This window comes from Azospirillum sp. Marseille-Q6669, assembly GCF_965111635.1.
Map to the genome: position 1 here is coordinate 527501 of NZ_CBCOOP010000006.1, position 108402 is coordinate 635902.

The following is a 108402-nucleotide window of genomic DNA, read 5'->3' on the forward strand; positions in this document are numbered from 1 at the left end:
TGTTGAAGGAACTCGGCAAATTGCCCTCGTAACTTCGGAAGAAGAGGGCCCCGTCGCGGCGCAAGCCGGGGCGGGGGGCACAGACCAGGGGGTGGCGACTGTTTACTAAAAACACAGGGCTCTGCGAAGCCGTACAAGGCGACGTATAGGGTCTGACGCCTGCCCGGTGCCGGAAGGTTAAGAGGAGGGGTTCACGCTCCGAATTGAAGCCCCGGTAAACGGCGGCCGTAACTATAACGGTCCTAAGGTAGCGAAATTCCTTGTCGGGTAAGTTCCGACCTGCACGAATGGCGTAACGACTTCCCCGCTGTCTCCAACACCAACTCAGCGAAATTGAACTCTCCGTGAAGATGCGGAGTACCCGCGGTCAGACGGAAAGACCCCGTGCACCTTTACTACAGCTTTGCAGTGGTGCTAGGGATCTCATGTGTAGGATAGGTGGGAGGCTAGGAAGCCCGGGCGCCAGCTCGGGTGGAGCCATCCTTGAAATACCACCCTTGAGGTCTCTGGCATCTAACCGCGCTCCGTTGATCCGGAGCCGGGACCCTGCATGGCGGGTAGTTTGACTGGGGCGGTCGCCTCCCAAAGTGTAACGGAGGCGCGCGATGGTGGGCTCAGAGCGGTCGGAAATCGCTCGACGAGTGCAATGGCATAAGCCCGCCTGACTGCAAGACAGACAAGTCGAGCAGAGACGAAAGTCGGCCATAGTGATCCGGTGGTCCCACGTGGACGGGCCATCGCTCAACGGATAAAAGGTACGCCGGGGATAACAGGCTGATGACTCCCAAGAGTCCATATCGACGGAGTCGTTTGGCACCTCGATGTCGGCTCATCACATCCTGGGGCTGGAGCAGGTCCCAAGGGTTCGGCTGTTCGCCGATTAAAGTGGTACGTGAGCTGGGTTTAGAACGTCGTGAGACAGTTCGGTCCCTATCTGCCGTGGGTGTCGGAGTTTTGCGAGGATCTGTCCCTAGTACGAGAGGACCGGGATGGACATACCTCTGGTGCACCGGTTGTCACGCCAGTGGCATGGCCGGGTAGCTAAGTATGGACGGGATAACCGCTGAAAGCATCTAAGCGGGAAACCCACCTCAAAACCAGAACTCCCTTGAGAGCCGTGACAGACCATCACGTCGATAGGAGGCATGTGGACGGGCGGCAACGCCTGAAGCTGAGCCTTACTAATCGCTCGATCGGCTTGATCCTTCCCAGCAGGCGGCCCGCGCGCAGCGGCAAGCCCTGGGCGCACGAGCCAACACCGCAAAGAACAAGAGCAGACGTCCTCAAACTTAACGAAACCCGCCCGTCCGGTCCGGATGGTTCGCGTGTGCCTTGGTGACCTGGTGGTCATGGCGAGGCTCCCAACACCCGATCCCATTCCGAACTCGGCCGTGAAACGCCTCAGCGCCGATGGTACTGCGTCTTAAGACGTGGGAGAGTAGGTCGCCGCCAGGTCACCACGGCACACGCCAAGCCATCAAGGACTTGGATGGATGGGTTTCAAACACACTTGACAATCGGCTTCATGAACGGCAAGGCCGGCGCTTTCCCAACGGAAAGCGCCGGCTTTTCGTCGTGTCCGGGGTGTCGCGGCCGGCCTCCTCCCTAACCCTCCCCCGCCACCGGCGGGGGAGGGGACAAAAGGACGGGGAGTGGGAATGAAGTGGGGCCGAGCGTCTTGTTCGTGGCCGTGGCGCCCCCACCTACCCATCGACAGCGACGATGCGGGAGGACGAAGAATGCGCATGGGCCGAACCGCCGCCCTGATGACCGCCACCACCCTTGCGGCTTGCCTGAGCGTTACGGACGCAAGCGCCGTGGACAAGGTGTTCAAAACCGAAAAGGCGATGGTGGCGGTGAAGACCGTCGCCAGCGGCCTCAGCCATCCCTGGGGACTGGCCTTTCTGCCTGACGGGCGGATGCTGGTGTCCGAGAAGGACGGCCGGTTGCGCATCGTGGCGCCGGACGGCACGGTCTCCGCCCCGGTGAAGGGCGTGCCGAAGGTCGACGACCGCGGGCAGGGTGGCCTGCTCGACGTGGCGCTGGACCCGGACTTTGCGCAGAACCGCTTCGTCTATCTCAGCTTTTCCGAGCCCGGGACGCAGGACGGCACCAACTCCACCGCCGTGGCGCGTGGTACTCTGAACGCCGACGAGACCGCCCTGACCGACGTGCGGGTGATCTTCTCGCAGAAGCCCAAGGTGGAAAGCCGGATGCATTACGGGTCCCGGCTGGTCTTCGACCGGCAGGGCCACTTGTACGTGACTCTGGGCGAACGCTCGCTGGAGCAGTTCCGGACGCAGGCGCAGGATCTCGATTCGCATCTGGGCAAGGTGGTGCGGATCAACCGCGACGGTTCGGTGCCCGCCGACAACCCCTTCGTGAACCGGTCCGGCGCGCTGCCGGAAATCTGGTCCTACGGCCACCGCAACATCCAGGGCGCCGCCCTGAATCCGCAGACCGGCGCGCTGTGGATCAACGAGCATGGCCCGCGCGGCGGCGACGAGGTCAATGTCCCCGAACCGGGGAAGAACTACGGCTGGCCGGTGGTGTCCTATGGCGTGAACTACAACGGGACGCCGATCGGGACGGGCAAGTCGAGCGCGCCCGGCATGGAGGAACCGGTGTACCAGTGGACCCCGGTCATCGGTTCCTCCGGCATGACTTTCTACACGGCGGACACGCTGCCCGGTTGGAAGGGCAGCCTGTTCAACGGCGGGCTGGCGACAAAGGAGGTCGTGCGGCTCGAACTCGACGGCAACAAGGTCAAGCACGAGGAGCGCATGTTCCGCGATCTCGGCAAGCGCATCCGGCAGGTCAGCCAGGGACCGGATGGCGCGCTCTATCTGCTGACCGACGAGAATCGGGGCGAGATCCTGCGGGTGACTCCGGCGGGCAAACCGTAAGCACCGGTTCAGCGGCCCTCGTTGCGTCGGTGCGGTTTCTTCAGGCGCTCCGCGGCCATCAGGTCGCTGCGGCTGACGCCGATGTCCCTCAGCAATCGGTCGTCAAGGCGGTCGGGGGTGGCGGCCCGTTGTTTCCGGCGTTCCTTCAGGCGGTGGCAGGCTCCCAGCAGGGCGGCGGTGATTGACTTCGGCAGGGTTGCGCCGAAGGCGCGGACGGCGGTCAGGGTCGGCATGGGCGATTCCTCCGTTCGGGCGGGGACTGCCGCCCCGCGTTGCCGGTCCTGTCTAGCGGGCTTTGGCCGGTGGGGAAGTGGCCCCCTTCACATCGGCCCCGCGCTTTCCGGACTTCCGATGGGACGGCAGGGGCGCTACACAGGCGCCCATGCCAGCCATCATTCCACCCTCCATCATCCCCATCGACGACCCGGACGACCCGCGGATCGCCGCGTACCGCGACGTGAAGGAGCGCGACCTCGTGGGGCGGGAGGGCCGCTTCATCGCCGAGGGGGCGGTGGTGTTGCGGACGTTGCTGACCGCCTCGCGTCATGAAACCCTGTCGCTGCTGATCGCAGACAAGCGGATCGCCGGGCTGGCGCCGATGCTGGAGGCGTTGCCCGCCGCGGTGCCGGTCTACAGCGCCCGGCAGGAGGTGCTGGACGCCATCGCCGGCTTCCCCCTGCACCGCGGCATCCTGGGCCTGGGGCGGGCTGCGGCGATGCCGGAGCCGGACGCGCTTCTGGCCGCGCTGGGACCGCGGGCGACCGTGCTGGTGCTGTGCGGGATCGGCAACCATGACAATGTGGGAGGCATCTTCCGCAACGCGGCGGCCTTCGGTGTGGACGCGGTGCTGCTCGATTCCGGCTGCTGCGACCCGCTTTACCGCAAGGCGATCCGCGTGTCGGTCGGGGCGGCGCTGCGGGTGCCCTTCTTGCGGATTCCGGTGGGAATCGATCCGGTCGCGCTGCTGGAGCGGCATGGCTTTGCCGTCCTCTCGCTGAGCCCGGCGGGAGCGGTGACCCTGGCGGGGCTTCGCCGTCCGGAGCGCGCGGCGCTGCTTCTGGGGTCAGAGGGGCCGGGCCTGCCGGCGTCCGTCCTGGCGCGGACGCGGACGGTGCGCATTCCCATGGCGCCGGATTTCGATTCCCTGAACGTTGCCACGACCAGCGGGATCGTCCTGCACCACCTCGCCTTTATGGCGGAGCCGGAGTCAGGAGTCGGCTGAGTCTTCGATCCGGCGCAGGCCGGGCGGGGTGGCGTCGCGCAGGCTCCGGGCGAGCGCGCGGAAGCCGGCGGCGCGCGGGTCGCTGGCCCGCCAGACCAGCCCGATGATGCGGCCCGGCGGGTCGCCCTGGAAGTCGCGGTAGGCGACCAGACCGCCCACCGTCGCCGCCTCCCCATCCCCCGTGGCGAGCCGCGGCATCAGCGTGTAGCCGGTGCCACTGGCGACCATGTGGCGCAGCGTCTCCAGCCCGGTGGCGTGGCGCATGCCGCGGGTGGTGGCGCCGCAGGCGGCCAGCGCCTGATCGCGCAGGCAATGCCCCTCCTCCAGCAGCACCAGTTCGCCAGGGTCGAGGTCGGCCAGGGCGATGGAGGGCAGGCTTTCCAGCCGGTGGCCGGTGGGGTGGGCCAGCACGAAGGGTTCGAAGAACAGGGCGTCGCAGGTCAGCCCCTCCGCCTCGACGGGCAGGGCGAGCAGAACGGCGTCCAGCCGCCCCTCCCGCAACTCCTCCAGCAGGCCGTCGGTGCGGCCTTCGGACAGCACGAGTTGGACGTCGGGCAGGTGCCGGCGCATCGCGGGCAGGACATGGGGGAACAGGTACGGCCCCAGCGTCTGGATCGCCGCGATGGCGAGCGGACCGTGTAGGGCTCCTGCCGTCCCGCGGGCCAGCGCCAGCAGGCGGCGCGCCTCCTCCAGGACGACGCGGGCTTGGCGGATCACCACCTCCCCCTGCGGGGTGGGCAGCACGCGGCGGCTCGTCCGCTCGAACAGGGGGAGGCCGAGCAGGTCTTCGAGCTTGCGGATCTGCGCGCTCAGCGACGGCTGGCTGACCGAGCAGCGCTCCGCCGCCTTGCCGAAATGCCGCTGCTCGGCCACTGCCACCACATATTCCAGATCACGAAGGGACAGGCCGGCGAGATTCATAGGTTTTGGCTATCGAAGCGTTTGAAACGATGTCTTGGATATATCAACGACGCGGCGGGATAACCAGGGGGCAAAGCGGACGAGCCAACCGATAAGAAACGCAAGGAGTTGAGCCATGAGCACCCTGACCACCGCTGCCGGCATTCCAATCGCCGACAACCAGAATTCGCTGACCGCCGGCCCGCGCGGTCCGGTGCTGATGCAGGATTTCCACCTGATCGAGAAGCTGGCCCACTTCAATCGTGAACGCATCCCGGAACGGGTGGTCCACGCCAAGGGGGCCGGCGCCTATGGCGTCTTCCGGGTGACCCGGGATGTGACGCCCTACACCGCGGCCAAGTTCCTGTCGGACATCGGCAAAGAGACGGAGGTGTTCCTGCGCTTCTCCACCGTCGGCGGCGAGAAGGGCTCCGCCGACGCCGAGCGCGACCCGCGCGGCTTCGCTGTCAAGTTCTACACCGAGGACGGCAATTACGATCTCGTCGGCAACAACACGCCGGTCTTCTTCGTCCGCGACCCGCTGAAGTTTCCGGACTTTATCCACACGCAGAAGCGCAACCCGGCGACCAACCTGAAGGACCCGACCGCGGTTTGGGACTTCTTCTCGCTGTCGCCGGAGACGATGCACCAGCTGACGATCCTGTTCAGCGACCGCGGTACGCCGCGCGGCTACCGCCACATGGACGGCTTCTCCAGCCACACCTTCTCGTGGATCAACGCGGCGGGTGAGCGCTTCTGGGTCAAGTACCATTTCAAGACCCGCCAGGGCATCCAGAACTTCACGGCGGAGCAGGCCGTGCGCATGGCCGGCGTCGATCCCGACCACGCCACCCGCGACCTCTTCGCCGCCATCCGCGACGGGGATTTCCCGGCCTGGACCGTCTCGGTGCAGATCATGCCGGAGGTGGAGGCCGACGCCTACCGCATCAACCCGTTCGATGTGACCAAGGTGTGGCCGCACGCCGATTACCCGCTGGTCGAGGTTGGCGAGCTGGTGCTGAACCGCAACCCGGAGAACTTCTTCGCGGAGGTCGAGCAGGCCGCCTTCAGCCCGGCCAACGTGGTGCCCGGCATTTCCTTCAGCCCTGACAAGATGCTGCAGGGCCGGCTGTTCGCCTACGCCGACGCGCACCGCTACCGGCTGGGCGCCAACCATCAGGCGCTGCCGGTCAACCGCCCGCACGCCGCGGAGGTCCGCAACCACCAGCGCGACGGCGCCATGCGCTTCGACGGCAACGGCGGCGGCAGCCCGAACTATGAGCCGAACAGCTTCGGCGGACCGGTGCAGAACCGCGCGGTGACCGAGCCGCCGCTGCGCATCTCCGGCGATGCCGCCCGTTACGACCACCGCGAGGGCAATGACGATTACGCCCAGGCTGGTGCCCTGTTCCGCCTGATCGGGGCGGAGGCGCAGGAGCGGCTGATGGACAACATCGCCAACTCGCTGGGGGAGGCGCCGCTCTTCATCCAGCGGCGCCAGTTGAGGCACTTCTTCGCGGCGGACCCCGCCTATGGCGCGGGCATCGCGAAGCGGTTGGGAGTGACAGCAGCCGCGGTGACCGAAGAGGCGGCCGTGGCCGGCTGAGCCCAACTCCTGAACACTCGGCACCGCCGGACGCACCCCCTCGCGTCCGGCGGTTTTTTGTGGGACGGGTCAGTCCACAGCGGCGTTTTGCCGGTTCGTCCAGCCCTCGGCGATCCGCGGCAGGTTGAATTCGATCCAGTCGGCGAGGAGGCGCACCTTCTCCGCGGCCTCCCGCCCCAGCGGCGTCAGGCTGTAGTCGACATGGGGCGGCACCACGTCGTGGGCGGTGCGCTTGACCAGCCCGTCGCCCTCCAGCCATTGCAGCGTCTGGGCCAGCATCCGCTCGCTGACCCCGCCGATGGTGCGGCGGAGTTCGCTGAAGCGCAGCGTTCCGCTTTCCAGGGCGATCAGAACCAGGACGCCCCAGCGGCTGGTGACGTGCTTCAGCACCTCCCGCGACGGGCAGGCCGCGGCCATCAGGTCGCCGCGCTGCATTCGCTCCGACAGCGGCAGCGGAGTGTAGTCATCGTCCGGTTCCGGCATGGCCGCTCCCTTTCCAAAAAATCTTCACACTTACATTTATGTACGTACTTACGAAAAGTAAGCAAGTGGCTTAGGTAGGTGGTCACCACCCAACCGCAAAGGGGATACCCGACCATGACCATCGCCGTCACCGGTGCCACCGGCCAGCTTGGCCGCCTCGTCATCGCCCGCCTGAAGGAGACGGTTCCGGCCTCCGGCATCGTCGCCCTGGTGCGCTCCCCCGCCAAGGCCGCCGATCTGGGGGTCGAAGCCCGCGAAGCCGATTACGGCAACCCGGACGCGCTCGCCCACGCCTTGGCCGGCGTCGACACGCTGCTGCTGATCTCGTCGAACGAAATCGGGCAGCGGGCGGCGCAGCACCGCAACGTCGTCAACGCCGCGAAGGCGGCGGGCGTTGGCCGGATCGTCTACACCAGCCTGCTCCACGCCGACCGCTCGCCGCTGAGCCTCGCCGGGGAGCACCGGGAGACGGAAGAGGAGCTGAAGGCGTCGGGCATTGCCTTCACGATCCTGCGCAACGGCTGGTACACGGAAAACCACACCGGTTCGGTCGGAGCGGCTCTGGCCGGCGGCGCCTTCATCGGCAGCGCCGGCGACGGGCGGATTTCCTCCGCCACGCGCGCCGACTACGCCGACGCGGCGGTGGCGGTGCTGACCGGGACCGGCCATGAGGGTAAGACCTACGAGCTGGCCGGGGACGAGGCGGTGACGCTGGCCGACCTTGCCGCGGAAATCTCCCGCCAGTCCGGCAAGGACATCCCCTACCGGAACCTGCCGGAGGCGGACTACGCCGCCATTCTCGCCGGCTTCGGCCTTCCCGAGGCCTTCGCGAAGGGCATCGCCTCCTGGGATGCCGATGCGTCGAAGGGCGCGCTGTTCGACGACGGGCGTCAGCTGTCGGCGCTGATCGGGCGTCCGACCACGCCGCTGTCCGCCGCCGTGGCCGCCGCCTTGCCCCGATAAGGGCAGGCCGGCAAAGAAAAAAGCCCCCCTCGCCTGTGCAAGGCGAGGGGGGCTTTTTCTGAGAGGCTACGGTCCGACGACGCCTACTGCGAGGCCGCCGCGATCTCCCGCGCGCGGCGGGAGACCGACGCCGCGTAGTGGTCCTTCGCCAGCACGGTGTAGACCGCCGGCAGGACGAACAGCGTGAACAGCGTGCCGATCAGCATGCCCGACACGATCACCAGACCAATGGAGAAGCGGCTGGCCGCACCGGCGCCGGCGGCGGTCAGCAGCGGCAGGAGGCCCACCACCATCGCCGCCGTGGTCATCAGGATCGGGCGCAGGCGGACGCGGGCCGCGTGCTCGATGGCGGTGCGGCGGTCCACCCGCTCGTTGATCTGCATCTCGCGGGCGAACTCCACCATCAGGATGCCGTGCTTGCTGATCAGGCCGATCAGCGTCACCAGACCCACCTGCGTGTAGATGTTCATGGTGGACAGGCCGAAGAACAGAGGCAGCAGCGCCCCGCAGATCGACATCGGCACCGAGATCAGGATCACCAGCGGATCGCGCAGGCTCTCGAACTGGGCCGCCAGCACCAGATAGATGACCACCAGCGCGAAGACGAAGGTGACCATGAGTTGGCTGCCCTCGGTCACGTACTGGCGCGATTCCGACAGGTAGGAGTGGCCGAAGCCGGCAGGCAGGATCTCGCGGGCCTGCCGTTCCAGGAACTCCACAGCCTGACCCATCGTCACGCCCGGCATCGGCACCGCGGAGAAGGTCGCGGAGGGAAGCTGGTTGTACTTGGTCAGGGCGTTCGGCTCCGTCGCCATCTCGATCGAGACGACGGTGGACAGCGGGATCTGCGCGCCGTTGCCCGCCGTGACGTAGTAGCGGGTCAGCGTCTCCGGCGTCAGGCGCTTGTCGCGCGGCACCTGCGGGATGACCTCGTAGGAGCGGCCGTTCAGGTTGAAGCGGTTGACGTAGTTGCCGCCGACCAGGATCGCCAGCGTGTCGCCGATCGACTGCATGGACAGGCCGAGGTCCGCCGCCTTGGAGCGGTCGACATGCAGCCGGACGACCGGGCTGTTGAACTGCAGGTCGCTGTCGGTGACGATGAACATGCCGCTCTCCATGGCGGCGGTCTTGATGCGCTCCATGGCGTTGAAGATGGTCTGGTAGTCGCCGGGGCTGTTGATGACCATCTGCACCGGCAGGCCACCGGTGGAGCCGGGGAGGGCCGGCGGCGACACCAGGAAGACCTGCGTACCGCTGACGTTGTTCAACTCGGCCTGGACCAGCGGCTGAAGTTCCTTGGCGCTGCGGGTGCGCTCGTCCCACGGCTTCAGGATCATGCCGGCGAAGCCCTGGGTCAGGGTCGGCAGACCGTTCAGCACGAAGCGGGTGTCGGTTTCCGGATAGTGGGTGAACACCTCGTCCATCTCGCGCCCGTAGGCGTCCATGTAATCGAGGTTGGCGTACTGCGGCCCCTTGGTGATGCCGAACAGGATGCCCTGGTCCTCCTCCGGCGCCAGCTCCGACATGGTGTTGGCGAAGAGGAAGCCGACGCTCAGCAGAACGCCGAAGCCGAACAGCAGGGTCGCCGCCCGGTAGTCCAGCGCGCCGCCCAGCCGCCGCCCGTACCAGCCGGACAGCTTGTCGAAGGTCCGGTCGACGAAGCGGGCGAAGCGGCCCTCGTTCATGTCGCGGGTCAACAGGAGCGAGCACATCATCGGCGACAGCGTCAGCGCTACCACGCCGGAAATGATGACCGATCCCGCCAGCGTGAAGGCGAACTCGCGGAACAGCGCGCCGGTCAGCCCGCCGAGGAAGCCGATGGGGGCGTACACGGCGGCCAGCGTGATGGTCATGGAAATGATCGGCCCGATGATCTCCCGCGCGCCGATCAGCGCGGATTCGACGGGCGACTTTCCCTCCTCCAGGTGGCGGTGAACGTTCTCCACCACCACGATGGCGTCGTCCACCACGAGACCGATGGCGAGCACCATGGCGAGCAGCGTCAGCAGGTTCAGGCTGAAGCCCATCGCCAGCATGATCGTCGCGGCACCCACAATGGACAGCGGGATGGTCACGATGGGGATCAGCACCGAGCGGAAGGAGCCCAGGAACAGGAAGATCACCACGATGACGATGCCGACCGCCTCCAGCAGCGTCTTCTGCACCTCGTCGATGGAGGCCTGGATGAAGCGGGTGGAGTCGTAGACGATCTCCATCTTCAGCGACGGCGGCAGGTTGCGCTCCAACTCCGGCACCAGCTTGCGGATGTCCTCCACGATGGTCAGCGGGTTGCCGGTCGGCGTGGAGTTGATGCCGATGAAGATCGCCTGCTGGCCGTTCATCGACACGCTGGCGTTGGAGCTTTGCGCGCCCAGCTCGATCTCGGCGATGTCCTTCATGCGCACCAGCGCGCCGTCCTTGGACTTCACCACCATCTGCCGGAACTGCTCGACGTCGGTCAGGCCGGTGTTGGTGGTGATGTTGGAGACGACGAAGACGCCTTTCGATTGCCCGGGGGCGGACTGGTAGTTGTTGGCCTGGATCGCCGCCCGCACGTCGGCGGCGGCGATGTTGCGCGCGGCCATCCGATCGGGGTCGAGCCAGACGCGCATGGCGAAGGTCTGGCCGCCCAGGATCTGCGCCTCGGCGACGCCGGACACGGTGGACAGCAGCGGCTGCACCACGCGCGTCAGGTAGTCGGAGATGGCCGCCCCGGACAGCTCCGGGCTGGCGAAGCCCATGTAGAGGATGGAGGTCGTCTCGCCCGTGGATTTCAGGATCACGGGGTCGTTGGCCTCGCGCGGAAGCTGGTATTTGACCTGCTGCACCTTCGACATCACGTCGGTCATCGCGACGTTGGGGTTGAAGTTCAGCCGGATGTAGGCCGTGACGAGGCTCACCCCCTGGGTGGAGGAGGAGGTGATGTAGTCGATGCCTTCCGCCGTCGCCACCGCCTGCTCGATGGGCGTCGTGATGAAGCCCTGCATCAGGTCGGGAGAGGCGCCGGCGTAGGAGGTGGTGATGGTGATGACGGTGTTCTGCAGCTCCGGATACTGCCGGATCGGCAGATCCGTCAGCGACCGGACGCCGACCAGCAGGATCAGCAGGCTGACCACCAGCGCCAGAACCGGCCGCCGGATGAAGATGTCGGTGAATGACATGGCCGGTTCCTCAGTTGCGCGGAACGGTCTGCGGCGGCACCAGCGCGCTCGCTTCCGTCGGCACCACGGCGGCGCCGTTGTTCAGCTTGAGCTGGCCGGAGGAGACCAGCCGGTCGCCGGGCTTCACCCCGTCGAGGATCTCCACCTTGCCGTCGAAGCGGTCGCCGGTCTTCACCGGAACGCGCTTGGCGACATGGCCGTCCTTGCCCTCGGCGTCCTTCTGGGCGGCGACGACGAAGACGCTGTCGCCGTAGACCGTGTAGTCCACCGCGGTTTCCGGAACGACGATGCGGTTGTGGGCCGGCGGCTGGACGACGCGGATGTTGGCGAACATGCCGGGCAGCAGCTTGCGCTCCGGGTTCTGCAGCGTGGCGCGCACCTTGATGGCGCGGGTGTCCGGACTGACCTGCGGCTCGATGGTCGAGATCACCGCGTCGAAGTTGGCGCCGGGGGCCGCGTCGGCGGAGATCAGCACCGGCTGGCCGACGCGGATCTGGCTCAGCGCCTGCTCGGGCAGGGTGAAGTCGACGAACAGGTTGGCGAGGTCGGTCAGCGTGACGACCGGTCCGCCGGCGCTGACATACTCGCCGACATTCACCTGCCGGATGCCGAGTTCACCATCGAAGGGCGCGCGGATCAGCTTCTGGGCGATCAGCGCCTCGGTCTTCTTGATGTTGGCGTTGGCTTCGTCGAGCTGGGCCTGGTTCTGGTCGACGGTGACCTGCGGGCCGGCCTGGTTGCGCAGCAGGTTGCGGGCGCGCTGCAGGTTGTTCTCGGCCAGCTTTGCCTGGGCGCGGTAGGCCAGCAGGTCGGCCTGATCCGGAGCGTCGTTGAGCTGCACCAGCGGCGCGCCGGCCTTCACGCGGGCGCCCGATTCGAAGAAGATCTGGGTCACGCGCCCGACAACCTCCGGCGCCACGCTCACCTGCCGGCTTGCGGTCAGGGTGCCGATGGCGGTGGTGTATTTGGGAACGGACTGCGCCGTCGCCTCGGCGACCGAGACGGGGGTCGGCGGCGGCTTGTTGCCGGCGAAGAAGTCGGCGATGGCCTTGTTCCGGAAGTTGTTGAAGGCGTACAGGCCGCCGAACAGCACAGCCAGGATGACGGCCATGATGATGATGCGGAACGCCAGCCGCCCGCGGGTGACCGGACGGCGTGCGGTGGTCCGCTCTGGCGCGTGAGCGGAATGGTCGATGTCACTCGTCACGATCAGCCTCTCTCGAACAGGTCGGTTCTGGTTCTGTTGATTGGGTGCAATGCAATGATGGCGTGTAAAGAGCCACCGCCTCCTCCCGCAGGCCGAGGCCGCGCAGGATGAAGGCGACCGCGTCGCTGATGGTGCGCCGCGGCTCGGCCAGGGAAGGGACGAGCGGCGTCGGCGGCAGGTGAATGGTGGCCAAGGTGGAGCCCAGCATCTCCGCCAGCCAGAAGGCGTTTTCCGTCACCGGGGCCGAGGGGATGAGGTCTCCGGCGTCGCGGGCGGCGCGCAGCGAGGCCACGAAGGGCGGGGCGATGTGCTCCGACATCCAGCGGCGCACCATATGGGCGAATTCCCCGTCCTCCAGCAGGCTCATGAAATAGAGACGGTAGCGGGGAAGCATGATGTCGCGGTCGCTGGGCAGTTCGCTGACGTAGCAGCTCACCATCGCCTGAACGTAGGCGGCGAGCGTCTCCGTGCTCGGCGGCATCGCCAGGAGCTTCGCGAGATCCTCGTCCCCATCCACGCAGGAGCGGAAGATCGCCTCGTAGAGGGCGGCCTTGCTGGGGAAATGCTTGAAGATCAGCGCCTCCGACACGCCGGCGGCCTGCGCGATCTCCTTCGTCGTGGTGGCGGCGAATCCCTTGCGCGCGAACAGCGGCAGGGCCGCGTCGATGATCGCCGCGCGCCGGGCCGAGTTGTCCAGCCGTCCCATGATTAACCCTATTCCATAAGTGAGCACTAACTCACTTTGCTGGGCCGGAGATATCACGGCGCGGTCAGGCTGTCCAGAGCGGGTTCCCTACAACCAGTGGCGTCAGTGCGAATTTGCGCTTGACCTTCCCGCCGCTGGAAGGTGGAGACTGTGAGCCGTGATGCCGATGCAGGAACGAGAAACAGTGATGGCGCGGGGTGGGTGCACCCTTGGCGGGATGATGTCGATCAGGCTGCTGCTGACGGAGCTGCTGATGCTGGCCGCGCTGGTGCTGTTCGCTCCGTCCCCCGCGCAGGCGCATGTCCATTCCGCCGCCCATTCTCAAGGCCATGCCGCATCCTCGGCTCCAGCGCCGGCCGGGAGCGTCTGGGTGGGCGATGCCGACCACGCGCCACCGGCGGACGACGCCTGCGCGGGCAGGAACGGGCTGTCCTGCGGCGGCGCCTGCCCGATGATGCTGTCGGGCATCGCCGCCACGGCGGCCTTTCCCACGCCGCCGCTCCGTGCCGCCGCGCCCTTCAGGCCCGCCGGGTTGCTACCGGAGGGAATCGGGCCGCCGCCGGTCCTCAGACCACCGCGCATGGCCGTTTGACCGGACTCCACGCCCGAGTTGCGCCTTCACCGCGCGCTCTCTGGGCCGGCATATCGCAAAAACGGACCATCGCATCATGACGATTCTTCAGACCCGCCGCCGGTTCCTGGCGTCCGCGGCTTCGGTCGCCGCGCTGGGCGGCCTTTCCACCCTTCTTCCTGCAGCCGTACGCCCCGCATGGGCCGAGGCGCCCCTCCATCTCGCCGTTGAGCGGCGCGTGCTGGAGGTGATGGGCAAGCCCGCCTCCGTCTTCGGCATCCGCCAGCCGGACGGCACCTCCGGCCTGTTCCTCGATCCGGGGCAGCGCTTCCTGGTCGATCTGGCGAACCGGGCCGGGGAGGACGCGGTCATCCACTGGCACGGCATGACCCCGCCCTACGCCCAGGACGGTGTGGCCGACGCGAACCGCCCGCTGATCCGCGACGGCGCCAGCCAGAGCTACGATTTCGAGCCGCGGCCCGGCACGCACTGGATGCACTCGCACCACGGCCTCCAGGAACAGCGGCTGATGGCGGCCCCCCTGATCGTCCGCACCGTCGAAGACCGGCGCGAGGACGCGCAGGAGGTCACCGTGCTGCTGCACGATTTCACCTTCAAGGACCCTGCCGAGGTCCTCGCCGGGCTGACCGGCGGAACCATGAATCATGGCGGGATGGATCACGGTGGCGGGCATGGAAGCGGCCACGGAGGCCATGGCGGCGGGCATGGCGGCGCCATGCCGATGATGGACCACTCGACCATGAAGGGCATGGGCGGCATGACCATGACCGCCATGGACCTGAACGACGTGGAGTATGACGCCTACCTCGCCAACGACCGCACGCTCGACGACCCGGAGGTGGTGCGGGTGGAACGCGGCGGGCGGGTCCGGCTGCGGCTGATCAACGGAGCGACCTCGACGGCTTTCCACATCGACCTCGGCGCCCTCGACGGCACGGTGGTCGCGGCGGACGGCAACCCGGTGCAGCCGGTGACCGGGCGGCGCTTCGGCATGGTCATGGGACAGCGGCTGGACATCCTCCTCCAGCTTCCCGCCGAAGGCGGCGCCTTCCCCGTCCTGGCGCAACGGGAAGGGGAGCGTCAGCGCACCGGCATCATCCTCGCCACCCCCGGCGCCACGGTGGGCAAGTCCGCCGGCCTCGCGGACGGCGCCGCCGGCCCGGTGGACCTGTCGCTGGAGCGGCGGCTGACGGCGCTCGCCCCCCTGGCGCCGCGCCCCACGGATTCGGCCTTCACCATCCGTCTGACCGGCGGCATGGCCCCCTATGTCTGGACCATCGACGACCGTCCCTTCGGCGAGCACCGGCCGCTGACCGTTCGCAAGGGGCAGCGGGTGACCGTCACCATGGTCAACGAAAGCCCGATGGCCCACCCGATGCACCTGCACGGCCAGCATTTCCAGGTGACCGCGCTCAACGGGACGGCGCTGGCCGGGGCGGTGCGGGACACCGTGCTGGTGCCGATGAACGGTTCAGCCACCATCGCCTTCGACGCCGACAACCCGGGGCGCTGGCCGCTGCACTGCCACAATCTTCTGCACATGGCGACGGGGATGATGACCGAATTGGTGTGTGAACAAACCATATGAACACGAACATTCCGGCGCGGCCCGACCGCGCCGGAACGGGTACCGCAAAAGCCCCGCGCCGGTTCGGACGGATGAAACCGGCAAATCCAGGCGCATTCCTTTGGAAGCGAACTTTCACGCATCACTCCCATTCACATTGGACGGGGACGTGTCACTTCTCTTCCATCTCCGGGGGCGGCGACCAATGTTCCGGAACCAATCTTCTGCGGGGGCGGCCATTGGCCATGGATACGTGGTGTTATGACGGCGGTGCCGGGGGGCGCTCGTCCAGAGAGTCCGTTGGCGGGTCTGGTGGTGGGTCTGCCGGCGGTGCCGCCGGTGCGGCGGACCTGTGGCTGGACCCGGACCTTGCGGCGCTGGAGGCGCTGTCGCTGCGGGTGCGGGATCTGGTGCTTCCGCATCTGGGCAGCGGGCCGGCCGTCTATGCGGACATCCCGGTCCATCTGAACGTCGGGGATCTGCTGATCAACCAGGGGGCGGAGGCGCTGTTCGCCGACGGCGGCGTGGAGATCCGTGATCGGGTGACGCTGGGCAACGCCCGGCGCCTGCTGCGCCGCCAGCGCGACGGGCAGGCGGCGATCCTGCTGCATGGCGGCGGCAATTTCGGCGACCTCTATCCCCATCACGAGACGTTCCGGCAGAAGGTGCTGGAGAACTTTCCGTCCAGCCGCGTCGTGCTTCTGCCGCAGACCGTCTACTACCGCGACCACGACCGGCTGCGCCACGACATGAAGCGCTGGGCGGCCCACCGCAATCTGGTCTTCATGGCGCGCGACGCGCCGTCGCTCGATCTGGTGCGGCCCTTTCTGGGGGAGCGGGCGATCCAGGTGCCGGATCTCGCCCATTACCTGACGCGCTATCCCACGCGGCTGACCCCGGTGCGTCCGGCCCACGACACAACCCTGCTCGTCATGGCCCGGCGCGACCAGGAATGCGCGGGGCGCCACTGGCTGCGCCAGGACTCGCCGGTCTTCGACTGGGAGGACCTGTGCGGGCCGGAGGATTTCGCCGGCTTCGCCTTGGCCGCCCGGCTGATCCGGCTGGACGACGCGGTGCCGCTTCCCGCCGATCCGTTGCGCGGCTGGTATCCCATCCGCGACCGGCTGGTCCGCAAGGCCGTCGCCCATTTCGGCGCGGCCAACGCCGTGGTCACCAACCGCCTGCACGGGATGCTGCTGGCCCTGATGATGGGGCTGCCGGTGCAGGTGCGCGACAACTCCTACGGCAAGCTGACCAACTACATCGACAGCTGGCTCGCGGATTGGAAACGGTGAGGACCCTGGGAACGTTTGCGCCCCGCATCCGTCTGTCATCCCGGAACAGGGGCTGAAGAGGGCGTCGGCGGGTATGGCGGGCAAGGGGTTGCACATCGGAGTCGAGGAGACGGCGAGCGGCGGGCTGGTCCGCCGCACCGTCCTGCTGTCCGAGGACGGCGCCCGCCGCCGGCACCGCGTGGTCTACGAGTTCGAAGACCCGGCCGGAGCCTCGGCGGACCGGCCGATGGACGGGGCGGTCATGGCCGTCCTGTTCCACGCCATGGAGCGGGGCCTCCCCGTCCATGTGCACGGGCCGCTGACCCGGACGGCGCTGCACAACATCGACGCGCTCCAGGGGGTGTGGCGGCGCTGGCGTCCCGACCGCTACCGGACCGTCGAGATCATCCCGGAGAGGGTCGTCGACCGCAACGCGCCCAAGCCGGGGCGCCGGGCCATCGCCGCCTATTCCAGCGGGCTGGACAGCACCTTCACCATCCTGCGCCACCGGCTGCTCCTGCCGCCGGAGCGCCGCCACCATGTCGGCGCGCTGCTGATGGTGCATGGTTTCGACGTGGAACTGGACCGCCCCGAGGATTTCGAGCGGCTGGTCGAGCGGACCCGGCCCTTCCGCGAGCTGGTCGGGCTGGACCTGCGCCTGGTGCGCACCAACAGCAAGGAGCTGCATCTGCAGAACTGGCAGGACTCCCACGCGGCGGAACTGGCGGCCTGTCTGCACCTCCACGAAGCGGAGTTCGAGTTCGGGCTGATCGGCAGCACCAAGCCTTACGACGCGCTGGTCATCCCCTACGGCACCACCCCGATCGCCGACCATCTGCTGTCCGGCGACGGCTTCTCCATCGTGCATGACGGCGCCGCCTATTCCCGAACGGAGAAGGCCGCGGCGGTCGCCGCCTATCCGGAGGCGGTGCGCTCGCTGCGCGTCTGCTGGGAGGGGGCGGAGCAGTTCCGGAACTGCGGCGTCTGCGAGAAATGCGTGCGCACCCGGATGAACTTCGCCGCCGCCGGGGTGCCCGCCCCGGACTGCTTCGACGGGCCGCTGGACCCGGCCCGCATCGCCGGCATCCCCGTGCGCAACGAGCCGCAGGCGGCGGAACTCCGCTCCATCCTCGACTACGCCCGCCAGCACGCGGTGGAGGGAGAATGGCTGGAGAGGCTGAAGGAGCGGGTGCGCGCCATCCAGCCGGACTTTGGCCAAACCGATCCCGCCCGTCCCGAATCCCGTCCCGTCCGGGCGGTGAAGGGCGCCTCCGCCTCGCTGCGGCAGGCGGCGGTGGCGCTGCTCGACGCGATGGAGCTGAAGCAGCCGCTCAAGCGGGTCCGCAACCGGCTGCGTACCCGCGGCTGAACCTGTCGTTCCGCCGCGCGCCGAGCAGCCGCATCGCCATCAGCATCAGCAGAGCCGCCACCAGAAGCAGGAGGGCGCAGGCCACGGCGATGCCGGTCTCGCCGGTGGCGATGTTGAGGAAGACGGCCATGGGCAGTGTCTCGGTCTTCAGGTGGGTGACCCCGGCGACCATCAGCGTGGCGCCGAACTCCCCCAGCGCCCGCGCCCAGGCCAGCACGGCGCCCGCCGCGATGCCCTTGGCGGCCAGCGGCAGCTCCACCCGCCAGAACACCGCCCAGGGGGCGGCGCCCAGCGACTGCGCCGCCACGGCGTAGCTCCGGTCGACGGATCGGAAGGCCGCGGTGGCGGTGCGCACCACCACCGCGGTGGACACGAAGGCCAAGGCCACCACCACGCCCGCGGGGGAGAACAGCAATTCCATCCCCAGCGCCGGGACCGGCCCGTTGCGCCCGAGCAGGAACAGCAGCCCCAGCCCGGCGACCAGCGGCGGCATGACCAATGGGACGTCGAGCAGCGTGTCGAGCAGGACCTTCCCCGGAAAGCGCCACCGCGCCATCAGGTAGGCCGCCGGCAGGCCGAGGGCCAGCGCGATCCCCAGCGACGCGACGGAGGTCAGCGCCGACAGCCGCAGCGCGAACAGCGTCTCCGCCGCGCTCAGGGCGGCCCAAAGGTCGCCTGGGGGCAGGCGGGCCAGCAGGGCGCCCAGCACGCCCGCGATCGTCAGCGCGACGAGGGCGAGCGGCAGGGCCAGCAGGGTGGTGAAACCCATCCGTCACATCTTCGGGGCGGGCGGGAAGCCGAAGCGCTGGAAGGTGGCGAGGCCGGCGTCCGAGGCCAGGAAGTCGGCGAAGCGCTTGGCGGCGTCCGGCGCGGCGCTGGTCTTCAGGACGGCGACGGGGGCGTATTCGGCCTCGTACCACGCCGGCGGGATGGCGAGGACGGACAGCTTGCCGGGATTCTGCGCGGCTTCCGACGCGCCGATGATGGCGGCGTCCACATTGCCGTCCAGCACATAGAGGGCGAGCTGCTTCACGGTCGCTGCGCGGACGGTGACGTTGCGGCGGATCGCCTCGCCCTGGCCGGACTTGTCCAGGATGTCCTCCGCCGTGCGGCCCAGCGCCATGGCCTGCGGGTCGCCCAGCCCGACGCGGACGCCCGGCTTGGCGAGGTCGGCGAAACCGCGGATCGCCTCGGCCTTGCCCGGCGCCACGGCCAGCACGGGGCCGTGCACCACCAGCACCGTCAGGTCGGCGACGGCGTCCAGATCCTTCAGCTTGTCGGTGTAGAAGGTCGTGCCGGGGATGAACAGGTCGCCGGTCTTCGTCTCGACAAAGCGGGCGAGGAGCTGGCCCGACCCGCCATACTCGGCCGTCACGGTGATCCCGGTCTCCTTGCGGAAGTCCTCGATCAGCGCGTCCACCGGCGGGCGGAGGCCGGCGCCGACATAGGCGTGGAGGTCCTGGGCCGCAACTGCGGCTGTCTGGGCGGCGGTCTGGAGGGCCAGCAGCCCGACAGCGAGGGCGAGGGCTTTCAAACGCATGGATGCGGTTCCTTCGGTTCGTTGCGGAATGGTGACTCGCCCGACGCTGTATCGGTTCGGATACTGCGCTGGACGGGCGCTGTCAACAGGCCGTTGTACGTGAAGGTATATAGCGGTCGCGGGGCATCGTGCGTTCCCCTCTCCCCTCCGGGGAAAGGGTTAGGGTGAGGGGGTTGCACGTGTGCCGGACGTAAGCGCCACGCGCATCCCCCTCACCGACCCTCCGGGCCACCCTCCCCCCAGAGGGGAGAGGGTTAAAATCAGCTCATCAACGCTTCCAAAGCGCCGCGCATGCCGCGCTCCTCGATCTCCGCCAGATGGGTGGCGGTGCGGTGGGCCAGACCGGGGATGCGGGTCAGATCCTCGCCCCACAGCGCGGCGTTGGACAGCACGGCGTCCACCAGCGCCGCCGGGTCGCCGCCATGGGCGGCCCAGGCGCCGGCGAGCGCCGCAAGCACCGCCGCGTCGTCGCGGATCGGGTAGGGGCCGGCGTCGCGGATGCCGGTGCAGACGCCGTCCGCCGTCCGCGTGCCCTTGTAGAAGCGCAGCAGGGCGGCCAGTGAGAAGGACAGGCCGTCCGGCGCCTCGCCATGGGCGGCGGCGTAATCCTTCAGGCTGGGCAGGACGCGCACCTGCCACTTCGACACCGAGTTCAGCGAGATGGCGATCAGCTCGTGCCGGATGTGGGGGTTGCCGAAGCGCTCCATGATGGTGCGGGCGTAATCCTGGCGCTTGGCGTCCGGCAGGGGCACGAAGGGCACGATCTCGCCGAACATCACCGTGTTCAGGTAGGCGGACAGGGTCGCGTCGTCCATCATGCCCTTCACCGTGTCCACCCCCGCCACGAATGCGGCGAGCGCGCTGGCGGTGTGGGCGCCGTTCAGGATGCGCACCTTGCGCGTGCGGTAGGGCTGCAGGTCGTCGGTCCAGACCACGTTCAGCCCGGCCTTGTGCAGCGGGAACTCCTCGGCCAGGGCCGCCGGGCCTTCGATGACCCAGACATGGAACGGCTCGCCGGCCACGGCCAGCGGGTCTTCATAGCCCCACGTTGCGGCGAGTGCCTCGGCCTCGTCGCGCGGGTAGCCGGGGACGATGCGGTCGACCAGCGTGTTCAGGAAATGGTTGTGCGCCTCGACCCAGGCGGCGAAGCCGGATTCCAGGCCCCAGCGCTTGGCGTGGGCCAGGACGATCCGCTTCAGCTTGGCGCCGTTGGCCTCGATCAGCTCGCAGGGCAGCAGGACGAGGCCGCTTTCCGGCGTGCCGCCCAGCGCGGTGAAGCGGGCGTGCAGCAGCGCCGCGACCTTGGCCGGGAAGCTCTGCGGACAGGCGCCGGGGGTGTAGGGCTCCGCCACGTCGGCGATGCCGGCCTCCGTCGTGTTGGACACCAGGAAGCGCAGCGCCGGGGACGTGGCGAGATCCAGCATGCGGTCCCACGCGGCGTAGGGGTTCAGCGCCTCGGACACGCAGCTGACCACCCGGCGGGTTTCGACCTCCTTGCCCTGCTCGATGCCGCGCAGCAGGACGGTGTAGAGCCCCTCCTGCGCGGTCAGCAGGCCGGCGACGCCCTGGTCCAGCGGCTGGGCGACGGCGACCCCGGCGCTCATCAGCCCGGCGCCGTTGGCGACGTCCACCATCCAATCGACGAAGCCGCGCAGGAAGTTGCCGTCGCCGATCTGAAGGACGGTGACGGGCAGCCGCGGGGTGCCCGCCGTGTGCGCCACATCGAAAGCCCCGGCGGCGAGCGATTCACGGGAGAGAAGAGGCATGATGGAGGGTCCTTTGAAAATCGGAAGGCGCTGGCAGGGGGTCAGGCGACGCCGAAGTGGTAGACGATGCGGCCCGTGCACCACTGGCCGGGGGCCAGCGTGGTGGAGGGGAAGGACGGGATGTTGACGGCGTTGGGGAAGTGCGACGGCTCCAGGCAGAAGGCGCTGTGCCGGGTGTAGAGCGTGCCGCCCTTGCCCAGGTCGCGCGGCGTCTGGCCGTCCAGGAAATTGCCGGTGTAGACCTGCAGGCCGGGTTCGGTGGAGAAGACCTCCAGCACCCGGCCGCTGCCGGGATGGACGACACGAGCATGCAACCCCAGCGTGCTCTCCGGCTTGTCCACCGCGTAATGCAGGTCGTAGCCCTTGCCGAGCGCCAGCATCGGGTGGGCGGCGGCGATCCGCGCGCCGAAGGCGGCGGGGCTGCGGAAGTCGAGCGGTGTGCCGGTCACGTCCACCAGTTCCCCCGTGGGGACGGCGGTGGCGTCCAGCGCCAGATAACGGCTGCCGTTGACCGTCGCCACATGGTCGAGGATGGAGGAGCCGGCGTCGCCCGACAGGTTGAAGAAGGTGTGGTCGGTGAAGTTCGCCACGGTCACCTTGTCCGCCGCCACGGCGGTCCAGGCGATGGTCAGGGCGTTGTCCTCGTCCAGCGCGTAGACCAGCCGGACGGGCAGGGTGCCGGGGAAGCCCTCCTCCCCGTCCTCGAAGACGTAGGTCAGTTCCAGGCTCGCCTCGTCCAGTTGCCGCGCGGCGAAGGTGCGGAAGCGCGAGCCGCGCTGGCCGCCGTGCAGCGTGTTGGGCGGCGCGTTGACGGTGGTGCGGTGCTCCACCCCGTCCAGCGTGAAGCGTCCACCGCCGATGCGCCCGCAATAGCGCCCGATGAAGGAGCCCATGGAGGGCTGCCCGGCCATCGTTTGCTCCAGCGTCTCGTAGCCCTGCACCACGTCGCCGAGGGCGCCGTCGCGGTCGGGCGCCAGGATCTGGACGATCTTGCAGCCGTAATTGGTGATGCGGACGGCCATGCCCCGGCGGTTTCGCAAGGTGAACAGGTCGGTCGGCGTGCCGTCGATGGTGGCGCGGAAATCCTCGCGCCGGAGGTCGGCATAAGGCGTCATGGCGTGGGTGCCCCTTGGACCGGAGGATACCGGAAAGATGCTGGATATATTAATATATCAGTTATGAGAGGCGAAAGGAGAAATGCGCCCGCCGCCGGACCGGGCGCTTTTGCCGCACGCGGAGGAATGGGAAATGTCAGCGGGGCGGCGTCACGTCCGTTCGGGCGTCTCACCTTCTGCGCGATGGCCTGATGATGCCGGCAAGGCGACACTTGAGGGTTGCCAGGGCGCCGCGAACCGGCCGGCGGGACCGGGGAGGACAGCCGTGACCACCCTCTTTCACGACGCTCTGCACGAGGATTTCGGCACCTGGCCCATCGCCTACATCCCCTATGGCGGGGCGGAGTTCGGCGAGATCAAGGCGGTCGCCGAGGCCATCGGCGATGGCGACGACGGCGCCTATTACGACGCCTGGACCGCGGCGGGCGACCGGCTGGCGCACGAGGCCGACATCGCTTTGTCCAAGGGCCATAAGGCGACCGCCCGCGCCCTCTATCTGCGGGCGAGCGCCTTCCACAACGCCTCCTTCCATCCACTCTACGGCGCGCCCGTCGATCCGCGCCTGACCGCCGCCTTTCGCAAGGGGACGGCGGCGCTCGACAAGGGGCTCTCGCTCGGAGCGCGCCCGGCCATCCCGCTGGCCATTCCCTTCGGCGGGATGGCGATGCCCGGACGCTTCATCCCGGCGGAGGGCTTCGAGACCCGGGTCCGCCCGCTGATCGTCTTCACCAACGGCTATGACGGCACCATCACCGACATGTATTTCGCGTCGGCGGTGGCGGCCTCGCGGCGGAGCTATCACAGCCTGCTGTTCGACGGCCCCGGCCAGGGAGCCATGCTCTACGAGCACGGCGTGCCGCTGCGCCCGGACTGGGAAACGGTGATCGCGGCGGTGGTCGATTTCGCCGAAACCCTGCCGCTCGTCGATGCGGCGCGCATCGCGCTCAGCGGATGGAGCCTCGGCGGGCATCTCGCCCCGCGCGCCGCGTCGGGCGAGCCGCGCATCGCGGCGCTCATCGCCGATCCCGGCACCTGGAGCATCGCCGACGGCTTCCGCGACGTGGTGGTGCACAAGCTCGGCGTCGCGCCGGAGGCGGCGGCCGATCTCGGCGCCCTGGACCAAGGCGTGATCGACCGCATGGATGCCTTCATCCGCAGCCACCGCCAGCTGAACTGGAAGGTCGTGCAGCGCGGTTTCTGGGTACACGGCGTCGCGGACCTGCGCTCCTACCTCGCCTCCACGGAGTTGTTCACCATGCGGGGGCGGGCGCATCTCATCGCCTGCCCCACCCTGATCACCCAGGCGGAGGGTGACGCCTTGTCGGCCGGTGCCGGCGCCTTCTTCGACGCGCTTGTCTGCCCGAAGACGCTGATGCGCTTCACAGCCGCCGAAGGCGCCGGCGGGCATTGCGAGATGGGCAACCGATCCCTCCTGAACCTCCGCGTCCTCGATTGGCTGGATGACCGGTTCGCGGGCGGAGGCTGAGGCGCCGCACCGCCTCCTGGGGTCAGTGATTGTCGCGCGGGATGCCCATGGTCTGGGCGACGCGCTGGTACTTGACGGCGGGCTTCAGCACCATGCCCTCATCGAGCTGGTCGACGATGCCGCGCTGGATCTCCTGCCAGGGGGTCTGCGACGGCGGGATCGGGTAGCCGCCCGCGGCTTCCAGAGCGGCGCGGCGGTCGGCCAGTTCGCCTTCCGAAATCAGGATGTCGGCGCTGCCGCGGCGCAGGTCGATGCGCACCCGGTCGCCGCTGCGCAGCAGGGCCAACCCGCCGCCCGCCGCCGCCTCCGGGGACGCGTTGAGGATGGAGGGCGATCCCGAGGTGCCGGACTGGCGGCCGTCGCCGATGCAGGGAAGGGAATGGACGCCCTGCCGGATCAGCGTGGCGGGGGGCCGCATGTTGACCACCTCCGCCGCCCCCGGATACCCGATGGGGCCGGTGCCGCGGATGACCAGGATGGTGTAGGCGTCGATGCCCAGGGCAGGGTCGTCGATGCGGTGATGGTAGTCCTCCGGCCCGTCGAAGACGACGACCTTGCCCTCGAACGCCTCCGGGTCCTGCGGGTTGGACAGGTAGCGTTCGCGGAACTCGTCGGAGATGACGCTGGTCTTCATGATGGCGGCGCCGAACAGGTTGCCGCGCAGCACCACGAAGCCGGCGTTGGGCATCAGCGGCTCGTCGATGGGGTGGATCACCCGCGTGTCGAGGATCGGCTGGTGGCGGCAGTTCGCGCCGATGGTCCGTCCGTTGACGGTGGGCGCACCCTCGCGGATCAGCCCCTTGCCCATCAGCTGGGCGACGACCGCGGGCACGCCGCCGGCGCGGTGGAAGTCCTCGCCCAGATACTCGCCGGCCGGCTGGAGGTTGACCAGCAGGGGCACGTCGTGCCCGTGGGTCTGCCAGTCCTCCACCGTCAGCGGCACGCCGATGTGCTTGGCGATGGCGTTGATGTGGATCGGCGCGTTGGTCGAGCCGCCGATGGCGGAGTTGACGACGATGGCGTTGAGGAAGGCGTCGCGGGTCAGGATGTCGGATGGCTTGAGGTCCTCGCAGACCATCCCGACGATGCGCTTGCCGGTCTCGTAGGCGGCCTGCTGGCGCTCGCGGTAGGGGGCGGGGATGGCGGCGGAGCCGGGGAGCTGCATGCCCAGCACCTCGGCCAGCGAGTTCATCGTGGAGGCCGTGCCCATGGTGTTGCAGTAGCCGGTCGAGGGGGCCGAGGACGCCACCAGCTCGATGAAGCCCTGATAGTCGATCTCGCCGGCCGCCATCATCTGGCGGGCCTTCCACACGATGGTGCCCGAGCCGGTGCGCTCGCCGCGGAACCAGCCGTTCAGCATCGGGCCGACCGACAGGGCGATGGCCGGGATGTTCACGGTGGCCGCCGCCATCAGGCAGGCGGGGGTGGTCTTGTCGCAGCCGATGGTCAGCACCACCCCGTCGAGCGGATAGCCGTGCAGCACCTCGACCAAGCCGAGATAGGCGAGGTTGCGGTCGATCGAGGCGGTCGGCCGCTTGCCGGTCTCCTGGATCGGGTGGACGGGGAACTCGATGGCGATGCCGCCGGCGGTGCGGATGCCCTCGCGCAGCCGTTCGGCCAGCACCAGATGGTGCCGGTTGCAGGGGCTGAGGTCGGAGCCGGTCTGCGCGATGCCGATGATCGGTGCGCCCGATTGCAGCTCCTCCCGCGTCAGCCCGAAATTCAGGTAGCGCTCCAGATAGAGCGCGGTCATGTCGGGGTTGTCGGGGTTGTCGAACCACGCGCGAGACCGCAGCCGCCGGCCGGAGCCGATTTCCGGGTGCTGGGGAGAGGGCTTCGTATCGGACATGTCGGCACCAATTCGGGTTGGGGGCGCGGACCGGGGTCGGCCGGCGCCGGGGTCGTTCGGAGCCTCGTTTGGGCGTTATTGGGAGTCCGCCGGGCGGTGCGCCCGGCGTTTTACCAGTGAAAGGCGTCGGTGGTGCGCCAGCGCCCGACCAGACAGGCGTCGGCGACCAGTTGCAGCGGACGGGCGTCGACGTCGCCGGCCGCGTCCGCGATCAGATGGTGGAAGCGGCGGTAGATGCCCTGGTACTCGGCGTCGGGCTCGGCCAGCACGGGCACGCCGTCCACGCTCAGCCGCGTGCCGCCGTGGGTCAGGTCGAGCCGTCCACCCCCCGCCCCGATGCCGTCGGTCTCGATGGCGATGGTCCAGGTCTGCTCGCCCTCCTGGAGGAAGTCGAAGGCGGCCGTCACCGTCCCGACGGCGGAGCCCGCTACCCCTTCCATCCTCAGCGTCGCGGCGATGGGCGTGTCGCGGTTGGCGGGGACCCGCAGCTCGGCGTCGCGGACGACGACGGGGGCCGGCAGGATCTCGGTCAGGATCGACAGGGCGTTGATGCCCGGATCGAAGACGCCGAAGCCCCCCGCCGCGAAAATCCAATCCTGGCCCGGATGCCAGCGCCGCACGTCCTCCTTCCAGGTGATGGCGACGTGGCGGACGGTGGCGCCGGCCAGCCGCCGCCGCGTCTCCTCCACCGCCGCGTTGAAGCGGGAGTGCCAGGCGGCGAACAGCGTGCGCTTGGCCCCCTCCGCCGCGTCGAGCAGCAGGCGCAGCTCGGTCAGGGTGGCGGCCGGCGGCTTCTCGATGAGAACATGCTTGCCGGCGCGCAGCGCCTCCACCGTCAGGGCGTGGCGGACGGCGGGCGGCGTGCAGATCGCCACGGCGTCGAGGTCGGGCAGGGCGGCCAGCATCTCCCCCTGGCTGCGGAAGACCGGTACGTCGCCGAGCCCGGTCTCTTCGGAGGGGGGCCGTGCGGGCTGACCACCGCGGCGAGCCGGAACAGGCCGGTGGCGGTGATGGCCGGGACATGCTGGTCGCGGGCGATCTTGCCGAAGCCGACGATGCCGACGGTGAGCGGGGCGGGGGTATGGGGGTGGGACGGGTCATGACGGCCCTCACGCCTTGTTCTTGTTGTAGACGTCGATGGTGACGGCGGCGAGCAGCACCATGCCCTTGATGACCTGCTGCCAGTCGATGCCGATGCCCAGGATCGACATGCCGTTGTTCATCACGCCCATGATGAAGGCGCCGATCACCGCCCCGGTCACCCGCCCGACCCCGCCCGAGGCCGAGGCACCGCCGATGAAGCAGGCGGCGATCACGTCCAGCTCGAACGAGACGCCGGCTTTCGGCGTGGCGGTGTTCAGCCTTGCGGCGAAGATCAGCCCGGCCAGCGCCGCCAGCACCCCCATGTTGACGAAGGTGTAGAAGCTGAGCCGCCGCGTGTCGATGCCGGACAGCTTGGCCGCCTTCTCGTTGCCGCCCAGCGCGTAGACGCGCCGCCCCACCGTGGTGTTGCGGGTGACGAAGCTGTAGAGCGCGATCAGCACGCTCATGATGATCAGCACGTTGGGCAGGCCGCGGTAGGAGGCCATCAACTGCCCGACATAGATCAGCACGGCGGCCAGCGCGACGTTCTTCGCCACGAACAGCGGCAGCGGCTCCTGCTCGATGGCGACGCTCTGCCGGCGCAGGCGCGCCCGGGTGTTCATCGCCACCAGCGCGGCGGCCACGGCCGCGCAGAGCAGCAGGCTGGTCAGGTGGAACTTGCCGAGGTTGAAGGCGTCCAACGCCAGGAAATCCGGAATGAAGCCGGAGCTGAGGCGTTGGAACTCCACCGGGAAGGGACCGACCGACTGACCAGCCAGCAGGATCAGGCACAGGCCGCGGAAGACCAGCATGCCGGCCAGCGTCACGATGAAGGAGGGGATGCGCAGATAGGCGACCCAGAAGCCCTGCACCGCCCCGATCGCCGCCCCGGCCAGCAGGCACAGCAGCGTCGTGGTGACGAAGTCCAGGTGGAGCCGCACCATCAGGGTCGCCGCCAGCGCGCCGATGAGGGCGACGACCGAGCCCACCGACAGGTCGATGTGTCCGGCGACGATCACCAGAAGCATGCCCAGCGCCATGATGACGATGTAGCTGTTCTGCAGCACGAGGTTGGTCAGGTTCAGCGGCTGCAGCAGCGTGCCGTCGGTCATGTACTGGAAGAACAGGACGATGGCGACCAGCGACAGCAGCATGCCGTAGTCGCGCATGTGCGCCTTCACGAACCGTCCCATGGACACCCGCGGACCACGGGCCGGAAGGTTGAGTTCGGCACTCATGGCAGAGCCTCCCCGGACATCAGCGTCTCGCCGGAGCGCATGATCGCCCGCATGATGTTTTCCTGGCTGGCCTCGGCCGCCGGCATCTCGGCGACCATTTCGCCGGCGTTCATCACGTAGATGCGGTCGGCGACGCCCAGCAGCTCCGGCATTTCGGAAGAGATCAGGACGACGCCCCGGCCCTCGGCGACCAGCTGGTTGATGATGGTGTAGATCTCGTACTTGGCGCCGACGTCGATGCCGCGGGTCGGCTCGTCGAGGATCAGCACCTGCGGGTTGGCGAACAGCCACTTGCTGAGCACGACCTTCTGCTGGTTGCCGCCCGACAGGTTGACCGTCTCCTGGAACACGTCGGGGCAGCGGATGCGCAGCCGGCGCCGGAACTCCTCGGCCACCTGGACCTCGCGCTCATGGTCGATAACCCAGCGTTTCGCCACTCCCCTGAGGTTCGCCAGCGTGACGTTGTGGCGGATGTCGTTGTCGAGCACGAGGCCGAGATGCTTGCGGTCCTCCGTCGCGTAGGCGAGGCCGTTCGCCATGGCCCGGCTGATGGTGGAGACGTCGATCTCCCGGCCGTTGAGGAAGGCCCGCCCGCGGATGTTGCGGCCGTAGGAGCGGCCGAACAGGCTCATCGCGAACTCGGTGCGGCCGGCGCCCATCAGCCCGGCGATGCCCACCACCTCGCCGCGGCGGACGGTCAGGTTCACGTCGCGGACGACGCGCCGGCCGGGATGGGCCGGGTGGTCGGCGCTCCAGCCCTTGACCTCGAACAGCACCTCGCCGGGCACGGTGGTCCGCTTGGGGTAGCGGTCCGACAGGGCGCGCCCGACCATGCCGCGGATGATGCGGTCCTGGCTGACCACGGCCTCGCGGCAGTCCAGCGTCTCCACCGTCGTGCCGTCGCGCAGGATGGTCACCCGGTCGGCGACCTTGGCGATCTCGTTCAGCTTGTGCGAGATGAGGATGGAGGCGATGCCGCGCGCCTTGAATTGCAGCAGCAATTCCAGCAGGGCGTCGCTGTCGCTCTCGTTCAGGCTGGCGGTCGGCTCGTCCAGGATCAGCAGCTTGACCTCCTTGGACAGCGCCTTGGCGATCTCCACGAGCTGCTGCTTGCCGACGCCGATGTCGGTGATCAGGGTCTCCGGTGGGTCGTGCAGCCCGACGAGGCGCAGCAGCTCCCGCGCCCGCAGGGTGGCGGCGTCCCAGTCGATCACCCCCCGTTTCGCCTGCTCGTTACCAAGGAAGAGATTCTCGGTGATCGACAGCAGGGGGACGAGCGCCAGCTCCTGGTGGATGATGATGATGCCCAGCCGCTCGCTGTCGGCGATGCCGCGGAAGGCCTGGGGCTGGCCGCGGAAGCGGATCTCGCCGTCGAAGCTGCCTTGCGGGTAGACCCCGCTCAGCACCTTCATCAGCGTCGACTTGCCGGCGCCGTTCTCGCCGATCAGCGCGTGGATCTCGCCCTCGCGGACCGACAGGTTGACGTCGTCCAGCGCCTTCACGCCGGGAAACGTCTTGGTGATGCCCTTCATCTCCAGGATCGGCATCGCCAGACTGGACCGCTCCAGGATGGAGTCCATGAGAATCCTCCGATCGCGCGATCGAACTCAGGCCGGTCGCGGGGCGCGCCGGTTGGCGCCCCCCCCCCGCGGCGCTTCGTCACTTGAACTGGGCTTCGGTGTAGTAGCCGCTGTCGACCAGCGTGCTCTTCCAGTTCGACGCGTCCACGCTGACCGGCTTCAGCAGGTAGGCCGGGACGACCTTCTTGCCGTTGTCGTAGGTCTTGGTGTCGTTGACCGGCGGCGTGCCGCCGCCCAGCACCGCGTCGACCATCTCGACCGTGACCCGGGCCAGTTCGCGGGTGTCCTTGAAGACGGTGGCGCGCTGCTCGCCCGCCAGGATCGACTTGATCGAGGGCACTTCGGCGTCCTGCCCGGTCACCACCGGCATCGGCTGCGACGGCGAGCCGTAGCCGACCCCCTTCAGGGAGGAGATGATGCCGATGCTGATCCCGTCGTAGGGCGACAGCACGGCGTCGACGCGGCGGTTGCCGTAGAAGGCGCTCAGCAGGTTGTCCATGCGGGCCTGGGCGGTGGCGCCGTCCCAGCGCAGGGTGGACACCTTGTCCATGCCCACCTGACCGCTGCCCACCTTCAGCTTGCCGCTGTCGATGTGGGGCTGCAGCACCGACATGGCGCCGTTGTAGAAGAAATAGGCGTTGTTGTCGTCGGGGGAGCCGCCGAACAGCTCGATGGTGAAAGGACCCTTGCCGTCCTTCAGGCCCAGTGCGTCGACGATGTAGCTGCCTTGCAGCACGCCGACCTGGAAATTGTCGAAGGTCGCGTAATAGTCCACATTCTCCGACCCGCGGATCAGCCGGTCGTAGGCGATGACCTTCACGCCGCGGTCCTTGGCCTGCTGCAGCACGTCGGTCAGCGTCGTGCCGTCGATGGCGGCGATCACCAGAACCTTGCTGTTCTTGGCGACCATCGTCTCGATCTGGGCGAGCTGGTTGGGGATGTCGTCCTCGGCGTATTGCAGGTCGGTCTTGTAGCCCTTGGCCTGGAACTGCTTGACCATGTTGTTGCCGTCGTCGATCCAGCGGGCCGAGGACTTGGTGGGCATCGCGATGCCGACGGTGGGTTTGTCCTGCGCCAGTGTCGGTGCGGCGGCGACGGTGAGGGCCAGCACGCCGATGGCCATCCCGGCCAGTGTGGTCGTGAACGAAGACATGGGCCGATTTCCTCCCCCTTCTGCGGCACCGGGTTGGCCACACCCGCGGCTCTTGAACGGGTGTCGGGTGGCGCAATGTTTGTAAGGCTAGCAATCGGCCGAAAAACCATAACTGTCAAATACGATTATTGGTGGAATCCATACGCATTTCGGTATCACTTGCAGGGCTGGGCTGCGGCGTTTCCAGCGCGCGGCGCATCTTCGCGTCGGACGCCGCCCGCAAGGCGGCCAGGGCGGTGCGGGCACCCGGCGACAGCGGGCGGTCCTTCAGCCAGAAAATGCCGTAGGGCTCGACGCTGAAGCGCTTGTGGAAGGGCACGATGGTGCAGCTGCCGGTGGGGGAGAACACCTGGGCGAGCGCGCGGGCGAAGACGGTGACCGAATCGTTCTCGGCGACCATCGCCAGAGAGATGACTGGGGAAGCGCTTTCGATCACCTTGCGCGGCGGCGGAACCCCCTCGGCGCGGAACAGCGCCTCCACCCGGCTGCGCAGCAGGCTCCCCAGGGGCTGGAGAATCCAGGTGGCGTCCACCAGATCGGCGGCGGTCAGCGGGCGGCCGAGCCGCAGCAGCGGGTGGCCGTCGCGGCAGACGAAGCACAGTTCTTCGCTGCTGATCTCCTGATAGTCGAAGCACGCGGCGTCGACATGGCCGGGCAGGCGGCCAACCGCGAAATCCATGACGCCCTGCTGCACCCGCTCGGCCAGCACGTCGCTGGTCTCCACCGCCACGGCGATCTTCAGGTCGGGATGATCGCGGGTCAGCGTGGTGATCACCGGCACCACCAGCTCCACCGCCGGGGCCATCACCGTGCCGATGGAGACGCTGCCGCTGTGGCCGGCCAGCAGGTCGTTCAGCTCCTCCCCCGCCTCCTGCAAGCCGCTGAGGATCGCCCGCGCGTGCCGGATCATCAGGCTGCCGTACCAGTTCGGCTCGACGCCGCGGCCATGGCGCTCGAACAGGGTGACGCCCAGGGAGTCTTCCAAGTCGCCCAGCAGCTTCGAGGCGGCGGGCTGCGACATGTTCAGGCTGGCGGCGGCGCGGTGCAGGTTGCGGTGCTCGTCCAGCGCCACGAACAGCTGGAGATGGCGCAGCTTCAGCCGGGCCTTGAGGAACCAGTTGGCCGGGAAACGGTGCGGGGTCACGGGCGGGGGCCTCCGGTCTGGCGACGCCGCCGGCATACGAAATCTCGTATCGCCGGCGCCGATATTCGTATTGGACGCGTATCAGAACGCTCTCTATTGTTGGCGTGGTCAACAAAATTCAGGACGGGACCGGGAAGGGGAGGCGAGACGGCATGCCGCAGGAGGTTCGTTGCGTCTGGCCCGCCCGGGCGCTCCTGGGCGAAGGCCCGCTGTGGTCGCCGGGGCAGGGCGCCGTCTTCTTCGTCGACATCCACGGATCGCGGATTCTGCGCCACGGGCTCCACGACGGGTCCCAAACACACTGGGCGCTGGAGGACGCCGCCTGCTGGCTGGTGGAATGCGCCGATGGCGACGGCTTCATCGCCGGGCTGCGTTCGCGCCGGGTGGTCCGCCTGCGGTTGGAGCCGGGCCGCGTGGTGATCGCCGGGGAACTGGCGCGGATCGACCCCGACCGGCTGGGCAACCGGCTGAACGACGCCAAGGCCGACGCGCAGGGGCGCCTGTGGATCGGCAGCATGGACGACGGGGAGGAAACGCCGTCCGGCGCCTTCCACCGACTCGACCCCGACGGGTCGATCTTGCGTGTGGACGAGGGCTACACCGTCGCCAACGGCCCGGCCCTGGCGCCGGACGGGCGGACGCTCTACCACACCGACAGCGCGGCGCGGACGATCCACGCCTTCGACCTCGACGGCGCGGGGCGGCTGTCCGGAAAGCGCGCCCACATCCGCTTCGCCGAGGGCGACGGCTATCCCGACGGCATGACCTGCGACGCCGAGGGCGGCCTGTGGGTCGCCCATTGGGACGGTGGGCGGGTCAGCCGCTTCCGGCCCGACGGCACGCTGGACCGCGCAATCACGCTGCCGGTGTCGCGCGTCACCTCCTGCGTCTTCGCCGGCCCCGCCCTGGACCGGCTGTTCGTGACCACCGCCGCGCACGGCATCGGCCGCGACGGCCGCCCCGACGAACCGCTGGCCGGCGCGCTGTTCGAGTGCGATCCCGGCGTTCGCGGCCTGCCGCCCGGCCGCTTCGGGCGCCCGCCCGGCTGACCGGCTCCTCCGCATACCCGACAGAAGGACCCCAACGGCCATGGCCTCCAGCGCCCGCCCCTATCGGGGAGTGTTCCCCGTCGTCCCCACCATCTTCACCGAGACGGGGGACCTCGACCTCGCCGGGCAGACGCGCTGCGTCGATTTCATGATCGACGCCGGCTCCGACGGCCTGTGCATCCTCGCCAACTTCTCCGAGCAGTTCGTGCTGACCGACGCCGAGCGCGACGTGCTGATGGAGACCATCCTCGGCCACGTCGCCGGGAGGGTGCCGGTCATCGTCACCACCACCCATTTCAGCACCGCCGCCTGCGCCGCGCGCAGCCGCCGCGCCCAGGAGCTGGGGGCCGCCATGGTGATGGTCATGCCGCCCTACCACGGCGCCACCATCCGCGTGCCCGAGGCGGGCATCACCGCCTTCTTCCAGCGGGTGTCCGACGCCATCGACATCCCGATCATGATCCAGGACGCCCCGGTCAGCGGCACCCCGCTGTCCGCGGAGCTGCTGGCCCGCATGGCGCAGGAGATCGCCAACGTCGCCTACTTCAAGATCGAGGTGCCGCAGGCCGCCGCCAAGCTGCGCCGGCTGATCGAGCTGGGCGGCGACGCCATCGAAGGGCCGTGGGACGGCGAGGAGGCCATCACCCTGCTGGCCGATCTCGACGCCGGGGCCACCGGCGCCATGACGGGTGGCGGCTATCCCGACGGCATCCGCCAGATCATCGACCCCTTCCTGGCCGGCGACCGCGAGGCGGCGGTGGCCGCCTATGGGCGCTGGCTGCCGCTGATCAACCACGAGAACCGCCAGTGCGGGCTCGCCACCGCCAAGATCCTGATGAAGGAGGGCGGCATCATCGCCTGCGACGCCGTGCGCCACCCGCTGGCGGACCCGCCTCCGGCCAGCCGTGCCGGCCTGCTCGACGCCGCCCGCCGCCTCGACCCGCTGGTCCTGCGCTGGGCGCGCTGAGGGCGGCGCCACCCCTCGCCAAACCGGGAGACCCCTGATGACGACCATCACCGGCGAGATGCTGATCGGCGCCGAGAGCCACCGCGGCTCCGACGGCGCCTTCCGCGCCGTCGATCCCGCCACCGGCGCGGCGCTGGAGCCGGTCTTCGGCGGCGGAGGGGCGGCGGAGGTCGAGCGCGCCTGCGCGCTGGCCTGGGCCGCCTTCGACGCCTTCCGCGAGACCGGGCTGGAGGCGCGGGCCGCCTTCCTGGAGACCATCGCCGCGAACCTCCTCGACCTCGGCGACGCGCTGATCGTCCGCGCCATGGCCGAGAGCGGCCTGCCGCGCCCGCGGCTGGAGGGGGAGCGGGGCCGCACGGTCGGCCAGCTCCGTCTGTTCGCCCAGACGGTGCGCGAGGGCGGCTGGCTGGAGGCCCGCATCGACCCGGCCCAGCCGGAGCGCCAGCCGCTGCCGCGCCCCGACGTCCGGCAGCGCCACATCCCGCTCGGTCCGGTCGCGGTGTTCGGCGCGTCGAATTTTCCGCTGGCCTTCTCGGTCGTCGGCGGCGACACCGCGTCGGCGCTTGCCGCCGGCTGCCCGGTGGTGGTCAAGGGCCACTCCGCCCATCCCGGCACGTCGGAGCTGGTCGGCCGGGCCATCCGGGCGGCGGTGGTCTCCTGCGGTCTGCCCGAGGGCGTCTTCTCGCTGCTGTTCGGCGTCGGCAACCCCATCGGAACGGCGCTCGTCACCGACCCACGCATCAAGGCGGTGGGCTTCACCGGTTCGCGCGGCGGCGGCCTCGCTTTGATGGAAGCGGCGGCCCGCCGGCCCGAACCGATCCCGGTCTATGCGGAGATGAGCAGCATCAACCCGGTTTTTCTGATGCCGGCGGCTCTGGGGGCGCGGGCCGAGGCGCTGGGCAAGGGCTTCGTGGCCTCGCTGACCATGGGCGCCGGCCAATTCTGCACCAACCCCGGCATCCTGCTGGGCGTCGACGGGCCGGACCTCGACCGCTTCGTGGCCACTGCGGTGGACGCGCTGGGCGGCAGCGCCGCCTTGACCATGCTGACCCCAGGTATCCACGCCGCCTATGATTCGGGGGTGGCGCGGCTCTCCGGCAGCGCCGCCGTGGCGACGCTCGCCCGCGGGCTGGCCTGTTCCGGCCCGAACCAGGCGCAGGCCGCCCTGTTCGGCACGACGGCCGACGCCTTCCTCGCCGACCCGGCCTTGCAGGACGAGGTGTTCGGGGCGGCGTCGCTGCTGATCCGCTGCCCGGACGTCGCGGCGATGCGGACCGTCGCCGAGCGGCTGGAGGGCCAGCTCACCGCGACCGTGCAGATGGACCCGGCGGACGGCGCCGCCGTGGCCGCCCTGCTGCCGACGCTGGAACGCAAGGCGGGGCGCATCCTGGCCAACGGCTGGCCGACCGGCGTCGAGGTCTGCCACGCCATGGTGCATGGCGGCCCCTTCCCGGCGACCTCGGACAGCCGGACCACCTCGGTCGGCACCTTGGCGATCCGGCGCTTCCTGCGCCCGGTCTGCTACCAGGACATTCCCGCCGCCCTGCTGCCGGAGGCGCTGCGCGACGGCAATCCGCTCGGCCTGTGGCGGCGGATCGACGGCGTGCCCGGCCAAGCCTGAGAAAAGGACAGAGGTGAGGGAAGGACCGGCAACGCTCTGCCCGCATCGGGCGATCATGCCGGTTTCGGTATCGCTTCGGTCGAGAATCGTATTGGACAGATATGGTTTTCGGCGCCTAATGTTGGCGCAACGAACAGATGCGAACGGGCGCCGCCCGGATCGATGACAAGACACCCAGGGGAGTGAAACGGTATGTCCAGGACATGGCTGATCTCCGCCGCTGCCGCCGCGGCCTTGTTGATCGGGCTCGGCGGTGCGCAGGCCGCCGACAAGAAGCTGGTGGTCGGCTTCTCGCAGATCGGCTCGGAATCGGGCTGGCGCGCCGCCGAGACCAAGACCGCCAAGACGGAGGCCGAGAAGCGCGGGATCGACCTGAAGATCTCCGACGCCCAGCAGAAGCAGGAGAACCAGATCAAGGCCGTGCGCTCCTTCGTTGCCCAGGGCGTGGACGCCATCTTCATCGCCCCCGTGGTGGCGACCGGCTGGGATTCGGTGCTGAAGGAGGCCAAGGAGGCGAAGATCCCCGTCGTCCTGCTCGACCGCCAGATCGAGACCCGGGACCCCGGCCTCTACATGACCGCCGTCACCTCCGACACGGTGCTCGAAGGCCGGGTCGCCGGCGAATGGCTGGCCAAGCAGTCCGGCGGCACCTGCAACGTGGTCGAACTCCAGGGCACCGTCGGCTCCTCCCCCGCCATCAACCGCAAGAAGGGCTTCGACGAGGTCGTCGCCAAGACCCCCGGCATGAAGATCGTCCGCACCCAGTCCGGCGACTTCACCCGCGCCAAGGGCAAGGAGGTGATGGAGAGCTTCATCAAGGCGGAGAACGGCGGCAAGGGCATATGCGCGGTCTACGCCCACAACGACGACATGGCGGTCGGCGCCATCCAGGCGATCAAGGAGGCCGGGCTGAAGCCGGGCAAGGACATCCTGGTCGTGTCCATCGACGGCGTGCCCGACATCTTCAAGGCGATGGCCGAGGGCGAGGCGAACGCGACCGTGGAGCTGACGCCGAACATGGCCGGCCCGGCCTTCGACGCTCTGATCGCCTTCAAGAAGGACGGCAAGGCGCCGCCGAAATGGATCCAGACGGAATCGGCGCTGTTCACCCCTGACACCGCCAAGGCGGAGTACGAACGCCGCAAGGACGCCTACTGACCCGGCGTCCCGACGCATCGCCGGCGAGGCCATCCGCATGACGGACCCCACCCCCACCGCGTCCCCGCCGCTGCTGGCGGTGCGCGGCCTGTCCAAGGCCTTCCTGGGCGTCCAAGCGCTGGACGGCGTCGATTTCACCGTGCGTCACGGCGAGATCCACGCCCTTCTCGGCGAGAATGGCGCCGGCAAGTCGACGCTGATCAAGACCCTGACCGGTGTTTACCAGCGCGACGCCGGCACCGTGACGCTGGAGGGGCGGGCCATCGCTCCCCGCGGCGTGGAGGAGGCGCAGCGACTGCACATCGGCACCGTCTATCAGGAGGTGAACCTGCTGCCGAACCTGTCGGTGGCGGAGAACCTGTTCCTCGGCCGGCAGCCCATGCGTTTTGGTCTGGTCGACCGCGGCGCCATGCGGCGGCGGGCGCGGGCGGTGCTGATCCCCTACGGTCTGACCCTCGACGTGACGGCGCCGCTCGGCCGCTTCTCGGTGGCGACGCAGCAGATCGTCGCCATCGCCCGTGCGGTGGACATGTCGGCCAAGGTTCTGATCCTCGACGAGCCGACCGCCAGCCTCGACGCGCAGGAGGTGGCGGTTCTCTTCAAGGTGATGCGGACCCTGCGGTCGCGCGGCATCGGCATCGTCTTCGTCACCCATTTCCTCGATCAGGTCTACGCGCTGTGCGACCGCATCACCGTGCTGCGCAACGGCCGTCTGGTGGGGGAGCGGCGCACCGCGGAGCTGCCGCGCCTCGACCTCGTCGCCATGATGCTGGGGCGGGAGCTCGAAGCGGCGGCCCACCGCATCGCCCCGCCGTTCGATGACGCGGAGGAGGACGCCCGGCCGCCGCTGGTCCGGTTCCGCGGCTACGGCAAGGCGCGCAGCGTCGAGCCCTTCGACCTCGACATCCGCCCCGGCGAGGTTGTGGGGCTCGCCGGGCTGCTCGGCTCCGGCCGGACGGAGACGGCGCGGCTGGTCTTCGGCATGGACCGCGCCGACCGCGGCGAGGCGGCGGTGGACGGCCAAGCGGTGCGGCTGCGCGGGCCGCGCGACGCCATCCGGCTCGGCTTCGGCTTCTGCCCGGAGGACCGCAAGAAGGAGGGCATCGTCGGCGCGCTGTCGGTGCGCGAGAACATCATCCTGGCGCTCCAGGCGCGGCAGGGCTGGCTGCGGCCGATCCCGCGCCGCCGCCAGGAGGAGATCGCCGACCGCTTCATCCGCCTGCTCGACATCCGCACGCCGCACGCGGAGCAGCCGATCCAGCTGCTGTCCGGCGGCAACCAGCAGAAGGCGCTGCTGGCCCGCTGGCTGGCGACCGAGCCGCGCCTGCTGATCCTCGACGAGCCGACGCGCGGCATTGACGTCGGTGCCCACGCCGAGATCATCCGCCTGATCGAGCGGCTGTGCGCCGACGGCATGGCCCTGCTGGTCGTCTCGTCGGAGCTGGAGGAGATCGTCGCTTACAGCCGCCGCGTGGTCGTGCTGCGCGACCGCCGCCATGTGGCGGAGCTGAGGGGAGGGGAGGTCGCCGTGGACCGCATCGTCGCCGCCATCGCGTCGGAACCCGTTCCCGAGGAGGCGCGCCCATGACGCGGCCGGTCCCCGGCCCGTCGCGCAACCTGCCGCAATACGGCGCGCTGGCCGCCGTGCTGCTGGCCAACTGGCTGCTCTTCCCCGACTTCTTTTCCATCCGCCTGCAGGACGGCCGGCTGTTCGGCAGTCTGGTCGACGTGCTGAACCGCGGCGCCCCGGTGGCGCTGCTCGCCATCGGCATGACCATGGTCATCGCCACCCGCGGCGTCGACCTGTCGGTGGGCGCGGTGATGGCGATTTCCGGCGCGGTCGCCGCCACCCTGACCCAGGCGGGCTGGGGCTTGGCTCCGGTTCTGGCGGCATCGCTGGGGGCCGGGCTGCTCTGCGGCCTGTGGAACGGGCTTCTGGTGGCGGTCCTGCGCATCCAGCCGATCGTCGCCACCCTGATCCTGATGGTCGCCGGCCGCGGCATCGCCCAGCTGGTCACCGAGGGGCAGATCGTCACCTTCACCAGCCCCGGCCTCGCCTTCATCGGCAGCGGGTCGTTCCTGACCGTGCCGATGCCGGTGGTCATCACCGCCGTCCTGCTGGGGGTGACCGCACTGCTGGTCCGGATGACCGCGCTGGGGCTGATGATCGAGGCGGTCGGCGTCAACCGACTGTCCAGCGCCGGGGCGGGCGTCAACACGCCGGTCGTGCTGATCGCCGTCTATGTCTGGTGCGGCCTGTGCGCCGCCGTCGCCGGCCTGGTGGTCGCCGCCGACATCCGCGGCGCCGACGCCAACAACGCCGGCCTGTGGCTGGAGCTGGACGCCATCCTGGCGGTGGTGGTCGGCGGCACCTCGCTGCTCGGCGGCCGGTTTGGGCTGCTGCTGTCCGTGGTCGGGGCGCTGACCATCCAGGCGATGAACACCGGCATCCTGCTGAGCGGCTTCAAGCCGGAGTTCAACCTGATCGTCAAAGCAGGCGTCCTGATGGTGGTCCTGCTGCTGCAGTCACCGACCCTGACGCTGTTCCTGCCGCGCCCCGCCGGCCCCCGGCCGGTCCGGGCACCGACCCCGCCACGGGCCAAGCCCGAGAGCCAAAGCCCGAGCGCGGGAGCGTGACGCCATGATCCACCGCTTCCTTCCCCTGCTGGTCACCACCGCCGTCCTGGTGGTCGGCTTCCTGCTCTGCGCCGCGCAATTCCCCAACTTCGCCTCGCTGCGGGTCGTCGGCAACCTGCTGACCGACAACGCCTTTCTCGGCATCACCGCGGTCGGCATGACCTTCGTGATCCTGTCGGGCGGCATCGACCTGTCGGTGGGGGCGGTGATCGGCTTCACCACCGTGCTGCTGGCGGTGCTGATCGAGCAGGGCGGCTGGCACCCCTTGTCCGCCTTCGCCGTGGCGCTGGCGGTGGCCGGCGGCTTCGGGGCGGCGATGGGCGCCGTGATCCACGTCTTCCAGATGCCGCCCTTCATCGTCACGCTCGCCGGCATGTTCGTCGCCCGCGGCCTCGGCTTCGTGCTGAGCACCGATTCAATTCCGATCAACCACCCGCTCTACGCCGAGCTGGGCGAACTCGCGCTGCGCTTCGACGGCGGGGGCAAGCTGACCCTGCCGGCGCTGCTGATGCTGGGCGTGGTGGCGGCTGCGGTGGTGTGCGCCCATTGGACACGCTTCGGCGCCAACCTCTACGCGCTTGGCGGCAACCGGCAGTCGGCGGAGCTGATGGGCGTGCCGGTCGGCCGCACCACGGTGGCGGTCTACGCCCTGTCGGGGCTGCTGGCCGGGCTGGCGGGGATCGTCTTCTCGCTCTACACCGGGGCCGGCTATTCGCTGGCGGCGACGGGGGTGGAGCTGGACACCATCACCGCGGTGGTGATCGGCGGCACCCAGCTGACCGGCGGCTACGGCTACGTGATCGGCACGTTCATCGGCGTGCTGATCCAGGGCCTGATCCAGACCTACATCACCTTCGACGGCAGCCTGAGCAGCTGGTGGACCAAGATCGCCATCGGCGTCCTGCTGTTCGTCTTCATCCTGCTGCAGAAGGGCCTGCTGGCGGTCTGGACCGGCCGCGGCGGCGCCCCGGCGGAGGCGTGATCCCGTCTATTTGGCGGGCGCGGTCGCCAGGGTGACCCTGTTCATGAAGTTCTCGGCCTGCCCCTTCACGACCAGCGGGAAGGCGTCGGCGACGGCGTCGATCAGCGGGTCGAGCCAGCTCTGCTCGGCCTTGGCGAAGTCGTGGAGCACATAGCCGCTGACCCGGTCCTTGTCGCCCGGATGGCCGATGCCCAGGCGGATGCGCCAGTATTCCTTGCCGAGATGCGCGTCGATGGAGCGCAGGCCGTTGTGCCCGCCATGCCCGCCGCCCTTCTTCACCCGGAGCTTGCCGGGCGGCAGGTCCAGCTCGTCATGGATGACGACGACGTCCTCGGGCTTCATCTTGAAGAACTGGACGGCCGCGGTGACCGACTGGCCGGACAGGTTCATGAAGGTCAGCGGCTCCAGGGCGATCACCTTCTCGCCGCCTATCGTGCCCTCGGCGGTCTGGCCCTGGAAGCGCTTGCGCCAGGGGCCGAAACCGTGGCGGCGGGCGATCTCCTCCACCGCCATGAAGCCGATGTTGTGCCGGTTGCGCGCGTATTCGGCGCCAGGGTTGCCCAATCCCACCAGCAGCAGCATGGCGAACTCTCCTCATCGCGAAACGGCATAAGCCGGAAACGAAACAGGGGGCCGAAGCCCCCTGTCGCAACCCCAAAGGCGGCTTCCGATCAGGAAGCGGCGGCCTCGGTGCTCTCGGCCTCTTCGGACTTCAGGCCCGACGGGGCGACGATCGTGGCGATCGTGAAGTCGCGGTCGGTGATGGTCGAGGCGACACCCTCCGGCAGCTTCACCGAAGAGATGTGGATCGAATCGCCGACGTCGTAGCCCTCGCACGAGATCGTGATCTGCTCCGGGATGTTGCCGGCGGAGACGGTCACGTCCAGCTCGTGGCGGACGATGTTGAGCACGCCGCCGCGCTTCAGGCCCGGCGACTTCTCCTGGTCGACGAACTCGACCGGAACCTGCACGGTGGTGCGGGTTTCGGCGGAGACGCGCAGGAAGTCGACGTGCAGCGGGACGTCGGTGACCGGATGGAACTGCACGTCGCGCGGCAGGACCCGGTGGGTGGCGCCATCGACGGTGACGTCGAACAGGTGCGTGAAGAAGCCCGCCTGGTTCAGAACACGGGTGAACGTGAACTTCTCCAGCGAAATCATGATGGGGGCCTGCTTGCCACCGTAGATCACGGCCGGGATACGGCCATCACGACGGGTCTGGCGGGCGGTCCCCTTGCCGGCCCGGTCGCGCGCTTCGGCGCTGAGCGGAACGATCTGCGTCATCGGAAGAACTCCTTGAACGGAAAAAAGCGCCAGCCTCCAGGGGTGCTGACGCGTGGGCGCGGTGATTAAGCCATGCGGGACACGGCGTCAAGGAAAGAGTCCGGAAACTCCCGGATGGCCCTTATGAAAAGATGGCGCCCATGAAAAAAGCCCTTCCCCTGCGAAGGGGAAGGGCTTTTTGCGTGTGGTCCGGCGCCGTTAGGAGAACAGGCTCGACACCGAACGCTCCTCGCTGATGCGGGTGATCGCGTCGGCGAGCAGCGGGGCGATGGTGAGCTGGCGGATGTTGCGGGACACGCGCACGGCCTCGGTCGCCTGGATGCTGTCGGTGGTGACCAGCTGCTCCAGCGGCGACACGGCGACGCGGGCCACCGCACCGCCGGACAGGACGCCGTGGGTGCAATAGGCGTGGACCGACTTCGCGCCGGCGTCCATCAGGGCGACCGCGGCGTTGCACAGCGTGCCGCCCGAATCCACGATGTCGTCGAGCAGGATGCATCGACGGTTCTTGACGTCGCCGATGATGTTCATCACCTCCGACACGCCGGCGCGCTCACGCCGCTTGTCGATGATGGCGAGATCGGCGTCCAGCCGCTTGGCCAGCGAGCGGGCGCGCACCACGCCGCCGACGTCGGGCGACACCATCGTCACCTCGCCGATGTCCTCGAAGGTCGCGCGGATGTCCTTCTCGAACACCGGGGCGGCCATCAGGTTGTCGGTCGGGATGTCGAAGAAGCCCTGGATCTGGCCCGCATGCAGGTCCATGGTCAGCACGCGGTTGGCGCCGGCCTGGGTGATCAGGTTGGCGACCAGCTTGGCCGAGATCGGCGTGCGCGGGCCGGTCTTGCGATCCTGGCGCGCATAGCCGTAGTAGGGGAGGACCGCCGTGATGCGCCGGGCCGACCCGCGACGCAGGGCGTCGATGGTGACCAGCAGCTCCATCAGGTTGTCGTTGGCCGGGAACGACGTCGACTGGACCACGAACACGTCTTCGCCGCGCACGTTCTCCAGGATTTCGACGAACACCTCCATGTCCGAAAAACGGCGGATGCTCGCTTTGGTCAGCGGCACGCCGAGACAGGTGGAGATGGCCTCGGCCAGCGGACGGTTGCTGTTGCCGGCAAGCACCTTCATCGCAGTCGGCTCTCTCTGCAGGGAATAGGTTCCGGTGCGCCCGTCAGTCCCTTGCCGACGCCGCCCCTTGAAAACGCGGCGGACCATAACAAAGGGGCGCACCTATGTAAACGTTCCATGACGGGCGGTTCAAGACGCCGCAGCCAGCCGGCCCTGCGATTCCCGCATGGCGCAGGCGTGGCGGCAGGACGCTTGCGCATCACCGCACAGCGAACTTCGCAAGGTGCGATTTCATGGGCAGGTCGGCCTTCACGAAATGGTCGAAGAACCAGAATTGCAGAAGCTCGTCCGCCTTGGCCTTCACATAGCCGTACTCGAAGGCCGACTCCTCGGCGTCCACCTGTCCGATGATGTCGTCCAGCAGGGTGGCCAGCCGGCGGTGCTGCGCCCGGTGCTCCTCCAGATGCGGGTAGCGCATCGAGGCCTGGACCCGCTCTTCCCGCAGGAAATGGCGGACCGAGACGCGGCGCAGCTCGCTCAGCAGGGCCAGCGCCGGCTTGCGCCCGGATTCCTCGCCCGGCAGGGCGACGAAGCGGCGGATCAGCTCGTGCTGCATCCGGTGGTCAGCGTCCAACCCGCCGTTGTCGAGCACCATCCGCGCGCTGCGCCAATCGCCCCGATGCGTGTCGTCCCGGTGCGCGTCCATCGTCATGCCGGCGTCTCCCTCTCCGGAATGCCCTCACCCTTGAGAATCGATCTTACCTGAAATAGGTCGTATCGCAATCAGTCAGAGGTAAGAACAAATTTCGGGCGGGAACTTTTCTGTCGTGTTCAGCCCTGAAGGACGATGGCCGACAGGCCGCGCCCATAGTCCTTCTCGCCACGCAGGCAGGACCGGCGGTAGCTGAAGAAGCGGTCCTCCTCGACCACCGTGTCGTTGGGGCAGCGCTGGATGATCTCCACCCCGGTGTCGCCCAGGCGGCGGGTGATGTAGCCGGCCAGATCGAACAGGAAATGATCCGGGCGGCGGGCCGGCGCGAAGTAATCGCGGTTGCGCGGGTCCTCATCCAGGAAGGAGGCGGGGAATTCCGGCCCGACCTCGTAGGAGCGCTGGGCGATGCAGGGGCCGATGGCGGCGACGATGCGGTTGCGCTTGGCGCCCAACTCCTCCATCCGCGCGATGGTCGCCTCCAGAACGCCGCCCTTGGCGCCCTTCCAGCCGGCATGGGCGGCGCCGATGACGCGGGCCTTCTCGTCGGCGAACAGCACCGGGGCGCAGTCGGCGGTCAGGATGCCCAGCGCGATCCCTGGACGGTCGGTCGCCATCGCATCGGCGTGCGGCGCCTGATCGGGCGTCCAGGGCTCGGTCACGGCGACGCAGGTCGGGCTGTGCACCTGATAGCAGGTGACGAGCCGCTCCGGCGGAACGTCCATGCGGGCGGCGGCGCGCGCGCGGTTCTCCGCCACGGCGGCGGGCGCGTCCCCGGAGCCGAAGCCGACGTTCAGCGAGGCGTACAGCCCCGTCGACACGCCGCCGGTGCGGGTGAAGAAGGCGTGTCGGATGTGGGTGATGTCGTTCAGCGCGCCAAGCGTAATCACGAACCCGTCCCTTTGCTGTCGCGGTCTCTTGTTCGGATGCCAGTGTCTAGGATGCCAGATCCGGGCTTTCGAAGCCCGCCGGTGAGCCCAGGCCGGGGGAGGCGAGGGCCATCGCCTTGAAGAGGGTGCCCATTTGGTCGGGCGCGATCAAGCGGGCCAGTGCGGAGTCGATGTCCGCGGCCTGCTTCGCCGTGGCGTTGCGCTTCAGCGCGGCGGCGCGCGGCTGGATGCCCAGCCGGACCAGCCAGTCGCCCTGGTCCACCGGGCCGAAGCTCTCCGCTCCACCCTCGCGCGCCGCGGCGGCGATGGCGGCGAAATCCACATGGGCGGTCAGGTCGGCCTCGCCCGGCGCGTCCAGCACGGGGGCGTAGGCGTGGCGGCGCAGCGCCTGGAGCGTGTCGCCGACCGCCGGCCCGCCGCGGTAGCCGTAGTCGATCACCAGCGCCGCGCCGGGGTGGGCGGCCAGACGCTCCCCGATCAGGCGGGCCACCGCCTGGGACGCCGGGGAGACCTCGACCACGCTGCCCTCCGGCGCGTCGCGCAGGGCCGTCGGGATCAGACGGGCGCCGGCGCTGCCGAAGGCCTCCAGGACGAAGCGGAAGCGGGGCGTGTCGGCAGTCATATCGGCGGATGCGGCGGGGTCGATGTCGATCAGCCGCTCGAACCAGCCGTGGTTGGTCTTCTGAACCTGACGGATGGGCAGGGCGTCGAAGAACTCGTTGGCGAGGATCAGGGTCGGGCCTTCGGGCACGTCCTCCAGCCGGTCGTGCCAAGCGACCGGAAGGCCGGCCAGGGTTTCCTTCTGGCGGGCGCGCAGCGTCGGGCTGGTCTCGACGAGATGGACCTGGGCGGCCTCGCGGAAGGCGGGGACGAGCGCGGCGGCGCGCAGGGCGTCCTGCATCAGCGTGCCGCGGCCCGGCCCCAGCTCCACCAGATGGACGGGGGCCGGGCCGCCCAGCCGCGCCCAGGTGTCGACGCACCACAGCCCGGCCAGCTCGCCGAACATCTGGCTGATTTCCGGGGCGGTGGTGAAGTCGCCGGACACGCCGAAGGGGTCCTGGCGCATGTAGTAGCCGAAGCGCGGATGCCCCAGCGCCTCCGCCATGAAGGCGGCAACCGACAGCGGCCCGTCCATCATGATGCGGCGGGCGAGGTGGTGGGCGAGGCTGTCCGGGGCGGCATCACTCATGACGGGACCTTCCGAACTCAGGCGGCGGCGGGACGGCGGCGGGCCTGGGCGACCAGCCACACACCGAACAGAACCATCGGCACCGACAGAAGTTGTCCCATCGTCGCCCCGGCGTAGAGGAAGCCCAGCTGCGCATCCGGCTCGCGGAAGAACTCCGCGATGATTCGCGACAGGCCGTAGCCGATGAAGAAGATGCCCGCCGTCATGCCGGCCCGACCGCGCACAGCCGGCATCCGCACCAGGATGGCCAGGAGGACGAACAGAACCGCCCCTTCCAGGAAGGCTTCATAGAGCTGGCTGGGGTGCCGCGGCACCTGCAGCGGGTCGCGCGGGAACACCACGGCCCAGGACACGTCGGGCGCCGGGCGGCCGTACAGCTCGCCGTTGATGAAGTTGGCGATGCGGCCGAAGAACAGCCCGATGGGGGCCGCCGCGGCGATCAGGTCGCCGAAGGCCAGTGGCGACAGGCCCCGCTTCCAGCAGAACAGCAGGATCGCGCCCAACACGCCGATCAGCCCGCCGTGGAAGGACATGCCGCCGTGCCAGACCATCAGCGCGTCGAGTGGATTCTGGAGGTAGAAGGGCAGGTTGTAGAACAGCACGTAGCCGATCCGCCCGCCCAGGATGACGCCGACCACGGCCCAGGTCAGGAAGTCGTCGTAATCCTCCGCCGAGGGGCGGCCCGGTGTGCTGCGGGCCAGCGCCAGGCAGTAGCGCCAGCCGAGCACGAAGCCCGCCAGATAGGCCAGCGCGTACCAGCGGATGACGATCGGCCCGAGTTCGAACGCCACGGGGTCGATGGCGGGGAAGGCGATGGCGAGCATGCGCGGCGGGTGCCTTATGTTGTTTGGGCGTTTCCCCCGTCGACGGGGGAGGCGGGACCGTCAGCGGTAGGGGTCGGGCTGCGACAGGAAATCCTGGACGTAACGGCGCACGCCCTCTTCCAGCTCGGTGAAGGGCTGGTCGAATCCGGCGGCGCGCAGGCGTTCGGTGCGCGCCTCGGTGAAATACTGGTACTTGCCCTGAAGCTCGGCCGGCATGTCGAAATACTCGACGCGCGGCTCCAGCCCCAGAGCGGCGAAGGTGGCGAGCGCCAGATCCTTGAAGCTGCGGGCCTTGCCGGTGCCGACGTTGAACAACCCGCTGACCTGCGGGTTGTCGTACAGCCAGAGCATCACCGCCACGCAGTCGTCCACGAAGATGAAGTCGCGGAGCTGCCCGCCGTCCTCGAACTCCGGGCGGTGCGACTTGAAGAGGCGGGCCGGCTCCCCGGCCTTCAGCTTGGGGTGCAGCTTGGCGACGACGCTCATCATGTCGTCCTTGTGCCGCTCGTTCGGGCCGTAGACGTTGAAGAACTTCAGGCCCGCCCATTGCGGCGGCAGGATGTCGCCTTCCGTCACCACGCGGGCGACGCGGCGGTCGATCAGATGCTTGGACCAGCCATAGGCGTTGAGCGGGCGCAGGGCCGCCAGCGCCTCCGGCGACCCGTCGTCGTCGAAGCCGGCGGAGCCGTCGCCGTAGGTCGCGGCGGAGGAGGCGTAGATCAGCCGCGCCCCCCGCCAGGAGGACCAGCGCCAGAGGTCCAGCGTCAGCGCCACGTTGTTGGCGACGATCTTGTCCACGTCGCGCTCCGTCGTCGCCGAGATGGCGCCGAGGTGGAAGATCACGTCGATCTCGGCGGCGTGCTGGTCGAGGAAGGCGAGCGCGTTCTCCGGAGCGACGAGGGTGGCGAGTTCCCGCTTGGCGAGATTCTGCCACTTCTCCCCGTCGCCGAAGCGGTCGATCACCGCGACGTTGGTGATTCCGCGCGCGGCCAGGGCCGCCACGAGGTTCGAGCCGATGAAACCGGCCCCACCGGTGACCACGATCATGCGCTTTTCCTTGCCGCCGGACCGAAAGAAAGGACGAGCGTCCTTATAGGGTCCGGGGGCGGGGCCGCAAGGTGGGGTGGGGCGTATGGCCACCCTGCGGTTCCGGAAGGGCGCGCCGCCCCTCATGCGCCCTTCCGCCGCTCCTCCTCCTCGTCCAGCAGGGCCTTGCGCGACAGCTTGCCGATCATCGTCTTGGGCAGCTCGCCGCGGAACTCGACCGCCTTGGGCATCTCGATGGGGGAGAGCTTGTCCTTGAGAAAGTCGATCAATTCCTCGCGCGTCAGGGTCTTGCCGTCGTCGACGCGGATGTAAGCCTTCACCGTCTGGCCGCGGTACTCGTCGGGCAGGCCGGCGACCACGCATTCCGCGACGGCGGGGTGCAGGTAGATCGCCTCCTCCACGTTGCGCGGGTAGACGTTGAAGCCGCTGCACAGGATCATGTCCTTGATGCGGTCGACGATGTGGGTGTAGCCGTCCTCGTCCATGTAGCCGACGTCGCCGGTGTGCAGGCGACCGTCCACCAGGGTCAGCGCCGTTTCGGACGGCTTGTTCCAATAGCCCTTCATCACCTGCGGGCCGCGGATGCACACCTCGCCCTTCTCGCCGACGGGCAGGACGCGGCGCGGCTCCTCCAGGCTGACGATCTCGATCAGCGTGCCGGGCAGGGGCAGGCCGATGGAGCCGGCCTTGTTCAGCCCGGTTATCGGATTCGCGGTGGCGACGGGAGAGGATTCGGACAGGCCGTAGCCCTCCACCAGGACGCAGCCGGTGTTCCGCTCGAACGCCTCCTTGACCTCCACCGGCAGGGGCGCGCCGCCCGACAGGCAGTAGCGGATCGAGGAGAGGTCGTATTTCTCCAGATGCCTGTGGTGGTTGATCGCCGTGTAGATGGTCGGCACCGCCGGGAACAGCGTCGGCTTCCTGGTGTGGATGGTTTCCATCACCTGGTCCAGCTCGAAGCGGGGCAGCATGACGATCTCCGCCCCGATGCGGATGCTGAAGTTCATCACCACGGTCATGGCGAAGACGTGGAAGAAGGGCAGAACGCCCAGCATCCGCTCCTCACCCTGCCGCGCGCCGACGAACCACAGGCTGCACTGCTCGGTGTTGGCGTAGAGGTTGGCGTGGGTCAGCATGGCGCCCTTGGGCACGCCGGTGGTCCCGCCGGTGTATTGCAGCACAGCCACGTCCTCCGCCGGGTCGATGGCGACCGGCTTCGGGGCGCCGTCGTTGGCGACGAGCCGGCGGAAGGACAGGTGGCGGTCGTCCGCGGGGATGCGCGCCAGCTCCGCCCGCTTGACGATGGGGAACAGCCAGTTCTTGGGGAAGGGCAGGATGTCGGCCATCGGGCAGATCACCAGCCGCTTCAGCCCCGATTCGGCGAGCATCCGCGCCATCTTGCCATAAAGCACCGTGAGGTCGAGCGTGACCATCAGCTCGACGCCGCTGTCGGTGATCTGGTGGTGCAGCTCCCGCTCGGCGTAGAGGGGGTTGAAGTTCACCACCGTCCCGCCGGCCTTCAGGATCGCGAAGTAGCAGATCACGAAATAGGGCGTGTTGGGCAGGAACAGCCCGACGCGCACGCCCTTGCCGACGCCGATCGCCTGGAAGCCGCGGGCGGCCCGGTCCACCATCCGCGCCACCTCCGCGTAGGTCGAGCGCTTGCCCATGAAGTCCAGGAAGGGACGCTCGGCGAAACGGGCCGCCGCGTCTTCCAGCAGCGCGGTCAGCGGTTTCACCGGAATCGGCGCGTTCCAGTCCACATCGGGTGGGTAGCCCAGGGTCCAGCTCTGGTCCGGCAGTGTACGGGCCGCATCCCCCATCATCGTTATCCCTCCCATGATCGGTTCTTGTTTGTTTGGGCTTGTTTGCGGGCCTTTGGCGCATTGTAGCCCTTTTTGTAACCCCTCATCCGGAGAAATGGTCCCTGTGACGGTGCCGTCGCCAGAGGCAAACGGCAGATGTGAAGAAAAAATTACGCTAGAAACCCTATTTTCCGTGTGGCTAAATTCGTGTTCGGCGGACGATCCGCTTTCCACGCTTGCGCCTTGACCGAAAGGATCGGACCCTTGCCTTCAGCCGATTCGCATCCCAGCGACGTTCTGGATGTTCCCTCCTCAGGCGAAGCGGCTCCGCTCCGCGTTTCGGTAAAATGGTTCGATCCGATCAAGGGTTTCGGCTTCGCAGCACCGCAGGATGGGACGACCGACGCCTTCCTGCACATCTCTGTCCTGAACCGGGCCGGGCTGCACGAGATCGGCGAAGGGGCGGAGCTTCTGTGCCGGGTGGTTCCGGGGAACAAGGGGCCGCAGGTTGCTGACATCTTGGACGTTCTGAGCACCGGGACGCCCGCTGAAAGCCGCAACACGCGCCACGGCGCGGCGTCCGGCCCCGAGGAGGAGCTGACGGGCACCGTGAAGTGGTTCAAGCCGGAGCAGGGTTTCGGATTCGTCACGGCGGACGACGGGGCCAAGGACGTCTTCGTCCACAAGAGCGTCCTGCGCCGCTGCAACTTGACCGGCCTGGAGTCCGGCCAGCGGGTGCTGCTGCGGGCGCGCGCCGCGCCGAAGGGGCGGGAAGCGTCCTGGGTCGTGCTGCTGTAACGCAGTCGCGGACGCTGAAAGGTCGGCGGGGTATGCGGACTTGCTGTATTTTCTTTAATTGCCATTGATTACCATCGTCCATGCCTTTGTCCCTTGCAGGCTGACAGTGATGCCTCTGTCCGGACCGCTTCACTTCCAATCCTCCGCCGGCGTCGACCGCTGCAGCGCGGACGGTGACGGGCTGCGCACCGACGGCAGCTACCTGGACAGTGAGTTCGGAGCCTATGTGGTGCCGGTGGTGCTGGGCCATCACCGGATCTCCAGCCGCGACGACGACATGCTGGTGACCACGCTCGGCTCCTGCGTCGCCGCCTGCATCAACGATCCGGTGGTCCGGGTCGGCGGCATGAACCATTTCCTGCTGCCCGGCTCTCCGTCCGGCGGCGAGGGCTTCGGCGTGGCGACCCGCTACGGCAGCGTTGCGATGGAATGGCTGATCAACGACCTGCTGACACGCGGCGCCCGGCGCGAGCGGATGGAGGTCAAGCTGTTCGGGGCGGCGCGCGTCATCGACACCAGCCTGGACGTCGGTGCCGCCAACGCCGCCTTCGCTGTGGACTATGTGCGGCGGGAGGGGCTGGCGCTGGCCGTGCAGGATCTGGGCGGGGACAAGGGGCGGCGCGTCCATTTCTTCCCGACCACCGGGCGGGCCTTTCGCCGTCTGCTGCGCCCCGAGGCGGAGCTGGAGACGGTGCATCAGGAGATGGACTATCTCCAGGCGCTGCGGCGCACCCCCGTGGAGGGGGAGATGGAGCTGTTCGAGCGGCGCTGACGGAAATCACTCGCGCAGGATTTCCGCGGCCTCCACGGTCATCCATTCCGCCTGGTCGTTGTCCTCGCCATCGGTGAAGAGGGCGACGGTCACCGCTTCCTCCCCCGGCTTGCGGGCGGGGAAGTGGTAGGCGCAGGCCGACCCGCCAGGCCCGCCGCCGGTGTGTCCCCAATAGGGCCCAGCCTGCCCGTCGCGCTCCACCATCAGGCCGAGGCCGTAGCCCGGCTCCACCCAGGGGCGCCCGCGCATGGTTCCCGGCACCGGGGCGGAGTCGAGCATGCGCGCCGCCATGGCGTTGGGCAGCAGGCCACCCGCGAACAGCGCGTGGAGAAGGCCGGCGATGTCCTGCGCCGTCGCGGCCACGACGCCATGGGCCACCCAGCCGGGATGGTAGAGGGCGGCCACATCGGCGGGCGGACCGTCCTTGCCGCCGAGATAGGGGCTGGGGCCGGTCCATAGGCCGGACAGGTCGTCGCGTTCCGTCGGCACTGACCAGCCGGTCAGGCCCAGCGGGCGGAACAGCTCACGGTCCAGGGCCTGGGCGAAGGACAGGCCGGTGACCCGCTCCAGCACCCGCTTCGCCAGCAGGTAGCCGATGTTGGAATAGGAGAATTCCCGCCCCGGCGCGGCGAACAAGTCGGCGGCGCGGCAGCGCTCCAGGAAGCCATCCTCGCTCCATGGCTCCTCGCCCGCCCGCACAGCGGCGTGGTAGGCGGGGCTGCCGCCGTAATTGCGCAGCCCGGCGCGGTGGGCGAGCAGTTGGGCCAGGGTGATCCGGTCGGCCGCCGCGAAGTCCGGCAACCAGCGGTCCAGCGGAGCGTCAAGGTCGATCAGGCCCCGCTCGCACAGCCGCAGCAGGGCGGTGGCGGTCAGGGTCTTGGTGATGCTGTAGACGAGAAAGCGGGCCGTGACCGGCGGAGGCGCCGCGCCGCCGCGGGCGAGGCCGGCGGTCCAGGAGCGCGGACCCGAGCGAACCGCCACCACCGCGGAGCGGGCCGCGGCGGAGCCGTCGCCCTCGTCGAGGCAGGCGACGAGACGGTCGGTCAACCGGTCGATGTGTGAGGTCGGAAGGGCGGGGTCAGTGTCCACGGAACCATCCCTCAAAAAACGAAGGCCCCCAGGGGTGGGGGCCTTCGCGTCGTCGGGTACCGGTCAGTCGCGCTTCACCGTGTCGGCGTCGAGCGCCGCCTGGGCGGCGGCCAGACGGGCGATCGGCACGCGGTAGGGCGAACAGGACACGTAATCCAGCCCGACCTTCTCGCAGAAGGAGATGGAGGCCGGGTCGCCGCCATGCTCGCCGCAGATGCCGAGCTTGATGTTCGGACGAACCTTGCGGCCGCGTTCCGTGGCGATGGCGATCAGCTCGCCGACGCCGTCCTGGTCCAGCGTCTGGAACGGGTCGTGCTCCAGAATGCCCTGGCGCTGGTACTCCGGCAGGAAGGCGCCGGCGTCGTCGCGCGACAGGCCGAAGGTGGTCTGGGTCAGGTCGTTGGTGCCGTAGGAGAAGAATTCCGCCGTCTCGGCGATCTCACCGGCCTTCAGCGCGGCGCGCGGCAGCTCGATCATGGTGCCGACCATGTACTCGAACGTGACGCCGGTCGAGTCCATGACCTCCTTGGCAACGCGGTCGACGACGGCCTTGAGGATGTCCAGCTCCTTCTTGGTGCCGATGAGCGGGATCATGACCTCCGGCATCACCGTCTCGCCCGTGGTCTGGGAGACCTCGGCGACCGCGCTGAAGATGGCGCGGGCCTGCATCTCGTAGATCTCGGGGTAGGTGATGCCCAGGCGGCAGCCGCGATGGCCCAGCATCGGGTTGGCCTCGTGGAGCTGCACCACGCGGTGGTTCACCTTGAGCTGGTCGGTGCCGGTGGCCTTGGCGACCTCCGCCATCTCCGCCTCGGTGTTGGGCAGGAACTCGTGCAGCGGCGGGTCGAGCAGGCGGATGGTCACCGGCAGGCCCGACATGATCGTGAACAGCTCGGCGAAGTCCTTCTTCTGGAAGGGCTCCAGCTTGGCCAGAGCGGCGCGGCGGCCGGCTTCGCTCTCCGCCAGGATCATCTCGCGCACCGCCAGGATGCGGTCCGGGTCGAAGAACATGTGCTCGGTGCGCGACAGGCCAATGCCCTCCGCGCCGAACTTCCGCGCGGTGCGGGCGTCCAGCGGGGTCTCCGCGTTGGTGCGGATCTTCATGCGGCGCAGCGAATCGGCCCAGCCCATCAGCGTGGCGAAGTCGCCCGACAGCTCCGGCTGGATCGTCGGCACCTCGCCCAGCATCACCTCGCCGGTCGAACCGTCGATGGTGACGATGTCGCCTTCCTTGATGGTGACGCCGCGGACCGACATGGTCCTGGACTTGTAGTCCACGCGCAGGTCACCGGCGCCCGACACGCAGGCGCGGCCCATGCCGCGGGCCACCACGGCGGCGTGGCTGGTCATGCCGCCGCGGGTGGTCAGGATGCCGCGGGCGGCGTGCATGCCGTGGATGTCTTCCGGAGAGGTCTCGACGCGGCAGAGGATGACCGCCTCGCCCTGGCCGGCCAGCGTCTCCGCCTCGTCGGCGGTGAAGACGACCTTGCCCGAGGCCGCACCCGGCGACGCCGGCAGGCCCTTGGCGATGACCTTGCGCTCCGCCTTCGGGTCCAGCGTCGGGTGGAGGAGCTGGTCGAGCGAGGCCGGATCGATGCGGCGCACGGCCTCGGCCTTGTCGATCAGGCCTTCGTCGGCCAGATCGACGGCGATCTTCAGCGCCGCCGGGGCGGTGCGCTTGCCATTGCGGGTCTGCAGCATGAACAGCTTGTTCTGCTGGACCGTGAACTCGATGTCCTGCATGTCGCGGTAGTGCTTCTCCAGCGTGAGGCGGACCTCATTGAGCTGGTTGAAGACCTCCGGCATGACCTCTTCCATGGCGGGCAGGTCGGACTTGTTGGCCTCCTTGCCGGCGATGGTCAGGTGCTGCGGCGTGCGGATGCCGGCCACCACGTCTTCGCCCTGGGCGTTGACGAGGTATTCGCCGTAGAAGGCGTTCTCGCCGGTGGACGGGTTGCGGGTGAAGGCCACGCCGGTGGCGCAGTCGTTGCCCATGTTGCCGAACACCATGCACTGCACGTTGACGGCGGTGCCCCAGTCGGCGGGGATGTCGTGCAGCTTGCGGTAGGTAATCGCGCGGGCGTTCATCCAGGAGCCGAACACGGCGCCGACGGCGCCCCACAGCTGCTCCTGCACGTCCTGCGGGAAGGGCTTGCCGAGTTCGTGCTCGACGGCCTTCTTATAGTCCTCGATGACGGCCTGCCAGTCGGCGGCGCTCAGGTCGGTGTCGAGGTTGTGGTTCTTGTCGCGCTTGTGGTTGTCCAGGATCTCCTCGAAGTGGTGGTGGTCAACGTCCAGCACCACGTTCGAGTACATCTGGATGAAGCGGCGGTAGCTGTCGTAGGCGAATCGGGCGTCGCCCGAGCGCTTGGCGAGGCCGGCGGCGGTCGCGTCGTTCAGGCCGAGATTCAGCACCGTGTCCATCATGCCCGGCATGGAGGCGCGGGCGCCGGAGCGCACCGAGACCAGCAGCGGGTTGGCCGGATCGCCGAAGGTGGCGCCCATGGCCTGCTCCAGCTGCTTGACCGCGGCGTCCACCTGGGCCTTCAGCTCCGGCGGATAGTTGCGGCCGTTGGCATAGAAATAGGTGCAGACCTCGGTTGTGATGGTGAAACCCGGAGGAACCGGGAGGCCCAGATTGGCCATCTCGGCCAGATTGGCTCCCTTGCCGCCGAGCAGGTTCTTCATGTCCGCCCGGCCTTCGGTGGCATCGGCACCGAAGCAGTAAACCCACTTGTTCTCGCCCTGGCTCGCCATCGTGAAATCCTCGTTCACCTCTATGGTCGTCCGGCCGTCGGCTGTGCGGGGAACCGGTGAAGATCAGCCCGGCGAACGGGTGTCCTTCTGGTATGACCGCGCAACCGCATCCGATGGAGCCCCTTCTAGCCCCCCGCGGAAGGAGAACACAAGACGATCCGTTGCATAGCGTGAGCGCGACGGTGCTGATCCCATTTATGCCACGGCGCGCAAAAGAGGCAGGTCGGACGGAAAACTACTCCTTATCCCTTGCGCAAAAAGGGAAATCCGCCGCGGCCCTCACGGACCGCGGGCAAGATCCAGAACGGCGTCGGTGGCCGGCGGCGGCGGGCGTTCGCGGTCGGCGCCGCGGCGGCTGCGGAAGGTCCGGAAGGCGATGGCCATCCAGGTGCCGTGGAAAGCGAGGCCGCAGAGCAGGACGATCTCCCCCGGCACCGGCCCGATGGTCGCCCGCGCGAACAGCTCGTCCAGGCTCGACAGCGGGACCGGGTGGATCATCAGCTTGCCCAGATAGGCCACCACCTGGATCAGGAAGATCCAGCCGTAGTTCCGCCGGAGCCGGCGGCCCACCGCCTCCAGGTAGGTGATATGCAGGTTGGGGTTCTGGTAGTCCTGGAACAGCGTCTCGTTCCAGCCCCGGGCGAACTGATCGCCCTGGCCGCGCAGTATCGGGCCGAGGAAATACAGCTCCAGCACATGGGCGCGGATTCGCCAGAAGTCGAAGAAGCGGTAGCGCCGCGCCTCGATGTAGAGGAACACGGCGACCAGAAGCCCCACCAGCACCAGCGGCAGGGGGGAGGCGGTGGCGCTGCTGAAGGTCAGCGACAGGGCGATGCCGGTGGTCACCACCGCCCAGTTGGTGGTGGCGTCCAGCCGCGTGCGCCAGACGGTGCTGCGGTAGATCTCGGCCCTGTAGAGGTGCGACAGGGCCGTGACCTCGGCCGAGGTGTAGTGGGTCTTGGGTGCTTTGGCGGCGATGTCGTCCATGCTCGGCGTCCTCCCCCTTGGCGTTTCTTGCGCGGGGGCCGGGGACGCCGGCGCGTCAATGGGCGCCGCCGTCGGCCTCCAGCCCCAGCCGGTCGAACAGCCGCCGGTCGGCCTCATGCTCCGGGTTGCCGGTGGTCAGCAGCTTGTCGCCATAGAAGATGGAGTTCGCGCCGGCGTAGAAACAGAGCGCCTGACCCTCGTCGCTGAGCGAGCGGCGGCCCGCCGATAGGCGGACGTAGGAACGCGGCATCAGGATGCGGGCGACCGCGATGGTGCGGATGAACTCGAAGGCGTCCAGCGCGTCGACGTCGCCCAGCGGGGTGCCGGCGACCGACACCAGCTTGTTGATCGGCACGCTTTCCGGCTGCGGCGACAGGTTCGCCAGAGTCTCCAGCAGTCCGGCGCGGTCCACCCGGCTCTCCCCCAGCCCGACGATGCCGCCGGAACAGACCTTCAGCCCGGCGTCGCGGACGTTGGCCAGCGTGTCCAGCCGGTCGCGGTAGCTGTGGGTGGAGACGATCTGCTCGTAGAACTCCTCCGACGTGTCGAGGTTGTGATTGTAGTAGTCGAGGCCTGCGTCCTTCAACGCGTCGGCCTGCGGGCGGGTCAGCATGCCCAGCGTCATGCAGGCTTCCAGCCCCAGGTCCTTCACGTCGCGGACGATGTTCGCCAGCTTCTCGACGTCGCGGTCCTTCAGCTCACGCCACGCAGCACCCATGCAGAAGCGGCCGGCGCCCGCCTTCTTGGCCTTCTCCGCGGCGGCGCGCACCTGGGCGCGGTCGAGCAGCTTCTCCGCCTCGACGCCGGTGTCGTACTTCACGCTCTGCGCGCAGTATTTGCAATCCTCCTGGCAGCCGCCGGTCTTGATGTTCAGCAGGGTGGAGAGCTGGACCTTGTTCGGGTCGTGGTGCTGGCGGTGCGTCTCGTGGGCGCGGTGCAGCAGCTCCATGAAGGGCAGCTCGAACAGGGCCAGGATGTCCTCGCGGCTCCAGCGCCGGGCGATGGTGGTAGAGGTGGAGTCCGCGGTCTGCATGGCGGTGTCGGGCATGGTCGGTCCTCGGGGGAAAGCGAATCAGAGAAGGGTATCGGCGGCGTCGCGGATCGCGGCGTAGGCGCGGTCCAACTGCCCGTCCGTCACGCAGTAGGGCGGCAGAAGGTATATCACGGGGCCGAGCGGGCGCAGCAGCAATCCCCGCTCCAGGAAGAAGCGCTTCAGCGTCTGCCCGACCGCGGCGGTGTAGCCCTGCGCGTCGGTCACCTCGATGGCGGCGATGGTGCCCAGGACGCGCCCGCGCGACAGCTTCGGGTGCCGAGACAAGTCGGCGATGGCGGCGCGGTGCCGCTTCTCGATGCGCGCGAGGTTGGCGGCGGTTTCCGCCGAGGTGGTCAGCTCCAGCGAAGCCAAGGCGGCGGCGCAGCCCAGCGGGTTGGCGGTGAAGCTGTGGCCGTGGGCGAAGGCCCGGTCGAAGCCGGCGCCGAGGAACGCCTCGTAGATCGAAGCGCCGCAGGCGGTGACCGACAGCGGCAGGAAACCGCCGGTCAGTCCCTTGGACAGGCAGATCAGGTCCGGGGCGACTCCGGCCTTCTGGCTGGCGAACAGGGCGCCGGTGCGGCCGAAGCCGGTCATCACCTCGTCGAAGATCACCAGACCGCCCGCCGCCCGCACCCGCGCCGCCATGGCCCGCAGGAACTCCGGCCGGCAGAAGCGCATGCCGGACGCGCCCTGGACCAGCGGTTCGATGATGACGGCGACCATCTCCGTCCCGTTGGCGGCCAGCCAGCGGTCGAGCCAGTCCAGCGCCGCGGCCTCCTTCGCCGCGACCTCCGGGTCGCCGTCCCAGGTGGCCGGGTAGGGCATGCGGTCGACGGCGAACAGCAACTCCTGGAACGGCTCGTAGAAGCCGGAGCCGACCCCCGCCGCCATCGCGCCAAAGGTGTCGCCGTGGTAGCTGCCCTCGAAGGCGAGGAAGCGGCGGCGCTGGCCCTCGCCGTTGTTGCGCCAGTACTGCCAGGCGAGCTTCAGCGCCACCTCCACCGCGGTCGAGCCGTTGTCGGAGTAGAAGACGCGGTCGAGATTTCCCGGCAGCACCTCGGCCAGCCGGGCGGCGAGGCGCGCGGCGGGGCTGTGGGTGAAGTCGGCGAAGATCACCTGCTCCAGCCGGTGGGCCTGTTCCGCGATGGCCCCGGCGATGGCCGGGTGGGCGTGGCCGTGCAGGTTCACCCACCAGGAGGAGATGAGGTCCAGGATTTCCCGCCCGTCCTCGGTGAACAGGCTGACCCCCTTGCCGTGGGTGACGGCCAGCGGCTCCGGCGCGGTCTGCGCCTGGGTGAAGGGGTGCCAGACGTGGCGGCGATCCAGGGCGATGGTATCGGTCATGGAAACACGCTGTCGAAGGAAGGGATGAGGGCCGCCACCTCGGCGACGGTTTCGGCGTCGATTTGGTCGAGCGTGGGAATCTCGGCCAGGACGCGGACCTTGCCGAACCGCTCGATGGCGGCGCGGTTGCCGGGGTTGGGCGGGCCGTTCAGCACCACCCCGGCCACCGCCAGCCCGCGCGCCCGCAGCGCCTCCAGGCTGAGCAGCGTGTGGTTGATGGTGCCGAGCGTGCTGCGCGCCACCAGCACCACCGGCAGGCCGAAGCGGGCGATCAGGTCGATGATGAAGACGTCCTCCGTCACCGGCACCATCAGCCCGCCGGCCCCCTCCACCACCAGCGGGCGGTCGGTGTCGGGCAGAGCCAGGGCGCCGGCGTCGATGGCGACGCCCTCCAGCTCCGCCGCGGCGTGGGGGGACAGCGGCTCCGCCAGCGCGCAAGCCGGCGGGTGGACGCGCTCCGCGGGCAGGGCGGCGAGGGAGGCGACGGTGGGGGTGTCGCCCGGTTCGTCCTTCAGGCCGGTTTGCAGGGGCTTCCAATAGGCGGCGTCCCAGGCCCGCGCGAGCACGGCGGAGACCAGCGTCTTGCCGACGCCGGTGTCGGTGCCGGTGACGAACACCCCGCGGGGCTGGGCGCCGTCCTTGCGGAACAGGCCGTAGGCGATGTGATGGGTCATGATCAGTCCTTCCGGCCGTTCCAGCCGGCGCAGCACGCGGCGCAGGGCGCCCGGAGGCAGGGGGCGGCGGCCCTCCGCCGGCAGATGGGCGCCGATGCCCTTCAGTTCGGCCAGGAACTCCAGCCCGTCGGCGTGATGGCGGAGCAGCCGCTCCTCCTCGACCGATCCCGCGCCGCCGGTGGGCCACAGCCGGTCGAGGGCGTGGCGGGTGGGGTAGGCGGAATCCCAGCCTCCAGCCCGAGCGCATGGTGGGCCTCCCGCCATTCGCGGAAGCTGTCGGCGGCCAATGTTGCGACGGCGATGCGCCCTCCCGGCGCCAGCAGCCCCACCCAGTGCGCCAAGGCGGCGGCGGGGTCGCGGAACCATTGCAGGGCGAGGCTGGAGACGATCAGGTCGAAGGGCAGGTCGAAGGGGCCGTCGAGGTCCGGCTGTTCCCCGTCCATGATCCGGAACTCGGAATCGGTCGGGTCGCCCAATGCGGCGCGGCAGCGCGCCAGCATGTCCGGCGACAGGTCGGTGAGCAGCCAGTCCGCCGGTCCGATCCGCTCGCGCAGGGCGCGACTGAGGAAGCCGGTGCCGCAGCCGATCTCCAGCACGCGGGGGCGGGGCGGCAAGGGCAGGCGGGCGACGCGCTCCGCCAAACGCTCCGCCGCGGCGCGCTGCACGGCGGCGTGCTCCTCGTAACAGGGGGCGGCCTTGCCGAAGGCGGCGGCGATGGCGGCCTTGCGCGGGTCGGCGGTCATCGTGAAAGCCCGGCGGCGAAAGCGGCGATCCGCTCGGCGCACCAGCCCGGCGCGGTCAGCGGCAGCAGATGCCCGCCGTCCGGGTACCACTCGACCGAAACCCCATGGTATCCGCCATTCCCTCTCCCCTCTGGGGAGAGGGTTAGGGTGAGGGGGGTGCGCAATGCCTGATCGTCCGGTTCCCCGAGAACCCCCTCACCCGGCGCCTTCGGCGTCACCCTCTCCCCGGAGGGACGAGGGACAGAGTGGTTGCGAAACGCCTGTTCGGTCATGGCCGGCGGGACGATGGGGTCCTGCGCTCCCGCCAGGGCCAACACCGGGCCGGTGAGCGCAGCGCGGGCGTCCCAGTCGCGCAACGCCCGCAGGGCCTCGCCCAGCCGGGCCGCGTCCAGTCCTTCCGGCGGCGGAGCTTCGCAGCCGCAGCGGCGCAGGAAGTCCGCGGTCACCGCCTCCGGTGCGGCGTCGAAGCGCGCGATCATGCGGTCCAGCAGCCGGCGCGGCGTGGCGGGAGCGAAGCCGTCGCCCTCGGTGAAGCGCGGGAAGCCATTGACCAGCACCAGCCCGTCCCAGGCGAAGGGCCGCTCGTGCAGCAGCCACAGCCCTCCGAAAGAATGGCCGACCGCGACAATGGGGCGCCCGGCAGGACGCTCGGGAAGCGACGGTGGGCCGTAGAAGCCGAGATCCACCGCCACGCTCTCCCCATTCGGAAGGGCGTCCCGCACACCGTCCCAGAGGGCGGTGCCGAACCCCCAGCCATGGACGAAGACCAACAGCGGCGCGGTCATCGCCGGCTCCAGGCGTCGGCCAGCGCGTCCGTCAAGGCGTCCAGGTCGGCGTCCGTGTGGGCGGCAGACAGGGCGAAGCGCAGGCGGCTGGTGCCCGGCGGCACGGTCGGCGGGCGGATGGCGATGCCCAGGATGCCGCGCTCCTCCAACCGCCGGCTGAGCGCCAGCGCATCCTCCTCCGCTCCGGTGATGGCCGGGACGATCTGCGTGCTCGACCCCGCGGTGGCGATGCCCAGCCCGTCGAAGGCAGCGCGCAGCCGTTCGGCCATGGCTTGGAGCCGGGCGCGCTCGGCGTCCAGCGTCGGCACGAGGTCGAGGGCCGCGTCCATCGCCCCCAGCACGGCGGGCGGCAGGGCGGTGGCGTAGATCAGCCCGCCGCAGCGGTTCACCAGATAGTCGCAGAGCGCCCTCGACCCCGCCACATAGGCGCCGAAGCCGCCCAGCGCCTTGCTGAAGGTGCCCATGGCGAGGTCCACGCGCCCCTCGCCCAGCGCCGCCAGCCCCATCCCGCGCGGGCCGAGCACGCCGGTCGCGTGCGCCTCGTCGAGGAACAGGAAGGCGCCGTGCCGCTCCGCCAGAGCGGCCAGCGCCGGCACGTCGGCGCGGTCACCGTCCATGCTGAAGACGCTCTCCGTGACGATGAAGCGCGTGCCCGGCTCCCCCGTGCGCTGGGCCAGCAGGCTGTCCAGATGGTCGAGGTCGTTGTGGCGGAAGCGGATCTGCCGCACCCCGGCGGCGGCACAGCCGTGATGCAGGCTGGCGTGGTTCAGCCGGTCGGTGAAGACCAGCGCATCGCCACCCAACAGTTCGCGGTCGAACAGCGCGGGCAGGATGGCGGCGTTGGCCTGCCAGCCGGAATTGAACAGAAGCGCCGCCTCCGTGCCCTTCAGCCGGGCGAGCTTCGCCTCGACCTCCGCATGAAGCTCCAGCGTGCCGCAGACGAGGCGCGACGCAGTGGCTCCGGCACCCCAGCGCTGCGCCCACTCGCCGGCGCGCTCCACCAGCAGGGGGTGGGAGGCGAGGCCGAGATAGTCGTTGCTGGAGAAGTTCAGCAGCGTCCGTCCGCCGCGCCGGATGCGTCCCGCCCCCTCCGGGCGCACGGGCAGCAGGGAGCGGCGCGTGTGGCGCTGGTCGAGGCGGTCGAGATGCTGGCGGAACAGCGGGTCGAGCAGGGACATGATGCGGGCGTGATAGCAGAGCGTGGCGCTGGGGCGAAAGGCCCGATTAGCACAGCTGCCCCGGCGCCCCGGCGGGGCTAGACTGGTGCCGCCATGCCGTCCGATCCGCAATTCCACGACCGCCCCGACACCCTGCCGCCAGAGCCCGGCGCCTATGTGCTGCTGATCGCGCTGGAGCGGGACCTCACCCTTCGCCTGCCCGGCAAGCCGGAACGCGTGCTGCCGCCCGGCCGCTACCTTTATTGCGGCAGCGCGCGGGGGCCGGGAGGCCTGCGGGGGCGGGTCGGGCGCCATTTCCGTCGGGACAAGCCGGAGCGCTGGCACGTCGACCGGCTGACCGCGGCGGGCCGGATGCTCGGCTCCTGGACCGTTCCCGGCGGCGACGAATGTGCCTTGGTCGCGGCGCTGTCCGGCCTGCCGGTGCCGGTTCCCGGCTTCGGGAGCAGTGATTGCCGCCGCTGCGCCAGCCATCTGCTGACATGGCCGGACGGGGCGCCAATTCCGCTTCCAAAGCCGGATCTTTGAGGCTTCGGACCGTCCCCGGGGCGGGAATTGAGGCGAATTGCTTGGTTCGGCCGCCTTCCGGAGGTTATAGTCCCCCGTCATCGGGAGGCGGGCATGAAGACATTGACCCATAACCGCCGGGATGTCCTCCGGGCTTTCGGGGGCGCCTTCGGGGCCGCGACCATGCTTCTGGCGGCGCCCCGGGCGTTCGGGCAATCGGCACCCTCGGCATCGTCCGCCCCTGAATCGCCCGACCTGGGCGTCGGCGTCCTCTATTGCGGGGACCGCACGGATTTCGGCTTCAACCATGCCCATGCGGAGGCCGCCCGCGCCCTGATCGGTCTGCCCGGCCTGCGGCTTGAGGAGCGGGAGCACGCTGCCGGGACGCTGGCTGCGACGGCGGAGGAGCTGGTCGGCCCCCAGGGCTGCCGGATCGTCATCGTCACCGCCGCGGGCGACGCCCTGCCGGGGCTGCTGGCCCAGGCCGATGCCCACCGCGACACGGTGTTCCTGTTTTCCGGCGCGCCGCTGGACCGCGACCGCCTCCCCATCAACACCGGCTTCTTCGAAGGCTATCTGGAGGAAGCGCAGCACATCTCCGGCCTCGTCGCGGGCTACGCCAGCCGGGCCAAAACGATCGGCCTCGTCGCCTCCCACCCGGCGCCGGAAGTGCTGCGCTGCGTGAACGCCTTCGCGCTGGGCGCCCGACGCGCCGATTCCGCCACCGCGCTGCGCGTCGCCTTCGTCGGCGAGGCGGCGACGCCATGGCAGGTCGCGGAGGCCGCACGCGCGCTGGCCGACGGCGGGGCCGACGTGCTGGCCGCTCAGCTCGACGGGGCGCGCCCGGTGTGCGAGGTGGCGGAGGCCCACGGCATCCTGTGCTGCGGCCTGCACACCGACCTGTCAGCCTTCGCGCCGCAAGGCTTCCTGACCGGGGCCGAATGGGCCTGGGAGAAGGCCTACGCCGAGACCGTCGCGCTGATCGCCGCGGGAAAGCCGTGGAAGCATCTGCGCCAGGGCGGCTTCGACCAGGGCTTCGTCCGCAACACCGCCTATGGCCCGGCCGTGGGGGTGGAGGCGCGGGCCCACGCCGACGCGGCGCGCATGCAGCTCGCCAACGGCAACGCCGCCGTCTTCCGCGGGCCGATCCAGGACAACACCGGACGGACGGTGGTCGCCAAGGGCAAGGCCCTGCGCGGCGGCGACGCGGAGCTTGGCCGCATGGTCTGGCTGGCCGACGGCGTCACCGAGGTCGGGCGCTGACTGTTACGTCCCGCTTTGTTCCGTCCAGCCGCAGGCGGTCAGCGCGTCCCGCATGTGCGGCGGGGGCGGCGCCACGGCGGTGACCGGTTCGCGGTCGAAGGCCATGGTGAAGGTGACCGACCGCGCCAGCAGATGCAGGTTCCCCGGCGGCACACGCACCGGACCGTAATAGGGCTCTCCCACCAGTGGGCAGCTGATGGCCGCGCTGTGGACGCGCAGCTGATGCGTGCGCCCGGTCCGTGGCCGCAGTTCCAGCCACGCCCGCCCGTTGCCGGTTCCCAGCACCCTATATTGGGTGACGGCGGGCTGGCCGGTGGGGTGCGTCACGATGTTCCAGGCGCCGGGGATCAGCAGTTTCAGCAACGGGTAGTCGATGACCCCCTCCGCCTCCTCGGGGATGCCCTCGCTGACCGCCCAGTAGGTCTTCTCGACATGGCCGGCGGCGAACATGTCGCCCATCCGCTTCAACGCCCAGAGCGACCGGCCGAGAACGAGGCAGCCCGCCGTGTCGCGGTCCAGCCGGTGGGCCAGCCGCGGCGGCGTGCCGTCCTCCTCCGCCAGGAAAGGCAGGTAGAGGTCGAGATGGTCGGTGATCCGCCCGGCCTTGTGCACGGCCAGCCCGGCGGGCTTGTCGATGATGAAAACGTCCGCGTCCTCGTGCAGGATTCGGGCGCGCAGCGTGGCGGGGGTGAAGGTGGGACCGGCGTCGCTCATGGGTGCCACCCAAGCACGGCAAGGAGGGAGGGGCAAGCCCGCCGGCGGTTTCGTACCGCGGAACCCTATCGGCGCACAGCCTGTTGCCCAACGGGCGGCACCGTGGACAAGTCGCCGTGGACAAGTCTGGACCCATGCCGCCTCGCCGCCCATCTTTACGGAATGACGAATCACCGTGGCAAAGGGATGCGGGCGATGGGTGAACGCGACAATCTGCCGGCGCAGCAGCGGTCCACCCAGAGCGAGGTGGACGATTTCCTGAGCCGTGTGGCCGCCCTTCCCCGGGCAACGGGAGGGCCGCGCGGGCGGTTGATGTTCGCCATGGACGCCACGGCCAGCCGCGAGCCGACCTGGGACCGCGCTTGTCAGATCCAGGGCGAGATGTTCCAGGCGACCTCCGCGCTGGGCGGGCTGGACATCCAGCTCGTCTATTACCGTGGATTCCGCGAATGCCAGGCCAGCCCCTGGGTCGGCAACGCGCAGGACCTGTTGCGGCGAATGACCGCGGTGTCCTGCATGGCCGGCCAGACCCAGATCGCCCGTGTCCTGGGTCACTGCATCAAGCAGACGCGGGACCGCAAGGTCAACGCGCTGGTCTTCGTCGGCGACTGCATGGAGGAGGATGTCGATCAGCTCGCCCATCAGGCGGGCCAGTTGGGGCTGCTTGGCGTCCCTGTCTTCATCTTCCACGAGCGCGGGGATCTGATCGCCAAGCGCGCCTTCCAGACCATCGCGCGGCTGAGCGGCGGCGCCTATTGCCCGTTTGACGGCTCGTCCGCTCAACAGCTGCGGGACCTGCTGAGCGCGGTCGCCGTCTACGCGGCGGGCGGCCGGGCGGCTTTGGAGCATTACAGCCGCGGGCGGGGCGACTCGATTCGGCTGCTCACCAACCAACTCGGGAGTGGTCAGGGGGGACGCGGGGGCCAAACCCATGCATCATAAGGCAGGATTCGTCTAGAGATGGGGCAGAGCGGGATGTTTGGGTTTTTCCTCCTGGGCATCGCGCTGGTGGCCGGCCTTGCCATGCTGGCCCGCGTCTTCGTGTCCGCGGACCCGCGGACGCTGGCTACGGCGGTGCGCTATGGCGGCATTGCGCTGGCGGCCGTGACGGTCGTCGTCCTGACTCTGACCGGACGGTTGGGCACCGCCATGATGCTGGGGGCATTGGCCTTTCCGCTGCTGACGCGTTGGCGGACGCTGCGCGACGCCTTCCGTCCGTCGTCCTATGGAACCTCCTCGGGGGGAGGGCAGACCTCGCAGATCGAGACGCTCTATCTGCGGATGACGCTGCAGCACGACACCGGGGCGATGGCGGGGGAGGTGCTGCACGGGCCGTGGCGCGGGCGGACGCTGGAGTCGCTGACCCTGGGGCAATTGCTGGCTCTGCTGGACGATTGCCGGCGCGACGATCCGCAATCAGCCTCCGTGTTGGAAGCGTGGATGGAGCGTGCCCATCCCGGCTGGCAGACCGCTGAAGAACAATCCGCTGGGGATGCGAACAATCCCGGTTCCAAGGACAGTGGCGGCGGTCATGGGAGCGGTTCTATGACCCGCGACGAGGCCTATGATATTTTGGGGTTGTCGCCCGGAGCCACACCCGAACAGGTAAAGGACGCTCACCGACGGCTGATGATGAAAGTGCACCCAGATCATGGGGGGTCCACCTATTTGGCGGCCAAGATCAACCAAGCGAAGGATTTGCTGCTGCGCAACTAACCTTTTGCCGGGTTACGGAAGGGGAGTTGCGTCACCGAATTGCCTGTGGCAGAAAGCTGGACGAGCGTTTTGCAAACCTGCGAATCGTCTCCATATTCGAAGTATTTCCTCAAGCAACCACAAGAGAACCCCAATGCGAAAGCCTGTGCGCAAGGTGGTGTTCCCCGTCGCCGGTCTCGGTACGCGCTTTCTGCCGGCCACCAAGGCGATTCCGAAGGAAATGCTGCCTTTGGTCGACCGGCCTCTGCTTCAACATGCCGTGGAAGAGGCGCGGGCCGCCGGCATCGAGGATTTCGTGTTCGTCACCGGCCGCAGCAAACGCGCCATCGAAGACCATTTCGACGCCGACACGGAACTGAACCGCACCCTTGAGGAGCGCGGCAAGCTGGACGCCCTCGAAGTGGTGCGCGACAGCGAGATCGCCCCGGGCCGCTGCTTCTACACGCGCCAGCAGGTCCCGCTGGGCCTCGGCCACGCGGTGTGGTGCGCGCGGGCGGTGATCGGCAACGACCCCTTCGCCATTGTCCTGCCCGACGATTTCGTCCAGGGCGACACCCCCTGCCTGAAGCAGATGGTCGACGCCTACAACGAGGTGGGCGGCAACGTCGTTGCCGTCGTGGACGTCCCGCGCGAGCGGACCAGCAGCTACGGCATCCTGGATGTCGAGAAGGACGACGGCCGCTTGGCCACCGTGCGCGGCCTCGTCGAGAAGCCGAAGCCGGAAGAGGCGCCCTCCACCCTGTCGATCATCGGCCGCTATATCCTGCAGCCGGAGGTGTTCGACCATCTGGAGAAGCAGCAGCGCGGCGCCGGCAACGAGATCCAGCTGACTGACGCCATGGCCAAGCTGATCGGCACGCAGCCTTTCCACGGCCTGCGCTTCGAAGGCACCCGCTACGACTGCGGCGACAAGGTCGGTTTCATCGAAGCCACGCTGGCCCACGCGCTGCGGCGTCCGGACATGGCGGACAAGGTCCGCGAGATGCTGCGCAAATACTGCTGAGGCGGAAACACTGATGATGCATCCGGCCTGCGGGGAGGGGCGCCGCCCAATTCCCGCGGGCCGGATGCTCGTCAACGGCCGCCGGCGGCCCGGCGGGGAGGCCGCGCGGCTTCCTCCGGCGGGGCGGAGCGGCGGAAGGTGCTGAGTTCGGGGATGCGATTCACCGACAGGCCGGCGACCCGGCAGGGCACCACCTCCAACACCTGAAATCCGGCTTTGCGCGGGTATCGGGCGCTGACGCGCTCGCGCACCTCCCGTTCCGTTTCGGCGGTCAGGAGACAGCGGCGGATGCCCACCCAGCCGCGCTGACCGGTCATCACGGTGGCGTCGCTCGGCACATGACGCACCGCGGCTTCCCAGAACCGGCCCGGGCGGGGTTCGGAGCGGTCGAACACGTGATAGCGCGCGACCGGCGCGGTCTGCCTCGCCTCCAGTTCGTTCAGGGCGGCCTGCATGTCCTGCTCCGCCTTCAAGGCGCGCTTCTCGGCCTCGGCGTGCTTCTGGGTGACCTGGGAATAGACGGTGGCGATGTCCTCCACGTCCTTCCCGACCTCCTCCATCTTCTCGCGGATGCGCAGCTGGCCCTGCCGCAGACCTTCCAACTGCCGCCGCCAGTAGCGGTTGGACAGCACCGTCAGCACCATCAGCCCGAGGCTGAGATAGAGCATCATCCCGGTCATGCGGACGCTCCTTCCGCGTCGGGGTCGGGTGCCTGGGCGAGCGGGACGACCATGGTCGGCAGGACGCCGTTCTTCACGGTGAAGGCGACGCGCGCCATCGCCGCCGCCTGATCGACGGAATAGGTCCAGACATGGGCGACGTTCGGATAGCTCCAGATCTGGCGGGCGAAGATCACGTCGCGCCGTTCGATGGAGGGGAACTCGTCCTGCACGGTCAGCCGGACCCAGAAACAACCGGCTTCCTCGCCGTCGCCCAACTCATGCACGAACTCCACCTTGGTCAGTTCCAGCGCCCGGATCTCCGACAGCGCCTTCTGCCGTCGCCCGTTGCATTCGGTGGTGCGGGCCTGGAAGGCGGTCATTTCCTCCTGCCGCTGCTCCAGCTTGCGGGTCCATTCGCCCAGCGCCGTCTTCTTCCGGTCGTGCTGGCGCATCATCATGGTCTGGCGCGCCTTCTCCGACGTGATCTGCCCGACGTCGATGACGATGGACAGGCCGAGCGCCGCGGCGCTGGTGACCAGCAGAAGCATGCCCAGGAACTCGGCCGATAAAACCATTGGTGTACCTTATGGTTGCGGCGGAAGCTTCGCGTCCCCTTTATTGAGGACCGGGTTTCACGGCTTGGCACCGCGGTATTCCGTCGCACGGTGCGCCGAATGCAGACAGGAATATGTCTCGCGGTTGCAACAAACAGTCGATCCGGCTGAATTCCATTGATCTTTTCGGACCCATGCGCAAGCGTTCGGCCACAATGTCGCAGTGCTTGGACACAGTCCTGAAATGTTGTGCACCTCCGGTCACAGGACTGACACTTCCACCATTTGAATGGGAGCACCCATGCTGGACCTGATGACTCGCAGCGACGAGGCGCTGGACACCATCCGCCGCACCTTTCCGGTGGCGCTCGGCGATTACGCGATGCCCGCCGGAGGCACTGGTCTGGTGATCATCGACGAGGTGAAGGGGTTCGCCGCCGTTGGTTGCGGTCCGCTCGCCCCGGCGGCGGCGAACGCCCAGGTCGACCGCATGATCGCCGAGACGGACCGTCTGGCCCGCCGCTTCGCCGGGGCCGGCTGGCCGATCTGCGTCTCGCTGGACCGCCACGCCCCGGACAAGCCGGAGCCGCCCTATCCCCCGCACTGCCTGATCGGCACCGGCCATGACGAGCTGGTGTCCGAACTGGCTTGGCTCGAGTCGGAGTCCTCGGCGACCCTCATCGCCAAGGACTGCATCAATTTCTTCATCGGCGCGACCGAACTGGACGCGGATGGCAAGGCCGGGCGCAACCGGCTGGTGGACTGGGTCAACGGCAACCGGCTGGTGTCGGTCGTCACGGTGGGCATCTGCACCGACGTGTGCGTGATGGATTTCGTCCTGACCCTGCTGTCCGCGCGCAACCACGGCATGATGCCGACGCTGAAGGATGTTGTGGTCTACGAGCCGGGCTGCGCCACCTACGACCTGCCGGCGGAGACGGCGCGGGACCTCGGCCTTCCGGAGACTATGGCCCACCCGCAGGAGCCGGCGCATCACATGGGGCTCTACATGATGGCGTCGCGCGGCGCGCTGCTGGCCGACACGCTGCGCTGAGGCCGGACAAACCAGGGCTTTCGCTTTTTCCAGGCGGCTCTGGTAACATCCCAGCGTGGCAAGGGTCCCGATCGTTCAACCGGCGTGCGATGCCGGCGGAAACGGCTGGACGGCGCGGAGGCGTCGCACGTGGAAGAGCGATATCTGAGGGCGATCCGCAACGCGCTGGTCAAGCATCAGCAATGGCTGACGCGCGACCCCAGCATGAAGGGGCGCTGCGCCGACCTCAGCTTTCACAATTTGTCGGGCCTGGGGCTGCGCCGCATCAACCTCAGCGGCGCCAAGCTCAGCGGGGCGAACCTGAACAGCGCCCGGCTGTCGGGGGCCGTTCTGTCGCGCACCGACCTGTTCGGCGCCGACCTGTCCAAGGCCGACCTCACCGGCGCGTCGCTGGAAGGTGCCGACCTGCGCGGCGCGCGGGTGGAGGGCGCCTTGATGGAGGAGGCCAACCTGCGCGGCGCCGACCTGCGCAAGGGTATGATGCTGGGGGCGGACGAACGCAAGCCAGCGGGCAACGCCGACGGCAGCACCACCTTCATCGGGTCCAAGATGGCCCGCGCCATCCTGTCCGACGCCCGTCTGGCGCAGTGCGACTTTTCCGGCTGCGACATGGCCGGGGCGACCTTTTCCGGCAGCGACATGACCGGAACCATCCTGATCGGCGCCAACCTGATCGGCGCGGTGATGGAGCGGGTGGAGATGCAGGGCGCCCTGCTGTGCGGCGCCCGGCTGGACGACGAGTTGCGCCAGACGCTGGAGCGGCGTGGCATCGACGTCGACGGCACCGGGCTGGTCAGCCTCGCCGGGCGGATGGCCGACAGCATTTCCGCGCACCAGCTCTGGGTCGAGCGCAACGCCGCCGCCGGCCTGCGGCTGGAGATGCAGCGCGTCGACCTGCGCGGCTACAACTTCGCCAACCAGCTGCTGGCCGGCAGCGTGATGCGCTTCTGCGGGCTGCGCGGGGCGGACTTTTCCGGGGCGAAGCTGGTCATGGCGGATCTGTCCTACTGCGACCTGCGCGAGGCGGACTTCACCAGCGCCGACCTGTCCGGCTGCAACCTGCGCGGTGCCAATCTGGCGGGGGCCAAGCTGTGGCGGGCGCGGCTGCGCCCGGTGGACCTCGCCGGGGACGGCAGCCGCCTGTGGCCGACCAACCTCGCCGAGGCCAGCCTGACCGGCGCCGACCTGCGCGACACCAGCCTCGCCCGCGCGATTCTGCACGGCACCGACCTGACGCGCGTCCGCGCCACGGCGGAAACGCTGCGCGGCGCCGACCTGAGCTTCGCCGTCGGGGTCGAGCCGCAGTACGCCTGAGTGGGCGCCTACACGGCGTCGGCCACCCGGATGCGGCCCTGGATGATGGCCTCGCGTGCTTCCTCCAGCCGACCCTTCATGGCGGGGGTGACCAGCGCGCGGTTGTTGTCGTCCAGCGCGTAATCGACGCCGCGCTCGGCCAGCCCGAGGGCGCGCGGGCCGGGGGTCCAGGCGCCGCTGCGTCCCTCCCCAAAGGCGCGCTCCACCGCCAGATCCACCCGCTTCAGCATCGAGGTCAGGATGGTGCCGGGGTAGAGGTGGTTCTGGTTGCTGTCCACCCCGATTGCGAGGCGCCCGTCGTCCTTGGCCGCCGCGAAGATGCCGAAGTTGGACACGCCGGCTCCGGCGAACACCACGTCGGCGCCGCGCTGGAACTGGGCCTTCGCCACCTCCGCCCCGGTGGTCGGGTCGTTGAAGGCGGCGGGGGTGGTGCCGACGAAATTGACCAGCAGGCCGATGTCCGGCCGGGCGTGGCGGGCGCCCTGCTGGAAGCCGGCGATGAATTTGCGGATCAGCGGGATGTCCAGCGCCCCGATGAAGCCGACCTTCCCCGTCCGTGAGGCCATGGCCGCCAGCATGCCGACGAGAAAGGACCCCTCCTGCTCCTTGAAGGTCACGGACTGGACGTTCGGCGCCTCCACCACCGCATCGACCAGGGTGAAGCGGACGGCGGGGTGCCTCGGCGCGAGGCTGGCCAGCGGGGCGGCGTAGTAGAAGCCGATCAGCGCGAGGTCGGTCACGCCGCGGCGCAGCAGGGCGGCCACCGCCTGATCGAACTGCGCCGTGCTGGCCGGCAGATAGTCGCGGTAGGCGACCCCGGTGGCCTCCTTGAACCGCTCCGCCCCGGTGAAGGCGCCCTCGTTGAAGCTCTTGTCGAACTTCTGCCCGACCGCGTACAGCAGCCCGGGCGTGAACTCCTGCGACCGCGCCGGAGCGGCGAGCGTGGCGAGGCCGGCGGCGCCCAGCGCCAGGACGGAGCGGCGGGAGAGATGGCTTGTCATCGGGCGGGCTCGGCGGTCAGGGTTTCGGACACCAGCGCCGCGTGCCACGCCCGCAGCGGGGCGAGGGCAGGGCTGTCGGGCTGGGGCGGCTGGAGGACGAGCCGCGCGTCGGCGCGCCCGGTCGCCGCCAGGACCGCACCAGAGAAGGCGTCGGCGGCGCGGCGCAAAAACTCCGTGAAGGCCTCGTCGGGGAGGCCGCTGTAGGGCGTCCCGTCGTCGCCGCGCAGGTTGAGGAACAGCAGCGTGTCGCCGAAGGCGGTATAGCCGCCGCCGAGCCCCTCATGCTCCGCCGCGGCGGCGAGGAAGAAGCGCTGGGCGCGGTCCGGCGTCAAGCTGCCGGCGGGAAAGCGGACCAGGGCGTAGCCGGTAGCGCCGTCGGTGCTGTCGAAATCGGCCACCAGGACGCTGTCCTGTTCGAGGCTCCAGGCGATTGCCCCGGCCAGACGGTCGGCGGGACCGTCCTCCAGCCACAGGGTCAGGTGAAGCGACGGGTTGGTCCGGAGCCCGTAGCCGCCCATCCGCAGGTCGGCGGCCGTGCCCGCTCCATCCAGGCCGGCGGCGTCGAGGATGGCGGGCAGCAGTTCGGTCCGGGCGCGCTCGGTCAGGCGCTGCCGCGCCTCGTAGGACACATTGGGCGGGGCGCCCATGGGCACGGCCTCGAAGAACAGGTGCTGCGCCACTGCCTGCGCGAAGGCGGGCGTGGAGCCGAGGATCAGCGCGAGGGCGAGGATGTGACGGCGCACCGGCCGGAACTCCCGAACGAGAGGGGCAAGCGCAGTCTAGACGGGGTAGATGCATTGACGCATAGGTCAATTAAATGACGCTTGCGTCTGGACGGCGCCCCGGGAATGTGTGGTAGCATCGCCGACAACCGGCCGGCAGCGGCGGAAGAACCATGGGGAGGGAAGCGACATGACGGACGCGCGCACGCTGAGGGGCAAGACCCTGTTCATCACCGGCGCCAGCCGCGGCATCGGTAAGGCAATCGCGCTGCGCGCCGCCCGCGACGGCGCCAACGTCGTCATCGCCGCCAAGACGTCGGAGCCCCACCCCAAGCTGCCCGGCACCATCTTCTCCGCCGCGGAGGAGGTCGAGGCCGCCGGTGGCAAGGCTCTGCCGATCCTCTGCGACATCCGCGACGACGCCCAGGTGGCCGAGGCGGTGGTCCGCACGGTGGAGGCGTTCGGCGGCATCGACATCCTGGTCAACAACGCCAGCGCGATCAGCCTGACCGGCACGCTGGACACCCCGCTGAAGCGCTGGGACCTGATGATGGGGGTCAACGGGCGAGGCACCTTCGCCTGTTCCCAGGCCTGCCTGCCGCATCTGCTGAGGGCCGAGAACCCGCACATCCTGACCCTGTCGCCGCCGCTGAACCTCAATCCGCGCTGGTTCCAGCACCACACCGCCTACACCATCGCCAAATACGCGATGAGCCTGTGCACGCTGGGCATGAGCGCCGAGTTCCGCGGGAAGGTCGGGGTGAATTCCCTGTGGCCGCGCACAATCATCGGCACGGCGGCCATCGCCATGCTGAAGGGCGCCGCCGAGTTTGACAATTGCCGCAAGCCGGAGATCCTGGCCGACGCCGCCCACGCCATCCTGACCCGCGACGCCAGGACCTGCACCGGCCACTTCTTCATCGACGACGAGGCGCTGGCGGAGGAAGGCGTGACCGACCTGGAGCCCTATGCGGTCAGGCCGGGTGCACCGCTGGCGCCGGACATCTTCCTGGATTGAGGGCGCTCTGAAGGAACCGCGAAGCGCAGGGGGGTGTGCCGGGGCTAACCCTTTTGCGCTCCTCTTTCGCGCCTGTGAGCGCGCTTTGTGCAGAGCAGCGTTCCCACGATATCACAAGCATCGGCCGCCGGTTTCGATTACACTACGGTTTGTTTGCTCCCCAAATCGAAAGGGACCCTTTTCGCCGATCGGCTGATCCCCGGATTCAATCCGCCAACCGGCAAGTGTCCGCACGTCCCTTTCCAGCTTGTTTTCACACACCGTCCGGTTGGGGCGGAGCGGATGCTCGAACAGCGTCAAACACTGAGCTTGTCCCAGAACAATCGGTTCATTCCGGAGCTCTTATGACCATCGAGCTGCACACCTTTACCGTTACCCTGAATCACTCCGAAGCAACGGCGTACAAGAGCTTGGCCGAGCATCGGGCCTGGGTCCGCACCGCGGTGTCCGACCTGTCGGAGGTGCTGCGCACCGCCGGCATGGGCGCGGAGGCCCGCCTGCGCGGGCACGACCGCTGCGGCCACCTCGTCGTCGAGGCGACCGACACGGGTGCTGACTTCCTGCGCACCCTGCCGGCCATCGTCAGCGTGGAGGTCCACTGACCGGCGAAGCGCAACGGTCCGGGGACATTGTGAAGGGGGCCGGAGCGGCAATGCTCCGGCCCTTTTGCATTACAGGCCCTTCTTCGCGGCGTCCCTCAGCCGGTGCAGGAAACGCTCGGCGCGGGCGAGTTCGCTCAGCTCCACATACTCGTCGGGCTTGTGGGCCTGCTCGATGTCGCCGGGGCCGCAGACCACGGCGGGGATGTTGGCGATGCTGGTGAACAGCGCGCCCTCCGTGCCGAAGGCCACCTTGCCATGGCCGTTCTGCTCGGCGAGGTTCTTGACCAGCGTCACCTCCTCCGAATCCGGCGGGGTATCGAGCGCCGGGCTGTCCGACAGGGTCTCCCAGGAGAAGCCGGCATCGGGGCGGACGGCGCGCATCTCCGGTTCCAGCGTCTTGGCGAAGTCCCGCAGTTCCTTCAGCATCGGCGCGACGGGATGGTCGGCGAGATGCCGGATCTCGAACTCGAAGGAGGCGTCCGAGGGGACGATGTTGCGGGCCGTGCCGCCCTCCATCACCCCGGTGTGCACCGTGGTGAAGGGCACGTCGTAATCGTGGTCGAACGGCCCCTGCTCGGCGAAGCGGCGGCCCATGCCGCGCAGGAATGACACCAGCTCCGCCGCGTATTCCACAGCGTTCACCCCCTGCGGGGCGAGCGAGGAGTGGCAGGCGTGGCCGTGGACGCGGCAGCGCAGCGCCACCTTTCCCTTATGGCCGACGATCACCCGCATCCGCGTCGGCTCCCCGACGATGCACAGGCGCGGCTTGACTGCCATCCCAGCGAGTTGGGTCAGCAGGCCGGGCACGCCGAGGCAGCCCAACTCCTCGTCGTAGGAGAAGGCGTAATGGACCGGGGTCGTCAGGTTGGCGGCCAGGAAGTCCGGCGCCATCGCCAGCGCCGCCGCGATGAAGCCCTTCATGTCCGCCGTGCCGCGCCCGAACAGCTTGCCGTCGCGCTCCGTCAGGGTGAAGGGATCGCTGGACCAGTCCTGGTCATCCACCGGCACCACGTCGGTGTGGCCGGACAGGCAGACGCCGCCGCGGTCCATCGGGCCGATGGTGGCATAGAGGTTGGCCTTGGTCCGCTCCTCGTTGAACACCAGCGTGCTGGACACGCCCAGCGCCCCGAGATGGTCGCGGATGTAGTGGATCAGGTCGAGGTTGGAGTTGCGGCTGGTCGTGTCGAAGGCGATCAGGTCGCGCAGCAGCTCCAGCGTGCGCGGGCTGCACGCGGAAGGACCGGCGGGATCGGGTGCGGGCATCATGGACCTGTGGTTTCGTTCAGATGGCAGGCGGACCAGCGCCGAGGCGCGATCTCGCGCAGGGCCGGACGTTCCGCCGAACAACGTGGCATCGCGTGCAGGCAGCGCGGGTGAAAGGCGCAGCCCGACGGCGGGTTGAGGGGCGATGGAATCTCTCCGCGGATCGGCGCGAACCGCCGCTTCTCCACGGACACGCGCGGCGCCTCGTCCAACAGCGCCTTGGCATAGGGATGATTGGGTTTGTCGAACAGCTCCGGTGTCGGGGCCAACTCCACGATCCGTCCAAGATACATGATCGCGGTGCGGTCGGAAATGTGTTCCACGACGCCCAGGTCGTGGCTGATGAAGAGATAGGTCAGCGACAGCTCTTTGCGCAGGCGCATGAAGAGATTGATGATCTGCGCCTGGATCGACACGTCCAGCGCCGCGACGGACTCGTCGCAGACCAGCACGTCCGGCTTCACCGCCAGCGCGCGGGCGATGCCGATGCGCTGCCTCTGCCCGCCGGAGAACTGGTGCGGGTAGCGCCGCAGATAGGCGGGGTCCAGCCCGACCTGCCGGAGCGTCGCGGCCACATACTCCTCCGCCTCGCGCCGCGGGACCAGCCCGTGGACCACCGGCGCCTCCCCGACGATATCGGCCACGCGCAGGCGCGGGTTGAGCGAGGCCATGGGGTCCTGGAAGACCATCTGGATCTTCAGGTTTGCGTGGTGGCGGTCGGCCGGGGACAGCTCCCGCAAGTCGCGGCCGCGCCAGCGCAGGGTGCCGGCGCTGGGCGGCAGGATGCCGGCGACCATACGGCCCAGCGTGCTCTTGCCGCAGCCGGATTCGCCGACCAGCCCGACCACCTCGCCCTCGGCGATGGACAGGTCGACGCCGCTGACCGCCTGCACCGCCCGGTCGTCGATGGCGGCTCCCAGCCGCCGGGCGAAACGCTCCACCACGTCCAGCTTTCGCGCGAAGCGTTTGGTCAGCCCGTTGAGCTCGATGATCGGAGCAGCGGTCATGCGGCGTCTCCCCGCGCTTCGGCCGCGACGGGGTTCCAGCAGCGCCAGGCGCGGTCCTCCCGCTCGCCGCTCAACTCCGGCATCGCTGTACAGGCTCCGGTGGACCGGTCGCAGCGCGGGCGGAAGGCGCAGCCCTCCGGCAGGTCGAGGACGGAGGGGGTCATGCCGGGGATGGAGCGCAGCGGCACGCCGCGCCGGTTGCGGCTGGGCACCGACTCCAGCAGGCCGCGGGTGTAGGGGTGGCGCGGGTTGCCGATGATCTCGGCCACCGTCCCGGTTTCCACCACCCGGCCGGCATACATCACCGCCACCCGGTCGGCCAGCGCCGACACGACGGCGAGGTCGTGGGTAACCCAGATCAGCGCCGTTCCCGTTTCGCGGCAGAGCTTCTGCACCTCGAACAGGATCTGCGCCTGGATGGTGACGTCGAGCGCGGTGGTCGGCTCGTCGGCGATGATCAGGTCCGGCGAGTGCAGCAGCGCGATGGCGATGGCGACGCGCTGGCGCATCCCGCCGGAGAACTGGTGCGGGTAGGCGGCCAGCCGCTCGTCGGGCGAGGCGATGCCGACGCGGGCCAGCGCCCGGCGCGAGCGCTCCCACGCTTCCGCCCGGCTGACCTTGTCATGAGCCCGCACGGCCTCGACCATCTGCGTGCCGATGCTCAGCACCGGGTTCAAGGTCATCATCGGGTCCTGGAAGATCATGGCGATGCGCCGCCCGCGGATGGCGCGCAGCCGCTTCTCCCCGGCGCCCACCAGATCCTCGCCCTGGAACAGCACCCGTCCGCCGACCACCCGTCCCGGCGGATCGACAAGGCCGAGGATGGATTGCCCGGTCACCGACTTGCCGGAACCGGATTCGCCGACCAGCCCGAGGATCTCGCCGCGGGCGAGCGTCAGGCTCACCCCGTCCACCGCCTTCACGGTGCCGGCGCGGGTGAGGAAATGGGTCTTCAGCCCGTCCACGCGCAGCAGGGGTTCGGTCATCGCGTGCCCCTTCTCAATGGTTCAGGCGTGGGTTGAGGACGTCGCGCAGCCGGTCCCCGACCAGATTGATCGCCACGATGGTGACCAGCAGGGCGAGGCCGGGGAACAGGCTGACCCAGTAATCGCCTGAGAGCATGTACTGGTAGCCCGACGCGATCAGCATCCCCAGAGACGGCTGGGTCACCGGCACGCCGACGCCGAGGAAGCTCAACGTCGCCTCCAGCGCGATGGCATGGGCGACCTGCACCGTCGCCACCACGATCAGCGGCGGCAGGCAATTGGGCAGCAGGTGGCGCATCATGATCCGCCGATGGGGCAATGCCAGGCATTGCGCGGCCTCGATGTATTCCTTGCGCCGCTCCACCAGGGCGGAGCCGCGGATGGTCCGCGCGTAATAGGCCCATTGCACGGCGGCGAGAGCGATGATCACCTTGTCCACCCCCTTGCCCAGCAGGGCCAGCAGGATCAGCGCGATCAGGATCGCCGGGAATGAGAGCTGGATGTCGACCAGCCGCATGACCAGCCCGTCCACCCGGTCCCCCGCGTAGGCAGCGAGCAGCCCGACCGCCACCCCGACGGCGAGCGCGATCAGCGTGGCGACCACCCCGACCAGCAGGCTGGTGCGCAGCCCGAAGACGATGGCCGACAGCATGTCGCGTCCCTGGTCGTCGGTGCCCAGCCAATAGGTCCAGCCGCCGCCGCCCAGCGATCCCGGCGCCATCATGCCGTCGAGGATGTCCAGTTGCGCGAGGTCGTAGGGGTCCTGCGGCACCACCCAGCGGGCGAGCAGGGCGGCGAGCACGATCAGCACCAGCACCGCCAGCCCGGCCAGCGCCGTGCGCGACCGCGCGAAGTCCCGCGCCAGCCGCAGGAACGGCGTCTCGACCGACGGGGCCTTGGCCGCGACGCTGCTCATGCCCGCCCTCCGCCCAACCGGATTCGCGGGTCGAGCAGCGAATAGACCAGATCGACGATCAGGTTGATGACCACGAACAGCAGCACCGTCACCAGCAGGTAGGCGATCACCACCGGCCGGTCGAGCTGGAGGATGCTGTCGATCAGCAGCTTGCCCATGCCCGGCCAGGCGAAGACCGATTCCGTGACCACCGAGAAGGCGATGACGCTGCCCAGCTCCAGCCCGAGGACGGTGACCACCGGGATCATGATGTTCTTCAGGATGTGCACCCCGACCACCCGAGCGGGTGCCAGCCCCTTGGCGCGGGCGAACTTCACATAGTCCTGCAAGGCGACCTCCCGCGTGCCGGCGCGGGCCAGACGGATGACCAGCGACAGCTTGAACAGGGCCAGATTGACAGCCGGCAGGATCAGATGGGCCAGCCCATCGGCGGTCAGGAAACTCCACTGCACGCCGAACAGGCCGGCCGTCTCGCCGCGTCCGCCCGCCGGCAGCCAGCCCAGCGTCACCGCGAAGGCCATGATGAGCATCATGCCCACCCAGAAGGTGGGCAGCGAGAAGCCGAGGATCGAGCCGGTCATGATGACCCGCCCGGCCAAGCTGTCCGGCTTCAGCCCGGCCCACAGCCCCAGCGGGATGCCCAGCACCACGGCCACCAGCATGGCGCAGAGCGCCAGCTCCAGCGTCGCCGGGAATCGCTGCAGCACGAGGCCGAGCGCCGGCACCCCATGCACGAAGCTGGTGCCGAGGTCGCCACCGAGCGCGCTGTCCACGAAGCGCAGGAACTGCTCGTGCATGGGCTTGTCGAGCCCCAGCCGGGCGATGGCGGCGGCGCGTTCGAATTCGTCGGCCTCGGGGCTGATGAGCACGTCGATGGGATTGCCGATGGCGAAGATGCCGGCGAAGACCAGCACCGACATCGCCACGACGACGACCGCGCTCTGCGCCAGCCGCCGGAGGATGAAGACAAGCATGGATTTAGCCCCTTAACCCTCTCCCCTCTGGGGAGAGGGTGGCCCGGAGGGCCGGTGAGGGGGATGCGCGTTGCGGAGCGTTCGGCAGAAGCGCAACCCCCTCACCCTAACCCTCTCCCCAGAGGGGAGAGGGGAAGAGGGCCGCGGCCAAACCACGTTACTTCGCGGGGGTCACCTTCTGCGCCAGCGTGTACTGGTCGGCGCGCGGTTCGTAGCTCAGCCCCTTCTTCATCGCCCAAACCGTTACTTCGTAATGCAGCGGGATGATGATGTCGGCGTCCACCGCGCGCTTCACCGCGGCCTGGAGCAGCTTCTCCCGCTTGGCGTCGTCCACCGTCGCCAGCGCGGTGTCCAGCATGCCGTCCAGCTCCGGGTCGGAGTAGCTGGTGTAATTGGTGGTGCCGTAGCCCTTCTCCTTGATCGGCGTGGCGATCAGCGCCTTCAGCGGCGACGACATCTCGCCCGAATCGGCACCCCAGCCGGCCAGGAAGACACTGTATTCCTGCTTGTTGCGCTTGGAGAAGAAGACGTTGGCGGTGGTCGCGTCGACCTGGGTCTGCACGCCGATGCGGGTGAACATCTGGGCGACCGCCTGGGCCACCTTGTCGTCGTTGATGTAGCGGTCGTTCGGCGTGCCGAGCGTGAGCTGGAAGCCCTTCGGGTAGCCGGCCTCGGCGAGGAACTGCTTGGCCTTGTTGGCGTCGGTGGCGACCGTGACCTCCGGGTTGTTGCCGTAGAAGCCCGCGGGGAGGTACTGGTTCGCCGGCTCCGCCACGCCCATCATGATGCGCTTCACGATGGCGTCGCGGTCCACCGCCAGCGACAACGCCTTGCGCACCTTCGGGTCCTTCAACGGATTCTTGCCGTCGGTCCCGGTGATGGTCGGCGGAGTGTCCTGGACGCCCAGCGCCAGATAGATCACGCGGTTCGACTGGGCCTGGGCCAGGGAGACGTTGGGGGCGGACTTCAGCCGCTCAATGTCCTGCACCGGGGGCGATTCGATCAGGTCCACGTCGCCTGCCAGCAGGGCGGCGACGCGCGGCCCGTCGCTGGTGATCGGACGGAAGACCACCGTGTCCCAGGCCGGTTGCGGCCCCCAGTAGTCGGGGTTGCGCTCCAGCACCTGCCGGTCGCCCTTGGTGTAGGACTTGTGCTTGAACGGCCCGGTGCCGATCATCAGCGAGCCGTCGTTGAAGGCCTGGGTGGTCGGCCAGGAGTCGGCCTTGCAGCCCGCCTTGTCGAAGGTGACGGCCTCTCCGCCCGCCGCCTTGGCGGAGATGATGCCGAAGGTCGACAGTTCCACCGGCAGAAGCGGGTAGGGCTTGCCGGTCTTGATGACGAGGGTGTGCGGGTCCGGCGCCTCGATCCCCGCGATGCCCTTGGTGTAGACGGTGAAGGAGGAGGGGCTGTTGGCGACGTTCGGGATGCGGCAGACCGAATAGACGAAGTCCTGCGCCGTGAACTCGGTGCCGTCGTGGAACTTCACGCCCTTGCGCAGCTTGAATTCCCAGGTCGTCTCGTCGATGGCGCGCCAGCTTTCCGCCAGTTCGGGCTGGAGCCGCATCTTGGCGTCCATGCTGACCAGCGATTCGAACACATGCTTGCGGGCGCGCGTGTTGGGGCCGAGGTTGTGGTAGTGCGGGTCGAGCGCGCTGGGTTCCGCCGAGGTGCCGACCGTCAGGGTCGCCGCCTGCGACGGCGTTGGGGCCGTGGCCAGCAGGGCCAGGCAGGCTGCCGCCGGCAGGAGTGGTTTGACGATTCCGAAACGCAGCACATCCGCAAGGCGCCGATCACGCCAATGCCGATCACGTAAGGCCATCCCTCGTCCCCCTGATTGTACGTTTGGTTTGTACCCGTGAAGCAGGCTCCCAGCCCTTGGGCCACGGTTTCTGCGGCCCGATTCTTGTCGTTCGGCTCGCCGCAAGCGGGGCGGCGGCACGTATGTGTTCAACGATCAGACCGTGAAACCATTGAACTGTCAACAGGGTCCGGTCTTCTGACCTATCCGGATTTTCCGGTGGGAAAGCTTTGGCAAACGGCGCCGGACGGGGCAGGATCGTTTCACCCGAAAATGCCAACGAAGAGAGCAAGGGGATTAGAGATGAAGACCTGCCAATCCTTCTACATCGGCGGCGCCTGGACCGAACCCGCGGCGGGCGCTACCGTGATGGAGGTGTTGAACCCGGCGACGGAGCAGGTGTCGGGCACCGTGGCGCTCGGCGGGCCAGAGGACGCGCAGCGCGCGGTGGCCGCGGCCCACGCCGCCTTCGACGGCTTTTCCCGCACCCCCCTGAACGAGCGGCTGGACCTGCTGGCCGCCGTCTGCGCGCTCTTCGAGAAGCGCATGGACGAGGTGGCCGACGCCATCACCGAGGAGATGGGCGCGCCCCTGGCGGCGCTGTCCAAGCCGGCGCAGGCCTTCATGGGGCTGGCCCATTTCAAGACGGCTCTGGAGGCCGCCCGCGAATACCCGTTCGAGCGGACCCGCGGCACCACCCGCATCCTGCGCGAGCCGGTCGGCGTCTGCGCGATGATCACGCCGTGGAACTGGCCGATCAACCAGATCGCCTGCAAGGTCGCCCCGGCGCTCGCCACCGGCTGCACGATGGTGCTGAAGCCCAGCGAGTTCGCTCCCTATTCGGCCTGGATCTTCACCGAGATCCTGCACGAGGCCGGGGTTCCGGCGGGCGTCTTCAACATGTTCTACGGCGACGGCGCGGTGGTCGGCCCGGTCCTGGCCTCGCACCCGCTGGTCGACATGGTGTCGCTGACCGGCTCCACCCGCGCCGGGGCGTCGGTCTCCCACAACGCCGCCGACAGCATCAAGCGCGTGTCGCTGGAACTGGGCGGCAAGTCCGCCAACATCATCTGCGAGAGCGCCGACCTGACCAAGGCGGTGACCCACGGCGTGCGATCGATGATGTCCAACACCGGACAGAGCTGCAACGCGCCGTCCCGCATGTATGTCCCGGCCTCCCGCCTGGACGAGGCGGAGACGATCGCCGCCCAGGTCTGCGCCCGTCTGGTGGTCGGCGATCCGCGCGGCGACCGCACCGGCGTCGGCCCGATCGCCAACCAGCGCCAATACGAGCGGGTGCAGCGCCTGATCCAGGCCGGCATCGAGGAGGGGGCCACCCTGCTGTGCGGCGGTCCGGGCCGTCCGGAGGGGCTGGAGCGTGGCTTCTACGCCAAGCCCACCGTCTTCAGCCGCGCCACCGATGGCATGACCATCATGCGCGAGGAGATCTTCGGCCCGGTCCTCACCATCCGCCCCTACGAGGATATCGAGGAGGCGATCCGCAGCGCCAACGACTCGCTCTACGGTCTGTCCGGCTACGTCTACGCCGGCACGGTGGACGAGGCGCGGGCGGTGGCGAAGCGGCTTCGCACCGGCATGGTGCACCTGAACGGCGCCTCCATCGACCTTGCCGCTCCCTTCGGCGGCTACAGGCAGTCCGGCATCGGGCGCGAGTGGGGCGAGGTCGGTTTCGAGGAGTTCCTGGAGACCAAGTCCGTCTACGGCAGCGACCCGGCGGCGTAGGGAGCCGCCTGGTGCTCGATACTCCCTCTCCCGATCTCCGGGAGAGGGTTTCGGGAGGGGGCAAACAGGTTGGGATGAGCGGCAAAAGGCCAAAATCAGTGCCACGGCTCCTGTGCGGTGCAGCCCGAAGCCTATTGATTCTCGGCGTGCTGGGCGCCGGGGCGGCCTGGGCCAAGGGGCCGCTCGACCGTACGGAGCCGGGACACATGCCGCCGGTGCCGCCCGGCGGCTATGACCTGCCGCTCTCGCCGCCGGTGGTCCAGTTCCCGCTGCCGCCGCAATGGGTGATGATCCGCTCCTCCCAGGACTGGCGGCACGCCGGGACCTTCGAGAAGGAGCTGAGCAAGGCCTGCGCCTCCCGCCAGTTCCGGGAGCAGATGCCCCTGCGTTATCGCGCCATCTTCAAGGGTGAGGTTCTGGGCGTCGCCTTCGGCCATGGCCTGAACCTGCATGACCCGAAGAAGCAGGCGAACCGCCGGCTGATCTATCTCTTCCGCAACGGCGACAGCACCGGCTGCACCATCGTGTCGATCACCAACGAGGATGTGCGCGTCCTGAACGACGCGCAGCCCGCTGGAGCGACGAAGCGGTAGGGCTCACTCGTCTTCCGACCCGCCGCCGAAGACCTCCGCGAAGCTGGCGATCATGGCGGCGTCCACATCCTCCATGGTGACGAGGTGGCCGAGCGCGACGATGGAGGTCACCCCATGCTCGCTGATGCCGCAGGGGACGATGCCGGCGAAGTGCGACAGGTCCGGCTCGACGTTCAGGGCGACGCCGTGGAAACTGACCCAGCGGCGCACGCGCACGCCGATCGCGGCGATCTTGTCCTCCTGGCCTGGGGCGCCGCCGTAGGGTTGCTTATCCACCCAGATGCCGACGCGGCCCTCCCGCCGTTCGCCGCGGATGTTTAAGGCGGCCAGCGTGCGGATCAGCCATTCCTCAAGGTCGTGGACGAAGGCGCGGATGTCGGCGCCGCGTGTCTTCAGGTCCAGCATCACATAGGCCACGCGCTGCCCCGGCCCGTGGTAGGTGAACTGCCCGCCGCGCCCGGCCTGATAGACGGGGAAGCGGCCCGGCTCCAGCAGGTCCTCCTCCCGCGCGCTCGTGCCGGCGGTGTAAAGGGGCGGATGCTCCAGCAGCCAGACCAGCTCCGGCGCGGTGCCGGCGCGGATGGCCTCGACGCGCGCCTCCATTTCGGCCAGCGCGTCGGGGTAGGGGACGGGCGTGTCGCTGATCCGCCACTCCACCGCTCGCGCCGGGACGGCATCGGCGGCGGCATCGGCGGCGGGCGGAATAGGGGCGGTGAGATCGGTCATGCCGATGTTATGAACTTTCTTTGGCAAAAACGCGAGACACCGCTTGATCGGGCGATGGGGATCTGCTATTCCCCCGCTCCACCCGATGAGGGGAGCAGTTCCCTCCTCGGTTCTACCAGCCTTGTGCGGTCGTGGCGGAATTGGTAGACGCGCAGCGTTGAGGTCGCTGTGGCAGAGATGCCGTGGAAGTTCGAGTCTTCTCGACCGCACCATCCCCCCGAAACGGGGGATCAGGCAAACAAACGAAAAGCCCGCCGGTCCATCGGACCACAGCGGGCTTTTTCGTTTTCAGGCCGCCCGGATCAGGGCTGTTTCTTCCGGGCCGCTCCGCCTCAGCGGAACTCCACATACTGATCGAGCGCCACGCGCCGCATGGTCTGCACGATGTAGGGCTGCGCGTTGTGCACCGTCACCAGCCCCTTGGCGTCGCGGCAACGGTTGGCAAGGACGAACAGCATGCCGATCGCCGCGGAGTCGAGAAAGGTCAGATAACGCAGGTCCAGCCGCACCTCGGGCCGCGCGCCGATGTCCCAATCCGCCAGCAGGTCGTGGAACTTGCGGCTGTCGTCGTAGGTGAAACGCCCCGACAGCATGATCCCCTCCTGACCGTCGATGTCGGTGTAGGCGTACTCCATCGTCACATCCGCTGGCCGGTGGTGTCGGTTCTTCTCGGGCTGCGCGAGGTGGAAAGCCCCGCGCGCATTATGGGTGCACGAATTGTGAAGCCCACGCAAGCAATTGCGCGCAGGGCCGGAGGGCCCGGACCGGTCCGCCGGGCTGGACAAAACAGCGGCACACCTATATTCGGTGGGCGCCCCGGCGGGATTCCGCGAGGGCTCCCCACCAACCCGCAAACGCCGGTGCGCCATGGTCGGCCGATCGCAGGACCATGCCGTCACGCCGCATTGCCATCGTGAAGGGAGGGTGCCGCCATGCACACCGACCGCCAGGAACCGGATCGTATCCAGGACGATGTGCCGCACCCGGCCGAACGCCCCGACCCGCCCCGCGAGGACGGCGAGGAGGAGCGCGCCTATGGTGTTAAGCCGGAGTTCGTGGAGGAGATCGTCGAGCGGCTGCACGCCGGACGGCGCGACGATCTGCGCGCGGAGGTGGACAAGCTTCACCCCGCCGACATCGCCGACCTGATCGAGCAACTCGGCCACGACGACCGGGAGGCGCTGATCGGCGTCCTGCGCCCCGACTTCGACGGCGAGGTGCTGAGCTACCTCAACCCCGATCTCCGCGAGGAGATCGTCGAGCTGTTCGAGCCGAAGGAGCTGGCCGCCGCCGTCGCGGAGCTGGACACCGACGACGCCGTCGACGTCATCGAGGATCTGGACGAGGACACCCGGCGCGAGGTTCTGGAGAATCTGCCGGCCGCCGACCGGGCGCTGGTCCAGGAGAACCTGACCTACGACGAGTACACCGCCGGCCGCCTGATGCAGCGCGATCTGGTGGCGGTGCCGCAGTTCTGGACGGTGGGCAAGACCATCGATTACGTCCGCGCCGCCACCGACGAGCTGCCGGAGGACTTCTACGACATCTTCGTCGTCGATCCGATGCACCGGGTGGTCGGTGCGGTGCCGCTGTCGCGCCTGCTGCGCCAGAAGCGGTCGGTCCGCATCGCCGATCTGGTGACGGAGGAGGTGGACACCATCCCCGCCACCATGGACCAGGAGGAGGTGGCGAACCTGTTCCGCCAATACGCCCTGGTCTCCGCCCCCGTGGTGGACGCCGGTGGGCGGCTGATCGGCGTCATCACCGTCGACGACGTGGTCCACATCATCGACGAGGAGGCCGAGGACGACATCGGCAAGCTGGGCGGCGTCGGCGACACCTCCATCTACCGCTCGGTTCTGGAAACCTCGCGCTCGCGCATTTCCTGGCTGGGCGTGAATCTGTTTACCGCCTTCGCGGCGGCGGGCGTCATCTCGCTGTTCGAGGCGACCATCGAACAGATCGTGGCGCTGGCCGTGCTGATGCCGATCACCGCCTCAATGGGCGGCAACGCCGGGACCCAGACCCTGACCGTGGCGGTGCGCGCCCTGGCGACACGCGAGCTGTCGTCCTCCAACGCCCCCCGCGTGGTGGGTAAGGAGGTGCTCGTTGGGCTGCTCAACGGCGCCGTCTTCGCCACGCTGGTCGGGGCCATCGCCGCGACGTGGTTCGAGCCGATGATCGGCTTGGTCATCGGCTGTGCCATGGTCATCAACCTGTTCGTCGCCGGCCTGTGCGGGGTGCTGATTCCCATCGGACTGGACCGGCTGGGCGTCGATCCGGCGGTGGCGAGTTCGGTCTTCCTGACCACCATGACCGACGTCATCGGGTTCCTGTCCTTCTTGGGGCTGGCGTCGCTTTTGTTGTTGTGACCAACGAAAAGGGGCTTGCCAAAGGCGGCCCTCTTCCGGATGATCCGGGCATTGGCTGGGGTGCCGTGCGGGATGAGCCCGCGCGGCTGAGATCACACCCATCGAACCTGTCTGGATAATGCCAGCGAAGGGAGCCGCCGCATGGTATCCGCGCCCTTATTTCATTCTGATTCCGCGAAACCCACCGTCGCCGTGATCGGCGCCGGGGTGGTCGGCCTCTCCATCGCCTGGAGGCTGGCCGTCGCCGGCTGCCGGGTTGAGGTCTTCGACCGTGGCGCTGCCGGCCGGGGCGCCAGCCACGCCGCGGGCGGGATGCTCGCCGCCTGCGTGGAGACCGAACCCGGCGAAGAGAGCCTTCTGCCGCTGACCCGCGCCTCCCAGGACCTGTGGCCCGCCTTCGCGGCGGAGTTGGAGGCCGCCTCCGGCATGGCGGTGGACCTGCGCGGCGAAGGCACGATGGTCATCGCGCTGAACGCCGACGACGCCGCCAAGGTGCGGTTCCTGCACGACTTCCAGACCAAGCTCGGCCTGCCCGTGGAATGGCTGAGCGGGGCGGAGGTGCGTCGGCGCGAACCCTATCTCCAGCCGGGCGTGGCCGGCGCGCTGTTCTGCGCCGGCGACCATCAAGTCGACAACCGCAAGGTTGCCACCGCCCTGCACGCCGCCGCCCTGCGGGCCGGCGCCGTGGTGCACGAGTACGCCGAGGTGTCCCGCATCGAGATCCGCGGCGGCCGCGCCGTCGGCGTCCAGGTTGGCAACCGGCTTTTCGAGGCCGACCGGGTGGTTCTGGCCGCCGGGGCGTGGTCGGGTTGGATCGACGGCCTGTCCCCGGCGGTGCGTCCGCCGGTGCGTCCGGTGAAGGGCCAGATGCTCTGTTTGCGCATGGACCCCCGCCTGCCGCTGCTGCGCCATGTGGTGTGGACCCCCGGCACCTACCTGATCCCGCGGCTGGACGGGCGGCTGCTCGTCGGCGCCACGACGGAGGAGCGCGGATTCGACGACCGGCTGACCGCCGGGGGCCAGTTCGCCCTGCTGGAAGGGGCGTGGCGCGCCCTGCCGGGCATCGCCGAGCTGCCCATCGAGGAGGCGTGGGCCGGCTTCCGCCCCGGCACCCGCGACGACGCCCCGATCCTCGGCCTCTCGGAGGTGGAGGGTCTGGTCTACGCCACCGGGCACCACCGCAACGGCATCCTGCTGACCCCGGTCACCGCGGACTCGGTGGCGCGGCTGGTCCTGACCGGAGAGGCCGATCCGGTGATCCGCCCCTTCGCGCTCGACCGTTTCGCCCAGCCGAAGGGGGCCGCGGCATGAGCGCCCGCATCCGCGTGAACGGGCGGGAGGAGGACCTCGCCGCCCCCACCGTCGCCGCCCTGCTGGCCGGGCGGGGAATCGCCGCGGGCACCCACGGGGTCGCGGTCGCCCTTAACGGCGCCGTTCTGCCGTCCCGCCGCTGGGACGAGACGCCCCTGTGCGCGGGCGACGCCTTGGAGATCATCCGCCCCGTGCAGGGCGGGTAAAGGGCAGCAGTTCCAACCAACGGCATTTCCCTCTCCCGCCTCGGGAGAGGGTGCCCGCGTCAGCGGGCGGGTGAGGGTCGCACGAGGATTGTGGCGCTGATTCTTGGCGGCACCCTCACCCTTCCCACGCTCCGCGCGGGCCCCTTCCCTCTCCCGGGGCGGGAGAGGGAGTATCGGTCAATGAGGACACACCCATGAACGACACGCTCACCATAGCGGGCCGTGAGTTCCGCTCGCGCCTGTTTCTCGGCACCGCCGGCTACCCGAACCAGCAGGTGATGCTGGATGCGCTGGAGGCCAGCGGCAGCGACCTGGTCACGCTGGCCATCCGGCGCATCAGCCTGGACGGCTATTCGGAGAGCCTCGTCGACGTCATCGGCGATCGCGCCGGGCTGCTGCCCAACACCGCCGGCTGTTTGACCGCCAAGGAGGCGGTGCTGACCGCCCAGCTCGCCCGCGAGGCGCTGGGCGTGGACTGGATCAAGCTGGAGGTCATCGGCGACCGCGAGCTGCTCTACCCCGACGTCGAGGAGCTGCTGCGCGCGACCGAGGAACTGGTGGCCGACGGCTTCACCGTTCTGCCCTACTGCAACGACGATCCGGTGACCTGCCGCAAGCTCGCCGACCTGGGTGCTGCGGCGGTGATGCCGCTGGGCGCCTTCATCGGCTCGGGGCTGGGCATCCGCAACCCGCACGCCATCGAGACGATCTGCGCGCGCAGCCCGGTGCCGGTGGTTCTGGACGCCGGAATCGGCACGGCGTCGGACGCCGCCCTGGCGATGGAACTGGGCTGCGCCGCCGTCCTGCTGAACACCGCGGTGTCGAAGGCGCGCGACCCGGTGCGCATGGCGGCGGCGATGCGCGACGCGGTGGCGGCGGGGCGGGCGGCCCGTCTGGCCGGGCGCATGCCGAAACGCGCCTTCGCGGAAGCGTCGAGCCCGCAGCTCGGCTTGATCGGAACGTAAGGGTGGCGCAGGGTAAGGGCCGTCCGATTTCGACCCCCCGAACACAATCAGAGAGACCCGAGACGTGCTCAAGACCTTCGAACCGCGCGATCCGGACTGGGAGGCGCGCTGCCGCGCCAGCTTCGAACGCCAGCCGATCTGCAAGACGCTGGGGATCGAGCTGACGCGGCTGGAGCCCGGCTTTTGCGAGATGCGCCTGCCGTTCCGCGCCGACCTGACGCAGCAGCACGGCTTCTTCCACGCGGGCATGGTCAGCACGCTGGCCGACAACGCCGGGGGCTACGCCGGCTACACGCTGATGCCGGCGGGCAGCGAGGTCTTGGCGGTGGAGTTCAAGGTCAATCTGATGGCGCCGGCCAAGGGCGAGGTGATGATCGCCCGCGCCCGCGTGTTGAAGCCGGGCCGCACCCTGACCGTCACCAGCGTCGAGATTTCGATGCTGGACGGCGGGGTGGAGAAGGACTGCGCCATCATGCAGCAGACCCTGTTCTGCCAAGCCCCCGCCTGACCCGTCCCACCTTTTTCCATCCGATCCAGGAGATTCGCATGCCGCTGTCGCGTCTTTTCGGTGCCGCGCTGATTGCGGGCGCCGCCACCGTCGCTCTGGCCCAGCCGGCCTTCGCCCAGAAGAAAGAGCCGCCGGCCTGCGGCGCCGTCTCCTTCCGCGCCATCGCCCCCGGCGCGCCGGACGGCGAAACCGACGCCGGCCTCTACAAGTCCCGATTCGGCAAGATCGAGGTGAAAGCCGAGGTGAAGGGCGGGCAGGCCACCAACTATTACATGGTGCTGAACGGCAAGCGCATCGACGCCTCGGCCAACCCGCCCAAGGCCGCCGATTCCTGCCTGAAGTCCAAGAGCGTCAAGCTGCCCTACCAGAAGCAGGCGGCGGGCGCTTGCACCGGCAACCGCTTCCGCGTGGTCATCGACCGTTCCGGCAAGCAACCGGTGGCCCTGTTCTTCGGCCTGCACGGCGACGATTGGGCCTATTGCAGCGGCACCACGCTGGACAAGGGCGCCTGACGAGAGGCTTCGCGACCGGGAGACCGCTCATGACCGGGACCATCGCCCATCTGTCCGCCGCGGGGCTGTTCCTGCTGCTGACGCATTTCGGCATTTCCAGCACACCGCTGCGCGCCGCGCTGGTCGGACGACTGGGTGAGAAGCCCTATCTCGGCTTCTATTCGCTGGTCTCGGCGCTGGCCTTCTGGTGGCTGGTGGCGGCCTACAACGCGGCGCCCCATGTGCCGGTGTGGCCGCCCGCCGGCGGGCTAGCCTGGGTGCCGATCCTGCTGGTGCCGGTCGCCCTGTTGCTGCTCGTCGCCGGCCTCTCCACCCCGAACCCGACCTCGGTCGGGCAGGAGACGCTGCTGACCGGCGACCGGGAGCCGGTCCGCGGCATCCTGCGGGTGACGCGGAACCCGTTCCTGTGGGGCGTCGGGGTGTGGGCGGTCGCCCATATGGTGCCGAACGGCGATCAGGCCTCGCTGATCCTGTTCGGCACGCTCGCCCTGCTGGCGCTGGGCGGCAGCGTCCTGATCGACGCGAAGCTGGCGCGGCGGTTGGGGGCCGATTGGGACCGCTACGCCGCGCGCACGTCCAACCTGCCCTTCGCGGCGATCCTGGCCGGGCGCCAAAGCCTCGTCTGGCGAGAGATCGGCTGGTGGCGCCCGGCGGTGGCTCTGCTGGTCTATGGCGGGCTGCTGCACCTGCACCGGATGCTGTTCGGCGTGTCGCCGCTGCCCTGGTGACGCTCCGCCTTTACGCTCAGAACGTCATGCCGCGCACCTGATCGCGCAGCGTGTTGCGGGCGGTGTCGGCCTCCTTGCGGGCGGTGGCCAACTCGCGGGACAGACCGTCCAGGCGGGTTTCCTGCTCGCCCATCTTGGCGATGGTCCGCTTGAACAGGTCGCTGTCGCGCGGCAGCGTGGCGAGGTTCTGGCGCAACCGCTCCTGCTCCTTGCCGATCTCCGACTGTTCGCGCTCCAGGTCGGCGACGCGGCGCTCCTTGTCGGCGACGGCGCCGCGCAGGGTCGCGACCTTGGCCAGGGCCTCGCGCGCCGCAGCCGGCAGTTCGGTGGAGGAGGCGTAGGCCCGCACCTGCTCCGGCGACATTTCCGAGATGCCGAACCGTTCGATCCGCGGCCGCTCCAGCGCGACGGCCAAGGTTACCGTCTGGCCGGCGGGCACCGCCACCGGCAGGCGGTAGGCGTCGGCGGTCAGGTCGGGAGCGGCCCCGCCAGTGGGCTGCACCAGCTCCCAGCCGGAACGCCGCGGATGCTCGACGATGACGGTGCGGTCCTCGCCCGCCGCTCCGGCGATCCGGTAGGTGGTGGTCTGGCGGTCGGTCACGGTCAGCTGCAGCACCCCGTCGGCCAGGGTGGCGCGGGACAGGGTGCGGCTCGGCTGCTCGGAGCGGTCCACCGTCACCGCCTGATCCACCGCGAAGCTGAGGATTCGGCTCTCGCCCGCCGGAAGGGTGGCCAGCCGTGCGTCGCCCACATAGGCGGCGGCCCCGCCCAGCCGTTCATAGAGCGTCAGCACGCCCGGCGGCAGGCCGGTCTCGCCGGAGTCGCCGTTGCTGAGGCGCAGCGCGGCCAGAGGGTGGCGCGGCTGGGTGTTGGGCTGGTAGAGCGACAGCCGCTCCGCCGGGATGGCGCGGGCGGTGATCGGCATCATCATCGTGCCGCCGTTGGCCAGGGTCACCGGCTGCGGGTAGCGGAACAGCACCTGCGCCGTCGCCTCCGTGCTTTCGGCGGGGGTGGTCTCCGCCGCGCGCTGGGGCATCGCTCCGGCGAAGGGCGCGCTCATGGTCGGCGCCGGAGCGGGGGCGGGCGGTACGGCCATGGCGGTCGGGGCGCCGGACTCCGCGGCGGCGCGCGAACGGCCGGCCGGTTCCATGGCCTTCGCCATCACGTCGGCGGCCACGGCGCCCTCGTCGGGGGGCGGCAGGACGCGGCCCAGAACCTCCACCGGCACCTCCGGACGGTTGACGAAATAGGCGGAGTAGAGCGCCTGCCGGAAGGTGACCGGGTTGCCCGACGCCACCGACAGTTCGACCCCCTTCCAATCGTCGCCGCTGAGATTCTCCAGCACGGCCCAGCCCTGCAGGTCGCCCGTGCCGCCCTCGGCCCCCTTCGCTGATTCGGGCAGGGTCAGGCGGTAGGTCGCCTTCCACAGCGGAGCGGCCACCACATAAGCGACGCGCACGGTGCGCTCAGCGCCCGCGTCCGCCTGCGGAGCAGTGGTGCGGATGGTCAGGCGCCGCCGCTCCTTGCCCGCCGCACCGGCGACGGCGGCCAGCGCGGAGTCGAGCTGCGCCTGCACCCGCGGGTCGGCGAAGCGCAGGGAATCGGTTTCCTCCAGGAGGAGCTGGCGCAGCCCTTCCGCGGTCATCAGGCTGACGCGGTTGCGGGTGACGGTGCCGCCGCCGTTGGGAAGCTGGGTGTACTCCTCCGTCACCGAAAGCAGCCGGCCCGACACCGCGCGGGAGCCGCTGGTCTGCACCTCCGCCCCCTTCATGGCGTTCAGCAGGGCGCTGGGGGAGGCGAGATCCTCCGGCGTGAAGGGCAGTTCGCGGAAGGCGGTCTCCAGCGGCTCCTGCCCGGGCAGGTCCACCGTGCCGATGCCGCCGCGGTCATCGTAGACCACGATGCTCTTCAGGACGTCGTCCACCTGGTCGCGGCGCACCTCCAGGGTCAGCGCCGCGTCGCCGGACACGCGCGCCTCATGCTCGAAATAGCCGACGCCGCCGGTGGACAGCAGCACCCGCTTCAGCGCCAGCGCTCCCGGCGGCTGCTCCGCCGCCAGGGCGGGCGCGGCCAGCAGCGGCACGGCAAGGGTGAAGAGGGCGGCTTTCGTGATCCCGGACATGCGGGTTTCTCCCGTTATGGACGATTGGGCGTTCTTGGCCTGACAGATTGCGCCTGACAGGCTGGGCCCGGCTTCCTTGCCCGGCTTACGCTTTGATTTGGGAAAGAATTGGGCAGGCGGAAAGACGCGAACCGCGCCGACATGCCGCGGAACCGCCGCCGGTCAGGGTTTGTGCGGCTTCAGCCCTCTGTGACATAAAGGCGCCAGGTCGGTTCCGACGACTATAAGTAGCACGAACAATAAGGGATGGAAACGCCATGGATCTTGGCGGGAGCGGGGCCGGACATGGGTCCGGCTGCTGGCGCGGGGACGCCCCGCGGGCCCTCGTGGCAGGCCGTGTGACGGGGGCCGCGGACGCTCCGGAACGGCGGTGGGTGTTCGTGTCCGGCACCTCCGGCTTCGATGCGGAGCGCCGGACGATGGCCGGCGATGTGGAGGAGCAGGCGCGCCAAACCCTGCGCAACATCCGCCGGACCCTGCGGCGGTCGGAGGCGGATTTGTCGGACGTGGTGCGGATGCGGGTCTATCTGGCCGACGCCGCCGATTTCCCCCGGGTTCAGCCGATCCTGGCGGAGGAATTCCGCGATCGCCCGCCCGTCGGCACGACCATGGTCTGCCCGCTGGCCGACCCGCGCATGAAGATCGAGATCGAGGTCACCGCGCGCTGTTGAGCGTTCCGCGTCTCCGGCTCATGGCTCGCCGACCAGCGTGCGCGCCGATTCGATGTGGCGGCGGGCCTCGGTCAGCAGCGCGCGGTGCTGGGCCAACGCTTCGCGGATGGGCAGGCGGCTGTTGTAGACGCGCACCTCGTTCAGCAGGCGGTCGGCGCGGTCGAGATGAGCCATCCGTTCCAGGCATTGGTCGAGCACGAGCATGGTCATTCCCCTTCGGTGCGGGCTTTTGCCTTTCGCCTCGCGGCTGAGAGGAATAAACCAACCTGTGATGACCGCGTGATTTCAGGAAACCGGCTTTTTCGTTTCGATCGCACGGCAGGATGTTTCAGGGGATTCACCCATCGGTCGTGCAACGGGTGCCTGTTACGGGCTTGTAACCGATTGCGTGCACCCATGGCGGTGAGCTATGAAGAGGACGGGAGGTAACGGCCATGCACATTCTCGCGGTCGATGATGATGAGCCGGTGCGCGAACTTCTGGAGTCCTATCTGGCTTCGGAAGGCTACCGCGTGACCACCGCACCGGACACGGCCGCGGCGAAGAAGGCGTTGGAGGGCGATCCCGTCGATCTGGTGGTCTGCGACCTGCGGCTTCCCGACGGCGACGGGCTGGGGCTGGTCCGCCAGATCCGCACCGAATCGCACATTCCCGTCATCATCCTGTCGTCGAAGGACCAGGATGTGGACCGCATCGTCGGGCTGGAACTGGGCGCCGACGATTATCTGACCAAGCCGTTCAACCCGCGCGAATTATTGGCCCGCATCAAGGCCGTGCTGCGCCGCGTCTCCGGCGAGGGCCGTCCTCCGCGCAGCCCCGACGACCTGCGCGCCGTGGTGCAGTTCGCCAATTGGGAACTGGACCTGACCGCCCAGCGCCTGCGCAGCCAGGAAGGGCGCGAGGTGGAGCTGACCAAGGCGGAGTTCGGCCTGCTCGCCGCCTTCGTGAAGCGCCCGCAGCGCGTGCTGACCCGCGACCAGCTGCTGGACCTGACCCGCGCCGACGGGGCGGAGGTGTTCGACCGCTCCATCGACGTGCTGATCCTGCGCCTGCGCCGCAAGATCGAGGCGAACCCGAAGGAACCGCGGATCATCAAGACCGAGCGCGGCGCCGGCTATGTCTTCGACGCCAAGGTGAAGACGGTCTGAATCCCGTCCAGCCGTCGGCGGCTGGACGGAACCTTCGGCGCGCGTTAGCCTTTCCGGAAAAGCAGAACCGGGAGGATGCGCGGATGGCCGACCCCATCGATTTCTACTTCGACTTCGCCTCGCCCTACGGCTATTTCGCCAGCCGCCGCATCGAGGAACTGGCTGCGGCGCATGGCCGCACCGTCACGTGGCGCCCGATCCTGCTCGGCGCCATCTTCAAGGTGACGGGGATGAAGCCGAACCTCCAGCAGCCGTTGCGCGGCGAGTATCTGGTCCATGACGTGGGCCGGATCGCCCGGCTGACCAACGCGCCCTTCACCTATCCCGACTCGGCCCCCGCCAACAGCGTCGCTGCGTCGCGCGCCTTCTACTGGCTGACCGACGAGCATCCCGAGCAGGCGAAGCTGTTGGCCCGCACCCTCTACCACGCCCATTGGGGGGAGGGGCGCGACATCGGCCCCGCCGAAACGGTGGTGGAGATCGCCGGCACGCTCGGCCACGACCGGGCGGCGGTGGCCGCGGCCCTCCAGGACCAGACCGTCAAGGACCGCCTGCGCGCCGAGAACGACGCGGCGGTGGACCGCGGCGTCTTCGGCTCCCCCTTCGTGATCGTCGACGACGAACCCTTCTGGGGCTGGGACCGGCTGGACATGGTGGAGCGCTGGCTGAGCACGGGCGGCTGGTAGGCTTACCGTAAAGCCCGTTGGGGGAGGGCGGTTGAAAGTCCTGCCATCGGGACCGGCCATGGCGCTATAAGGTGGGCACCACCGACAACCGGTTCGCGCATGGACCAGATCCTCCCCGACCGCCGCTCCAGCAAGGCCGCCGGCCCCGCCCATACGTCCCGGCCCCGCGCCCGCCGGTCCTGGCTGACCGGCGCGGTGCTGACCGCGCTGATGCAGGGGATGATCGCCCTGTCCATCCGCTCGGTGTCGGGCGATCTCGCTTTCGCCCTGCTGGGGTCGGTCGGCCTCGTCGTCGGGGCCTTCCACTATCTGTTTCCGGGAAGCCAGTTCTTCAGCCTTGCCCTGGCGAACTTCATCGGCGTCTACGCCTGTGTGTTCGTCTTCTTCCTGGAAAGCAACTTCCACAGCATCCCGTCGCACATCCAGGCCGCCGCCTTCGCGATCCCGCTGATCGCCTTCCTGGGGGGCGCGTGGTGGCGGGCCAACACGATCCGCAGCATCGTGATGTCGCGGCGGTTGCGCGACGGCGGGCATTTCGACCGCATCTTCCTGTGGATGGCCCCGGTCTGGGGAATCGGCGCGCTGACCTTCCTGCTGCCGGGACGGGAGGTGTCGCCGGAGATGCTGACGGCGATCTTCCTGCTGTCGATGTCGGCCATCGGAGTCGTCGTCGCGCTGGTCGCCCGCGATATCGCCGTCTTCCTGCTCGACGCCGGGCTGCTGTTCGAGGGCTTCTTCCAGCAGGCGGCCCGGCTGGTGCTGCCGGCCTTCGCCTTTCTGACCTTCTATTCGCTGTGCATCATCATGTTCGGCGCCTTCTACACCATCCTCGACCGCTTCATGGTGGAGCCGAACTTCATCATCGACGGCGTGCGCCGCGACCTGACCTTTCCGGAGGGGCTGTACTTCTCGCTGGTCACCTTCGCCACGGTCGGCTACGGCGACATCCACCCGGTGACGGGGGCGGTACGGCTGATCTGCGGGATCGAGATCGTGATGGGAGTCCTGCTTCTGCTGTTCGGCTTCAGCGCCATCATCGGCCACACCGCCCCGCGGGACCGCCGCGACCGCGACGGTCCCCTTTGAACCGCATCAGGGGGCGAGGAACACCGTCTCGGCCTGATGGACCACCCCGTCCGAGAGGCGGGTCAGGGTGAGGGTCAGCGGCATGGAGCCGGCCACCGCGGCTCCCGCCGGGGCGCGGACATGGACGCGGTGGGTCTGCACCGTGTCGGGTTCGGCGCCCAGCACCGGCGCCGCGCCATCGGCAGCCCCGCCACCAACTGCCTCGCTACCAACCGCCGTCACCTTGGCGCCGCGGGGGCCGGAGACCGTTAGCCGGTAGCCCTGCGGGGCGCGGGTCATGTTGGAGATCTTGACCGTGTAGCTGTTCTGGATCGCGCCGTCGGACAGGGTGACGTAGAGCGGCGCCCGGTCACGAAGGACGGAAACGTCCACCGTCGGCTCCAGCAGCACGCCGAGCGTCATCATCCCGCCGACCACCAGCATCACCAGCGAATAGATGATGGTGCGCGGGCGAACCAGCCGGTAGGGCTCCGGCTTGCGGGCCACGGCCTTGGCCTCCTGAGCGGATTGGGTGTCGTAGCGGATCAGCCCGCCGGGGCGCCCGATACGGCCCATCACGTCGTCGCAGGCGTCGATGCACAGGCCGCAGCTGATGCAATCCATCTGCAGGCCGTCGCGGATGTCGATGCCGGTCGGGCAGACCTGGACGCAGGCCTTGCAGTCAATGCAGTCGCCGAGCCCTTCGGCGGAACGTTCCGTCCAGCTCTGCTCCTTGCGCAGCGGCGCGCGGCCGTCGCCGCGCCAGTCCTGATAGGTGACGGTGAGGCTCTCATCGTCCAGCAGGGCGGCCTGGATGCGCGGCCAGGGGCAGACATAGACGCACATCTGCTCCCGCATGAAGCCGGCCATGGCGTAGGTGCAGGCGGACATGAACAGGATCCAGCCGGTCGCCACCGGCCCGGGCTGGAAGCGCAGCAGGTCCGCGACGTAGCCCGGCGCGTCCACGAAGTAGAAGAGGGCCGAGGCCCCGGTCACCAGGGCGATCAGCAGCCAGACCGCGTGCTTGGCCGCCTTCTTGGCCAGCCAGCCGGCGTTGCGCGGACCGTTGTCCAGCCGGATGCGGGCGCCGCGGTCGCCCTCGATCCACTCCTCCACCTTCACGTAGAGGTCGGTCCATACCGTCTGCGGGCAGGTGTAGCCGCACCAGACGCGGCCGGCGAGCGCGGTCGCCAGGAACAGGCCGACCGCCGCCAGGATCATCGCGCCCGTCAGGTAGTAGATGTGCTGCGGCCAGAGTTCGAGCGCGAACAGGTAGAAGCGCTGGCTGTCCAGATCGAACAGGATCGCCTGGTTGGGCAGGCCGGCGCCGCGGTCCCAGCGCAGCCAGGGCAGCAGCATGAACAGTGCCAGCAGGCCCACCATCAGCGCCGACTTGATGCGGCGGAACCGGCCACGCGCCGCCTTCGGGTAGATCTTCTGGTGCGAAGCGTAGAACGGAGCCGGAGCTGAGGAAGCCGGGGTGGACGGGGCCGGAGCGGAGGGCGGCGGGGGAAGGCTGGACGAGCGGGCGAGATTCTGCATGGCGTGCCTCTGCGCAAACATCCGCACCACCCGAGCGGTGGCCTGCGGCATGGCGCCGACTGTATGCCTTCAATCGCCGATTCCGCAAGCGTGATTGACTGCATTCAATGAGGGCTGTGTATGGAAAATCCTGATTTTTCGGGAGGCGATCCCAGCAATGCGACACTCTGAAGCAGGCTTTGATGGCCTTCAGATGATGACACCCGCGGTGGCGGGGGGCAGGACCAGGGCGTCGGCCAGGATCTCCAGCGCGCGGCGGGTCTCGTCGCGGTCGAGCGGGGCTCCCAGGCAGAAGCGCAGGGCCGCAGGCACGTCCGGTGTGGTGGCGAAAGCCTCCGCGGCCACCGCCGAGATGCCCCGGCTGCGCAGGTGGGCGGTGAACTCCCCGCCGGTCCAGCCGTCCGGCAGGGTGAGCCAGAGATGGAAGGCCTCCCGCTTGGTGACGATCCGTTCCGCCGGCAGAAGCGACTCGGCGAGCGCCCGGCGGGCCATGGCCTCCGCCCGGATGGCATCGCGCACGGCCTCTGCGGTGCCATCGGCGATCCACAACCGGGCGATGGCGGCGGACAGCGGGGCGGCGATCAGCGTGGTCGCCCGCTGCGCCACCGCCACCCGGCGGGCCTGCCGGGCGTCGGGCGCCGCCACATAGGCGATGCGCAGCGCCGGGGACACGCATTTGGCAAGCCCGGCGACGTGGTAGGTCAGCTCCGGCGCGAAAGCGGCCAGCGGCGGCGGCGCCGTTTCCGGCAGCGGGCCGTAGATGTCGTCCTCGATGATTGGAACGCCATGGTCGCGCACCGCTGCCGCGACCGCCCGCCGCCGCTCCTCCGGCATGGTCGCGGTGGTCGGGTTGTGGAAGGTGGGAATGCAGTAGAGCGCCTTGGGCCGGTGCTCGGCCAGGGTGGCGCGCAGAGCATCAGGGTCGATGCCGTCCGCGTCCATGGGGACGCCGACCACCCGCAGCCCGAGTTGGGCCGCGGCGGCGCGGAAGCCGGGATAGGTCAGCGCCTCCGCGCAGACCGTGTCGCCGGGGCGGGCCAGGGCGGACAGCAGCGCGAGCAGGGCGGCCTGCGTGCCGGGTGCCACCAGCACCCGCTCCGCCGTCAGGCCGGGCAGGCGATGGCGCAGCCAATGCACCGCCGCCTCGCGGTCGTCCGGGCTGTCGGCCCCGTCCGGGTAGCGCAGCAGGTCCGGCAATCCCAGAGCCGCGGTGGCCGCGGCGACCCCGCGGTTCATGCGGGCGGTCAGGGCGGTGGAATCCTCCGGCTGTGGTGGCTGGTTCATCGCCATGCTGACGGCCAGCGGCACCGTCGCAACGGCGGTATGCGGCTCCGCGGCGAAGGGCGGGGGAACATGGCCCGTCTTGCGCACGAAGGTGCCTTGTCCAACGCGCGCGTCGACCAGCCCGCGGTGGCGCGCCTCCCCATAGGCGCGGCTGACGGTGGTGAAGTCGATGCCCAGCCGGTCGGCCAGGATCCGCTGCGGCGGCAGCCGGTCGCCGGGCCTCAGCCGCCCCGCCCCGATGTCCGCCGCGATGGCGTCCGCGATGGCGATGTAGACGGGGCGGCTGCGGTCTTCCAGGGAGGGCGCCCAGTCGTTGGGGTGCGCGGCGGTTTGGGGGGTGGGAAGCGGCGGCATGGCGATCCTTGCAGGGAGGCGGGGCGCTCCCTTCCAGACATTAGGCCCGGCATTGTATGGATTGTCAATATGCGCGTCGTGAAGTTTCACCGGCCGCGCCAGCCCTCTCGTTCATAGCGGGGTGCAGCGCCCTGGACAACAGGCTTCACAGCCAAAGCGTGCGCAGAAAAAAGGCCACCGGGGCGGGCCCCGATGGCCTTCGAGTCTAGGGAGGAAACGTCCAGGACGTCGCACCGGCCGCCGCAACGGCGGCCCACAACGCTTGAACACAAGAGAAAGCATACTAATATATTAATATGAAAGCAAGCAGGAAATCAGGGGTGGCAATCCATTTTCGATGCCGGCCCACGGTTTCGCCGCCCCACTTCCGTCCCGCCGGAGCGACGGGACGGAAGCGGCAACCGTAGAGGTCAGCCGCTGTTGCGCAGGCCGGCGGCGACGCCGTTGATCGACATCAGGATGCCGCGCCGCACCCGCTCGTCGCTGCTGCCGGCGCGGTGACGCCGCAGAAGCTCGACCTGGACGTGGTTCAGCGGGTCCATGTAGGGGAAGCGGTTGCGGATCGACCGGGCGAGCAGCGGGTTCTCGCCCAGCAGCTCGTCATGGCCGGCGATGGCCAGCAGATGGCGGCGGGTGCGCTGCCACTCCTCGCGGATGCGGCCGAAGATGCGCTCGCGCAGCTCGACGTCCTCCACCAGCTCCGCGTAGCGCGAGGCGATGGCGAGGTCGCTCTTGGCCAGCACCATGTCCATGTTGGACAGCAGCGACTTGAAGAAGGGCCAAGCGCGGTTCATGCGCTGGAGCAGGGCGAGCCCGTCCGGCTCCTCCTTCAGCCAGGCCTCCACGGCGCTGCCGAAGCCGTACCAGCCCGGCAGCATCAGGCGGCACTGCGCCCAGGAGAAGACCCAGGGAATGGCGCGCAGGTCCTCGATGCGGTCCGACTTGGTGCGCGAGGCCGGACGGCTGCCGATGTTCAGCGTGGCGATTTCCGAGATCGGCGTGGCCGTTCGGAAATACTGGGTGAAGCCCGGCGTCTCGTAGACCAGCCCGCGGTAGGCGCCGAAGGCCAACTCCGACAGCCGCTCCATCGCCGCGTAGAAGGACTCCGCCGGCTCGACCCGGTTCTCCAGGTCGAGCAGGGTGGCCTCCAGCGTCGCCGCGGTCAGGACCTCCAGGTTGCGCTGCCCGACCTCGGGCCGCCCGTACTTCGAGGCGATGACCTCGCCCTGCTCGGTGATGCGGATCTGGCCGGACACCGCGCCGGTCGGCTGGGCCAGGATGGCCTGATAGCTGGGGCCGCCGCCGCGGCCGACCGAGCCGCCGCGGCCGTGGAACAGCCGCATGCGCACGCCGTGCCGGTCGAACAGCTTCGCCAGCTCGATCTCCGCCTTGTACAGCTCCCAGCCGGAGGTCAGGAAACCGCCGTCCTTGTTGCTGTCCGAATAACCGAGCATCACCTCCTGCTCGTCCCCGCGCGAGGTGACCAGGGCGCGGTAGGCGGGCAGGGTGAACAGCCGCTCCATCGTTGCCGGGGCCTGCCGGAGATCCTCGATGGTCTCGAACAGCGGGACGATGTTGAGGCCGAGCGCCGGGGCGCCTTCCGCGCCGGGGCGCAGCAGGCCGGATTCCTTGAGAAGAAGCGCCACCTCCAGCAGGTCGGACGCGCCGTCCGTCTTGGAAATGATGCTGTTCGGCAGGGCGGCGGGTCCGTAGGTTTCGCGCAGCTGGCGGGCGGCGAAGAAAATCGCCAGCTCGCCCGCCGTCTCCTCCGAATAGGCGTGGTAGGGCGAATGCAGCGGCCGCGGGCTCTGGATTTCCTCGGCCAGCAGGGCGATGCGCTCGTCCTCCGACAGGGCGGCGTAATCGGCGCAGCGCCCGGCGACGGCCAGCAGCTCCGCCACCGTGCGCTGGTGCACGTCGGAGTTCTGGCGCAGATCGATGGGCGCCAGATGGAAGCCGAAGGTCTTCACCGCGATGATCAGGCGGCGCAGCCGCCCGGCGGCCAGACGGCCCGCCCCGTGGGCCTTCAGCGAGGTCGCCAGCACCTCAAGGTCGGCCAGCAGCTCGGCGCTGGTGGCGTAGGGATCGCCCTTGCCGACCGCGTTGCGCAGCGCCTCATGCTGGTCGAGCGTGCGCGAGGTCGCCGCCAGACGGGCGTAGATGCCGGTCAGGGCGCGGCGGAACGGCTCGTCGGCGCGGTGCGGCGAATGGTCGGGCGAGCGCTTGGCCAGTTCCTCCAGCTCCGGCGAGGTGCCGAGCAGCAGCTCGGACAGCGGCAGCTCGCCGCCCAGCTCGTGAATCTCGGTCAGGTAGTGGTCGAGCGCGGCGGTCGATTGCAGGCGCATCGCCTCGCGCAGGATCGGCGCCGTGACGAAGGGGTTGCCGTCGCGGTCGCCGCCGATCCAGGAACCGATGCGGAAATAGGGCGGCAACGACCACTCCCGCTCGGGGAAGCGCTTGGCCAGCAGATCCTCGAAGCGGCAGAACAGCTTCGGCAGCTCGGAGAAGAAGGTGTCGGTGTAGTAGGAGATGCCGTTCTTCACCTCGTCGATCACGGCGAGGCGCTGCGGGCGCAGCATGCGGGTGCGCCACAGGGTCAGGATGGCCTCCTGAAGCGCGTCCATGTTGGCCTCCGCCTCCTCCGGGGTCAGGCGGGAGCGGTCGCGGGTGTCCAGCAGGGACGCCACCTTGTGCTCCAGCGCCAGGATGCTCTTGCGCTGGACCTCGGTCGGGTGGGCGGTCAGCACCGGGCTGACTTGGGCGATGTCCAGCACGCCGGCCAGCCGGTCCGGCCCGACGCCAGCGGCCTCCAGCCGCTCCAGCGCGTAGGGCAGGGTGCCTTCACGCGCCGGCGAGCCGGCGATGGCATGGTCGCGGGTGCGGCGGATGTGGTGCTGGTCCTCGGCGATGTTGGCGAGGTGCAGGAAGTAGGAGAAGGCGCGCACCACCGACATCATCGTGTCGCGCGGCAGGCCGTTCAGGATTTCGGCCATCTCGCGGCGGGCGGAGTCATCGTCGTCGCGGTTGAAGCGGACCGAGGCCTGGCGCACGCTCTCGATGACGCCGTAGACGCCGTCACCCTCCTGCTCGCGCACCGTGTCGCCGAGCAGGCGGCCGAGCAGGCGGATGTCCTCGCGCAGCGGGAAATCCTTGTCGTCGATGCCGGTGTCGGTGCCGGTGTCGATGGTGTTGGCCGGAGCGTCGGGGCGGAGGGCGGCGTCGGTGGTCATCGTGGGTCGCTCCGGCTGTGCGAAGGTGGAACCGTCGAAAGGATCGGCGTGCAACTGTAAAGCAGTTTGCTGCACCTGCTAAAGCCCTTTTCCCCTTGTGGGAGAACGGCTTCGGCAGGGTTGCGGACGCCGCCGCCCCGGTTGCGCCGGTTGCGCTGCGGTGTCCGCACAGATCTATCACTTGGCGGCGGGACCCGCCACGGCGGCGCGCGATCCTTCCGCCATGCGGTGACGGCTGCTGTTCAGCGTTGCATTTATACTAGTATATCAAATCCACTGGCAAGGCTTGAGGCTGGGACCCGCGGCGTGTTCAGGGCGCGCCGAACCGACCCGCCGGCAGCCCGGCGACGCCGGGGGTACAGGCGAACAGCCCACCGGCGAGCGGTTCCCCGGCCGGCGCGTCCTGGGCGGCGGTGGTGATGAACAGCCGATCCAGCCCCGGCCCGCCGAAGGCGCAGGAGGTGACGTTGGACACCGGCAGCCGCACCACCCGGTCCAGCGTCCCGTCCGGCCGGAAGCGGCTGACCCGCCCGCCGCTCCAGTGGGCGACCCAGAGATGGCCCTCGGCGTCGCAGGTCATGCCGTCGGGATAGCCGTCCTCCTCGCCGAAGCGGAGGTGGACGCGCTTGTCGGAAAGGGCGCCGTCCGCGGCCAGGGTGAAAGCGTAGATGGTCCGGGACGGACTGTCGGTGTGGTAGAGCGTCCGCCCGTCCGGGGCCAGGGCGGGGCCGTTGCTGACCCTATAGCCCTCGTCCACCCGCGCCACGGAACCGTCCGGCCCGACGCGGTAGAGCGCGCCGGAGGCCTCCTGTTCCGCGTCGTCCATGCTGCCCACCCACAGCCGGCCCGCCGTGTCGGCCATGGCGTCGTTCAGCCGGTTGCCGGGAGTGTCCTCCTCCAGCCGGAGCATCTCGGGTCCCACCGAGAGCCGGTCGCCGTCGAGCGTCAGGCCGACCAGCCGGCGCGAGCGAAGCCCGGCGACGAAGCCGGCGCCGTCCGCCCGCTCGACCAGCCAGCAGGCGGCCTCCTCCAGCGGCCAGTCGCGGCCCCGACCGTCGGCGGGGCTGTAGCGCAGCAGGCGCGACCCGCGGATGTCCACGGCGAACAGGGCGTTGCGCGACGGCGACCAGACCGGCCCCTCGCCGAGCTGCGCTCCCGCCTCCCAGACACAGTGAGCGTCCATGGTCCCGGTCTCCTTGCTGTTGCTGTCCTGCGGGATGCCGCGGGTCTTTTCGTCACAGGTCCGGGGTGACTTTCGCGGCAAGTCTTTTGCAGCGTTCCGGCGCGGGAAGTGGCAAAAAGAGCGCGTGGCGTTCGCCGGTCCCATGCCCATATGGGGCTTGACCGAACGATCGAACCGACGTTTGAACCGAAGTTCGAACCAGAGTTTCAAGGCAGTATTTTTCCGAGGGAGGAATTCACCCATGTCTGCCCCGACCCGACTGAAGCCCGGCGTCGTGACCGGAGAGGACTACCGTGCGCTGATCGCCGCCTGCCAGGACGGTGGTTATGCTCTGCCGGCGGTCAACGTGGTCGGCACCAACGGCATCAACGCCGTCCTCGAGGCGGCGGCGAAGAACCGCTCCGACGTGATCGTGCAGCTCTCCAACGGCGGCGCCCGCTTCTACGCCGGCGAGGGCATGAAGGACGCGCTCCAGGCGCGCATCCTCGGCGCCGTGTCGGCGGCCCAGCACGTCCATCTGCTGGCCGAGCAGTACGGCGTCTGCGTCGTCCTGCACACCGACCACGCCAACAAGGGCCTGATCCCCTGGGTCGAGGGCATGATCGGCCATGGCGAGGAGCATTTCCGCCGCACCGGCCGTCCGCTGTTCAGCTCGCACATGCTCGACCTGTCGGAGGAGTCGCTGGACTTCAACCTGTCGGAATGCGCCCGCGTCCTCAAGCGCCTCGCCCCGCTGGGCATGAGCCTGGAGATCGAGCTGGGCGTGACCGGCGGCGAGGAGGACGGCATCGGGTCGGAGGACCTGGACGCCGCCAACAACGCCCACCTCTACACCCAGCCGGAAGACGTGCTGCGCGCTTATGAGGAGCTGTCGCCCATCGGCCACTTCTCGGTCGCGGCCTCCTTCGGCAACGTGCACGGCGTCTACGCGCCGGGCAACGTGAAGCTGCGCCCGGAGATCCTCGGCGCCTCGCAGGCCCTGGTGGCGGAGCGTCACGGCGGCGGCGCCAAGCCGCTGGCCCTGGTGTTCCACGGCGGTTCGGGGTCGGAGAAGGAAAAGATCGCCCAGGCGGTCGGCTTCGGCGTGTTCAAGATGAACATCGACACCGACACCCAGTTCGCCTTCGCCGAGTCCATCGGCGGCTTCGTGCTGGAGAACGAGGCGGCCTTCCGCCATCAGATCGACCCGCAGTCTGGCAAGCCGCTGAAGAAGCTGTACGACCCGCGCAAGTGGCTGCGCCTGGGCGAGCAGGGCATGGTCCGTCGTCTCGACGAGGCCTTCGCCGATCTGGGCGCCGCCGGCAAGTCGCTGGCCGGCTGATCGGTCGGAACATGGGGGTGGGGGGCCGGTACGGCCGCTCACCCCTACACCGACGGCGGCACCACGATCACCGACTCCGGCGGTGTCGCAACCATCGCCGGAGCGGGGGGAGCCGTGAAATCCACGGCCAGTTGCTCCACCGTCATCGACCCTGTGCCCGCCGCCACCTCCGCGCCGAACTGGAAACCCAGGATCCAGTCGGTTTCGCTGACGATCCCGCGGGTCTGAAGCCCATCCAGCAACCCGTCCAGGTCCAGCGTCCCGGCCAACCGGTCGTCGCCGTATTGCAGGACCGTGTATTCCCAGTCGATCGGGTTGCCGTCCACCCCGCCGCTGAACAGCGGCTTGTTCCACAGCGTGGCGTCCCCCTGAGCGTCGGTCAGCGTGGCGACCGGCTCCCCGGCGGGGGTGAAGTAGCCGCTGTGCAGCCACACCATCACCTCGTCGGTCACGCCCGCGATCCCCTTGGCCGGGTCGTCGCCGATCCACAGGCTGACCGCGACGTTGTAGAGGTTCGTGGCACCGGTCAGGCCGACCTTGTAGGTCACGTCGAAATTCGGCAGGTCGGCGATCCGCGCCGGCAGGACCGCGCTGGTGGACGGCGCGCCGTTCCACGGGTTGACGCCGTGGGTCAGCTCCGGATAGGCGCGCACCGGGTAATTCTCGTAGGTCAGGGCGCGCCGGCTGTCGTAGGGCCAGCTCCAGCTGATCACCGTTCCGTTCGGAGAGGTCGCCTCGTTGATGGCGATTGACTGCGTGAAATCCTTGCCGTTGCGGTAGCCTCCCGGATTCCAGACGTTGCTGCTGGCCGCCCAGCCGCCCGCCTCCAGCCGGTCGGCGCTTCCTTTCAGCGTGGTGGTCATGATGGGTCCCCGCTCCGTCCTGTTCTGTCCGGCGTCGGGGCTTCAACAAGGGCGGACGGCGATGATCGCGGCGGCGCTCAGCGCCTCATGGACAGCCGGAGGTCGATGTCGCGGGCGAGCCGATCCATCGGGCTCGACGGCTCGATGGCGTCGAACCACTTGTTGTGCCAGTGAAAGCAGAAGGCGCCGGGGAAGAAGCTGTCGAGGTCGAACGCGACCGGTGACGTCTTCATGAATTCGTTGAAGTGCAGCACCGGGTTGTCGATCCACCCGGCGTCGAACCAGGGGCACGGCAGCACGAGGATGTCCAACGGCGTGTCGTAGACCAGTCCGGCCTGCTGGAAACCCCAGCCGCGGCCCCGCTCACGAATGAACGCGATGTTGCTCTTCATCGCCTCCGACCGTGGGGTGGGCGAGATGTAAAGCGCGCCGTTGGGATAGCTCTGCCGCTCCCAGCGGTAGGCCAGGATCTTGCCGGGAAACTGGTTCAGGAGCGGCGTGACGCTCCGCAGGAACAGGCAATCGAGGTCGAACCACACGCCGCCGTGTTTGTAGAGAAGAATGTACCGGACGATGTCGGAATAGAAGGACGCGTCGATCGACCGTCCGAAATCATAGCCTTCAAGAAAGGTCCCGCGGCATTCGTCACGTTCGGAAAAGTCACGGATTTCGGCGTATTTGCTGATTTCGTCCCGATACCCGTTCTCGACGCCGTTCTGCGTCCACAGGATGATTTTGTTCGCACGGCCACGGACGTTGAACAGGTAACAGCTTTTGATCGAAATGAGGTGCTTCTCGTTCAGCGCGCCGTCCCAGTAGGCGTGGAAGGTGAGCGGTTCGGCCGGGGGCGTCTCGTCCTTGAGGAGCTTGGCGACTTCGAGCGAGAGGAGTTCGTCGGAAAAATCCTCCGGCGCGAATCGCAGCACTTCCATCGATGGACCCTTCACGACGCCGTTCCCGGGGCGGGTCGCCCGCCGAACGCCGTTATGCAACAGGTTCGGCACGGCAGGCAACCTCACCCCCGACGGAACGCAGCCCTCACTTGCCCTTGCGGGTCAGCAGGAAGGCGAAGACGCCGATGGTCACGACGAACACGCTGACGGCGCCGACCAGGGCGATGTAGGTGGTGGTGTCGAAGTTCATGGCGCAACCTCCTTGTGTTGAAGTCAGGCGGAATCAGGGACCGAGGAAGACGGTCTCGTGCTGGACGGTCAGCCCGTCCGGCTGGCGGGTGACGACGAAGGCCGTGGGGGTCGAGGGCTGGCGCAGCGCCTCCTTCGGCACGCGGACCAGCACGCGGTGGGTCGCCACGCTGTCGGGATCGGCCTGGATCAGGACGGAGCCCTCCGCCGCCTCGCCCGCGCCGCCGGCCACCGTCAGGGCGGCGCCGGGAAGCCCGCTGAAGGACAGGCGGTAGGTCTGGGCCTCCCGCGTCATGTTCAGCACCTTGACCGTGTAGGCGTTCTGGATGTCGCCGTTGGACAGGGTGACGAACAGCGGCGCGCGGTCGCGCAGGATGTTCACGTCCACCTTCGGCTTCAGCACCAGCCCGGCGGCCATCATCCCGCCGACGACGGTCAGCAGCAGCGTGTAGATGATGGTGCGCGGGCGGATCGGCTTGAACGTCGGCTTGGCGCCGTTGGCCCGGGCGATCTGGGCGTTCAGGGAATCGAAGCGGACCAGATCGCCGGGCCGCCCGATCCTCGCCATCACGTCGTTGCAGGCGTCCACGCACAGGCCGCAGCCGATGCAGGCAAGCTGCGGGCCGTTGCGGATGTCCACCCCGGTCGGGCAGACATGGACGCAGGCCCCGCAATCGATGCAGTCGCCCAGCCCCGCCGCCCTGCGCTCCTCCCAGCTTTGCGAGCGCTTCAGGTGGCCGCGGCCCTCGCCGCGCCAGTCCTCATAGGTGACCGTCAGGCTGTCCTCGTCCTGCATCGCCGCTTGGAAGCGCGGCCAGGGGCACATGTAGATGCACACCTGCTCGCGCGCGTGACCGGCCAGCAGAAAGGTGGTCGCGGTGAACAGCCCGATGAACAGCAGCACGGACGAGGACGCCTCGAACCGCAGCATCTCCAGCGCCAGCGTCGGGGCATCGTTGAAGTAGAAGACCCAGGCCCCGCCGGTCAGCAAAGCGATCAGCAGCCACGCGGCGTGCTTGGCCGCCTTCTTGCCCAGCTTGGCCGGCGACCAGGGGGCGTGGTCGAGGCGGATGCGGTCGCCGCGGTCGCCCTCGATCCGGCGCTCCACCCACAGGAACAGGTCGCTCCACACCGTCTGCGGACAGGCGTAGCCGCACCAGACGCGGCCGGCGAGCGCGGTCGCCAGGAACAGGCCGATGGCCCCCAGGATCAGCGCGCCGGTCAGGTAATAGACCTGCTGCGGCCACAGCTCGATGAAGAAGAAGTACAGGCGGCGGCCCGGCATATCCACCAGCACCGCCTGATCCGGCGCGTTGGGGCCGCGGTCCCAGCGAATCCAGGGGGTGACGTAGTAGAGGCCGAGCAGAAGGATCAGCGTCAGCCATTTCAGCCGGCGGAAGGTGCCGGCGACCGACTTCGGGTAGATCTTGTCGTGCTTGGCGTAGAGGTTGCTCTTGCGCGCGGATTCAGCGGTGCGGGAGGCGGTTTGCGGTTCGGTGGTGGAAACGCTCATCATGCTCGTCCGTGGTTCGGCCCGCGGACAAATGGGCAGGGGCGGGGCAGGGGGCGGGCCATTCCCGCAGGCTAGGGAGACGACGCGGCGCCGCCTTTGCGAATCCGCAAACGGACGGGGGTTGGGTAGCGATTTTTGTCGGGGGGCGTCGGGTGTGGCGCCTGCCCCCACCCTAACCCTCCCCGCTAACGCAGGGGAGGGAACTGCCGCCGCTTTGCGATAAACTCCCTCCCCTGCG

General features: G+C 69.0%; 97 protein-coding genes, 1 tRNA gene, 2 rRNA genes and 1 riboswitch (1 of these 101 running past the window's edge). Of the genes, 44 read left to right on the forward strand and 56 right to left on the reverse strand.

The window, feature by feature from the left end; all coding sequences use genetic code 11:
• The 3 genes from ACWPXE_RS30995 to ACWPXE_RS31005 form a co-directional block, all read left to right on the forward strand.
• Window positions 1-1206 (forward strand): 23S ribosomal RNA (locus ACWPXE_RS30995) (it extends 1541 nt beyond the left edge of the window).
• 133 nt (window positions 1207-1339) lie between these two features.
• Window positions 1340-1455: ribosomal RNA gene (rrf, locus tag ACWPXE_RS31000) — 5S ribosomal RNA — on the forward strand.
• Between the two features lie 284 nt (window positions 1456-1739).
• Entirely contained in the window at window positions 1740-2906 is a 1167-nt protein-coding gene (locus ACWPXE_RS31005) for a PQQ-dependent sugar dehydrogenase (protein WP_454020892.1), read from the forward strand.
• Between the two features lie 8 nt (window positions 2907-2914).
• Here the strand turns inward: ACWPXE_RS31005 and ACWPXE_RS31010 are convergent, their stop codons facing one another.
• Window positions 2915-3139 (reverse strand): hypothetical protein, encoded by a 225-nt coding sequence (locus tag ACWPXE_RS31010; protein ID WP_454020893.1) that lies wholly within the window; start codon window positions 3137-3139, stop codon window positions 2915-2917.
• 149 nt (window positions 3140-3288) lie between these two features.
• On the opposite strand from ACWPXE_RS31010, the gene ACWPXE_RS31015 reads away from it, so the two are divergent.
• On the forward strand, window positions 3289-4128 hold the full coding sequence (locus tag ACWPXE_RS31015) for a TrmH family RNA methyltransferase (protein WP_454020894.1): 840 nt from the start codon (window positions 3289-3291) through the stop codon (window positions 4126-4128).
• On the opposite strand, the gene ACWPXE_RS31020 is transcribed toward ACWPXE_RS31015, so the two are convergent.
• Window positions 4114-5049, reverse strand: coding sequence for a LysR substrate-binding domain-containing protein (locus ACWPXE_RS31020; protein ID WP_454020895.1), 936 nt, complete (start codon window positions 5047-5049; stop codon window positions 4114-4116). The two genes, ACWPXE_RS31015 and ACWPXE_RS31020, sit on opposite strands and share 15 nt — an antisense overlap.
• 115 nt (window positions 5050-5164) lie before the next feature.
• On the opposite strand from ACWPXE_RS31020, the gene ACWPXE_RS31025 reads away from it, so the two are divergent.
• Window positions 5165-6634, forward strand: coding sequence for a catalase (locus tag ACWPXE_RS31025; protein WP_454020896.1), 1470 nt, complete (start codon window positions 5165-5167; stop codon window positions 6632-6634).
• 69 nt (window positions 6635-6703) lie between these two features.
• On the opposite strand, the gene ACWPXE_RS31030 is transcribed toward ACWPXE_RS31025, so the two are convergent.
• On the reverse strand, window positions 6704-7117 hold the full coding sequence (locus ACWPXE_RS31030; RefSeq protein WP_145628106.1) for a winged helix-turn-helix transcriptional regulator: 414 nt from the start codon (window positions 7115-7117) through the stop codon (window positions 6704-6706).
• A gap of 114 nt (window positions 7118-7231) precedes the next feature.
• Here ACWPXE_RS31030 and ACWPXE_RS31035 point away from each other — a divergent pair, with 114 nt between their 5' ends.
• Window positions 7232-8080 carry an SDR family oxidoreductase gene (locus ACWPXE_RS31035; RefSeq protein WP_454020897.1) on the forward strand — a complete coding sequence of 283 codons (849 nt, stop codon included), beginning with the start codon at window positions 7232-7234 and terminating at the stop codon, window positions 8078-8080.
• Window positions 8081-8163: 83 nt separating this feature from the next.
• Here the strand turns inward: ACWPXE_RS31035 and ACWPXE_RS31040 are convergent, their stop codons facing one another.
• The 3 genes from ACWPXE_RS31040 to ACWPXE_RS31050 are packed head-to-tail and all read right to left on the reverse strand — an operon-like array spanning window position 8164 to window position 13154.
• Complete coding sequence (locus ACWPXE_RS31040; RefSeq protein WP_454020898.1) at window positions 8164-11241, reverse strand: MexW/MexI family multidrug efflux RND transporter permease subunit; 3078 nt, start codon at window positions 11239-11241, stop codon at window positions 8164-8166.
• A gap of 10 nt (window positions 11242-11251) precedes the next feature.
• Entirely contained in the window at window positions 11252-12448 is a 1197-nt protein-coding gene (locus tag ACWPXE_RS31045) for an efflux RND transporter periplasmic adaptor subunit (protein WP_454020899.1), read from the reverse strand.
• Window positions 12438-13154 (reverse strand): TetR/AcrR family transcriptional regulator, encoded by a 717-nt coding sequence (locus ACWPXE_RS31050; protein ID WP_454020900.1) that lies wholly within the window; start codon window positions 13152-13154, stop codon window positions 12438-12440. Before ACWPXE_RS31050 ends, ACWPXE_RS31045 begins: the two co-directional genes overlap by 11 nt.
• Window positions 13155-13371: 217 nt before the next feature.
• Between ACWPXE_RS31050 and ACWPXE_RS31055 the strand changes: the two genes are divergently transcribed.
• The 4 genes from ACWPXE_RS31055 (at window position 13372) to ACWPXE_RS31070 (ending at window position 17956) form a co-directional block, all read left to right on the forward strand.
• Window positions 13372-13746, forward strand: coding sequence for a hypothetical protein (locus tag ACWPXE_RS31055; protein WP_454020901.1), 375 nt, complete (start codon window positions 13372-13374; stop codon window positions 13744-13746).
• 76 nt (window positions 13747-13822) lie between these two features.
• Entirely contained in the window at window positions 13823-15334 is a 1512-nt protein-coding gene (locus ACWPXE_RS31060) for a multicopper oxidase family protein (RefSeq protein ID WP_454020902.1), read from the forward strand.
• A gap of 224 nt (window positions 15335-15558) precedes the next feature.
• On the forward strand, window positions 15559-16608 hold the full coding sequence (locus tag ACWPXE_RS31065; protein ID WP_454020903.1) for a polysaccharide pyruvyl transferase family protein: 1050 nt from the start codon (window positions 15559-15561) through the stop codon (window positions 16606-16608).
• A gap of 73 nt (window positions 16609-16681) precedes the next feature.
• Window positions 16682-17956 (forward strand): hypothetical protein, encoded by a 1275-nt coding sequence (locus ACWPXE_RS31070; RefSeq protein WP_454020904.1) that lies wholly within the window; start codon window positions 16682-16684, stop codon window positions 17954-17956.
• Here the strand turns inward: ACWPXE_RS31070 and ACWPXE_RS31075 are convergent.
• The 4 genes from ACWPXE_RS31075 to ACWPXE_RS31090 form a co-directional block, all read right to left on the reverse strand.
• On the reverse strand, window positions 17919-18725 hold the full coding sequence (locus ACWPXE_RS31075; RefSeq protein ID WP_454020905.1) for an ABC transporter permease: 807 nt from the start codon (window positions 18723-18725) through the stop codon (window positions 17919-17921). The genes ACWPXE_RS31070 and ACWPXE_RS31075 overlap by 38 nt on opposite strands.
• A 3-nt stretch (window positions 18726-18728) precedes the next feature.
• A complete protein-coding gene (gene modA, locus ACWPXE_RS31080) occupies window positions 18729-19496 on the reverse strand; it encodes a molybdate ABC transporter substrate-binding protein (RefSeq protein WP_454020906.1) in 768 nt (255 codons plus the stop codon).
• A 260-nt stretch (window positions 19497-19756) separates the two neighbouring features.
• Window positions 19757-21262 carry a tagaturonate reductase gene (locus tag ACWPXE_RS31085; RefSeq protein ID WP_454020907.1) on the reverse strand — a complete coding sequence of 502 codons (1506 nt, stop codon included), beginning with the start codon at window positions 21260-21262 and terminating at the stop codon, window positions 19757-19759.
• Window positions 21263-21303: 41 nt separating this feature from the next.
• Complete coding sequence (locus ACWPXE_RS31090; protein WP_454020908.1) at window positions 21304-22377, reverse strand: aldose epimerase family protein; 1074 nt, start codon at window positions 22375-22377, stop codon at window positions 21304-21306.
• Window positions 22378-22642: 265 nt separating this feature from the next.
• Here ACWPXE_RS31090 and ACWPXE_RS31095 point away from each other — a divergent pair, with 265 nt between their 5' ends.
• Entirely contained in the window at window positions 22643-23863 is a 1221-nt protein-coding gene (locus tag ACWPXE_RS31095; RefSeq protein WP_454020909.1) for an alpha/beta hydrolase family protein, read from the forward strand.
• A gap of 22 nt (window positions 23864-23885) precedes the next feature.
• Here the strand turns inward: ACWPXE_RS31095 and ACWPXE_RS31100 are convergent, their stop codons facing one another.
• From ACWPXE_RS31100 to ACWPXE_RS31125, 6 genes are all read right to left on the reverse strand, one after another.
• The gene (locus ACWPXE_RS31100) at window positions 23886-25712 is read right to left on the reverse strand and encodes an IlvD/Edd family dehydratase (protein WP_454020910.1); all 1827 of its coding nucleotides are present in this window, start codon (window positions 25710-25712) and stop codon (window positions 23886-23888) included.
• A gap of 110 nt (window positions 25713-25822) precedes the next feature.
• Window positions 25823-26617: a Gfo/Idh/MocA family protein gene (locus tag ACWPXE_RS31105; protein ID WP_454020911.1), complete on the reverse strand. Its 795-nt coding sequence runs from the start codon at window positions 26615-26617 to the stop codon at window positions 25823-25825.
• 204 nt (window positions 26618-26821) lie between these two features.
• A complete protein-coding gene (gene mmsB, locus ACWPXE_RS31110; protein ID WP_454020912.1) occupies window positions 26822-28033 on the reverse strand; it encodes a multiple monosaccharide ABC transporter permease in 1212 nt (403 codons plus the stop codon).
• Complete coding sequence (mmsA, locus tag ACWPXE_RS31115; protein ID WP_454020913.1) at window positions 28030-29613, reverse strand: multiple monosaccharide ABC transporter ATP-binding protein; 1584 nt, start codon at window positions 29611-29613, stop codon at window positions 28030-28032. Before mmsA ends, mmsB begins: the two co-directional genes overlap by 4 nt.
• A gap of 79 nt (window positions 29614-29692) precedes the next feature.
• Window positions 29693-30766, reverse strand: coding sequence for a multiple monosaccharide ABC transporter substrate-binding protein (chvE, locus tag ACWPXE_RS31120; RefSeq protein WP_454020914.1), 1074 nt, complete (start codon window positions 30764-30766; stop codon window positions 29693-29695).
• Window positions 30767-30881: 115 nt separating this feature from the next.
• Window positions 30882-31910: a LysR family transcriptional regulator gene (locus ACWPXE_RS31125; protein ID WP_454020915.1), complete on the reverse strand. Its 1029-nt coding sequence runs from the start codon at window positions 31908-31910 to the stop codon at window positions 30882-30884.
• A 152-nt stretch (window positions 31911-32062) separates the two neighbouring features.
• On the opposite strand from ACWPXE_RS31125, the gene ACWPXE_RS31130 reads away from it, so the two are divergent.
• The 7 genes from ACWPXE_RS31130 (at window position 32063) to yjfF (ending at window position 40324) form a co-directional block, all read left to right on the forward strand.
• Window positions 32063-32959: an SMP-30/gluconolactonase/LRE family protein gene (locus ACWPXE_RS31130; RefSeq protein ID WP_454020916.1), complete on the forward strand. Its 897-nt coding sequence runs from the start codon at window positions 32063-32065 to the stop codon at window positions 32957-32959.
• A gap of 40 nt (window positions 32960-32999) precedes the next feature.
• The gene (locus tag ACWPXE_RS31135) at window positions 33000-33926 is read left to right on the forward strand and encodes a dihydrodipicolinate synthase family protein (protein ID WP_454020917.1); all 927 of its coding nucleotides are present in this window, start codon (window positions 33000-33002) and stop codon (window positions 33924-33926) included.
• 37 nt (window positions 33927-33963) lie between these two features.
• On the forward strand, window positions 33964-35547 hold the full coding sequence (locus tag ACWPXE_RS31140; RefSeq protein WP_454020918.1) for an aldehyde dehydrogenase (NADP(+)): 1584 nt from the start codon (window positions 33964-33966) through the stop codon (window positions 35545-35547).
• A 192-nt stretch (window positions 35548-35739) separates the two neighbouring features.
• The gene (ytfQ, locus tag ACWPXE_RS31145; RefSeq protein WP_454020919.1) at window positions 35740-36705 is read left to right on the forward strand and encodes a galactofuranose ABC transporter, galactofuranose-binding protein YtfQ; all 966 of its coding nucleotides are present in this window, start codon (window positions 35740-35742) and stop codon (window positions 36703-36705) included.
• Window positions 36706-36742: 37 nt separating this feature from the next.
• Window positions 36743-38293, forward strand: coding sequence for a galactofuranose ABC transporter, ATP-binding protein YtfR (gene ytfR, locus ACWPXE_RS31150; RefSeq protein ID WP_454020920.1), 1551 nt, complete (start codon window positions 36743-36745; stop codon window positions 38291-38293).
• A complete protein-coding gene (locus ACWPXE_RS31155; protein ID WP_454020921.1) occupies window positions 38290-39342 on the forward strand; it encodes an ABC transporter permease in 1053 nt (350 codons plus the stop codon). The genes ytfR and ACWPXE_RS31155 overlap by 4 nt, the downstream gene beginning before the upstream one ends.
• 4 nt (window positions 39343-39346) lie before the next feature.
• Complete coding sequence (gene yjfF, locus ACWPXE_RS31160) at window positions 39347-40324, forward strand: galactofuranose ABC transporter, permease protein YjfF (RefSeq protein WP_454020922.1); 978 nt, start codon at window positions 39347-39349, stop codon at window positions 40322-40324.
• A gap of 6 nt (window positions 40325-40330) precedes the next feature.
• Here the strand turns inward: yjfF and pth are convergent, their stop codons facing one another.
• The 9 genes from pth to ACWPXE_RS31205 all read right to left on the reverse strand — a co-directional run bounded on the left by pth (window position 40331) and on the right by ACWPXE_RS31205 (window position 49163).
• Complete coding sequence (gene pth / locus ACWPXE_RS31165) at window positions 40331-40906, reverse strand: aminoacyl-tRNA hydrolase (protein WP_454020923.1); 576 nt, start codon at window positions 40904-40906, stop codon at window positions 40331-40333.
• An 89-nt stretch (window positions 40907-40995) separates the two neighbouring features.
• A complete protein-coding gene (locus tag ACWPXE_RS31170) occupies window positions 40996-41607 on the reverse strand; it encodes a 50S ribosomal protein L25/general stress protein Ctc (RefSeq protein WP_376998382.1) in 612 nt (203 codons plus the stop codon).
• Window positions 41608-41805: 198 nt separating this feature from the next.
• Window positions 41806-42741 carry a ribose-phosphate pyrophosphokinase gene (locus tag ACWPXE_RS31175; RefSeq protein WP_014199935.1) on the reverse strand — a complete coding sequence of 312 codons (936 nt, stop codon included), beginning with the start codon at window positions 42739-42741 and terminating at the stop codon, window positions 41806-41808.
• Between the two features lie 199 nt (window positions 42742-42940).
• Window positions 42941-43393, reverse strand: a complete 453-nt coding sequence (locus tag ACWPXE_RS31180) for a bacteriohemerythrin (protein ID WP_454020924.1) — start codon at window positions 43391-43393, stop codon at window positions 42941-42943.
• A 119-nt stretch (window positions 43394-43512) separates the two neighbouring features.
• Complete coding sequence (gene pgeF / locus ACWPXE_RS31185) at window positions 43513-44280, reverse strand: peptidoglycan editing factor PgeF (RefSeq protein ID WP_454020925.1); 768 nt, start codon at window positions 44278-44280, stop codon at window positions 43513-43515.
• A 46-nt stretch (window positions 44281-44326) separates the two neighbouring features.
• Window positions 44327-45469 (reverse strand): class I SAM-dependent methyltransferase, encoded by a 1143-nt coding sequence (locus tag ACWPXE_RS31190; RefSeq protein ID WP_454020926.1) that lies wholly within the window; start codon window positions 45467-45469, stop codon window positions 44327-44329.
• Window positions 45470-45486: 17 nt separating this feature from the next.
• Window positions 45487-46293: a prolipoprotein diacylglyceryl transferase gene (lgt, locus tag ACWPXE_RS31195; RefSeq protein WP_237907942.1), complete on the reverse strand. Its 807-nt coding sequence runs from the start codon at window positions 46291-46293 to the stop codon at window positions 45487-45489.
• 60 nt (window positions 46294-46353) lie between these two features.
• Window positions 46354-47340: an ADP-glyceromanno-heptose 6-epimerase gene (gene rfaD, locus ACWPXE_RS31200; RefSeq protein WP_174440122.1), complete on the reverse strand. Its 987-nt coding sequence runs from the start codon at window positions 47338-47340 to the stop codon at window positions 46354-46356.
• A gap of 122 nt (window positions 47341-47462) precedes the next feature.
• Window positions 47463-49163 (reverse strand): long-chain-fatty-acid--CoA ligase, encoded by a 1701-nt coding sequence (locus tag ACWPXE_RS31205; RefSeq protein WP_454020983.1) that lies wholly within the window; start codon window positions 49161-49163, stop codon window positions 47463-47465.
• Window positions 49164-49409: 246 nt separating this feature from the next.
• On the opposite strand from ACWPXE_RS31205, the gene ACWPXE_RS31210 reads away from it, so the two are divergent.
• Both ACWPXE_RS31210 and ACWPXE_RS31215 read left to right on the forward strand, forming a co-directional pair.
• Window positions 49410-49943 carry a cold-shock protein gene (locus ACWPXE_RS31210; RefSeq protein ID WP_454020927.1) on the forward strand — a complete coding sequence of 178 codons (534 nt, stop codon included), beginning with the start codon at window positions 49410-49412 and terminating at the stop codon, window positions 49941-49943.
• Between the two features lie 109 nt (window positions 49944-50052).
• Window positions 50053-50715: a chemotaxis protein gene (locus ACWPXE_RS31215; protein ID WP_454020928.1), complete on the forward strand. Its 663-nt coding sequence runs from the start codon at window positions 50053-50055 to the stop codon at window positions 50713-50715.
• A 6-nt stretch (window positions 50716-50721) separates the two neighbouring features.
• Here the strand turns inward: ACWPXE_RS31215 and ACWPXE_RS31220 are convergent, their stop codons facing one another.
• The 9 genes from ACWPXE_RS31220 to bioF form a co-directional block, all read right to left on the reverse strand.
• Complete coding sequence (locus tag ACWPXE_RS31220) at window positions 50722-51804, reverse strand: serine hydrolase domain-containing protein (RefSeq protein ID WP_454020929.1); 1083 nt, start codon at window positions 51802-51804, stop codon at window positions 50722-50724.
• 63 nt (window positions 51805-51867) lie between these two features.
• Entirely contained in the window at window positions 51868-54561 is a 2694-nt protein-coding gene (ppdK, locus tag ACWPXE_RS31225; protein WP_454020984.1) for a pyruvate, phosphate dikinase, read from the reverse strand.
• A 279-nt stretch (window positions 54562-54840) separates the two neighbouring features.
• Window positions 54841-55548: a DUF2270 domain-containing protein gene (locus ACWPXE_RS31230; protein WP_149166239.1), complete on the reverse strand. Its 708-nt coding sequence runs from the start codon at window positions 55546-55548 to the stop codon at window positions 54841-54843.
• 55 nt (window positions 55549-55603) lie between these two features.
• Window positions 55604-56596, reverse strand: a complete 993-nt coding sequence (gene bioB, locus ACWPXE_RS31235; protein WP_454020930.1) for a biotin synthase BioB — start codon at window positions 56594-56596, stop codon at window positions 55604-55606.
• A gap of 24 nt (window positions 56597-56620) precedes the next feature.
• The gene (gene bioA, locus ACWPXE_RS31240; protein WP_454020931.1) at window positions 56621-57925 is read right to left on the reverse strand and encodes an adenosylmethionine--8-amino-7-oxononanoate transaminase; all 1305 of its coding nucleotides are present in this window, start codon (window positions 57923-57925) and stop codon (window positions 56621-56623) included.
• Window positions 57922-58599, reverse strand: coding sequence for a dethiobiotin synthase (bioD, locus tag ACWPXE_RS31245; protein ID WP_454020985.1), 678 nt, complete (start codon window positions 58597-58599; stop codon window positions 57922-57924). Before bioD ends, bioA begins: the two co-directional genes overlap by 4 nt.
• A 101-nt stretch (window positions 58600-58700) precedes the next feature.
• Entirely contained in the window at window positions 58701-59342 is a 642-nt protein-coding gene (locus tag ACWPXE_RS31250) for a methyltransferase (protein ID WP_454020932.1), read from the reverse strand.
• A complete protein-coding gene (locus ACWPXE_RS31255; protein WP_454020933.1) occupies window positions 59339-60127 on the reverse strand; it encodes an alpha/beta fold hydrolase in 789 nt (262 codons plus the stop codon). The genes ACWPXE_RS31250 and ACWPXE_RS31255 overlap by 4 nt, the downstream gene beginning before the upstream one ends.
• Window positions 60124-61305 (reverse strand): 8-amino-7-oxononanoate synthase, encoded by a 1182-nt coding sequence (gene bioF / locus ACWPXE_RS31260; RefSeq protein WP_454020934.1) that lies wholly within the window; start codon window positions 61303-61305, stop codon window positions 60124-60126. The genes ACWPXE_RS31255 and bioF overlap by 4 nt, the downstream gene beginning before the upstream one ends.
• Window positions 61306-61398: 93 nt before the next feature.
• On the opposite strand from bioF, the gene ACWPXE_RS31265 reads away from it, so the two are divergent.
• Both ACWPXE_RS31265 and ACWPXE_RS31270 read left to right on the forward strand, forming a co-directional pair.
• Window positions 61399-61830 (forward strand): GIY-YIG nuclease family protein, encoded by a 432-nt coding sequence (locus ACWPXE_RS31265; protein ID WP_454020935.1) that lies wholly within the window; start codon window positions 61399-61401, stop codon window positions 61828-61830.
• 93 nt (window positions 61831-61923) lie between these two features.
• Window positions 61924-63072, forward strand: a complete 1149-nt coding sequence (locus ACWPXE_RS31270) for a BMP family ABC transporter substrate-binding protein (RefSeq protein WP_454020936.1) — start codon at window positions 61924-61926, stop codon at window positions 63070-63072.
• A gap of 3 nt (window positions 63073-63075) precedes the next feature.
• Here the strand turns inward: ACWPXE_RS31270 and ACWPXE_RS31275 are convergent, their stop codons facing one another.
• Window positions 63076-63786, reverse strand: coding sequence for an RluA family pseudouridine synthase (locus ACWPXE_RS31275; RefSeq protein WP_454020937.1), 711 nt, complete (start codon window positions 63784-63786; stop codon window positions 63076-63078).
• Window positions 63787-63981: 195 nt separating this feature from the next.
• Here ACWPXE_RS31275 and ACWPXE_RS31280 point away from each other — a divergent pair, with 195 nt between their 5' ends.
• The 3 genes from ACWPXE_RS31280 to galU all read left to right on the forward strand — a co-directional run bounded on the left by ACWPXE_RS31280 (window position 63982) and on the right by galU (window position 66505).
• Window positions 63982-64728 carry a VWA domain-containing protein gene (locus tag ACWPXE_RS31280; RefSeq protein WP_454020938.1) on the forward strand — a complete coding sequence of 249 codons (747 nt, stop codon included), beginning with the start codon at window positions 63982-63984 and terminating at the stop codon, window positions 64726-64728.
• A gap of 18 nt (window positions 64729-64746) precedes the next feature.
• Window positions 64747-65502: a DnaJ domain-containing protein gene (locus ACWPXE_RS31285; RefSeq protein WP_454020939.1), complete on the forward strand. Its 756-nt coding sequence runs from the start codon at window positions 64747-64749 to the stop codon at window positions 65500-65502.
• 133 nt (window positions 65503-65635) lie between these two features.
• Complete coding sequence (galU, locus tag ACWPXE_RS31290; RefSeq protein ID WP_454020940.1) at window positions 65636-66505, forward strand: UTP--glucose-1-phosphate uridylyltransferase GalU; 870 nt, start codon at window positions 65636-65638, stop codon at window positions 66503-66505.
• Between the two features lie 71 nt (window positions 66506-66576).
• Here the strand turns inward: galU and ACWPXE_RS31295 are convergent, their stop codons facing one another.
• A complete protein-coding gene (locus ACWPXE_RS31295; protein ID WP_454020941.1) occupies window positions 66577-67185 on the reverse strand; it encodes a hypothetical protein in 609 nt (202 codons plus the stop codon).
• Entirely contained in the window at window positions 67182-67742 is a 561-nt protein-coding gene (locus ACWPXE_RS31300; protein ID WP_237907957.1) for a hypothetical protein, read from the reverse strand. The genes ACWPXE_RS31295 and ACWPXE_RS31300 overlap by 4 nt, the downstream gene beginning before the upstream one ends.
• A 280-nt stretch (window positions 67743-68022) precedes the next feature.
• Between ACWPXE_RS31300 and ACWPXE_RS31305 the strand changes: the two genes are divergently transcribed.
• Window positions 68023-68775 (forward strand): isochorismatase family protein, encoded by a 753-nt coding sequence (locus ACWPXE_RS31305; RefSeq protein WP_454020942.1) that lies wholly within the window; start codon window positions 68023-68025, stop codon window positions 68773-68775.
• 129 nt (window positions 68776-68904) lie between these two features.
• Window positions 68905-70089 (forward strand): pentapeptide repeat-containing protein, encoded by a 1185-nt coding sequence (locus ACWPXE_RS31310; protein WP_454020943.1) that lies wholly within the window; start codon window positions 68905-68907, stop codon window positions 70087-70089.
• 8 nt (window positions 70090-70097) lie between these two features.
• On the opposite strand, the gene ACWPXE_RS31315 is transcribed toward ACWPXE_RS31310, so the two are convergent.
• Window positions 70098-71090 (reverse strand): BMP family lipoprotein, encoded by a 993-nt coding sequence (locus ACWPXE_RS31315; RefSeq protein ID WP_454020944.1) that lies wholly within the window; start codon window positions 71088-71090, stop codon window positions 70098-70100.
• Window positions 71087-71833: a hypothetical protein gene (locus ACWPXE_RS31320; RefSeq protein WP_454020945.1), complete on the reverse strand. Its 747-nt coding sequence runs from the start codon at window positions 71831-71833 to the stop codon at window positions 71087-71089. Before ACWPXE_RS31320 ends, ACWPXE_RS31315 begins: the two co-directional genes overlap by 4 nt.
• Before the next feature lie 169 nt (window positions 71834-72002).
• Between ACWPXE_RS31320 and ACWPXE_RS31325 the strand changes: the two genes are divergently transcribed.
• Window positions 72003-72830, forward strand: coding sequence for an SDR family oxidoreductase (locus ACWPXE_RS31325; protein ID WP_454020946.1), 828 nt, complete (start codon window positions 72003-72005; stop codon window positions 72828-72830).
• Between the two features lie 344 nt (window positions 72831-73174).
• Complete coding sequence (locus tag ACWPXE_RS31330; protein ID WP_014199902.1) at window positions 73175-73432, forward strand: hypothetical protein; 258 nt, start codon at window positions 73175-73177, stop codon at window positions 73430-73432.
• 69 nt (window positions 73433-73501) lie between these two features.
• Here ACWPXE_RS31330 and argE read toward each other — a convergent pair whose 3' ends face one another.
• The 6 genes from argE to ACWPXE_RS31360 all read right to left on the reverse strand — a co-directional run bounded on the left by argE (window position 73502) and on the right by ACWPXE_RS31360 (window position 80352).
• Window positions 73502-74698: an acetylornithine deacetylase gene (gene argE, locus ACWPXE_RS31335; RefSeq protein WP_454020947.1), complete on the reverse strand. Its 1197-nt coding sequence runs from the start codon at window positions 74696-74698 to the stop codon at window positions 73502-73504.
• The gene (locus ACWPXE_RS31340) at window positions 74695-75702 is read right to left on the reverse strand and encodes an ABC transporter ATP-binding protein (RefSeq protein ID WP_454020948.1); all 1008 of its coding nucleotides are present in this window, start codon (window positions 75700-75702) and stop codon (window positions 74695-74697) included. The genes argE and ACWPXE_RS31340 overlap by 4 nt, the downstream gene beginning before the upstream one ends.
• A complete protein-coding gene (locus ACWPXE_RS31345; RefSeq protein WP_454020949.1) occupies window positions 75699-76688 on the reverse strand; it encodes an ABC transporter ATP-binding protein in 990 nt (329 codons plus the stop codon). The genes ACWPXE_RS31340 and ACWPXE_RS31345 overlap by 4 nt, the downstream gene beginning before the upstream one ends.
• 13 nt (window positions 76689-76701) lie before the next feature.
• The gene (locus ACWPXE_RS31350) at window positions 76702-77604 is read right to left on the reverse strand and encodes an ABC transporter permease (RefSeq protein ID WP_454020950.1); all 903 of its coding nucleotides are present in this window, start codon (window positions 77602-77604) and stop codon (window positions 76702-76704) included.
• Entirely contained in the window at window positions 77601-78578 is a 978-nt protein-coding gene (locus ACWPXE_RS31355; RefSeq protein WP_454020951.1) for an ABC transporter permease, read from the reverse strand. Before ACWPXE_RS31355 ends, ACWPXE_RS31350 begins: the two co-directional genes overlap by 4 nt.
• 157 nt (window positions 78579-78735) lie before the next feature.
• A complete protein-coding gene (locus tag ACWPXE_RS31360; protein WP_454020952.1) occupies window positions 78736-80352 on the reverse strand; it encodes an ABC transporter substrate-binding protein in 1617 nt (538 codons plus the stop codon).
• Between the two features lie 327 nt (window positions 80353-80679).
• Between ACWPXE_RS31360 and ACWPXE_RS31365 the strand changes: the two genes are divergently transcribed.
• Both ACWPXE_RS31365 and ACWPXE_RS31370 read left to right on the forward strand, forming a co-directional pair.
• Window positions 80680-82119: an aldehyde dehydrogenase family protein gene (locus tag ACWPXE_RS31365; protein WP_454020953.1), complete on the forward strand. Its 1440-nt coding sequence runs from the start codon at window positions 80680-80682 to the stop codon at window positions 82117-82119.
• Window positions 82120-82253: 134 nt separating this feature from the next.
• Complete coding sequence (locus tag ACWPXE_RS31370) at window positions 82254-82712, forward strand: hypothetical protein (RefSeq protein ID WP_454020954.1); 459 nt, start codon at window positions 82254-82256, stop codon at window positions 82710-82712.
• Between the two features lie 3 nt (window positions 82713-82715).
• On the opposite strand, the gene lipB is transcribed toward ACWPXE_RS31370, so the two are convergent.
• The gene (gene lipB, locus ACWPXE_RS31375; RefSeq protein WP_454020955.1) at window positions 82716-83438 is read right to left on the reverse strand and encodes a lipoyl(octanoyl) transferase LipB; all 723 of its coding nucleotides are present in this window, start codon (window positions 83436-83438) and stop codon (window positions 82716-82718) included.
• 125 nt (window positions 83439-83563) lie between these two features.
• On the opposite strand from lipB, the gene ACWPXE_RS31380 reads away from it, so the two are divergent.
• A tRNA-Leu gene (locus tag ACWPXE_RS31380) sits at window positions 83564-83650 on the forward strand.
• 120 nt (window positions 83651-83770) lie between these two features.
• On the opposite strand, the gene ACWPXE_RS31385 is transcribed toward ACWPXE_RS31380, so the two are convergent.
• Window positions 83771-84073 (reverse strand): STAS domain-containing protein, encoded by a 303-nt coding sequence (locus ACWPXE_RS31385; protein WP_145687400.1) that lies wholly within the window; start codon window positions 84071-84073, stop codon window positions 83771-83773.
• 297 nt (window positions 84074-84370) lie between these two features.
• Here ACWPXE_RS31385 and mgtE point away from each other — a divergent pair, with 297 nt between their 5' ends.
• From mgtE to ACWPXE_RS31420, 7 genes are all read left to right on the forward strand, one after another.
• Window positions 84371-85810 carry a magnesium transporter gene (gene mgtE / locus ACWPXE_RS31390; RefSeq protein WP_454020956.1) on the forward strand — a complete coding sequence of 480 codons (1440 nt, stop codon included), beginning with the start codon at window positions 84371-84373 and terminating at the stop codon, window positions 85808-85810.
• A 46-nt stretch (window positions 85811-85856) separates the two neighbouring features.
• A riboswitch (TPP riboswitch) is annotated at window positions 85857-85960 on the forward strand.
• A complete protein-coding gene (thiO, locus tag ACWPXE_RS31395) occupies window positions 85952-87121 on the forward strand; it encodes a glycine oxidase ThiO (RefSeq protein ID WP_454020957.1) in 1170 nt (389 codons plus the stop codon). Its footprint overlaps the riboswitch before it by 9 nt.
• On the forward strand, window positions 87118-87327 hold the full coding sequence (gene thiS, locus ACWPXE_RS31400) for a sulfur carrier protein ThiS (RefSeq protein WP_454020958.1): 210 nt from the start codon (window positions 87118-87120) through the stop codon (window positions 87325-87327). Before thiO ends, thiS begins: the two co-directional genes overlap by 4 nt.
• Window positions 87328-87521: 194 nt before the next feature.
• On the forward strand, window positions 87522-88292 hold the full coding sequence (gene thiG, locus ACWPXE_RS31405) for a thiazole synthase (protein WP_454020959.1): 771 nt from the start codon (window positions 87522-87524) through the stop codon (window positions 88290-88292).
• Window positions 88293-88356: 64 nt separating this feature from the next.
• Window positions 88357-88800 (forward strand): PaaI family thioesterase, encoded by a 444-nt coding sequence (locus ACWPXE_RS31410; protein ID WP_454020960.1) that lies wholly within the window; start codon window positions 88357-88359, stop codon window positions 88798-88800.
• 38 nt (window positions 88801-88838) lie between these two features.
• Window positions 88839-89312, forward strand: a complete 474-nt coding sequence (locus ACWPXE_RS31415) for a hypothetical protein (RefSeq protein ID WP_237907976.1) — start codon at window positions 88839-88841, stop codon at window positions 89310-89312.
• 29 nt (window positions 89313-89341) lie between these two features.
• On the forward strand, window positions 89342-90040 hold the full coding sequence (locus ACWPXE_RS31420; protein ID WP_454020961.1) for an NnrU family protein: 699 nt from the start codon (window positions 89342-89344) through the stop codon (window positions 90038-90040).
• Window positions 90041-90056: 16 nt separating this feature from the next.
• Here the strand turns inward: ACWPXE_RS31420 and ACWPXE_RS31425 are convergent, their stop codons facing one another.
• Entirely contained in the window at window positions 90057-92162 is a 2106-nt protein-coding gene (locus tag ACWPXE_RS31425; protein WP_454020962.1) for a hypothetical protein, read from the reverse strand.
• Between the two features lie 338 nt (window positions 92163-92500).
• Between ACWPXE_RS31425 and ACWPXE_RS31430 the strand changes: the two genes are divergently transcribed.
• The gene (locus ACWPXE_RS31430; RefSeq protein ID WP_454020963.1) at window positions 92501-92833 is read left to right on the forward strand and encodes a Rid family hydrolase; all 333 of its coding nucleotides are present in this window, start codon (window positions 92501-92503) and stop codon (window positions 92831-92833) included.
• Window positions 92834-92851: 18 nt separating this feature from the next.
• On the opposite strand, the gene ACWPXE_RS31435 is transcribed toward ACWPXE_RS31430, so the two are convergent.
• Complete coding sequence (locus ACWPXE_RS31435; RefSeq protein WP_454020964.1) at window positions 92852-93037, reverse strand: hypothetical protein; 186 nt, start codon at window positions 93035-93037, stop codon at window positions 92852-92854.
• Window positions 93038-93267: 230 nt separating this feature from the next.
• Between ACWPXE_RS31435 and ACWPXE_RS31440 the strand changes: the two genes are divergently transcribed.
• From ACWPXE_RS31440 to ACWPXE_RS31450, 3 genes are all read left to right on the forward strand, one after another.
• Window positions 93268-93981: a response regulator gene (locus ACWPXE_RS31440; RefSeq protein WP_237907980.1), complete on the forward strand. Its 714-nt coding sequence runs from the start codon at window positions 93268-93270 to the stop codon at window positions 93979-93981.
• 83 nt (window positions 93982-94064) lie between these two features.
• On the forward strand, window positions 94065-94667 hold the full coding sequence (locus ACWPXE_RS31445; RefSeq protein ID WP_014199879.1) for a 2-hydroxychromene-2-carboxylate isomerase: 603 nt from the start codon (window positions 94065-94067) through the stop codon (window positions 94665-94667).
• Between the two features lie 99 nt (window positions 94668-94766).
• Window positions 94767-95753: a potassium channel family protein gene (locus ACWPXE_RS31450; RefSeq protein ID WP_454020965.1), complete on the forward strand. Its 987-nt coding sequence runs from the start codon at window positions 94767-94769 to the stop codon at window positions 95751-95753.
• A 6-nt stretch (window positions 95754-95759) separates the two neighbouring features.
• Here the strand turns inward: ACWPXE_RS31450 and ccoG (ACWPXE_RS31455) are convergent, their stop codons facing one another.
• From ccoG (ACWPXE_RS31455) to ACWPXE_RS31470, 4 genes are all read right to left on the reverse strand, one after another.
• Window positions 95760-97274 carry a cytochrome c oxidase accessory protein CcoG gene (gene ccoG / locus ACWPXE_RS31455; RefSeq protein ID WP_454020966.1) on the reverse strand — a complete coding sequence of 505 codons (1515 nt, stop codon included), beginning with the start codon at window positions 97272-97274 and terminating at the stop codon, window positions 95760-95762.
• A 189-nt stretch (window positions 97275-97463) separates the two neighbouring features.
• A complete protein-coding gene (locus ACWPXE_RS31460; RefSeq protein WP_454020967.1) occupies window positions 97464-98912 on the reverse strand; it encodes an aminotransferase-like domain-containing protein in 1449 nt (482 codons plus the stop codon).
• A 410-nt stretch (window positions 98913-99322) separates the two neighbouring features.
• Window positions 99323-102142 carry a phosphoenolpyruvate carboxylase gene (ppc, locus tag ACWPXE_RS31465; RefSeq protein ID WP_454020968.1) on the reverse strand — a complete coding sequence of 940 codons (2820 nt, stop codon included), beginning with the start codon at window positions 102140-102142 and terminating at the stop codon, window positions 99323-99325.
• Window positions 102143-102452: 310 nt separating this feature from the next.
• Window positions 102453-103325 carry an SMP-30/gluconolactonase/LRE family protein gene (locus tag ACWPXE_RS31470; RefSeq protein WP_454020969.1) on the reverse strand — a complete coding sequence of 291 codons (873 nt, stop codon included), beginning with the start codon at window positions 103323-103325 and terminating at the stop codon, window positions 102453-102455.
• A 241-nt stretch (window positions 103326-103566) separates the two neighbouring features.
• Here ACWPXE_RS31470 and fbaA point away from each other — a divergent pair, with 241 nt between their 5' ends.
• Complete coding sequence (gene fbaA / locus ACWPXE_RS31475) at window positions 103567-104646, forward strand: class II fructose-bisphosphate aldolase (protein WP_040138070.1); 1080 nt, start codon at window positions 103567-103569, stop codon at window positions 104644-104646.
• A 44-nt stretch (window positions 104647-104690) separates the two neighbouring features.
• On the opposite strand, the gene ACWPXE_RS31480 is transcribed toward fbaA, so the two are convergent.
• The 3 genes from ACWPXE_RS31480 to ccoG (ACWPXE_RS31490) all read right to left on the reverse strand — a co-directional run bounded on the left by ACWPXE_RS31480 (window position 104691) and on the right by ccoG (ACWPXE_RS31490) (window position 108164).
• Entirely contained in the window at window positions 104691-105509 is an 819-nt protein-coding gene (locus ACWPXE_RS31480; RefSeq protein WP_454020970.1) for a GH12 family glycosyl hydrolase domain-containing protein, read from the reverse strand.
• A 77-nt stretch (window positions 105510-105586) separates the two neighbouring features.
• Window positions 105587-106441, reverse strand: a complete 855-nt coding sequence (locus tag ACWPXE_RS31485; RefSeq protein WP_454020971.1) for a glycosyltransferase — start codon at window positions 106439-106441, stop codon at window positions 105587-105589.
• 244 nt (window positions 106442-106685) lie between these two features.
• Window positions 106686-108164, reverse strand: a complete 1479-nt coding sequence (ccoG, locus tag ACWPXE_RS31490) for a cytochrome c oxidase accessory protein CcoG (protein WP_454020972.1) — start codon at window positions 108162-108164, stop codon at window positions 106686-106688.
• Window positions 108165-108402: the final 238 nt, after the last annotated feature.

What these genes read in the sequence shown, in the direction of transcription:
- ACWPXE_RS31005 (WP_454020892.1), top strand. Translation starts at nt 1,740, where the DNA reads ATGCGCATGGGCCGAACCGCCGCCCTGATGACCGCCACCACCCTTGCG.
- ACWPXE_RS31010 (WP_454020893.1), bottom strand. Translation starts at nt 3,139, where the DNA reads ATGCCGACCCTGACCGCCGTCCGCGCCTTCGGCGCAACCCTGCCGAAG.
- ACWPXE_RS31015 (WP_454020894.1), top strand. Translation starts at nt 3,289, where the DNA reads ATGCCAGCCATCATTCCACCCTCCATCATCCCCATCGACGACCCGGAC.
- ACWPXE_RS31020 (WP_454020895.1), bottom strand. Translation starts at nt 5,049, where the DNA reads ATGAATCTCGCCGGCCTGTCCCTTCGTGATCTGGAATATGTGGTGGCA.
- ACWPXE_RS31025 (WP_454020896.1), top strand. Translation starts at nt 5,165, where the DNA reads ATGAGCACCCTGACCACCGCTGCCGGCATTCCAATCGCCGACAACCAG.
- ACWPXE_RS31030 (WP_145628106.1), bottom strand. Translation starts at nt 7,117, where the DNA reads ATGCCGGAACCGGACGATGACTACACTCCGCTGCCGCTGTCGGAGCGA.
- ACWPXE_RS31035 (WP_454020897.1), top strand. Translation starts at nt 7,232, where the DNA reads ATGACCATCGCCGTCACCGGTGCCACCGGCCAGCTTGGCCGCCTCGTC.
- ACWPXE_RS31040 (WP_454020898.1), bottom strand. Translation starts at nt 11,241, where the DNA reads ATGTCATTCACCGACATCTTCATCCGGCGGCCGGTTCTGGCGCTGGTG.
- ACWPXE_RS31050 (WP_454020900.1), bottom strand. Translation starts at nt 13,154, where the DNA reads ATGGGACGGCTGGACAACTCGGCCCGGCGCGCGGCGATCATCGACGCG.
- ACWPXE_RS31055 (WP_454020901.1), top strand. Translation starts at nt 13,372, where the DNA reads ATGATGTCGATCAGGCTGCTGCTGACGGAGCTGCTGATGCTGGCCGCG.
- ACWPXE_RS31060 (WP_454020902.1), top strand. Translation starts at nt 13,823, where the DNA reads ATGACGATTCTTCAGACCCGCCGCCGGTTCCTGGCGTCCGCGGCTTCG.
- ACWPXE_RS31065 (WP_454020903.1), top strand. Translation starts at nt 15,559, where the DNA reads ATGGATACGTGGTGTTATGACGGCGGTGCCGGGGGGCGCTCGTCCAGA.
- ACWPXE_RS31070 (WP_454020904.1), top strand. Translation starts at nt 16,682, where the DNA reads ATGGCGGGCAAGGGGTTGCACATCGGAGTCGAGGAGACGGCGAGCGGC.
- ACWPXE_RS31075 (WP_454020905.1), bottom strand. Translation starts at nt 18,725, where the DNA reads ATGGGTTTCACCACCCTGCTGGCCCTGCCGCTCGCCCTCGTCGCGCTG.
- modA (WP_454020906.1), bottom strand. Translation starts at nt 19,496, where the DNA reads ATGCGTTTGAAAGCCCTCGCCCTCGCTGTCGGGCTGCTGGCCCTCCAG.
- ACWPXE_RS31085 (WP_454020907.1), bottom strand. Translation starts at nt 21,262, where the DNA reads ATGCCTCTTCTCTCCCGTGAATCGCTCGCCGCCGGGGCTTTCGATGTG.
- ACWPXE_RS31090 (WP_454020908.1), bottom strand. Translation starts at nt 22,377, where the DNA reads ATGACGCCTTATGCCGACCTCCGGCGCGAGGATTTCCGCGCCACCATC.
- ACWPXE_RS31100 (WP_454020910.1), bottom strand. Translation starts at nt 25,712, where the DNA reads ATGTCCGATACGAAGCCCTCTCCCCAGCACCCGGAAATCGGCTCCGGC.
- ACWPXE_RS31105 (WP_454020911.1), bottom strand. Translation starts at nt 26,617, where the DNA reads ATGCTGGCCGCCCTGCCCGACCTCGACGCCGTGGCGATCTGCACGCCG.
- mmsB (WP_454020912.1), bottom strand. Translation starts at nt 28,033, where the DNA reads ATGAGTGCCGAACTCAACCTTCCGGCCCGTGGTCCGCGGGTGTCCATG.
- mmsA (WP_454020913.1), bottom strand. Translation starts at nt 29,613, where the DNA reads ATGGACTCCATCCTGGAGCGGTCCAGTCTGGCGATGCCGATCCTGGAG.
- chvE (WP_454020914.1), bottom strand. Translation starts at nt 30,766, where the DNA reads ATGTCTTCGTTCACGACCACACTGGCCGGGATGGCCATCGGCGTGCTG.
- ACWPXE_RS31130 (WP_454020916.1), top strand. Translation starts at nt 32,063, where the DNA reads ATGCCGCAGGAGGTTCGTTGCGTCTGGCCCGCCCGGGCGCTCCTGGGC.
- ACWPXE_RS31135 (WP_454020917.1), top strand. Translation starts at nt 33,000, where the DNA reads ATGGCCTCCAGCGCCCGCCCCTATCGGGGAGTGTTCCCCGTCGTCCCC.
- ACWPXE_RS31140 (WP_454020918.1), top strand. Translation starts at nt 33,964, where the DNA reads ATGACGACCATCACCGGCGAGATGCTGATCGGCGCCGAGAGCCACCGC.
- ytfQ (WP_454020919.1), top strand. Translation starts at nt 35,740, where the DNA reads ATGTCCAGGACATGGCTGATCTCCGCCGCTGCCGCCGCGGCCTTGTTG.
- ytfR (WP_454020920.1), top strand. Translation starts at nt 36,743, where the DNA reads ATGACGGACCCCACCCCCACCGCGTCCCCGCCGCTGCTGGCGGTGCGC.
- ACWPXE_RS31155 (WP_454020921.1), top strand. Translation starts at nt 38,290, where the DNA reads ATGACGCGGCCGGTCCCCGGCCCGTCGCGCAACCTGCCGCAATACGGC.
- yjfF (WP_454020922.1), top strand. Translation starts at nt 39,347, where the DNA reads ATGATCCACCGCTTCCTTCCCCTGCTGGTCACCACCGCCGTCCTGGTG.
- pth (WP_454020923.1), bottom strand. Translation starts at nt 40,906, where the DNA reads ATGCTGCTGCTGGTGGGATTGGGCAACCCTGGCGCCGAATACGCGCGC.
- ACWPXE_RS31170 (WP_376998382.1), bottom strand. Translation starts at nt 41,607, where the DNA reads ATGACGCAGATCGTTCCGCTCAGCGCCGAAGCGCGCGACCGGGCCGGC.
- ACWPXE_RS31175 (WP_014199935.1), bottom strand. Translation starts at nt 42,741, where the DNA reads ATGAAGGTGCTTGCCGGCAACAGCAACCGTCCGCTGGCCGAGGCCATC.
- ACWPXE_RS31180 (WP_454020924.1), bottom strand. Translation starts at nt 43,393, where the DNA reads ATGACGATGGACGCGCACCGGGACGACACGCATCGGGGCGATTGGCGC.
- ACWPXE_RS31190 (WP_454020926.1), bottom strand. Translation starts at nt 45,469, where the DNA reads ATGAGTGATGCCGCCCCGGACAGCCTCGCCCACCACCTCGCCCGCCGC.
- lgt (WP_237907942.1), bottom strand. Translation starts at nt 46,293, where the DNA reads ATGCTCGCCATCGCCTTCCCCGCCATCGACCCCGTGGCGTTCGAACTC.
- rfaD (WP_174440122.1), bottom strand. Translation starts at nt 47,340, where the DNA reads ATGATCGTGGTCACCGGTGGGGCCGGTTTCATCGGCTCGAACCTCGTG.
- ACWPXE_RS31205 (WP_454020983.1), bottom strand. Translation starts at nt 49,163, where the DNA reads ATGGGGGATGCGGCCCGTACACTGCCGGACCAGAGCTGGACCCTGGGC.
- ACWPXE_RS31215 (WP_454020928.1), top strand. Translation starts at nt 50,053, where the DNA reads ATGCCTCTGTCCGGACCGCTTCACTTCCAATCCTCCGCCGGCGTCGAC.
- ppdK (WP_454020984.1), bottom strand. Translation starts at nt 54,561, where the DNA reads ATGGCGAGCCAGGGCGAGAACAAGTGGGTTTACTGCTTCGGTGCCGAT.
- ACWPXE_RS31230 (WP_149166239.1), bottom strand. Translation starts at nt 55,548, where the DNA reads ATGGACGACATCGCCGCCAAAGCACCCAAGACCCACTACACCTCGGCC.
- bioB (WP_454020930.1), bottom strand. Translation starts at nt 56,596, where the DNA reads ATGCCCGACACCGCCATGCAGACCGCGGACTCCACCTCTACCACCATC.
- bioA (WP_454020931.1), bottom strand. Translation starts at nt 57,925, where the DNA reads ATGACCGATACCATCGCCCTGGATCGCCGCCACGTCTGGCACCCCTTC.
- bioD (WP_454020985.1), bottom strand. Translation starts at nt 58,599, where the DNA reads ATGACCCATCACATCGCCTACGGCCTGTTCCGCAAGGACGGCGCCCAG.
- ACWPXE_RS31250 (WP_454020932.1), bottom strand. Translation starts at nt 59,342, where the DNA reads ATGACCGCCGACCCGCGCAAGGCCGCCATCGCCGCCGCCTTCGGCAAG.
- ACWPXE_RS31255 (WP_454020933.1), bottom strand. Translation starts at nt 60,127, where the DNA reads ATGACCGCGCCGCTGTTGGTCTTCGTCCATGGCTGGGGGTTCGGCACC.
- bioF (WP_454020934.1), bottom strand. Translation starts at nt 61,305, where the DNA reads ATGTCCCTGCTCGACCCGCTGTTCCGCCAGCATCTCGACCGCCTCGAC.
- ACWPXE_RS31265 (WP_454020935.1), top strand. Translation starts at nt 61,399, where the DNA reads ATGCCGTCCGATCCGCAATTCCACGACCGCCCCGACACCCTGCCGCCA.
- ACWPXE_RS31270 (WP_454020936.1), top strand. Translation starts at nt 61,924, where the DNA reads ATGAAGACATTGACCCATAACCGCCGGGATGTCCTCCGGGCTTTCGGG.
- ACWPXE_RS31275 (WP_454020937.1), bottom strand. Translation starts at nt 63,786, where the DNA reads ATGAGCGACGCCGGTCCCACCTTCACCCCCGCCACGCTGCGCGCCCGA.
- ACWPXE_RS31280 (WP_454020938.1), top strand. Translation starts at nt 63,982, where the DNA reads ATGGGTGAACGCGACAATCTGCCGGCGCAGCAGCGGTCCACCCAGAGC.
- ACWPXE_RS31285 (WP_454020939.1), top strand. Translation starts at nt 64,747, where the DNA reads ATGGGGCAGAGCGGGATGTTTGGGTTTTTCCTCCTGGGCATCGCGCTG.
- galU (WP_454020940.1), top strand. Translation starts at nt 65,636, where the DNA reads ATGCGAAAGCCTGTGCGCAAGGTGGTGTTCCCCGTCGCCGGTCTCGGT.
- ACWPXE_RS31295 (WP_454020941.1), bottom strand. Translation starts at nt 67,185, where the DNA reads ATGACCGGGATGATGCTCTATCTCAGCCTCGGGCTGATGGTGCTGACG.
- ACWPXE_RS31300 (WP_237907957.1), bottom strand. Translation starts at nt 67,742, where the DNA reads ATGGTTTTATCGGCCGAGTTCCTGGGCATGCTTCTGCTGGTCACCAGC.
- ACWPXE_RS31305 (WP_454020942.1), top strand. Translation starts at nt 68,023, where the DNA reads ATGCTGGACCTGATGACTCGCAGCGACGAGGCGCTGGACACCATCCGC.
- ACWPXE_RS31315 (WP_454020944.1), bottom strand. Translation starts at nt 71,090, where the DNA reads ATGACAAGCCATCTCTCCCGCCGCTCCGTCCTGGCGCTGGGCGCCGCC.
- ACWPXE_RS31325 (WP_454020946.1), top strand. Translation starts at nt 72,003, where the DNA reads ATGACGGACGCGCGCACGCTGAGGGGCAAGACCCTGTTCATCACCGGC.
- ACWPXE_RS31330 (WP_014199902.1), top strand. Translation starts at nt 73,175, where the DNA reads ATGACCATCGAGCTGCACACCTTTACCGTTACCCTGAATCACTCCGAA.
- argE (WP_454020947.1), bottom strand. Translation starts at nt 74,698, where the DNA reads ATGATGCCCGCACCCGATCCCGCCGGTCCTTCCGCGTGCAGCCCGCGC.
- ACWPXE_RS31340 (WP_454020948.1), bottom strand. Translation starts at nt 75,702, where the DNA reads ATGACCGCTGCTCCGATCATCGAGCTCAACGGGCTGACCAAACGCTTC.
- ACWPXE_RS31345 (WP_454020949.1), bottom strand. Translation starts at nt 76,688, where the DNA reads ATGACCGAACCCCTGCTGCGCGTGGACGGGCTGAAGACCCATTTCCTC.
- ACWPXE_RS31350 (WP_454020950.1), bottom strand. Translation starts at nt 77,604, where the DNA reads ATGAGCAGCGTCGCGGCCAAGGCCCCGTCGGTCGAGACGCCGTTCCTG.
- ACWPXE_RS31355 (WP_454020951.1), bottom strand. Translation starts at nt 78,578, where the DNA reads ATGCTTGTCTTCATCCTCCGGCGGCTGGCGCAGAGCGCGGTCGTCGTC.
- ACWPXE_RS31365 (WP_454020953.1), top strand. Translation starts at nt 80,680, where the DNA reads ATGAAGACCTGCCAATCCTTCTACATCGGCGGCGCCTGGACCGAACCC.
- lipB (WP_454020955.1), bottom strand. Translation starts at nt 83,438, where the DNA reads ATGACCGATCTCACCGCCCCTATTCCGCCCGCCGCCGATGCCGCCGCC.
- ACWPXE_RS31385 (WP_145687400.1), bottom strand. Translation starts at nt 84,073, where the DNA reads ATGGAGTACGCCTACACCGACATCGACGGTCAGGAGGGGATCATGCTG.
- mgtE (WP_454020956.1), top strand. Translation starts at nt 84,371, where the DNA reads ATGCACACCGACCGCCAGGAACCGGATCGTATCCAGGACGATGTGCCG.
- thiO (WP_454020957.1), top strand. Translation starts at nt 85,952, where the DNA reads ATGGTATCCGCGCCCTTATTTCATTCTGATTCCGCGAAACCCACCGTC.
- thiS (WP_454020958.1), top strand. Translation starts at nt 87,118, where the DNA reads ATGAGCGCCCGCATCCGCGTGAACGGGCGGGAGGAGGACCTCGCCGCC.
- thiG (WP_454020959.1), top strand. Translation starts at nt 87,522, where the DNA reads ATGAACGACACGCTCACCATAGCGGGCCGTGAGTTCCGCTCGCGCCTG.
- ACWPXE_RS31415 (WP_237907976.1), top strand. Translation starts at nt 88,839, where the DNA reads ATGCCGCTGTCGCGTCTTTTCGGTGCCGCGCTGATTGCGGGCGCCGCC.
- ACWPXE_RS31420 (WP_454020961.1), top strand. Translation starts at nt 89,342, where the DNA reads ATGACCGGGACCATCGCCCATCTGTCCGCCGCGGGGCTGTTCCTGCTG.
- ACWPXE_RS31425 (WP_454020962.1), bottom strand. Translation starts at nt 92,162, where the DNA reads ATGTCCGGGATCACGAAAGCCGCCCTCTTCACCCTTGCCGTGCCGCTG.
- ACWPXE_RS31435 (WP_454020964.1), bottom strand. Translation starts at nt 93,037, where the DNA reads ATGCTCGTGCTCGACCAATGCCTGGAACGGATGGCTCATCTCGACCGC.
- ACWPXE_RS31440 (WP_237907980.1), top strand. Translation starts at nt 93,268, where the DNA reads ATGCACATTCTCGCGGTCGATGATGATGAGCCGGTGCGCGAACTTCTG.
- ACWPXE_RS31445 (WP_014199879.1), top strand. Translation starts at nt 94,065, where the DNA reads ATGGCCGACCCCATCGATTTCTACTTCGACTTCGCCTCGCCCTACGGC.
- ACWPXE_RS31450 (WP_454020965.1), top strand. Translation starts at nt 94,767, where the DNA reads ATGGACCAGATCCTCCCCGACCGCCGCTCCAGCAAGGCCGCCGGCCCC.
- ccoG (WP_454020966.1), bottom strand. Translation starts at nt 97,274, where the DNA reads ATGCAGAATCTCGCCCGCTCGTCCAGCCTTCCCCCGCCGCCCTCCGCT.
- ACWPXE_RS31460 (WP_454020967.1), bottom strand. Translation starts at nt 98,912, where the DNA reads ATGCCGCCGCTTCCCACCCCCCAAACCGCCGCGCACCCCAACGACTGG.
- ppc (WP_454020968.1), bottom strand. Translation starts at nt 102,142, where the DNA reads ATGACCACCGACGCCGCCCTCCGCCCCGACGCTCCGGCCAACACCATC.
- ACWPXE_RS31470 (WP_454020969.1), bottom strand. Translation starts at nt 103,325, where the DNA reads ATGGACGCTCACTGTGTCTGGGAGGCGGGAGCGCAGCTCGGCGAGGGG.
- fbaA (WP_040138070.1), top strand. Translation starts at nt 103,567, where the DNA reads ATGTCTGCCCCGACCCGACTGAAGCCCGGCGTCGTGACCGGAGAGGAC.
- ACWPXE_RS31480 (WP_454020970.1), bottom strand. Translation starts at nt 105,509, where the DNA reads ATGACCACCACGCTGAAAGGAAGCGCCGACCGGCTGGAGGCGGGCGGC.
- ACWPXE_RS31485 (WP_454020971.1), bottom strand. Translation starts at nt 106,441, where the DNA reads ATGGAAGTGCTGCGATTCGCGCCGGAGGATTTTTCCGACGAACTCCTC.
- ccoG (WP_454020972.1), bottom strand. Translation starts at nt 108,164, where the DNA reads ATGAGCGTTTCCACCACCGAACCGCAAACCGCCTCCCGCACCGCTGAA.